Source organism: Candidatus Competibacteraceae bacterium (genome assembly GCA_016699715.1).
Classification (GTDB): Bacteria; Pseudomonadota; Gammaproteobacteria; order Competibacterales; family Competibacteraceae; genus Competibacter.
In genome coordinates this window covers 2,819,401-2,920,000 of record CP065007.1, presented here as the reverse complement: position 1 = coordinate 2,920,000, position 100,600 = coordinate 2,819,401, and the positions used below count along the sequence as shown (strand labels likewise).

General features: G+C 60.8%; 80 protein-coding genes, 2 tRNA genes, 2 rRNA genes and 3 pseudogenes (1 of these 87 cut by a window edge). 55 read left to right on the top strand and 32 right to left on the bottom strand.

The genetic code is table 11. The annotated features are described in order from the left end of the window. From IPM89_13155 to rpmG, 4 genes are all read left to right on the top strand, one after another. Positions 1-765, top strand: a 23S ribosomal RNA gene (locus tag IPM89_13155) (it extends 2,122 nt beyond the left edge of the window). Positions 766-826: 61 nt separating this feature from the next. Then, positions 827-942, top strand: a 5S ribosomal RNA gene (rrf, locus tag IPM89_13150). 185 nt (positions 943-1,127) lie between these two features. After that, a complete protein-coding gene (gene rpmB, locus IPM89_13145) occupies positions 1,128-1,364 on the top strand; it encodes a 50S ribosomal protein L28 (protein QQS53786.1) in 237 nt (78 codons plus the stop codon). A gap of 19 nt (positions 1,365-1,383) precedes the next feature. Beyond that, the gene (gene rpmG, locus IPM89_13140) at positions 1,384-1,539 is read left to right on the top strand and encodes a 50S ribosomal protein L33 (GenBank protein ID QQS53785.1); all 156 of its coding nucleotides are present in this window, start codon (positions 1,384-1,386) and stop codon (positions 1,537-1,539) included. A 67-nt stretch (positions 1,540-1,606) separates the two neighbouring features. Here the strand turns inward: rpmG and IPM89_13135 are convergent, their stop codons facing one another. Continuing rightward, positions 1,607-2,782 carry a fatty acid desaturase gene (locus tag IPM89_13135; protein QQS55922.1) on the bottom strand — a complete coding sequence of 392 codons (1,176 nt, stop codon included), beginning with the start codon at positions 2,780-2,782 and terminating at the stop codon, positions 1,607-1,609. A gap of 156 nt (positions 2,783-2,938) precedes the next feature. Then, entirely contained in the window at positions 2,939-3,421 is a 483-nt protein-coding gene (locus IPM89_13130; protein ID QQS53784.1) for a phosphate-starvation-inducible PsiE family protein, read from the bottom strand. Between the two features lie 92 nt (positions 3,422-3,513). Between IPM89_13130 and IPM89_13125 the strand changes: the two genes are divergently transcribed. The 5 genes from IPM89_13125 to mutM are packed head-to-tail and all read left to right on the top strand — an operon-like array spanning position 3,514 to position 7,946. After that, the gene (locus IPM89_13125) at positions 3,514-4,449 is read left to right on the top strand and encodes an ATP-binding cassette domain-containing protein (protein QQS53783.1); all 936 of its coding nucleotides are present in this window, start codon (positions 3,514-3,516) and stop codon (positions 4,447-4,449) included. Then, entirely contained in the window at positions 4,446-5,198 is a 753-nt protein-coding gene (locus tag IPM89_13120) for an ABC transporter permease subunit (GenBank protein ID QQS53782.1), read from the top strand. The genes IPM89_13125 and IPM89_13120 overlap by 4 nt, the downstream gene beginning before the upstream one ends. A gap of 2 nt (positions 5,199-5,200) precedes the next feature. Next, the gene (locus IPM89_13115) at positions 5,201-6,586 is read left to right on the top strand and encodes a GldG family protein (protein QQS53781.1); all 1,386 of its coding nucleotides are present in this window, start codon (positions 5,201-5,203) and stop codon (positions 6,584-6,586) included. A 2-nt stretch (positions 6,587-6,588) separates the two neighbouring features. After that, a complete protein-coding gene (locus IPM89_13110) occupies positions 6,589-7,131 on the top strand; it encodes a hypothetical protein (GenBank protein QQS53780.1) in 543 nt (180 codons plus the stop codon). Next, positions 7,131-7,946, top strand: coding sequence for a bifunctional DNA-formamidopyrimidine glycosylase/DNA-(apurinic or apyrimidinic site) lyase (gene mutM, locus IPM89_13105; GenBank protein QQS53779.1), 816 nt, complete (start codon positions 7,131-7,133; stop codon positions 7,944-7,946). Before IPM89_13110 ends, mutM begins: the two co-directional genes overlap by 1 nt. On the opposite strand, the gene IPM89_13100 is transcribed toward mutM, so the two are convergent. Then, positions 7,943-9,175 carry a hypothetical protein gene (locus IPM89_13100; protein ID QQS53778.1) on the bottom strand — a complete coding sequence of 411 codons (1,233 nt, stop codon included), beginning with the start codon at positions 9,173-9,175 and terminating at the stop codon, positions 7,943-7,945. The genes mutM and IPM89_13100 overlap by 4 nt on opposite strands. A 257-nt stretch (positions 9,176-9,432) precedes the next feature. Continuing rightward, positions 9,433-11,067 carry a GAF domain-containing protein gene (locus tag IPM89_13095; protein ID QQS53777.1) on the bottom strand — a complete coding sequence of 545 codons (1,635 nt, stop codon included), beginning with the start codon at positions 11,065-11,067 and terminating at the stop codon, positions 9,433-9,435. Positions 11,068-11,369: 302 nt separating this feature from the next. Between IPM89_13095 and IPM89_13090 the strand changes: the two genes are divergently transcribed. From IPM89_13090 to IPM89_13075, 4 genes are all read left to right on the top strand, one after another. Beyond that, positions 11,370-12,116 carry a VacJ family lipoprotein gene (locus IPM89_13090; GenBank protein ID QQS53776.1) on the top strand — a complete coding sequence of 249 codons (747 nt, stop codon included), beginning with the start codon at positions 11,370-11,372 and terminating at the stop codon, positions 12,114-12,116. Continuing rightward, positions 12,113-12,343 (top strand): hypothetical protein, encoded by a 231-nt coding sequence (locus IPM89_13085; protein QQS53775.1) that lies wholly within the window; start codon positions 12,113-12,115, stop codon positions 12,341-12,343. Before IPM89_13090 ends, IPM89_13085 begins: the two co-directional genes overlap by 4 nt. After that, positions 12,340-13,221, top strand: a complete 882-nt coding sequence (locus IPM89_13080) for a lysophospholipid acyltransferase family protein (GenBank protein QQS53774.1) — start codon at positions 12,340-12,342, stop codon at positions 13,219-13,221. The genes IPM89_13085 and IPM89_13080 overlap by 4 nt, the downstream gene beginning before the upstream one ends. A 73-nt stretch (positions 13,222-13,294) precedes the next feature. Continuing rightward, entirely contained in the window at positions 13,295-14,179 is an 885-nt protein-coding gene (locus IPM89_13075) for a hypothetical protein (GenBank protein QQS53773.1), read from the top strand. A gap of 32 nt (positions 14,180-14,211) precedes the next feature. Here IPM89_13075 and IPM89_13070 read toward each other — a convergent pair whose 3' ends face one another. Genes IPM89_13070 through IPM89_13060 form a run of 3 tightly spaced genes read right to left on the bottom strand, consistent with a single transcriptional unit; the run spans position 14,212 to position 17,248 of the window. Then, positions 14,212-15,045: a carbohydrate ABC transporter permease gene (locus IPM89_13070; GenBank protein QQS53772.1), complete on the bottom strand. Its 834-nt coding sequence runs from the start codon at positions 15,043-15,045 to the stop codon at positions 14,212-14,214. After that, entirely contained in the window at positions 15,042-15,932 is an 891-nt protein-coding gene (locus IPM89_13065) for a sugar ABC transporter permease (GenBank protein ID QQS53771.1), read from the bottom strand. The genes IPM89_13070 and IPM89_13065 overlap by 4 nt, the downstream gene beginning before the upstream one ends. Beyond that, positions 15,929-17,248, bottom strand: a complete 1,320-nt coding sequence (locus IPM89_13060) for a sugar ABC transporter substrate-binding protein (protein QQS53770.1) — start codon at positions 17,246-17,248, stop codon at positions 15,929-15,931. Before IPM89_13060 ends, IPM89_13065 begins: the two co-directional genes overlap by 4 nt. 111 nt (positions 17,249-17,359) lie before the next feature. Here IPM89_13060 and IPM89_13055 point away from each other — a divergent pair, with 111 nt between their 5' ends. The 7 genes from IPM89_13055 to folA all read left to right on the top strand — a co-directional run bounded on the left by IPM89_13055 (position 17,360) and on the right by folA (position 25,452). Continuing rightward, positions 17,360-17,659 (top strand): zinc ribbon domain-containing protein, encoded by a 300-nt coding sequence (locus IPM89_13055; GenBank protein QQS53769.1) that lies wholly within the window; start codon positions 17,360-17,362, stop codon positions 17,657-17,659. Between the two features lie 187 nt (positions 17,660-17,846). Beyond that, on the top strand, positions 17,847-19,616 hold the full coding sequence (gene aspS / locus IPM89_13050; protein QQS53768.1) for an aspartate--tRNA ligase: 1,770 nt from the start codon (positions 17,847-17,849) through the stop codon (positions 19,614-19,616). Positions 19,617-19,702: 86 nt separating this feature from the next. Further along, entirely contained in the window at positions 19,703-20,086 is a 384-nt protein-coding gene (gene nudB / locus IPM89_13045) for a dihydroneopterin triphosphate diphosphatase (protein QQS55921.1), read from the top strand. Then, a complete protein-coding gene (gene mprF / locus IPM89_13040) occupies positions 20,083-22,644 on the top strand; it encodes a bifunctional lysylphosphatidylglycerol flippase/synthetase MprF (GenBank protein ID QQS53767.1) in 2,562 nt (853 codons plus the stop codon). The genes nudB and mprF overlap by 4 nt, the downstream gene beginning before the upstream one ends. A 34-nt stretch (positions 22,645-22,678) precedes the next feature. Then, entirely contained in the window at positions 22,679-24,115 is a 1,437-nt protein-coding gene (locus IPM89_13035) for a virulence factor family protein (GenBank protein QQS53766.1), read from the top strand. Between the two features lie 3 nt (positions 24,116-24,118). Further along, entirely contained in the window at positions 24,119-24,952 is an 834-nt protein-coding gene (locus IPM89_13030; GenBank protein QQS53765.1) for a symmetrical bis(5'-nucleosyl)-tetraphosphatase, read from the top strand. Then, a complete protein-coding gene (gene folA / locus IPM89_13025) occupies positions 24,949-25,452 on the top strand; it encodes a type 3 dihydrofolate reductase (GenBank protein QQS53764.1) in 504 nt (167 codons plus the stop codon). The genes IPM89_13030 and folA overlap by 4 nt, the downstream gene beginning before the upstream one ends. Positions 25,453-25,572: 120 nt before the next feature. Here folA and IPM89_13020 read toward each other — a convergent pair whose 3' ends face one another. After that, positions 25,573-25,833 (bottom strand): hypothetical protein, encoded by a 261-nt coding sequence (locus tag IPM89_13020; protein QQS53763.1) that lies wholly within the window; start codon positions 25,831-25,833, stop codon positions 25,573-25,575. A 400-nt stretch (positions 25,834-26,233) separates the two neighbouring features. Here IPM89_13020 and IPM89_13015 point away from each other — a divergent pair, with 400 nt between their 5' ends. The 10 genes from IPM89_13015 (at position 26,234) to IPM89_12970 (ending at position 40,505) form a co-directional block, all read left to right on the top strand. After that, on the top strand, positions 26,234-27,712 hold the full coding sequence (locus IPM89_13015; GenBank protein QQS53762.1) for an efflux transporter outer membrane subunit: 1,479 nt from the start codon (positions 26,234-26,236) through the stop codon (positions 27,710-27,712). A 9-nt stretch (positions 27,713-27,721) separates the two neighbouring features. After that, positions 27,722-30,145, top strand: coding sequence for an FHA domain-containing protein (locus IPM89_13010; GenBank protein ID QQS53761.1), 2,424 nt, complete (start codon positions 27,722-27,724; stop codon positions 30,143-30,145). After that, positions 30,142-31,533, top strand: coding sequence for an HlyD family efflux transporter periplasmic adaptor subunit (locus IPM89_13005; protein ID QQS53760.1), 1,392 nt, complete (start codon positions 30,142-30,144; stop codon positions 31,531-31,533). The genes IPM89_13010 and IPM89_13005 overlap by 4 nt, the downstream gene beginning before the upstream one ends. A 70-nt stretch (positions 31,534-31,603) precedes the next feature. After that, the gene (locus tag IPM89_13000; GenBank protein ID QQS53759.1) at positions 31,604-32,356 is read left to right on the top strand and encodes a peptidylprolyl isomerase; all 753 of its coding nucleotides are present in this window, start codon (positions 31,604-31,606) and stop codon (positions 32,354-32,356) included. Positions 32,357-32,388: 32 nt separating this feature from the next. Then, positions 32,389-35,439, top strand: coding sequence for a peptidase domain-containing ABC transporter (locus tag IPM89_12995; GenBank protein QQS53758.1), 3,051 nt, complete (start codon positions 32,389-32,391; stop codon positions 35,437-35,439). 41 nt (positions 35,440-35,480) lie between these two features. Further along, entirely contained in the window at positions 35,481-36,764 is a 1,284-nt protein-coding gene (locus IPM89_12990) for a sigma 54-interacting transcriptional regulator (protein ID QQS53757.1), read from the top strand. Positions 36,765-36,983: 219 nt separating this feature from the next. Beyond that, a complete protein-coding gene (gene ada, locus IPM89_12985; protein QQS53756.1) occupies positions 36,984-38,093 on the top strand; it encodes a bifunctional DNA-binding transcriptional regulator/O6-methylguanine-DNA methyltransferase Ada in 1,110 nt (369 codons plus the stop codon). A 28-nt stretch (positions 38,094-38,121) separates the two neighbouring features. Then, positions 38,122-38,904 (top strand): enoyl-CoA hydratase/isomerase family protein, encoded by a 783-nt coding sequence (locus IPM89_12980; GenBank protein QQS53755.1) that lies wholly within the window; start codon positions 38,122-38,124, stop codon positions 38,902-38,904. A gap of 162 nt (positions 38,905-39,066) precedes the next feature. Beyond that, entirely contained in the window at positions 39,067-39,915 is an 849-nt protein-coding gene (locus tag IPM89_12975; protein QQS53754.1) for a pyridoxal phosphate-dependent aminotransferase family protein, read from the top strand. Positions 39,916-39,959: 44 nt separating this feature from the next. Continuing rightward, positions 39,960-40,505, top strand: a complete 546-nt coding sequence (locus tag IPM89_12970; protein QQS53753.1) for a helix-turn-helix domain-containing protein — start codon at positions 39,960-39,962, stop codon at positions 40,503-40,505. Here IPM89_12970 and IPM89_12965 read toward each other — a convergent pair. After that, positions 40,497-41,603 carry an IS4 family transposase gene (locus tag IPM89_12965; protein ID QQS53752.1) on the bottom strand — a complete coding sequence of 369 codons (1,107 nt, stop codon included), beginning with the start codon at positions 41,601-41,603 and terminating at the stop codon, positions 40,497-40,499. The two genes, IPM89_12970 and IPM89_12965, sit on opposite strands and share 9 nt — an antisense overlap. 194 nt (positions 41,604-41,797) lie before the next feature. Between IPM89_12965 and IPM89_12960 the strand changes: the two genes are divergently transcribed. From IPM89_12960 to IPM89_12945, 4 genes are all read left to right on the top strand, one after another. Further along, positions 41,798-42,349 (top strand): IS630 family transposase, encoded by a 552-nt coding sequence (locus IPM89_12960; GenBank protein ID QQS55920.1) that lies wholly within the window; start codon positions 41,798-41,800, stop codon positions 42,347-42,349. After that, a complete protein-coding gene (locus IPM89_12955) occupies positions 42,334-42,891 on the top strand; it encodes a pyridoxal phosphate-dependent aminotransferase family protein (protein QQS55919.1) in 558 nt (185 codons plus the stop codon). The genes IPM89_12960 and IPM89_12955 overlap by 16 nt, the downstream gene beginning before the upstream one ends. Before the next feature lie 117 nt (positions 42,892-43,008). After that, positions 43,009-44,286, top strand: a complete 1,278-nt coding sequence (locus tag IPM89_12950) for an MFS transporter (GenBank protein QQS53751.1) — start codon at positions 43,009-43,011, stop codon at positions 44,284-44,286. A 64-nt stretch (positions 44,287-44,350) separates the two neighbouring features. Then, positions 44,351-47,449: an EAL domain-containing protein gene (locus IPM89_12945; GenBank protein ID QQS53750.1), complete on the top strand. Its 3,099-nt coding sequence runs from the start codon at positions 44,351-44,353 to the stop codon at positions 47,447-47,449. 408 nt (positions 47,450-47,857) lie between these two features. Here IPM89_12945 and IPM89_12940 read toward each other — a convergent pair whose 3' ends face one another. The 6 genes from IPM89_12940 to IPM89_12915 form a co-directional block, all read right to left on the bottom strand. Then, the gene (locus tag IPM89_12940) at positions 47,858-48,619 is read right to left on the bottom strand and encodes a pentapeptide repeat-containing protein (GenBank protein ID QQS53749.1); all 762 of its coding nucleotides are present in this window, start codon (positions 48,617-48,619) and stop codon (positions 47,858-47,860) included. A 10-nt stretch (positions 48,620-48,629) separates the two neighbouring features. Beyond that, positions 48,630-51,059, bottom strand: a complete 2,430-nt coding sequence (lon, locus tag IPM89_12935; protein ID QQS53748.1) for an endopeptidase La — start codon at positions 51,057-51,059, stop codon at positions 48,630-48,632. A 96-nt stretch (positions 51,060-51,155) separates the two neighbouring features. After that, on the bottom strand, positions 51,156-51,764 hold the full coding sequence (locus IPM89_12930; GenBank protein ID QQS53747.1) for a class I SAM-dependent methyltransferase: 609 nt from the start codon (positions 51,762-51,764) through the stop codon (positions 51,156-51,158). 12 nt (positions 51,765-51,776) lie between these two features. Then, the gene (gene apaG / locus IPM89_12925; protein QQS53746.1) at positions 51,777-52,160 is read right to left on the bottom strand and encodes a Co2+/Mg2+ efflux protein ApaG; all 384 of its coding nucleotides are present in this window, start codon (positions 52,158-52,160) and stop codon (positions 51,777-51,779) included. A 34-nt stretch (positions 52,161-52,194) separates the two neighbouring features. Then, positions 52,195-53,301 (bottom strand): transaldolase, encoded by a 1,107-nt coding sequence (tal, locus tag IPM89_12920; GenBank protein ID QQS53745.1) that lies wholly within the window; start codon positions 53,299-53,301, stop codon positions 52,195-52,197. Positions 53,302-53,617: 316 nt separating this feature from the next. Further along, positions 53,618-53,761 (bottom strand): hypothetical protein, encoded by a 144-nt coding sequence (locus IPM89_12915; GenBank protein ID QQS53744.1) that lies wholly within the window; start codon positions 53,759-53,761, stop codon positions 53,618-53,620. A gap of 165 nt (positions 53,762-53,926) precedes the next feature. On the opposite strand from IPM89_12915, the gene IPM89_12910 reads away from it, so the two are divergent. The 4 genes from IPM89_12910 to IPM89_12895 all read left to right on the top strand — a co-directional run bounded on the left by IPM89_12910 (position 53,927) and on the right by IPM89_12895 (position 64,152). Then, positions 53,927-57,577 (top strand): DUF4338 domain-containing protein, encoded by a 3,651-nt coding sequence (locus tag IPM89_12910; protein QQS53743.1) that lies wholly within the window; start codon positions 53,927-53,929, stop codon positions 57,575-57,577. Continuing rightward, entirely contained in the window at positions 57,555-58,916 is a 1,362-nt protein-coding gene (locus IPM89_12905; protein ID QQS53742.1) for a hypothetical protein, read from the top strand. The genes IPM89_12910 and IPM89_12905 overlap by 23 nt, the downstream gene beginning before the upstream one ends. A 185-nt stretch (positions 58,917-59,101) precedes the next feature. Then, complete coding sequence (locus IPM89_12900) at positions 59,102-63,628, top strand: AAA family ATPase (GenBank protein QQS53741.1); 4,527 nt, start codon at positions 59,102-59,104, stop codon at positions 63,626-63,628. 20 nt (positions 63,629-63,648) lie between these two features. Further along, positions 63,649-64,152: a tetratricopeptide repeat protein gene (locus IPM89_12895; GenBank protein QQS53740.1), complete on the top strand. Its 504-nt coding sequence runs from the start codon at positions 63,649-63,651 to the stop codon at positions 64,150-64,152. Between the two features lie 68 nt (positions 64,153-64,220). On the opposite strand, the gene IPM89_12890 is transcribed toward IPM89_12895, so the two are convergent. Further along, positions 64,221-65,048 carry a sulfite exporter TauE/SafE family protein gene (locus IPM89_12890; GenBank protein QQS53739.1) on the bottom strand — a complete coding sequence of 276 codons (828 nt, stop codon included), beginning with the start codon at positions 65,046-65,048 and terminating at the stop codon, positions 64,221-64,223. A gap of 139 nt (positions 65,049-65,187) precedes the next feature. Beyond that, positions 65,188-66,951 carry an isocitrate dehydrogenase (NADP(+)) gene (icd, locus tag IPM89_12885; GenBank protein QQS53738.1) on the bottom strand — a complete coding sequence of 588 codons (1,764 nt, stop codon included), beginning with the start codon at positions 66,949-66,951 and terminating at the stop codon, positions 65,188-65,190. Positions 66,952-67,121: 170 nt separating this feature from the next. On the opposite strand from icd, the pseudogene IPM89_12880 reads away from it, so the two are divergent. Continuing rightward, positions 67,122-68,052, top strand: a pseudogene (locus tag IPM89_12880) (LysR family transcriptional regulator). A 46-nt stretch (positions 68,053-68,098) separates the two neighbouring features. Here the strand turns inward: IPM89_12880 and IPM89_12875 are convergent. Next, positions 68,099-69,211, bottom strand: coding sequence for a 5-(carboxyamino)imidazole ribonucleotide synthase (locus tag IPM89_12875; GenBank protein QQS53737.1), 1,113 nt, complete (start codon positions 69,209-69,211; stop codon positions 68,099-68,101). Beyond that, a complete protein-coding gene (purE, locus tag IPM89_12870; protein ID QQS53736.1) occupies positions 69,208-69,705 on the bottom strand; it encodes a 5-(carboxyamino)imidazole ribonucleotide mutase in 498 nt (165 codons plus the stop codon). The genes IPM89_12875 and purE overlap by 4 nt, the downstream gene beginning before the upstream one ends. 268 nt (positions 69,706-69,973) lie before the next feature. On the opposite strand from purE, the gene msrP reads away from it, so the two are divergent. From msrP to IPM89_12850, 4 genes are all read left to right on the top strand, one after another. After that, positions 69,974-70,888, top strand: coding sequence for a protein-methionine-sulfoxide reductase catalytic subunit MsrP (gene msrP / locus IPM89_12865; GenBank protein ID QQS53735.1), 915 nt, complete (start codon positions 69,974-69,976; stop codon positions 70,886-70,888). Positions 70,889-71,021: 133 nt separating this feature from the next. Continuing rightward, entirely contained in the window at positions 71,022-74,264 is a 3,243-nt protein-coding gene (locus tag IPM89_12860; GenBank protein QQS53734.1) for a discoidin domain-containing protein, read from the top strand. Positions 74,265-74,309: 45 nt separating this feature from the next. Continuing rightward, positions 74,310-77,768: a glycosyl transferase gene (locus IPM89_12855; GenBank protein ID QQS53733.1), complete on the top strand. Its 3,459-nt coding sequence runs from the start codon at positions 74,310-74,312 to the stop codon at positions 77,766-77,768. Then, positions 77,765-78,346, top strand: a complete 582-nt coding sequence (locus tag IPM89_12850; protein ID QQS53732.1) for a DJ-1/PfpI family protein — start codon at positions 77,765-77,767, stop codon at positions 78,344-78,346. Before IPM89_12855 ends, IPM89_12850 begins: the two co-directional genes overlap by 4 nt. A gap of 111 nt (positions 78,347-78,457) precedes the next feature. Here IPM89_12850 and IPM89_12845 read toward each other — a convergent pair whose 3' ends face one another. Beyond that, positions 78,458-78,820: an STAS/SEC14 domain-containing protein gene (locus tag IPM89_12845; protein QQS53731.1), complete on the bottom strand. Its 363-nt coding sequence runs from the start codon at positions 78,818-78,820 to the stop codon at positions 78,458-78,460. Positions 78,821-79,178: 358 nt separating this feature from the next. Between IPM89_12845 and IPM89_12840 the strand changes: the two genes are divergently transcribed. Together IPM89_12840 and IPM89_12835 are read left to right on the top strand one after the other, a co-directional pair. After that, positions 79,179-79,568, top strand: coding sequence for a DUF29 domain-containing protein (locus IPM89_12840; GenBank protein ID QQS53730.1), 390 nt, complete (start codon positions 79,179-79,181; stop codon positions 79,566-79,568). A 153-nt stretch (positions 79,569-79,721) separates the two neighbouring features. Then, positions 79,722-80,162: a DUF29 domain-containing protein gene (locus tag IPM89_12835; protein ID QQS53729.1), complete on the top strand. Its 441-nt coding sequence runs from the start codon at positions 79,722-79,724 to the stop codon at positions 80,160-80,162. A 35-nt stretch (positions 80,163-80,197) separates the two neighbouring features. On the opposite strand, the gene IPM89_12830 is transcribed toward IPM89_12835, so the two are convergent. The 4 genes from IPM89_12830 to IPM89_12815 form a co-directional block, all read right to left on the bottom strand. Next, positions 80,198-81,298 (bottom strand): ABC transporter ATP-binding protein, encoded by a 1,101-nt coding sequence (locus tag IPM89_12830; protein ID QQS53728.1) that lies wholly within the window; start codon positions 81,296-81,298, stop codon positions 80,198-80,200. A 10-nt stretch (positions 81,299-81,308) separates the two neighbouring features. Next, the gene (locus IPM89_12825; GenBank protein ID QQS53727.1) at positions 81,309-83,342 is read right to left on the bottom strand and encodes a DUF3131 domain-containing protein; all 2,034 of its coding nucleotides are present in this window, start codon (positions 83,340-83,342) and stop codon (positions 81,309-81,311) included. Positions 83,343-83,541: 199 nt separating this feature from the next. After that, positions 83,542-84,270, bottom strand: a complete 729-nt coding sequence (locus IPM89_12820) for an endonuclease/exonuclease/phosphatase family protein (protein QQS53726.1) — start codon at positions 84,268-84,270, stop codon at positions 83,542-83,544. A 29-nt stretch (positions 84,271-84,299) separates the two neighbouring features. Then, a complete protein-coding gene (locus tag IPM89_12815; GenBank protein QQS53725.1) occupies positions 84,300-86,426 on the bottom strand; it encodes a VTT domain-containing protein in 2,127 nt (708 codons plus the stop codon). 96 nt (positions 86,427-86,522) lie between these two features. Between IPM89_12815 and IPM89_12810 the strand changes: the two genes are divergently transcribed. Next, positions 86,523-87,197 carry a hypothetical protein gene (locus IPM89_12810; protein QQS53724.1) on the top strand — a complete coding sequence of 225 codons (675 nt, stop codon included), beginning with the start codon at positions 86,523-86,525 and terminating at the stop codon, positions 87,195-87,197. Positions 87,198-87,350: 153 nt separating this feature from the next. Continuing rightward, positions 87,351-87,563: a hypothetical protein gene (locus IPM89_12805; protein ID QQS53723.1), complete on the top strand. Its 213-nt coding sequence runs from the start codon at positions 87,351-87,353 to the stop codon at positions 87,561-87,563. Here the strand turns inward: IPM89_12805 and IPM89_12800 are convergent. Further along, positions 87,560-88,495, bottom strand: a complete 936-nt coding sequence (locus tag IPM89_12800; GenBank protein QQS55918.1) for a DMT family transporter — start codon at positions 88,493-88,495, stop codon at positions 87,560-87,562. The genes IPM89_12805 and IPM89_12800 overlap by 4 nt on opposite strands. Positions 88,496-88,617: 122 nt before the next feature. Between IPM89_12800 and IPM89_12795 the strand changes: the two genes are divergently transcribed. Beyond that, a tRNA-Leu gene (locus IPM89_12795) sits at positions 88,618-88,703 on the top strand. Positions 88,704-88,880: 177 nt separating this feature from the next. Further along, complete coding sequence (locus IPM89_12790) at positions 88,881-89,195, top strand: hypothetical protein (GenBank protein QQS53722.1); 315 nt, start codon at positions 88,881-88,883, stop codon at positions 89,193-89,195. A 121-nt stretch (positions 89,196-89,316) separates the two neighbouring features. On the opposite strand, the gene IPM89_12785 is transcribed toward IPM89_12790, so the two are convergent. The 3 genes from IPM89_12785 to IPM89_12775 form a co-directional block, all read right to left on the bottom strand. Beyond that, entirely contained in the window at positions 89,317-90,963 is a 1,647-nt protein-coding gene (locus IPM89_12785) for an acyl-CoA synthetase (protein QQS53721.1), read from the bottom strand. A 119-nt stretch (positions 90,964-91,082) separates the two neighbouring features. Further along, entirely contained in the window at positions 91,083-92,144 is a 1,062-nt protein-coding gene (locus IPM89_12780) for an IS1595 family transposase (GenBank protein ID QQS53720.1), read from the bottom strand. A gap of 60 nt (positions 92,145-92,204) precedes the next feature. Then, positions 92,205-93,002: an enoyl-CoA hydratase gene (locus IPM89_12775; protein QQS53719.1), complete on the bottom strand. Its 798-nt coding sequence runs from the start codon at positions 93,000-93,002 to the stop codon at positions 92,205-92,207. 321 nt (positions 93,003-93,323) lie between these two features. On the opposite strand from IPM89_12775, the gene IPM89_12770 reads away from it, so the two are divergent. The 4 genes from IPM89_12770 (at position 93,324) to IPM89_12755 (ending at position 95,571) form a co-directional block, all read left to right on the top strand. Continuing rightward, positions 93,324-93,962: a response regulator transcription factor gene (locus IPM89_12770; GenBank protein QQS53718.1), complete on the top strand. Its 639-nt coding sequence runs from the start codon at positions 93,324-93,326 to the stop codon at positions 93,960-93,962. Positions 93,963-93,994: 32 nt separating this feature from the next. Next, entirely contained in the window at positions 93,995-94,768 is a 774-nt protein-coding gene (locus IPM89_12765; GenBank protein QQS53717.1) for an NRDE family protein, read from the top strand. Continuing rightward, the gene (locus IPM89_12760) at positions 94,765-95,451 is read left to right on the top strand and encodes an alpha-ketoglutarate-dependent dioxygenase AlkB (protein QQS53716.1); all 687 of its coding nucleotides are present in this window, start codon (positions 94,765-94,767) and stop codon (positions 95,449-95,451) included. The genes IPM89_12765 and IPM89_12760 overlap by 4 nt, the downstream gene beginning before the upstream one ends. Before the next feature lie 43 nt (positions 95,452-95,494). Further along, a tRNA-Arg gene (locus IPM89_12755) sits at positions 95,495-95,571 on the top strand. Between the two features lie 98 nt (positions 95,572-95,669). Here IPM89_12755 and IPM89_12750 read toward each other — a convergent pair. Continuing rightward, a complete protein-coding gene (locus IPM89_12750) occupies positions 95,670-96,023 on the bottom strand; it encodes a hypothetical protein (GenBank protein ID QQS53715.1) in 354 nt (117 codons plus the stop codon). 142 nt (positions 96,024-96,165) lie between these two features. On the opposite strand from IPM89_12750, the pseudogene IPM89_12745 reads away from it, so the two are divergent. Both IPM89_12745 and IPM89_12740 read left to right on the top strand, forming a co-directional pair. Beyond that, positions 96,166-97,551, top strand: a pseudogene (locus IPM89_12745) (IS1380 family transposase). 241 nt (positions 97,552-97,792) lie between these two features. Then, positions 97,793-98,323, top strand: a pseudogene (locus tag IPM89_12740) (formylglycine-generating enzyme family protein). A 9-nt stretch (positions 98,324-98,332) separates the two neighbouring features. Here the strand turns inward: IPM89_12740 and IPM89_12735 are convergent. The 3 genes from IPM89_12735 to IPM89_12725 form a co-directional block, all read right to left on the bottom strand. Next, positions 98,333-98,884: an IS630 family transposase gene (locus tag IPM89_12735; GenBank protein QQS55917.1), complete on the bottom strand. Its 552-nt coding sequence runs from the start codon at positions 98,882-98,884 to the stop codon at positions 98,333-98,335. Further along, entirely contained in the window at positions 98,884-99,168 is a 285-nt protein-coding gene (locus tag IPM89_12730) for a helix-turn-helix domain-containing protein (protein ID QQS53714.1), read from the bottom strand. The genes IPM89_12735 and IPM89_12730 overlap by 1 nt, the downstream gene beginning before the upstream one ends. 61 nt (positions 99,169-99,229) lie before the next feature. Further along, positions 99,230-100,336 (bottom strand): IS4 family transposase, encoded by a 1,107-nt coding sequence (locus tag IPM89_12725; protein ID QQS53713.1) that lies wholly within the window; start codon positions 100,334-100,336, stop codon positions 99,230-99,232. Positions 100,337-100,600: the final 264 nt, after the last annotated feature.

Below are 100,600 nucleotides of genomic sequence, written 5' to 3'. Positions count from 1 at the left end.
GGAACGCCAGTTTCGGTGGAGCCAACCTTGAAATACCACCCTGGAATGCTCGAGATTCTAACCGTGGCCCGTGATCCGGGTCCGGGACCGTGCATGGTGGGTAGTTTGACTGGGGCGGTCTCCTCCCAAAGAGTAACGGAGGAGTGCGATGGTGCCCTCAGCGCGGTCGGAAATCGCGCGTGGCGTGCAAAGGCGAAAGGGCGCTTGACTGCGAGACGGACAGGTCGAGCAGGTGCGAAAGCAGGTCTTAGTGATCCGGTGGTTCTGTATGGAAAGGCCATCGCTCAACGGATAAAAGGTACTCCGGGGATAACAGGCTGATACCGCCCAAGAGTCCATATCGACGGCGGTGTTTGGCACCTCGATGTCGGCTCATCACATCCTGGGGCTGTAGTCGGTCCCAAGGGTATGGCTGTTCGCCATTTAAAGTGGTACGCGAGCTGGGTTTAGAACGTCGTGAGACAGTTCGGTCCCTATCTGCCGCGGGCGTTGGAGATTTGCGGGGCGCTGTTCCTAGTACGAGAGGACCGGAATGGACAGACCTCTGGTGCACCGGTTGTCACGCCAGTGGCATGGCCGGGTAGCTACGTCCGGACGGGATAACCGCTGAAAGCATCTAAGCGGGAAGCCTCCCCCAAGATTAGATCTCCCGAGTCCTTGAGACTCCTAAAGGTCCGTTGAAGACCACGACGTGGATAGGCGGGCGGTGGACGCGCGGCAACGCGTGCAGCCTACCCGTACTAATTGACCGTGCGGCTTGACCCTGCAACACCCAAAGTATGTGGAACCCCCCACCTTCGCAGGCATCGTGCCTTCCCCCTTTTCGCCTGGCGACCTTAGCGCGTGGGAACCACTCGACCCCATCCCGAACTCGATCGTGAAACCGCGCCGCGCCTATGATCGTGTGAGATCTACTCACGCTAAAGTCGGTCATCGCCAGGCAATCTATTTGCTGCATCCCCCTGGTTTCAGGGGGATGCTTTTGGGTTTTTTAGTCTTCGGATATTGATTGCTTTTCTGATCCATCGGTGTGGCGGTCATTTGTCCCTTTAACCTGTGGTTCATTAAGACTTAAAAGCCAATAAGCTTTCGAAAGCCCGGTTTTGCCGGTTGTGGAGATAGGCTCAATGTCAAGAGTTTGCCAAGTGACGGGGAAAGGCCCCGCTACCGGAAATAATGTATCGCACGCTAATAACAAGACCCGTCGTCGCTTTCTACCGAACTTGCATATTCATCGCTTTTGGGTTGAAAGTGAGCGGCGTTTTGTGCGTCTACGGGTATCTTCGCATGGTATGCGGATCATCGATAAAAAAGGTATTGACGCCGTTTTGGCCGGGTTACGTGCCCACGGTGAGAAAGTTTAATTGAAAGGAGTAGCTACTCATGCGTGATAAGATCAAGCTGGTGTCCACCGCTGGTACGGGTCATTTCTATACAACGACTAAGAACAAGCGCACAATGCCTGAAAAGCTGGAAATGAAAAAATACGATCCGGTGGTCCGTAAGCATGTTCCCTACAAGGAAGCGAAGATCAAATAGTTATTTGATAACTTGTTGAGCTGTCACAGAAAGCCCGCCTTCAAGGCGGGCTTTCTGTGACCTTCAGTCAGATTGAGCGCACTGAGTAGCCACGCAATGATTGCGCGAATTCCTGTAGGGCTTGAATACCACTGGCCTCGGCCTGTGTACACCAATCTTGCAGCGATGCCAGCAGTTTTTCATGGCTGACAGTTGTGCGATTCCACAGACTTTGCAAGCTCATCCGAAATTCATAGACGGTGCATAGAGCTTGACTCATGTCGAGCACACTGCGTAGTCGGGCGCGATCACGGTCGTCCAGTCGCGCCTCTTCCCGCAGCAATAATCCCTTGGTCCGCCTGAGTATGCGGCGCCGGGAATCATCGGCTTTTCGTAACTCCTCCCGCAGCACTGGTACCACTACATTACGGCCGAAATCGGCCATCACATACAATCGACCAAGCACAACGGCTCGTAGTGTATCCAGATCAATAGCCTGTTTATCCGGTAGTTGTTGTGGTACTGGCGCGATTTTCTTGACGTGTGCCAATCGCAGGATTGTCAAAATCCGGATGTACAACCAGCCAATGTCAAATTCCCACCAGTGGTTCGACAGCTTGGCCGAACTAGGGAAGGCGTGATGGTTGTTATGCAGTTCTTCCCCGCCGATTATCAATCCGATCGGTAGAAGGTTGGCGGAGGCATCGCGAGGTTCATAATTTCGATAACCCCAATAGTGCCCTAAGCCATTGACGACTCCGGCGGCCCAGAATGGAATCCATAGCAATTGTATAGCCCAAACGGTGAGTCCCGAGACACCAAATAAGGCCAGATCAACAAACAGCATCAGCGTAATACCCAGTTGGTCATAGCGAGCATAGAGATGGGTTTCCAGCCAATCATCGGGTGTGCCATGACCGTAGCGCTTCATGGTCTCCGAGTTAAGTGCTTCAGAGCGATACAATTCCGCACCTTCCCAAAGCACCTTGCGGATACCCAAAACCTGCGGGCTATGAGGATCGTCCGGTGTTTCGCACTTGGCGTGATGCTTGCGATGTATGGCGACCCACTGTTTGGTGGCCATGCCGGTCGTTAGCCATAGCCAGAATCGGAAGAAATGACTGATGACCGGGTGCAAATCCAGTGCACGATGTGCTTGGGCGCGGTGCAGGAAAATCGTGACGGCGGCTATCGTGACATGCGTCATCAACAGCGTTGCCAACACCAGTTCCCAGAAAGAGAGATCCAGAAAACCATGAACGATGAAATTCAACTCTACACCTTTTGTAAGCGTGGTTAGAAAAAGCGGCCGGTACGGCCGGAAAGCCGTTCGTCATCAAGCCAACAGCTCTAGGTATTTTGATTTATAAAGATATTTCCGTACAATACTGCTACCATGATGCTGGGCTGATTGCCGTGCTTATTGGAGTTTCTTGGCCACCAGCCAGTAGCCAATACTTAGAGAAAAAATGACCGCCGCCGTTGCCCAGATGTATTCGGGCTCCACGGTTTTGTAGTCCATCACGATCACCTTTCGGGCGATCGCCATCAGCGCCGTGGCGAGCACCAGTTTGACATGCAACACGTCGTCGCGCAGGTACAGCACGATGTTCAGAAAAATTTCGATGGCGATCAGAGCCGCCATGAAGGCGCCGAACGAAGCTAAAATATCATTGACGCTCAGCAACCCCACAATCGGCGCCGCCGCACGCTGATAAATCACCCAAGCCACATCGGCGACGCTCCAGATGATCACCAGGGTCATCAGTATCGCCAGTATCCGCACGCAAAACCGGATAATGACGAGCAGCCAGTGGATCAGAGGTTCCTCGCTCTGGTCGATATGCAGACCATCGGAGAGGTCGTGATCGGGTGGCGGGATGTGGTTGGGAGGTTTTTCCATGGGGTGCTCGGCAACGGATCGGCACGGCTGTTCGGGTCAACTTCGTAATGTATGATACCGCCCCGCGCGGGTCAGCGCTTGTTGAAAATGGCATGAAAGGCGAGATACTGGCGCGGGTGGAGCGATTGACCCGCAGCTACGGCGATATGCGGGTGGTCGATGAAATCACTTTCACTCTCCACAGGGGCCAGGTTCTTGGATTTCTTGGCCTCAACGGGGCGGGCAAATCGACTACGATGCGGATGCTGGCGGGTGTGTTGGCGCCGGACGCCGGGCGGATCGTCATCAACGGCGCCGATTTGCTGGATCAACCGCGTCAGGCCAAGCAATCGATCGGCTATCTGCCCGAGCAACCTCCGCTTTATCGCGAACTGACGGTGGACGAACAGTTGTGCTACAGCGCCCGCCTGCACGGGCTCGATCGCGTGGCCTGCCGCCAAGCCCTGCTTCAGATCAAGGAGCGCTGCGGGCTGGCGGATGTCGGCCGACGCCTGATCGGCAATTTGTCCAAGGGATATCGGCAGCGGGTCGGTCTGGCCCAGGCCATCCTGCACGACCCCCCGGTGCTGGTGCTGGACGAGCCGACCGTCGGCCTGGACCCTTTCCAACTGCGCGAGATTCGCGAGTTGATCCGCACGCTGGGGCGGGATCGCGGGGTGATTCTGTCCACCCATCTGTTACCCGAGGTGCAGGCGACCTGCACCCATGTGCAGATCATCCGGGCCGGACGGCTGGTGTACGCCGGCGCGCTGGCCGATTTGGAACAGCAACGGCGCTCCACCCACCTGCGGGTCGGGCTGAACGCAGCGCCGCCGACCGCGAGCCTGGCGCGACTGCCGGGAGTCGTCCGGGTCGAGGAACTCGGTATCGGCCGGTTTAGACTCCATCATGCCCCCGGCGCCGCGCCCCACCAGGCCGTGCTCGAACGGGCTTGCGCCGATGGCTGGGATCTGTGGGAAATGACCCCGGAACACACCGGCCTGGAACAAATCTTTGTCGATCTGACGCTGGGGGAGGCGCCGGTATGATCCTCACCATCGCGGCCCGCGAGCTGCGCGGCCTATTCCTGTCGCCGCTGGCCTGGACGCTGCTGGCGGTGGTGCAAGGGTTGCTGGCGTGGATCTTCCTGATCCTGGTGGATGATTTCCGAAATTTGCAGGGCCGACTGGCCCTGTTGGACAACGCACCCGGCGTGACCGATCTGGTCGCCGCGCCGCTGTTTCGGGTCGCCGCCTGGGTGCTGCTTTTACTAACACCACTACTCACCATGCGGCTGTTGAGCGAAGAGCGTCGCGCCGGCACACTCGACCTGCTGCTCTCGGCGCCGGTAGGATCGACGGCCATCGTGCTCGGCAAGTATTTAGGCGTGGTCGTCTTCCTGTCGGGCATGATCGTGCTGGTCGCGTTGATGCCGTTGGCGCTGACGGTTGGCGCGCCGCTGGATTTCGGCAAGCTGCTGGCCGGTGTGCTCGGTTTGATTCTGCTCGCTGGCAGTTTTACCGCCGCTGGCCTGTATCTGTCGGCGCTCACCATCCAACCGGTGCTGGCGGCGATGGCGACCTTCGGGCTGCTGCTGCTGTTGTGGGTGGTCGATGTGGCCGGGACCGGCCAAAAAACGGCGGACAGCCTGTTCGCGTACCTGTCGCTGCCGCGCCACTACGACGCATTGTTGCTGGGATTGTTTAACAGCGTCGATGTCGCCTATTACCTGTTGTTCATCGCGGCTTTCCTGGGTCTGACGATCCGCCGGCTGGACGATGCGCGCCTGCGGGGTTGATCATGCGGCTCGATCTCTCTACCCGGCGGCGACTGCGAATCCAGAACGGACTGTTCCTCCTGTTGTTCGGTCTGGTGATCGGCCTGCTGGCCTGGCTAAGCGTCCGTTACCCGGTTCAGGCCGACTGGACCGCCGGTGGCCGCAACACGCTGTCCGAGGCCAGTCGGATGCTGTTGGACCGACTGGACGGACCGGTCAGCATCACCGCCTATGCCCGCGACAATTCCTCCCTGCGCGACGGCATCGTCCGGCTGGTGGGCCGTTACCAGCGCTATAAACCCGACCTGACGCTGGCTTTCGTTAACCCCGATCTGTTGCCGGATCGAGTGCGGGAACTCGGAATTACCGCCGACGGCGAGTTGTATCTGGAATATCGCGCTCATGGGGAAAGGCTCCAGCAACTCAGTGAACAGGCGCTGACCCAATCCTTGCATCGTCTCGGTCGCCAGCAAGCGCGGGTCGTGCTGTTTCTAGCCGGCCACGGCGAGCGCAACCCACGGGGCGTAGCCAACCACGACCTGGGCGCATTTGGCCGGGAGCTGGAAAAGCTCGGCATTCAGCCGGAAGCGCTCGATTTGACGACAGGAACCCAGATCCCCGACACGGCCGCCGCGCTGGTGATCGCCGGGCCACAAACACCGTTGCCGACAGCGGAGATTCAGGCCATTGTGGAATACGTCAATCGGGGCGGCAACCTGTTGTGGTTGCTGGAGCCGAAGGACCCGTCCGGCCTGCAAGCGTTGGCAACCCTGTTGGGGATCACCGTATTGCCCGGCGTCGTGGTGGACGCGGATACGCCCTTGCTGGGCATCAAGAATCCTGCCTTCATTCCCATCGCCGATTATGGTCCGCATCCCATCACCGAACCCTTGCGTTCGCCCGCCCTGCTGCCGCAAGCCGTCGCTTTGGAGCCGCAAACCGCCGCTGGTTGGAAAGCTGATTTGCTGCTGGAAAGCCAGTTGCGGACCTGGACGGAAACAGGTTCGCTGGACGAACGGATGCAGTTCGATCCCGATACCGCCGAGCGTCCCGGTCCCCTGACCATTGGCGTGGCGCTGGTTCGGCCCCGACCCGGCTCACCCGCCGCCGGAGCCGTTGATGCGCAAGCTACCGCATCCCGGCAGCGCATTGTCGTCATCGGCGATGGCGATTTTCTCTCGAATACCTATCTGGGCAACGGCGGCAATCTGCAACTGGGACTGAATATCATGAACTGGCTGACCTTGGACGACACGCTGATCGTGTTGCGCCCCAAGGCCGCCCCCGATATCCATCTGGATTTGTCGGATGGCGCGCTGGCGCTGATCGCCGCCTTTTTCTTGCTGGTATTGCCGGCGACGCTGTTGGCCAGCGGCTGGCTGATCTGGTTCCGGCGGCGGCGGCGTTGACCGTGAGTGCGCTCACGCGGCGGCGCTGGCTCAATTTGGGACTGCTGGGGCTGGTCGGTGGCTTGGCGGCGCTGGCGTGGTTGGAATCCAGGCAGGAACGGCTGGCGGGCGTTCCCACTCTGTTGGAGTTGACTCCGGCGCAAACCGAACGGATCGCGGTCGAGCGTCCGGGTCAAGCCAATCTGGCCTTTAAACGCAGCAGTGGTCGTTGGTGGATGACCGCGCCGGAAAGCGGCCTGGCCAACCCGGTCTTGCTCAATCCGATCGTGAATCTTGCCGGAACCCACTGCTCGCTACGGTATCCCGTCGCCGAACTGAACCTGAAATCCTTGCAACTCGATCCGCCCCGGTTGCGGTTATGGCTGAACGATCGGGAAATTCGCTTTGGCGCGACGGCTCCGACCGACGGCCGGCGTTACCTGCAAATCGGTGCAACCGTCTCGCTCTGTCCCGACGGTTTGTACCCGTTGCTGACCAGCGCGGCGGCGAGCTTCCGGGCACCGCCTATCGAATCTTCGGCACTAGGCCGAGCACGGGACGAATAATGCCCGAACTGCCGGAAGTCGAAACCGTCCGTCGCGGCATCGCGCCGCGCGTGACCGGTCAGCAGGTCGGTCGGGTGGTGGTCCGGGAGCGCCGGTTGCGCTGGCCGGTGCCGGAGGAACTGGAAGCGTTGTTGCCAGGGCAAATCATCCAGCGGGTCGAGCGACGCGCCAAATATTTGCTGTTACGGACCGATGGTGGAACCGCGATTTTCCACCTTGGCATGACCGGCCGCTTGCGTGTCCTGCCCGTCGCCACACCGCTGGAGAAGCACGATCATGTCGATCTGGTTCTGGTCGGCGGGGAATGTCTGCGTTTTAACGACAGCCGTCGCTTTGGTTCGTTGCTGTGGACCGTGGAGCCACCGGCGCAACATCCCCTGCTGCGGACGCTTGGCCCCGAACCGTTTGACGCCGCATTCTCCGGTACCTATCTGCACCAACGGGCACGGGAGCGGACGCTGGCGATCAAGACCTTCATCATGGACCACCATGTGGTGGTGGGGGTTGGCAATATCTACGCCAACGAATCGCTGCATGCGGCCGGAATCGATCCGCGGCGCTCGGCCGGGCGAGTCACGCTGGCCGAATACCAGCGGTTGGTGGTCGCCGTTCGGGCGATCCTGGACGAGGCGATCCGGCAGGGCGGCACCACGTTGCGGGATTTCGTCGGTGGAGAAGGCGAGCCGGGCTACTTTCAACAAAGCCTGCGCGTCTATAACCGCTTCCTGGCGCCCTGCACCGTTTGCGGCGAATCCATCCAGCGCTGTCGGCTCGGGCAGCGGGCGACCTATTACTGTCCGCGCTGTCAGCGCTAACGGGTGTCCGCCGGCGCGGGTTCGCCGCTGGCCGGCGCGGGTACGGGCGGCTGTGCGGCTGGGACCGGTTCGGGTTGCTTGATGCTCGGAGTGTAAACCACCGCGACGGCGATACTGTCTTCTCCCGCGAATTGTTTGACCACCGCTTCTGGCGGTAAGCGACCCTCGCGCAGCGCCTGAAGACCGGCGGCGTCCTTGATCCTGGACATCGCCAGCTCACGGATTTGCGCGAAACGGCGCACGCTGGGTTCGCTGGCATCGTAACCGCTGGCGGCGCCACGGATTTCGGCTTGGCTGATTTCGTCCAGGCCGGCGATCCATGCCGCGTCATCCCCGGTCGCCAACCCCATCAGCGCCTCGGTCGCGCGGGCCGTGGCGATTTTCGCTGCGTCGGCGCGCAGTTTTTCCTGAGCGGCCGGCTCCGGGTGCGTGCCGATCAGATTGACGGCATAGCCGACCAACGCCAGTTCGCCCGTTGCGTTGACGACGATCAATCGGTTGCCGGCCGGTGGAATCAGGCGACCCTCGATTTCGGCCAGCAGTTGCCGCAAGCCTTCCTTGAGCGTGACGGTTTCGATGGCGGCGGCGGCGGGACGGGTCAGTCGGAGGGCGGTCTTGGGCGTGGCGACCAGATTGACATGGATTGCGCGGTCGGCCGCATCCTCCTCACTCGAATAGGTGACGAAGCCGCGCGTCAGAATCTTGAGGGCTTGTTGCCGCCGCTCCTGCTCATTGGTGGCAAGGTTGATCAGCGCCAGCCGTATGGCGTCATCGGTTTTCAGATACTCCGCGATGCGTTTCCGGGCTTCCGGCGCCAGGTCTCGCAGACAGCCGGCCAGCCGCGCGCGGGCATCCAGGAACGCACTGAGCCGCGCTTCCTGCCGGGTCCGGCGGGTCGCGACCGGATTTTCGGCCGCCGGATAGCGAGCCTTCCCTGTCGCCACCCAACCGAAACCTCTCTTGAAACGGATCATCCGACAGCCGGCGGCGCGTTGTCCGATCGCGGCGGCGATGGCACCTTGCGCCGTTCTGGCTCGCAGCGCCGGTTCCCCTGTCATGTCGTCCTTGATGGTTCGCGCCCGTTCCGATCTACGCGGCTTGGCGCGCGCGGGCGCGGGCGTGCCTTGCAATGGTACGGCGAATTCTTCCGAGGCCGAGTTGGCCGCTGGCGCGGGTGGTAGCCACAGCAGGGTGCCTAACAAAAAACAAAGGCAAGATAGAGCACGCATGATATTCCTCCCCAGCGATCGTGCGTCGGGCCGCCGGTTATTCTTTGGCCGGTCGCCCCAACCACAAACGATTTTTCGTGGTGTGTCGCAACGGCTCAATTGCTGGTTCCAACCCATCGTGTGCCGTTTCTGGCCTTCCGGCCAGTGATGTTGCGCGGTTCGGTCGGCTGGCGACGGGCGATCTCCAGATTCTTGAGCGTCGGCAGTTGTGGGGTTCCTAGTGAGAGGCTTTGCCAGATCGTCGACCCTGACGGTGGTTAGTGGGTCTGTTCCGGGATCTGGCTGGGATCCACCACATCGATCTGTTCCGGTTGCAGGTATTGCCGGGCGTAGTTCAGCCAGACGCCTTCGCGAACGAAGACCTCGAACAAGTCGGAGTCGATCTGACGGTCCCGCACCATTTGGCCAAGGATGTGCAGCACCTCGCTGAGCGGTTTACCGGATTTGTAGGGCCGGTCGCGCGCGGTCAGCGCCTCAAACACATCGGCCAGACAGATGATGCGGGCCTGGATGGACAAATCCTGCTCACCCAAGCCTCGGTGATAACCGCCACCGTCGAGTTTTTCATGATGGCTACCGGCGTATTCAGGGACGTTATGCAGCGATTTCGGCCAGGGCAGAGCGTTCAACATGCGTAGGGTCAGGGCCACATGCTCTTCGATGATGGCACGCTCCGCGGGGTTCAAGGTCCCCTTGGCGATACAGAGATTGTCGATTTCCTCCCCGGACAGGAAATCGCGTTCCTGTCCATCCGGTCCGACCCAACGGCGGGCGGCGATTTGCCTGACCCGCGCCTGATCCTCGGGCCGCATGAACTCGCTGCCGGAGTTGCAGCGGCGCAGGTGTTCCCGGTCTGCCTCCAACTCGGCCAGCCGAGTGCTGAACTGCTGTTCCAACCGCGGAATCGCCGCGAGGTCGCCACGCTCCACGGCGGCCAGCTTGGCTTTCAGCAGTTCGATTTCCATATCGCGCTTGAGGACCTCGCCGCGAGTATCCACCAACTCGATGCGGTCGAACAGGGTTTGCAGTTTGGTCGCTTTGTCCACGACATGCACCGGCGTGGTGATCTTGCCGCAGTCGTGCAACAGTCCCGCAATCTTCAGTTCGTACAGCTCTTCGGCCGTGGGGCGGAACGCCTTGAGTCGTCCTCGTTCGCAGCGGCGGGCCGCCTCGGCGATCATCATGGTCAGGATCGGCACCCGCTGACAGTGAGCGCCGGTGTAGGGAGATTTGTGGTCGATGGCGGTATTGATCAGTTCGATCAGTGACTCGAATAGCTGCTGGAGCTGGCGGATCAGTTGGTGGTTGGTCAGGGCGATGGCGGCCTGCGAGGCCAGCGATTCAGCCATCTGGCGGTCGGCCGGCGAAAATGTCCGTACCTGCCCGGTTTCCGGGTCGAGCGCGTTAATTAGTTGAAAGACCCCGATGATTTCTTCTTCGTGGTCCTTCATCGGCACCGTCAGGAAGGAGCGTGAGCGGTAGCCGGTACGCTGGTCGAAACGGTGAGTCCCGGAAAAATCGAAGTGCTGGTCCGCGTAGGCATCGTCGACCATGACCGTCGTGTCGTGCAGCACGGCATAGGTGACCACCATGCCGGTGTTGGGCTGACCCGCCGGATCGTACAGGGGAATGGGATCGAACGGGATGGCCGCGCCGGTGGTGCCGCCCAGATAGATCTGGAGCGAATCGTTGCGCAGTACTTCGAAACGGAGTCGCTGCTCGTCCTTGTCCAGCAGATACAGCGTGCCGGCATCGGCGTTCAGCAAACGCTTGGCCGCGATCAGAATCGTTTCCAGCAATTTTGGCGTATCCCGCTCCCTGGACAGCGCGATGCCGATCCGGTTGAGCTGTTCGAGGCACTGCCATAAATCCCTGGAATAGGACGGATACATGGGCGATCCTTTTTCTTCCCGAGTCGGGTCAGGATAAAATGGGATTTTCCGTATTATAGCGGTGCACCGTGAGGAGGCACGGGGATTCGATGACACGCGATCGGTCGCGCCATCGGCGGGATTGGGGATTTCATGGGCGCATTCATGAGCGAATCATGCCTGGAGCGACCCCGATCGTGAGTCTGTCGGGTTTCCCGCCGCCGCACGAGGAGAAGACTTGAGCGCACGCCATGCGCAAGGTCCGAGCTTGGAGTAAAATCGTTTTTAGGCAATTTCGCCCCAGCCTTGGCGTTTCCAGGCTCATGAATATCTTACCCCGTCGTTTTCTGATCGCCGCTGGCACCGCCCTGCTGCTGGTGGGCTGCGCATCGACTAGCGAGCTGTCGCGCGACGAACAGGATTCCCTCGAAAGCTACAATCGTGCCATGTTCGCCTTCAACGACGCAGTGGACAAAGCGGTGTTCAAACCGGTCGCCAAGACCTATCGGAGAGTGCTGCCCGAACCGATCACCATCAGCATCGGCAACTTCTTCAGCAACCTCAACGATGTGGTGGTGCTGCTCAACGATGTGCTGCAATTCAAGTTGCGCTTGGCGGCGATGGACAGTAGCCGGATCGTGTTCAACACGACCTTCGGCGTGGCCGGCCTGTTCGATGTCGCCAGTCGCATGGAACTGCCCAAGCACAATGAGGATTTCGGCCAGACGCTGGGCTATTGGGGTTTCGGTAATGGCCCCTATTTAGTACTGCCGTTCTTGGGGCCGAGCACGGTGCGCGACGCCATCGGGCTGGTCGGCAATTTCTTCACCAATCCGATCACTTGGGCGACGGATTCCGAGGCGGTGGCCTGGGGCCTGTGGGGTTTGGATCTGATCAATCGGCGGTCTGATCTATTGCGGATCGAGCGGGTTCTGGCCGAAGACCAGATCGATCCCTATTCGTTTCAGCGCAGCGCCTATCTGCAGTATCGACACAACCTGGTATACGACGGCAGTCCACCCGCGCCGGATTTCGATTTTGACCCCGACCCGGATAACCCCCTGCAATGAACGCACCTTGGACCAGCCTGACCGTGTTCGATGCTCTGGCGCCGGCCGAGATCGCCCGTGGCCGGTTGCTGGTCGAAGATATTCCCTGCGTGCTGGTGGATCGGTCGCTGCTGCGACTTGGCATCGTCGCCGACGGGATCGAACTCCAGGTTCCGGAACCGGAGCTGGAGCGCGCGCGCAGTGTGTTGGCGTGGGACTATTCCGGGGAACTTGAGCTGGAGTCATGATCCGGCGGGCGGCAATCATCGGGCTGCTGCGCCTGACTAGCCTGTTGCCGTTGCCTCTGACACACCTCATCGGCGTGTGGGTCGGCAGCTTATTGCGGTGGATTCCCAACGATCTGCGGCGGATCGCCAGCCGCAATCTGGCCCTGGTATTTCCCGAAATGGCGGATGTAGACCGCGATCGCCTGCTCCGCGATAACCTGATGGAAACCGGCAAGCTGCTGCTGGAATTGGGACCGCTCTGGCTGTGGCCCGGCGCGCGGGTGCTGGCGCTGGTGCGGGGTTCGGTAACCGGCGAGGAAGCGCTGGCCGCCGCCGCGCGGCAACAGCGAGGGGCGATTCTGCTCACGCCGCATCTGGGCGCCTGGGAAATGGCCGGCTTGTACTACTCCAGCCGTCATCCGCTAACTATCCTCTATCGTCCCAGCCGCTTGGGACTTGATGATCTCAGCGTTCGGGGGCGCGGCCGGGTCGGCGGCAAGGTGGTCGCCACCGACACCCGTGGGGTACGCACCCTGTTAACCTCGCTGCGCAATGGCGAAATTCTCGGCATTCTCCCCGATCAGGACCCCGGTGATGAGGGCGGTGTATTCGCGTCGTTCTTCGGCATCGCCGCCAGCACCATGACCCTGGTCTCGCGGCTGGCATTGAAAACCGGTGTTCCGGTGTTCCTGACCTGGGCCGAGCGCTTGCCGCGCGGCGAGGGTTATGCGCTGCATCTGCGGGCGTTGCCGGAGGTGAGCGTCGCCGCGTCGCTGGAAGAATCGGCGGCGGCCCTGAACCGGGGCGTGGAAGCGGCGGTTCGTTCGCTCCCCGCGCAATATCTGTGGGCCTACAAGCGCTTCAAGACACGGCCGCCGGGTGAATCTAAACTGTATTGAGTATCCAGCGACGGTCGCCGGTGACCGTGACCGTCATCGGCAACCTCGGGCTTTATCTCAAGGAGAACTCAGCATGAACTTGAAATCCGGACTGTTGCACGCCCTCCTCCTCGCCGCCGGCCTGTACGCGGGCTTGGCCCAAGCCGCCGACCCACCGATCGTCGTGAGCACCGGCAAGAGTGGCGGCGGCTACAACACCATCGGCGAGCGCCTGAAAACCGTAATGGCCGAACAGGATCAGCCCGTTCAGGTGCTAACCAGCGCCGGCTCGCTGGAAAATCTCGGCCGACTCGACGATCCCAATAGTCCGGTCAGCGTGGGGCTGACCCAGGCTGACGCCTTGAAGTACTACCTCAAGGATCATCCCGAATTCGCCGACAAGTTCATCAGTCTGGGCGAGATCGGCAAGGAATGCGTATTCATCGTCACCGGCAAGGACAGTGATATCCGCGACGACGGCGACTTGCAGAAAGCCGGCAAAAAACTGATCGCGGTGCAGTCGCCCAACAGCGGCGTGGCGGTGACCTGGGAATACATGACCCTTTTGGAACCGAAATTCAAGAACACGGCGCCGGCCTACATGGACGGGGCCGAGGCGCTGTTGCAGATCAAGAGCGGCGGCAAGGCCAGCCCGATTCAGGCGGCGATGGTGGTGCAGCGGCCGATGGCCAAATCCACCGAGATGCAGGTGGTGTTGGAAAACCCCAAGGATTTCCGGCTGGTGCCGGTCAAGGATTGGGATTTGAATGACAAACTGCCCGACGGTAGCGCCGTATATACCTTCGAGGATGTGACCGTGGCCGAAAAGAAGTGGGGTTTCGATACCATGGTGGACACGATTTGCACCCGGGGGCTGATGCTGGCCAACAAGAGCAAGTTGACCGCCGATCAGCGCACCCGGCTGTCCAAGGTGATGCTGCTGGCCGCCAGCCGGGTGCTGGGCGACGGTGCCAAGTAAATCCTCCCGGGATGGAAGGGTTCGGACGCCGTTTAACCTTTCATTCCGCCCAGCATGATGCCGGCGATGTAGTGCTTTTGCAGGGCCACAAACAGCAACAGCACTGGCAGTACGGTCAGCACCGAGCCGGCCATCATCAATTCCGTGTCCTGTACATGCTCGCCCAGCAGGTTGGCCAACGCCACCGGCAGGGTGTACATGGCGCTGTCGGTCAGCACGATCAGCGGCCACATGAAATCGTTCCAGGTGCCCATGAAGGTGAAGATTGCCAGCGTTACCAGGATCGGCCGGCACAGTGGTAGCACCAGCGCCCAATAGATGCGGAACTCACCGGCGCCGTCCATGCGCGCGGCATCCAGCAGGCTGTCGGGAATGGCCAGCAGATACTGGCGGATCAGGAAAATGCCGAAGATGCTGGCCATCCCAGGGATAATGACGCCCCAATAAGTGTTGATCAGACCGAACTGCTTGAGCAGCAGGAACAATGGCAGCATCGCCACCTGGGCCGGGATCACCATGGCCGCCAGCAGGGTTCGAAACAGCCGGTCCCGATAGCGGAAGCGGAACTTGGCGAAGGCATAGCCCGCCATCGAGTTGACGAACAGCGAGATCACGGTCACGGCGCTGGCCAGCAGGGTGCTGTTGAGCAGGTAGCGGCCCAGGTCGAGGCGGCTGAACAGCGCCACGTAGTGTTCGAACGTCACCGTGCTGGGCCACAATCGCGGCGGATAGCCGGTGGCCTCGCCGGGTGGCATCAGCGAGGCCACCAGCATCCACAGCAGCGGCGCCAGCGCCAGCGCCGTGCCAAGCATCAGCAGGCCGTATACCAGCAGGGTGGGAAGGATGCGATGGAGGAGGCGGTTCATTCCGGGTCTCTCCGCCGCAACTTCAATTGCAGCAGGGTTCCGGCCAGGATCAGCACGAACAGCATGAACGCCGCCGCCGAGGCGTAGCCCATGTTCCACCAGCGGAAACCTTCCTCGTACATCAGCAGCACCACGCTGAGCGTGCGGTTGGCCGGGCCGCCCTGGGTCATCACATAGGGCTCCGCGAAGACCTGGAAATAACCGATCATGGTCATCAGGGCCACGAACAGGAAGGTCGGCCCCAGCAGCGGCAGGGTGATGTAGCGGAACTGCCGCCAGCCACTGGCCCCGTCGATCCGCGCCGCCTCGTAGAGTTGAGTCGGAATGTTCTGCAAGCCGGCGATGAAGATGATCATGTTGAAGCCGAAGTTTTTCCACACCGCCATGAGGATGATCGCCGGCATCGCCCAGGCCGGGTCGCCCAGCCAGTCGATGGGGTCGATGCCGAGCAGGCCGAGGCCGTAATTCAGCAAGCCGTAGCGGGGATGGTAGAGATAACGCCACACCACCGCCACCGCCACCAGGGTCGTGACCACCGGCAGGAAGAAGGCGGCGCGGAAGAAACCGGGAAAGCGGGTCAGTGGCGCGTTCACCAGCAGCGCCGCGCCCAGCGAGACCGCCACCGACAGCGGCCCTCCCACCACCACGAAATAAAAGGTGTTGCCGAGCGCTGTCCAGAACAGCGGACTTTGCAGCAAATCCAGATAGTTGCGCAAGCCGACGAAACGGAGCCGATTCAGATCGCCCAGCGCGTAGATGTCGAAATCGGTGAAGCTCAGCAGTAGCGCCGCCAGCACCGGCAGGAAGAAAAACACCGCGATCAGCAGCAGCGCCGGCGCCAGAAAGGCCCTGGCGCTGCGGGCGGCGTGACGTTCCTGGCCGGTCATGGCACCAACCCCCGGCTCAGCAGCCAGCGCCGTTTCTCCAGAATCCGATCCACGTCCCGATCCAACGCCGCCAGTGCCTCGTCCGCGCTCAATTCCTGACGAATCGCCAGTTCGGCGTAGTAGGCGATGCGGCTGGCGATGCGTTCCCATTCGGGGATCGGCGGCGTCGCCCGCAGGTGTTGCAACTGCTCCCGGAATGCCTGGGCATGACGATTGCCGGCCAGCGCCGGATCATTCCAGGCCGACTGCCGCGCCGGCAGATCGCCGGTCAGTTGGTAGAATCGTGCCTGCTGTTCCGGCTCGGCCAGGAACTCCAGCAACCGCCAGGCCGCTTCCCGCCGGGGCGAGTTGCGGCTGAGCGCCAGACTGGCGCCACCGGCCAGCGACACGCCCACCGCCTTCACCCCCTCCTCTCCCGGTGGGAGGGGGGAGGCATGGGTAAATTCTGGTAGCGGCGCGGTGTTCCAGTGCGGTTGCAGCGCCGCCGGCAGCCGCCGGCCGAACTCGCCGATGTTCCACGGGCCGCTGACATAGATGGCGAAAGCGCCGCTGGCGAATTCCTGATAAAGGTTGGCCATCTGGGTATTGCCCACCGGCGGGGCCAGCCCCCGCGCGAACAGGTTCAGATAGAAGGTAAAGGCGTCGCGAAAGCGCGGGTCCCGAAAATTACCGTATTGATCCCGGTCGCGCAGCAGGGTAGCGCCGCGTTGCAGGGCGAGAATGACCGGCAACTGCCATTCGTTGATGGGTAGCAGGATCGCGTAACGCGCCCCGCCACCTGGAGCCTTGAGCGCGCTCATCGCTTGCAGCCAGCCGTCCCAGGTGACCGGCGGTTCGGGAAACCCGGCGGCGGCCAGCAGATCGCCACGGTAGAAAAACAGCCGGGTGTCCACATACCAGGGCAGGGCGTAGGTCCGTCCGGCCAGGCGGTTGGTGGCGAGAATGCCGGGGAAATAGTCGGCCAGCGCCGCTTCCGGCCAGTCGCGCAGCCGTTCGTCCAGTGGTTCGATGGCGCGCAGGGCCACGAATTCGGGAATCCAGGTGTTGCCGAGCTGGAACGCATCCGGCATGGCGTCGCCGGCATGGGCGGTCAGCAGTTTTTCGTGCGCCGCGCTCCAGGGAATCTGCTGCACCCGCACTCGAATGCCGGGATGACGGCGCTCGAACGCCGGCAGCAGCGCCTTGACCTGCTCGCCCTCCTGGCCCATGGCCCAGAATTCCACCGTGACCGCGCGGCCGGCATCGGAATCGCAGCCGGCCAGCCACAACACGAACCAGGCAATGAAAAGTAGACGCAGCGAAGACAACATGAGCATAGTGTAGCGGGATCGGCCTTGTTCTGGACGAACACCTTGAAATCGTTCAAAGTGATCCCCATAAAGTCAGTACCGAGCTCTTCACCCTATTGTCAGTCCACGAGGTGTACCATGCCGATTTACGAGTACCGTTGCCAGTCCTGCGATCACGAACTGGAAGTGATGCAAAAGCTCAGCGACCCCGAGTTGAGCGACTGTCCAGCCTGCGGTCAGCCCGAACTGAAGAAGCTGATCTCGGTGGTCGGGTTCCGACTTAAGGGCGGCGGCTGGTACGAGACCGATTTCAAGGGCGGAGACAAGAAGAAGAATGTGGCGAAGGACGACAGCGCCCCCGCTAGCGAAAGTAAATCGGCGCCCGCCTGCGACGGTGCCGGTGGCTGCGGAACCTGTTCCACGCCGGCGGCGGTTTGAAAAGCAGACTTCAACGACTCCGCTTGGTTGACCCCTTGAACGGCGCGATGAGCGCCGTTTGCTTTTTTGCCACAGTTGCGGCTATCGGCCTGAATCCGTACCATTTCCGCCCTTGCCAGCAGCCACTCCGCCACGCCGGCCCCTCGACTTTCCCTGCCTCAGCTTTGCACGACGGAAATCAGACACCATGCGCAGCCACTATTGCGGCCAAGTTACCGAAACCCTGCTCGACCAGGATGTCATCCTCTGCGGCTGGGCGCACCGCCGCCGCGATCACGGCGGCGTGATCTTCATCGACCTGCGCGACCGTGAAGGTCTGGTGCAGGTGGTGATCGACCCCGATGTGCCGGACGCCTTCGCCAGCGCCGAGCGGGTTCGTAACGAATTCGTGCTGCGGGTGGTCGGGCGGGTGCGTCGTCGCCCCGAGGGCACCGAAAATCCCAATCTGACCACCGGCGCGATCGAGGTGTTGGCCCGCGAACTGGAAATCGTCAACCGTGCCGAGCCGTTGCCGTTCCAGTTGGACGACGACGATACTTCCGAGGAAGTGCGGCTGCGCTATCGTTACCTCGACCTGCGCCGGCCGGTGATGCAGGAGCGATTGCGGCTACGCGCCCGGGTGATCGGCGCCCTGCGCCGATTCCTGGAAGAGCGGGGCTTCCTGGACATCGAAACCCCGATGCTGACCAAGGCCACCCCGGAAGGTGCCCGCGACTACCTGGTGCCCAGCCGCACCCATCCCGGCAGCTTTTTCGCGCTGCCCCAGTCGCCGCAGTTATTCAAGCAGTTGCTGATGATGGCCGGCTTCGACCGCTACTATCAGGTGGTGCGCTGTTTCCGCGACGAGGACCTGCGCGCCGACCGCCAGCCGGAATTCACCCAGCTCGACATCGAAACCTCGTTCCTGGACGAACAGGGGATCACTGACCTGATGGAAGAGGTGATCCGCCGGATGTTCGCGGAAGTGCTGGCGGTGGAACTGCCCGACCCCTTCCCGCGCATGCCCTACGAAACGGCGATACAGCGCTACGGCTCCGACAAGCCGGATTTGCGCATCCCGCTGGAACTGACCGAACTGTCGGACCTGATGGCGAAGGTGGAATTCAAGGTCTTTGCCAACCCCGCCAATGATCCGAATGGCCGGGTGGCGGCGCTGCGGGTCCCGGAGGGTGGCAAGCTGACCCGGCGCGAGATCGACATCTACACCGAATTCGTCGGTCGCTACGGCGCGAAGGGGCTGGCCTACATCAAGGTCAACGACGTGGCCGCCGGCCGCGAGGGGCTGCAAGCGCCGATTGTGAAATTCCTGGCCGACGAGGTGCTGGCCAAGATTCTCACCCGCACCGGCGCGGAGAACGGCGATTTGCTCTTCTTCGGCGCGGATTCGGCCAAGGTGGTCAACGACGCATTGGGTGCCCTGCGGATCAAGATCGGCCACGATCTGGGTCTGGTGAAGGGCGAATGGGCGCCGTTGTGGGTGGTCAATTTCCCGATGTTCGAATGGGACGAACACGACCAGCGCTGGAATGCCCTGCATCATCCCTTCACCGCGCCGCGCACCGACGATCCCGCCGAAGTCCAGGCCAATCCCGGACGCTGCCTGTCCCGGGCCTATGACATGGTGCTGAATGGTAGCGAAATCGGCGGCGGTTCGGTGCGTATTCACCGCCAGGAGATGCAGAACACGGTGTTCGAACTGCTCGGCATCGACGCCGAGGAAGCGCGTGCCAAGTTCGGCTTCCTGCTGGATGCGCTGAAGTTCGGTTGCCCGCCGCACGGTGGTCTGGCCTTCGGCCTGGATCGGTTGGTAATGCTGATGGCCGGGGTCGCTTCCATCCGCGACGTGATGGCTTTTCCCAAGACTCAGAGTGCCGCCTGTCTGCTGACCCAGGCGCCGGCGCCGGTCACCGAGACGCAACTGCGCGATCTCAACATCCGCCTGCGCCGCACACCTTGAAAAAACCACCCTCACCCCCGGCCTCTCTCCCGCCGGGAGAGAGGCGATTAAAGCGCCCGGAGTCGGTGCTGGTGGTGATCTACACCATGGCGGACGAGGTGCTGGTGCTGCGCCGGGTTCATCCGGCGGATTTTTGGCAGTCGGTGACCGGCAGCCTGCGCTGGGAGGAAAGCGATCCGCTGGACGCGGCGCGACGGGAGCTGCGCGAGGAAACCGGGCTGGGCGACGGGGTGGACGTCGTGGCCTGCGACGCGGTCAACCGCTTTCCGATTCTGCCGCCCTGGCGACATCGCTACGCCCCGGATGCGGTCGAGAACGTCGAGCACGTTTTCCGGGTCCGTTTGCCCGAACGCCTGCCCGTCACCCTGAACCCCACCGAACACAGTGAATACGACTGGCTGCCCCGCGCGGCGGCGGCGGCCAAAGTTACGTCCTACACCAACCGGGACGCTATCCTGCGACTGCCATGAAAACACTGCCCGCCCGCCTTGCGGGTCCGCTCATCGGGCTGGCGCTGTTCGCCAGCGCGCTGTGGGTATTGCATCAGGCGCTGGCGGAGTACCGCTATCAGGATGTCACCGCCTATTTTCGGCGACTGCCGTACCCGCAATTGCTCGCCGCCCTGCTGGGCACGGCGCTGAGCTATCTGGTCACCACCGGCTACGACTGGCTGGCGCTGCGCTACATCCGCCGGCCGCTGCCCTGGCCCAAGGTCGGCTTCGCCGCCCTGCTCAGCTATGCCTTCAGCAACTCGGTTGGACTGTCGGTGCTCACCTCCAGCTCGCTGCGCTTCCGCCTGTATTCGAGTTGGGGCCTGACCACGGTGGATATCGCCCGGATCGTCGTGTTCACTACCCTGACCCTGTGGCTGGGCATTCTGACGGTTGGCGGCGGCGTGCTGGCGCTGGTCCCGCTGGATCTTGGCGCGCTTCCCTGGCTGAACATGGACAGCCGGTTGCTGGGCTTCCTGCTGTTGATCCCGCCGGCGGCTTACCTGTTGCTGGGCATGCTGCGTCGCCTGCCGCTACGGCTGGGGCATTGGGAACTGCCGATGGTGCGGCCCCGGCTGGCTTTGCCGCAACTGGCGGTCGGCGCGCTGGACTGGGTCATGGCCAGTCTGGTGCTGTACATCTTGTTGCCGGCCTCCGGGACCGTGAGTTTCGGCCATATTCTCGGCGTGTTCCTGGTGGCGCAGATTGCCGGCCTGCTCAGCCACATCCCCGGCGGGCTGGGGGTATTCGAATCGCTGGTGCTGCTCATGCTCCAGCGCGAGCTGCCGGCCGCCGACCTCCTCGGCGCGCTGCTGGCCTACCGCCTGGTTTACTACCTGCTGCCGCTGGCGCTGGCCGCCATCGTGCTGGGTCTGTACGAGCTGCGGCACTACCGGGAGCGGGTGTTGTGGCTGCCGCGCGTGGTGGGACCGTGGGCGCCGGTGCTGCTGCCGCATGTGTTCGCCCTGCTGGCGCTGATCAGCGGCGCGGTACTGCTGTTCTCGGCCGCGACCCCGGCGGTGGAGGCGAGGTTGGTGTGGTTACACCATAGAATCCCGCTGTCTGTTCTGGAAATTTCCCATTTTATCAGTAGCCTGGTCGGCATGAGCCTGCTGTTGCTGGCGCGGGGCCTGCAACGCCGGCTGGATGCCGCCTGGTTACTGGCCGTGGTTTTCCTGATCGCCGGCATCACCGCCTCGCTGCTGAAAGGCGCCGACTATGAGGAAGCGATCATCCTGTCGGTGTTGCTGGCCGGGTTGCTGCCATCCCGACGGCAGTTCTACCGCCGCGCTTCGCTGTTCGGCGAACGCTTTACGCCGGGCTGGCTCGCCGCCATCGCCGTGGTGCTGCTCTGCTCGGTCTGGCTGGGCTTTTTCTCCTACAAGCATATCGAGTATTCAAACGAGCTGTGGTGGGATTTCAGCTTCAGCCATCAGGGCGGAGCACCGCGTTTCCTGCGCGCGATGGTGGGTGCCATGGGTGTGGCGCTGTTCTTCGGGGTCGCCAAACTGCTGCGCCCGGCGCCGTTCGAGCCGACCCTGCCGGGGCCGGAGGAAAAACGCCAGGCCCACGCCATCGCCGCCGCGTTTCCGCGCAGCTACGCCCACCTGGCCCTGCTGGGCGACAAGGCCTTGCTGTTTAACGCCGATCACAGCGCGTTCCTGATGTACGGTGTCGAAGGACGCGCCTGGGTAGCGATGGGCGACCCGGTCGCCGCCACCGAACGGGAGCGGCGGGAACTGGCCTGGCAATTCCGCGAACTGTGCGAGCGCCACGGTGGCTGGCCGGTGTTCTATCAGGTCCACCCGGACAATCTGGGTCTGTATGTGGAACTGGGGCTGACCCTGCTCAAGTTCGGCGAGGAGGCGCGGGTGCCGCTGGCGACCTTTTCGCTGGACGGCAAATCGCGCAAGACCCTGCGCAACGGCATCAACCGGCTGGAGCGGGACGGCTATCGGTTCGAGCTGGTGGATATCGCCGCCGTGCCGGCATTGCTGCCCCAACTGCGAGTGGTTTCCAATGCCTGGCTCGGTGGCAAGAGCGGTGGGGAGAAGGGGTTTTCGCTCGGATTCTTCGACGAGGATTATCTGCGAGCCGGCCCGATCGCGGTGGTGCGGCGCGATGCCGAGGTGGTGGCCTTCGCCAATCTGTGGCGGGGCGGTGGCGAGGAACTGTCGGTGGATTTGATGCGCTACCACCCGGACAGCGTCCAGGGCGTGATGGATTATCTGTTCATCCGCATCATGTTGTGGGGCCGCGAACAGGGGTTTGCCTGGTTCAATCTCGGCATGGCGCCGCTGTCCGGCTTGCAGAACCGCAGCCTGGCGCCGTTGTGGAACCGGTTCGGCGCCTTGGTCTTCGGTCGAGGTGAGGCGTTTTACAATTTCCGGGGCCTGCACCAGTACAAGGACAAGTTCGACCCTCGATGGGAAGCGCGCTATCTGGCGGCACCGGGTGGCATGATGGTGCTGCCGAGGGTGCTGGCGGACCTGACCGCGCTGATCGCCCGCGGCTACAAAGAAGCCATCGGACAATAACAACAACGACGACGACGACGACCCAGGATCAATCATGCCTGTCCTATCGCGAATACTGTATCTGATCGCTGTTCTACTGACGTCCGCCGTGCGGGCGGATGTCATCGAGGAAACGCTGGACGACCCCACCTTCGGCAAACTCGCCCTTTATCATGCCATCGACGAACCCAAGGGCGTGGTGCTGTTCGTCTCCGGCGCGGGTGGCTGGAACGCCGAACTGGTCGCGGCGGCGCGGGAAATCGCCAATATGGATTACATGGTCGCGGGTATCGATTCGAATGAGTATCTGGCGCGGCTCGATCGCTCGACGGCCGCCTGCGCCGATCCATCGACGGATCTTGAGCAGTTAAACCGCTCGATGGAACAGCGCTACCCGCCGGCGATCCACCTGCCGCCGGTTCTGCTGGGGCAGGGTATCGGCGCGACGCTGGGCTACGCGGCGCTGGCCCAGGCGCCAACCGAGCGCTTTCATGCCGGGATCGCGGTGGATTTCTGCCCGGAACTGCCCTTGCGCAAGCCCTTGTGTAAGGGAGTGGGCAATCTGGAGGGTACCGCGTCGCCGGATCACAAGAGCGTGTCATTGAAGGCCATCAGCCGGCTGCCGACAACCTGGTTCGTGTTTCAGAACCGGCCCGGCTGCAATGCCGGGATCGCCGCGCAATTCGTCAAATCGATCCAACTCGCCCGGCTGACCGACATGGCCGGCGGCGAGGGCATCAAGAGCTGGCTGCCGCAGGTCTCCGCCCTGTTGCAATGGCTGGACCCGAGCATCGTCCGGCAGGTGCGACCCGATGCCAGCGCCAGCGGCGTGCCACTCACCGAAGTACCGGCAACCGCCGGCCCCGACCGGCCACAATTCGCGATCATGTTCTCCGGCGATGGCGGTTGGGCGCTGCTCGACCGCGCCGTGACGGCGGAGCTGGCCAAAAACGGCCTGCCCTCGGTGGGCTGGGATTCGCTGAGCTATTTCTGGAAACCGCGCCAGCCGGATGAGGTGGCGCTGGATCTGGAGCGGGTGCTGCGCAACTACATGGCCAGTTGGAAGAAGGCACGGATCGTGCTGATCGGCTATTCCTTCGGGGCGGACGTGCTGCCGGCAACGATCAACCGCTTGCCGCGGGACTTGCGCGACCGGATCGATCTGGTGGCCTTGCTGGGGCTGTCGGACAACGCCGCCTTCGAATTTCATCTGAGCAACTGGATCAGCGACGAACCTGACGAAGGCAGCCAAGCGGTGCGGCCGGAACTGGCCAAGTTGGCCGGCCTCAAGCGTTTGTGCATTTATGGCGAAGAAGAGGAGGATGCCGCCTGCCCGACACTGGCCGATCTGGGGGTGATCATCGAAAAGATGCTGGGAGACCACCATTTCGACGAGGATTACCCCGGAATCGCCCGCCGCATCCTCGCACAGCTGCCGCCGCCGCCGCCACCGCCCGCGACGACGGCGCCGCCACCACCGACCAGGAACTGAAGCATGGCTGTTTACGCCATCGGCGACATTCAGGGCTGTTACGACCCGCTGCGGCGCTTGCTCGACCTGCTGCGCTTCGATCCCGCCGTTGACATGCTGTGGCTGGTCGGCGATCTGATCAATCGCGGGCCGCACTCGGTCGAGGTGCTACGACTGGTGCACGGTCTGGGCGAGCGGGTGGTGGCGGTGTTGGGCAACCACGATCTGACTCTGCTGGCGGTTGCCGCCGGCCTGGTGAAACCCAAACGCAAGGACACTTTCCATTCCATCCTGGACGCACCCGATCGCGATGAACTGCTGGACTGGCTGCGCCGGTGTCCGCTGTTGCATCACGATGCCGAACTGGGTTTTACCATGACTCATGCCGGGTTACCGCCGCAGTGGGATTTGGCCTTGGCGCAACGCGGCGCGGCGGAACTGGCGGCGACCCTGCGCGGGCCGGATTACCAGCAGTTTCTGGCGCACATGTTCGGCGGTGAGCCACGGCGCTGGCGGAACGACCTGAGCGGTTACGATCGGCTGCGCTTCACCGTCAACGCCCTGACCCGGATGCGGTTTTGCACGGCGGACGGCTCGCTGTCCTTCGGGGAAAAAGGGGCGCCCGGCAGTCAGGGACCAGGCTTGCTGCCCTGGTTCGCCGTGCCGGGGCGGCGCAACGCCGATCTCAATCTGGTGTTTGGCCACTGGGCCTCGTTGGGCTACTACCGCGCACCGGGTATTTACGCGCTGGACAGCGGCTGCGTCTGGGGCAATCGATTGACCGCTATCCGGTTGGACGAACCCGGCGTTCCCGCCTGGAGCGTGCCGGCCCACAACCTGCCGCCGGTGCCGACATGAGCGCGCCATTGACGCTGATCGCCGCGTTGGCCCGCAACCGGGTCATCGGCCGGGACAACCGCCTGCCCTGGCATCTGCCGGCGGATTTGCGCTTTTTCAAGCAGACGACGATGGGTAAGCCGCTATTGATGGGCCGGCGCACCTGGGAATCCATCGGCCGACCGCTGCCGGGTCGCCGGATGATCGTGCTGAGCCGCGATCTCGCCTATCACGCGCCCGGATGCGAGATGGCGCGATCGCTGAACGAAGCCTTGGAGAGGGCCGGCCCGGCCACCGAGCCGATGGTGATCGGTGGGGCGATGTTGTACCGACAGACCTTGCCGCGGGCCGAGCGGCTGTATTTGACTCTGGTCGAAGCCGACGTGCCCGGCGATGCCTGGTTTCCGGAATGGGACGCGCGAGACTGGCGGCTGGTCTGGGAAGAGGCACATTCGGTCGATGCCCAGCATATCTGGCCCTATCGCTTTCAGCGCTGGGAGCGGGTGTGTCGCTTGACTTGAATCGAGGTTAGCAACGGAATCCCGCTTGCGCGGGCTTTCGGCCGAGTTGCTGTTTTCCCTGGTTAGAAACGCCAAGCGGAGGCCCTGGAGCCTCCGCTGGTTTTGGCGCGTGTGCCGGGATTAGCCGATCTGCACCGTCAATTGCTCGTAGTGATCGACCTTGGTCTGGGTGCGCTGGTACTTCTTATGCAGCTTGTCTACCTTGTACTTGATGAAGCCGATCTTCTTGAAGCCGCCGTTCTGTTTCCACGAGCTAACGAAGCTCCAGGAGCCGTTATAGGTGCTCGACCCGGTGTAGGTGTAGCCGCCGCTCAGTTGGGCCATGGCCTGGCGATCCAGGGTCTTGCTCAGGTCCAGGTCTTGAATGGTGATGGTGGTCATGGTCGTGTCCTCTTTAAATAGGGTTGGGAAACTTAGGAAACTTTGTGTTGCTGTACGACCAAGATAAAGCAGAAGGCATGCCAACTATAAATATATCAAGAAAATTTTATTTATTTACTTGATTTTTATTTATTTTTTAAAATTATGTCGAGATTTTTCACTCCTTGGCAGATCTACGGCTTCATTGAAATAGCTTTAAATTAACCAACAAAAAAACATATATGTTTTTCATATAAAAACTATTTGTTCGGCCCAATGTTGAACCATGGCCGCTTCTCCATGGAACAGGCAAAGAGATCAGGCTCGCAAACTGCAAGATTTTATGGTCTACCATCAATATTGAGATTCATCATTGAATGATTCTCAATATTGAATCCGACTTAATGAACCTGGTACTGCCATGCAGCAACCGACAAGCGATTCACTTTTTATCTCCACCGAGGCCAGCGTCCCGGGCAGGGGTGTCGCCGGCGTTCACCGCAAGCTGACGGGGCTGCTGCTCGGTGTCTGCCTGGTCACGGTGGCGGGTTGCGCTAATACGGACGATCCCGGCTATCAGCGCCCGTCGCTACCCGAAAAGGCAGGTTGGACCTTAACGGGTGACGGCCCGGTGTCGGCCACCGATGCCATTCGACCGGATTGGTGGACCCAGTTTGGCGATGCTTACCTGGATAATCTCGTGCGCCAAGCCATCGCCGGCAGCCAGGACGTGAAAATTCTGGCCGCGCGTATCGATGCCGCCGGCATCGGCCTGGAAGAGGAACGGGCCAGTACCCTGCCAAAGCTGAGTTTGGGCACCACCACCGATCTGACCGCGACACCGAATAACCAGGCGCGCGCCTTCGGGGTGAATGTGTCCGGTCTCAATTGGGAAATTGATCTGTGGGGCAAGGCCCGCAAGGGGATTCGCGCCCAACAAGCCGAATACAAGGCGTCCGAGGCTGATTATCGAGCCGGCTATCTGTCGTTGATCTCGGAAGTGGCCAGCACCTATTTCCAAATCCGCCAGTTCGACGAGCAGATCGCTCGCCAACAAGCCGGTTTGGCCAAGAACCGGCGTATTCTCGGCATCCTGGAACGCCAGCGGCAAGAGGGGCTGGTAGCCAACACCCGGGTACTGCAACAGCAGGCGGAAAATCGTGGTCTGCAACGGGATTTACTCGATCTGCAACGGCAACGGACACTGACGGAAAATCGTCTGGCGACCCTGCTGGGTATTCCAGCCGGCAATCTGCGCGTGCCCGAGGCGTCCCTCAGCCGTACCGTGCGCCCCTTGGCCGTACCGGCTGGATTGCCCGCCGACCTGCTGGCGCGGCGGCCCGACATTCTGGCGGCCGAATATCGGGTACTGCGGGCTTACGAGCTGATCGGCAAGGCGCGACTGGCAAAGTTACCCTCGATCAGCCTGACCGGCCAGGGTGGGCTGGCCAGCGCCGCCCTGGGGGCTCTGTTGGGTAACTGGACGCTCGGCATCGGTTTGGCGATCAACCTGCCCATATTCGACCCGAGTCTCGATCTGGAGATCAAGCGTACTCAGGTGGACCAGCAAATCGCCGAGGAAGAATATCGCAAGACCGTGATCCAAGCCTTCGAGGAGGTGGAAAACGCCTTGGTGAATCTGGCCAACCGCAAGCAACAGATTGATGAGATGGAGCGACAACTCAACGATCTACGCATCATCGGCAACCAGGTTGATGCCCAGTTACAGGCCGGCCTGGTCTCGCAGCTTGAGGTCTTCGAAGCGGAACGAAGCCTGCTTTCGACCGAGCAGACGCTGTTGGAGGTCAAACATCAGCGCTTACAAGATACGGTCACCCTGTACAAAGCCATGGGCGGCGGCTGGCCCCGGGAAACCGTCGAACTGGCCATGGACCCATAAGTCGTGACCATGCGTATCGTCCTACGGTCCCTTTCCCACCCCAAACTCGATGTCCTGAGCATCGCCGACGAGCTTTGCCTGATCGGCCGCGACACCCCCCCCTTTGCTTCCGTCAGGGGCGCGGCAAGTGCCGGACTGGCAGTTCAGCATGCCTGCATCTTTCGGAAAGAAAACGAGTTTTATCTGATCGATTTCGGCACGGGTAGCGCTACTCTGCTGAATGGCCGGGCGCTGCCACCGAAATATCCCACCAAACTGGCCAACGATGACGAACTCGGGTTTGCCGGCATTTTCAAATTTCGGGTGGAGCGCGACAGCCGGGGCGAGCGCGGGGCCGTGCCTTCCCCAATGGCGCCGGTACAACTGGCCCTGCTGCCGGCACCCGACAGCGTCGGCGGCGAAGCCATCGCCATCCATGGTGTTCCCCCGCTCCTGATCGGCCGCGACATGCTGCTGTCGGCGCCGGCCGAAGACGCCAATGCCGTTCCCGCCGCCATCAAGCCTCTCTCCCGCTGTCACGCGTTATTGTTTCTCAGGGGCGACAGCCTGCATGTGATGGATCTGGGCAGCACCAATGGCACCTGGCGCGGAACGGAGCGGATTCCGCCCTACACCGCATTACCGGTAGGTGAGGGCGACACCTTGGCCTTTGGTACGCTTCGGCTGAGCTATACGGTACAGATTCGGCGAACTGACGATGACCGTGCGGTGAACCAGGAACCCGACCTCGAAGAAACGGCCAATTCATCGGGGATCTATGCCGTTGGCAGAACTGTTTATATCAAGAAGGGAGCCAATTCGTTCCTGAAAATGCTGGCTGATCACCTTGACGAGACTCCCGCCGAGCCGGCCAGGGAAAAAGCCAACCTTGCGCCGCCCGCCAGCCAAAAACCCATGGGCAAGGCGCGGGCGTTTATCCGGGAGCTACGGGCAGCCCTGGGCAACGAACGGCCACGCCACCGGGCCTGGTTGGCGGGGGGTAGCGTCGCCGTCGTATTGGCCGTGATGGCGCTGTACTTCCATAACGCGCCGCAGCGGGAGATCAAGGCGCTGATTGAACAAGGGGACTATCGCGCCGGCCTGCTCCAGGCCAGCGAGTACCTGAACCAGCATCCCGGCGACGCCGAAATGTCGAGCATGGCCTTGAAAGCGCTGGTCAAGGAAACCGTGCCCGGCTGGCAGACGGAAATCGAAACCGGTCATTTCGCCGCCGCCGCCGATCGACTCCGAAAAACCCCGGTTCAGGCCATACCGGAAAGCGGGGCCTTGCTGGGGCTGTTGGAATGGATCGGCGACCTGCAAAGTTTCCTGAGCGAACGCGGTGGCCGCGATGCGCCGCTCAAGCTGTTTCAGGACGAGCAAGCCATCTCCGCGTTATTGGCGCGTTGGAACGCCGTTGCCCGGGACTATGAATTACTATCGCTCAAAATCGCCGACTGGGTGCCCGATTTCCAGAACCTGCGCCGGCGGGTGCTGAGCCAACAACGCCTGCTGCGCAACGAGCAAGCGGTCTACCTGAAGGCCATCACCACCCTCGAACAGTCCTTGCGCCAGCTTCTGGCGCGGGGCAACGCCGATGAAGCCTTGGCGTCTCTGGAACGTTTCGCGCTGCAATATCCGAGAATTGTCGGTCTGGCGCCGTTGCGCGCGGATATCGTCCAGTTCGAGACACTGCAACGTGCCGCCAGGGATCAGGATCTGGGCAACCTGGTGGACTGGCGCGAGGTTGCTTTCACCACGCCCTGGGTGCGCGAGACGGCGACTCAATGGTTGGAGGAACAACTCCCTCCCGCCGAGGTGCTGGAACACTACCAAACGGCGCTGGCCGCCTGGAAGGTCGGCAATATTCAGCAGGCCATTGCCCTGTTGAAACCGCTGCTTCAGGAGCGAGGTGGCCTGATCGTCGCGGCCAAGTTGGAGCACTTCCAGCAGGTGGCGGACGCTTTCGAACAGTTATCGGCCGCTCGGGGGCAGCCGGATTACGGCGAACGCCTGCTGGGGCTGAGCCATACCCTGCATCCCAGCGAGGATCGTTTTTTCCTGGACGCCCTCGCCGATGATTTGCGTCTCCAGCGCCAAACGCTGTCCACCCGGGCCAAGGCCCTGTTCCAACAAGCCGACAGTCACTGGAAGGAGTATCGGCGTCGTGGCGGCATCAGTGGCTTGATGCGCCTGGAACAAAGCGTTTCCCGATCCTTCAAGCAACAGACCCGGCGTCTGACGCAAGCCTACGAAGCCGCAAGCGCCGGCGCGCGGCTCCACGATCTGCTGCGCCAAGCCGATCCTGAAACGACGCGCAAGCTGTACGAAGACATCCTGGCCGAAACCCGACGCCAGCGGCAATCCCTCGCCGATCTTCGGCTGGTGATGAAATCCACGCTGCTGGACGCCAAACTGCAACTGTTGCCGGACCCACGGACCTTGTCGCCATGATCGCTACTCACGACGCCCAATCCCACCCGAACGCCATACTCGGCGAACAAAGCCTCGAAGGTATCGAAATTCTTGCCGCCGAACCCTCGCGCCTGATTCGCGTCATGATCGCTTTGCTGGCCGCCTTGCTGCTGGCGGCCCTGGCCTGGTCGTTTTTCGGCAAAGTGGGCGTCATCGTCAAAGCCCAGGGCCAACTGGGGCCGGAAGCCGACGAGCGACTGCTGTTCGCGCCCATCGAAGGACAACTGAACGATCTCTATATCGTCGAAGGCGCGCCGGTCGCCGCCGGCGACGTGGTGGCGCGGGTCAACGCGCTGGGAGCCATGCAGCTGGCGGCCGGCGCGCTGATGGCGCAGCTCAAGCTGCAATCGACCGAAGCCGCTTTCCGAACCTTTCCCGTGCAGAAAAAGGCCATGGAAAAGGGCATCGAACTGATCCAGTTTCAGATCGAGAGCGCCGAGGAGGTCGACGATCGGCGCATTTCCCAAGGCATGACCCAACTGGCCGCCGACCAGCGGCTCAAGCTCGAACGGGCCCGACTGAAGCTGGACGGTGCCCAGGATGCCTTGACTTTTACCCGCAACGATTACGAGAAGCATCGCCGCCTGTTCGAATCCCCGGGCGGCGGCGGTATCGCCCGCTCCAAGGTCGAGGAAAAATTCAAGGAATACCAAAGCAAAATCGCTGAGTTTGAGATCGCCAAGAACGAGCTGGCCGAATTCGAAGTCAAGCTGAACGAGGAATACGCCAAGCGCCAGGAGGAGCTGAAGGCGCGCTCGGAGCGCTTGCTGCAATACTATGCCCAGTTGGAGGAACGCAAGGCCCAACTCGCCAGCGCCGAACGGGAAAATCAGGTTGCGCTCAAGCTGGCTCAGGCGGAGGCCACCGCCGCCGCCCAGATCAGTTTCGACGATATCGACGAGAACAACCTGTTGCTCGTCAAGGCGCCGGTGGCCGGGGTCGTCACCCGGATCGGCGTCACTCAGCCCGGCGCCAAGATCGATCCCAAGGCTCCTCTCGCCGGCATTGCCCCGGCCGACGCCCGGACGGTGCTGCACGTTGAAATCCTGGAGCAGGATCGTGCCTTTCTCCGGGAGGGCATGCCGGTCAAGATCAAGTTCAACGCCTTCCCCTTTCAGCGCTTCGGCTTCATCGACGGCGTCCTGGAATTTATCGCGCCGACCGTTTCTCCCTCCGGCGACAGCCCTCAGAACCGGGTGCAGGTCTACCGGGGGCGCGTCAGTCTGGAGCGGGATTATTTCACTTCGCCCGAAACCGGCGTCCGGATACCGCTGCGCTTCGGCATGATCGCCATCGCCGAAATCATGGTGCAGCAACGGCGGTTGATTGATCTGGCCCTGGACCCCTTGCGCGGGGCCTCCGGCTGAACGCCGGTCCGACGGGGCGGAACGAACGACCACGGTTTCATGACTTTTAGGCCAGCAACGGAGGACAACCATGCAAATTGCCCGTATCGACGATGAGATCCTCAATGCCGACGATTTCGTTAAAACCCTCAAGCTCGACAATCGCTTCAATACGCTGATCGAGCAGATTCTGATCGACAAACTGACGGTGCGAGCGGCGAAGAAGAGCGGCATTACCGTTACCCCGGCCGAAATTCAGGAGCGGGTCGATCAATTCCGCCGGGTGGAAGGACTGCACCGGGCACAGGATACCCATGCGTTCCTGGAAGCGCTGGGGGTGACCCTGGACGAATTCGAAAGCCACATGACCGAGATCCTCTATCGGGAAAAGATGCAAGCGCAAATGACCCGCCAGGAACAGATCGAGGACTACTTCCGCCTGCATTCTCCGAAGTTCGACAGCGTCGAGATCAACCACATCACCGTGGACTCCGAAGGCAAGGCCCGTGAACTGCTGGCCCTGTTAGAGGATGAACCGACGCTGTTTGCCGAGTTGGCGCGCGAACATTCCATGGACCTGGACAGCAAATTCAAGGGGGGTTACATAGGCAAGGTGCTGCGGGGCGCGTTGCCCAACGAAGTGGAAGCCAAGATCTTCAACGCCGCGGAGGGGGAACTGCTGGGTCCCTTCGTCTCTGACGACGAACTGATCTTCGAGATCTTTCAGATCAGGGCCAAACATTCCGCCCAACTCGACGAAGCCACCACCCGCGACGTCGCCAAGATGATCCGTAACGACTGGCTCGCGGCGCGGGCTCAGGAACATCGCCTGGAAGTTATCTAATCGTCCATCCTCGCGGCCATGGAGATCGTCCGGTGAGTTCCGAAATTCTGCTCGAAACCCTGGCTGGCATCGAATTGCTGGCTCCCATCGGCCGCGGCGACCTGGAACATCTGGCCGCGCGCGCTGAAATCCAGACCTACGACCTTGGCGATACGATGTTCACGGCCGGGGAACCGGGATTGGGTCTGTATCTCGTCAAATCCGGCACGGTTCGCCTGCTGACCACGGAAGGCGGCAAGGATGTCAGCATCGGGATCCGTCGTGCCGGCGAATTGTTGGCCGAAACCGCCGCGCTGCGCGACTACCGCTTCGAATTCACCGCGCGCGCTTCCGGCAAGACCGAATTGGTGTTCGTCCCCCGCGATGCCATGGCCTCGATGCTGGCCCGTTATCCGGTGGTCGGCGGTCTGTTGGCCCGTCAGGCCAGCATCAATGCCGCCGGCGGTTTCATCAGCCAGTTGTTCCAGTTGCGCGGCAAGGTTGATAAGGACGAGCTCGTCCAACTGGTCGATAGCATCGGCATTAAGAAGGTGGCGGCCGGGGATGTCATCCTGGAGCAGGATAGCCTTGAGGACCGCCGGCTCTACGTGGTGCGCCGAGGCACGGTGCGCGGCATTCGGATGGAGGGCGGCGTCGAACTGCCCATGGCCATTCTGGGCCATGGGGAGATGTTCGGCGAAAACACCTGCCTGCTGGACGTGGCGCAACCCGTGACCATGCAGGCCGCCAGCGACGCGGTGCTGCTGGTGATCCCGCAACAAACCGTGCGCACCATCCTGGAACGCAATCCCCAACTGAAGGAAACGCTGCGGACCCGCATCCAGTTCGCCGAACACGAACTGGAACGCCAAAAGCAACTGCTCGAACGGCGCAACCGACCGCTGAGCCTGGATCTGCGCTCCAAACCCGGCATCGGCGAGCGGGTGCTCAAACGGTTCCCACTGGTCGAGCAAGCCGAGGAGATGGACTGCGGCGCGGCTTGCCTGGCCATGATCTGCAAGCACTACCGGATCGGCGCGACCCTGGGCAAGCTGCGGGAGATGGCCAACGTCACCACTGAAGGCGCCACTCTGGACAGCTTGGCGCAGGTAGGCGAGTCGCTGGGGTTCACCACCCATGGCGTGCAGTGTACCTACCAGACCGTGCTGGGCTTCGAGCTGCCGTTTATCGCCCACTGGGAAGGGTATCACTACATCGTGGTCTACGGCGTTTCCAAGAACCAGGTCTGGGTGGCGGACCCAGGACTCGGTTTTCGCAAGCTGAGCATCGCCGAATTCGAGAAGGGCTGGACCGGCACCTGTTTGTTGTTCACCCCCCGCGCCGATCTGGCGCAAATCGAGGCCACCCGTTCCCCCTGGATGCGGTTCGTGCGCCTGTTGCGCCCCCACAAGCCGGTGCTCGGCTATTTGATCCTGGCGACGCTGGTGATCCAGGTGCTCGGTATCGTTCCCCCGATCATTCTCCAAAACATCCTGGATCGCGTCGTCGTTCACCAAAGCCACGAACTGCTGAATCTACTGATCGTCGGTTTTATCCTGGTGCAGGTCTTCATGCAGTTGACCGCGTTGATGCGCACCTATCTGACCAACTTCATGGTGCGCAACCTCGATTTCTCGATGATGTCGCAGTTCTTTCAGCACACGCTGTCCCTGCCGATCGCCTTTTTCGCCAAGCGCCGCACCGGCGACATCTTCGCGCGGTTTCAGGAAAATCAGACCATTCGCCAGTTCCTGACCCAATCCACGATCAGCACGCTGCTGAACCTGTTGATGGTGTTTTTCTACTTTCTGGTGCTGTTCATGTACAGCGTTCAGATGACCCTGGTCCTGCTGGCCCTGATCGTGCCGATGGTGGTGTTGACCGTGGCCATCACCCCGCGCATCAAGCAATACGCGCGGCGCGACTTCGAGGCCTCGACCGACGCCGAAGCCGTGTTGATGGAAACCCTGAACGGCGCCGAGACCATCAAGGCCATGGGTATCGAGCGCGCCATCCGGCTGAAATGGGAACAAAAATATGCCAAGGCATTGAATGTTCAATATAAGGCCCAGGGTTTCGAAGCGCTGGTCGGTCTTGCCAGTCAGTTGTTGCACGCCGTGACCGTGACCTCGGTACTGTGGATCGGCGCCAATCTGGTGCTCGGCCAGCAGCTCACCATCGGTCAGTTGATTGCCTTCAACATGTTGATGGGCAGCGTGATGGCGCCGCTCATGGGCTTGATCGGCATGTGGGACGAGTTGCACGAAGCCGGGGTGGCGATGGAGCGGCTCGGCGATGTGCTGGACATGGAGCCGGAACAGAAACCCGAGGATCAGTCCTCGCGCATCCTGCTGCCCAGCCTGCGCGGCGATATCCGCCTGGAAGACGTGTACTTTCGCTACGGTGGCAAAGAGACCCCCTATGTTCTGGAAAACATCAGTTTCGAACTGAAAGCCGGGGAAACCGTCGCCCTCGTTGGCCATAGCGGCTCCGGCAAGACCACGCTGGCCAAGCTGCTGGTCGGTTTCCATCCGCCCAGCGAAGGCAAGATCTCCATCGATGGCTACAACCTGAACCTGATCGACAAAGACTACTATCGCGCGCAGATCGGCTATGTGATGCAAAGCAATCTGCTGTTTTCCGGCACCGTCGCCGAGAACATCGCCCTGGGCGAGGTCAATCCCGACCGGCGCCGCATCGTCGAGGTGGCCCGCTTGGCCGACGCCCACGGTTTCATCAGCAAGCTGCCGCAAGGTTACGAACAGACCGTGGGCGAGCGGGGCGTCGGCCTGTCGGGCGGCCAAATCCAGCGGCTCTGCATCGCCCGTTCCTTGTATCGGGACCCCCGGTTGTTGATCTTCGACGAGGCCACCTCGGCCCTCGATACACAATCCGAGACCAACATTCTCCGTAATCTGTCGGGTGTCCTGGAAGGTCGCACCGCCCTGGTCATCGCCCACCGACTCAGCACCATCATGAACGCCGACAAGATCCTGGTCCTGTATCAGGGTCGCATCGTCGAGGAAGGGACTCACCAAACGCTGTTCGACCGTCAGGGCATGTACTATCAATTGATACACAAGCAGATCGCGGCGGCGGCATGAAACCAGCGCAACCCTGGCGATCCTGATTCCGGTTATCGGTAATGAGACCCTTCACCCTCGGCCAATCGACCGCGCCCGGTTACGGCGACCTGCTGGAAAAAATCGAAATCCTGCGCTCTACACTGCGTTGGGCCACACGGCTGGAACGCGAGGAGATCCAGCGCTTGCTGGGACAGTGCAACGCACTCCGCGAGGACGTGATGAGCCTGTCGCGCCGGGAGCGCTTCGTCCAGTCCTCCGCCGCCCTGGAGGATTTGCGGCCGCCGCGGCCCGAGCCAGCACTCACGGCGGAGCAACGGCGCGCGGCCTTGCTGGAACGGGAATTTACCTTCGACGGGGTCTTTGGAGACAATCCCAAGCTATTGGAAACCCTGGAAATCGCCGAAAAGGCGGCGCCCACCGATCTGCCGGTGCTGGTTCGCGGCGAGAGCGGCACCGGCAAGGAACTGCTGGCCAAGGTGGTGCATACCAACGGTCGGCGCGGCCAAGAGCCGTTCATTTCCGTCAACTGCGGCGCCATTCCGGAAAACCTGGTGGAATCAGAGCTGTTCGGCCATAAAAAAGGGGCGTTTACCGGGGCGGCCAGCGACCGCAAGGGCAAATTCGAAAGCGCCAATCTCGGTACGATTTTTCTGGACGAGATCGGCGAATTGCCCTTGTCGGGCCAGGTCAAGCTGCTGCGGGTGCTGCAATCGCAGGAAATCCAGCGGGTCGGTTCCGACAGTCCGATCCGGATCGACGCGCGTATCGTCGCCGCCACCAATCGCGATCTGTTGGCCATGGTGCGAACCGGGCAGTTCCGGGAGGATTTGTACTACCGATTGAGCGTGATCGAAGTCACCATGCCCCCGTTGCGGGAACGCCGGGACGAGATCCCGCTGCTGATCGATTTTTTCTGCGACGCGGCGGCGGAAAGACTGGGCCGAAGTCCGCTCAAGCTGAGTCCACGGCTGCGGCAGTTTTTGCTCGACTATGATTTTCCGGGCAATATCCGCGAACTGCACAATTTGATTTTTCGCATGTCCTGTCTGGCCGGCGATACCGCCGATCTCCCTCACCTGCCGGATGCCCTGCGGACCAACCCGCCAAGCGTTCGCCCGTCGGCGGATGCCCCGCTCGAACCCGGAGCGCCCGCGTCGCTAAGCGATGCCAAAAAAGCGGCCGGTGACGCGGCGGAAAAACGTTTTCTCGAACAGGGGTTGCGGGAAGTGAATGGGCGGGCGGTGGAACTGGCCCGCCGTCAGGGGATGAACCGCTCCCATCTGCAGACCTTGATGAAGAAACACGGTTTGAGCGCCAAGGCGTTTCGCCCCAAAAAGGCATAAAAAACCAAGCGGCGACCCCTGGGGGAGTCGCCGCTGGCGTTCACGAGTGCGCTGGCCTTAGCCGATCTGCACCGTCAACTGCTCGCGTTTTGATTTAAGCAATTTTTTTCTTGCGGGTTGAATCGATCGCTCGAATTTGATCGCAACAATCGGATAGCGAGCGATATGGCGGGGTGGCTAGGATCGGTCTCGTCGATCAAGCGACGAGATCAGGAGAAGATGATGAAACAGGTAATCGAACCCGTCTTCGAAACCAACGAGCAACGCTGGAACGCCCTGGTCCGGCGCAATCGGCAGGCCGATGGCACGTTCTTCTACGCCGTGAAAACCACCGGCGTGTATTGCCGTCCGCATTGCTCCTCCCGTCTGCCAAACCGGCACAACGTCGAGTTCTTTCGCACTGGCGCCGATGCCGAACATGCCGGCTATCGAGCGTGCCGGCGCTGCCATCCGCAACAACTATCGCATCCCTCGCCGATACCCGAAACGGTGGCGCGGGCATGCCGGATCATCGAGGAAGCCGAGGAATCGCTTCCTTTGGCGGCATTGGCCGCAACGGTGGGTTTCAGCCCGTTCCACTTCCAGCGACTCTTCAAGAAAACTGTCGGCGTTACCCCTAAAACTTACGCCATGGCGCACAGGGCACGACGATTTCAAGAAAGCCTGCGCGAAGATCGGAGCGTTACCGAAGCCATCTACGAAGCGGGCTTCGGGTCCAGCAGCCGATGCTACGAAAACGCCGCCGGTCATCTCGGCATGACCCCCGCCGAGTACGGCAAGGGTGGCGCGGGGCAGCGTATTCGCCATGCGATCATGCGATGCGATCTCGGTTGGATGTTGGTGGCGGCCACGGAACGGGGCATCTGCGCCATCGAATTCGACGACAGTCCCGATCGGTTGCGAGAGCGACTTGCCACGCGCTTTTCCGCCGCCGAACTCCGGGGCAATGATTCCGAACTGACCGAGTGGATAGAAAGGGTACTGGCCACTCTCGACGAGCCGGCTCGCGCGCTCGATCTGCCGCTCGACATTCGAGGCACGGCGTTCCAGTGGCGCGTGTGGCAGGCACTGCAAGCGATTCCGGCCGGCTCGACCGCCAGCTATGCCGAAATCGCCCGGACGATCGGCAAGCCTGCGGCGACGCGCGCCGTGGCCCGAGCCTGTGCGTCGAACCCGGTTGCCGTCCTTATCCCCTGCCATCGCGTCGTGCGAGGCGATGGCGGATTGGGCGGCTACCGCTGGGATCTCCGGCGCAAACAGGCGTTGCTGGATCGTGAGGCCGCGCGACGGGACACACCGGTGGATTCCCGACCGAAGACGGCTTCCTGATCTTCACCTTCATCCAGGAGAATGAGGCATGAACGATGTCGTTCTGGTGACGATGCACGACACCATCGCCCAACTGACCCTGAACCGGCCGAAGTCCTATAACGCCTTGAATATCGAGACCGCGCGGGCGCTGACCCGAGCCTTGCTGGATCTCGGAGCCGACCCGGCGATTCACGGCGTCATCATCACCGGTGGCGGCGCGGCCTTTTCAGCGGGTGGCGACATCAAGTTCGTGCTGGCCCATCCGCACGGGCCGGCGGCGGCATTCCACGAACTGGCCACTCATGTCCATGTCTGCGTGACTGAAATTCGCCGCCTGCGCAAGCCGGTGATCGCCGCCCTCAACGGGGTGGCGGCTGGTGGCGGCTTTTCCCTGGCACTGGCTTGCGATTTCCGAGTCATGGCGGAATCGGCGCGGCTCAAACAGGGCTTCACCAGTAACGCGCTCTGCATCGATGCCGGTGGCACCTTTACCCTGCCGCGGCTGGTCGGGCTGGCCCGCGCCTTGGAAATCGCCGCCTTCGACGAACCGATTGCCGCCGAACAGGCGCTGGCCTGGGGATTGGTCACCCGAGTGGTTCCAGACCCGCAACTGCTGGATGTCGCGCTGGACATGGCGCGAACCCTTGCCCGGAAATCCCTGCACACCTTCGGCCACGTCAAGACCCTGTTGACCGATGCTTTCGATACCTCCTGGGAAGCACAATTGGAACGCGAGCGGCGCGGATTGGCCGCCTGCGCTGGCCATGCCGACGGGCTGGAAGGATTGCACGCCTTCGTGGAGAAACGCCCGCCGCACTACAATTGCTGACGGGCCTGGATGGGTCGAGTGCGGTGTGATCCGTCCAAGTCTTCCCGCGCCTGCTTCGCTATACCATTTTCCCAGTGAGTAGTATAGGGCTCTAAAATTCTTGAAGATATTTGCCGTCGCGGTTGCTCGTGATTCCGACAGTGATGCAAATTAAGGGAAACCATGGACACATTAAAGAATCCTCCTTGCGATCAGACCGCGCCAAAAACACACCGGCGCGAGACTGACATTCCCCTGACACCTCCCCCCTCAAAAGGCCGCCGCTCGCAGGACCTGTGGCTGGAACGATGGGCCGCGACTGTTGACGATTTGGCTCGTTTGAAGGCTTCTCACCCGATGCTGGACGCCGTGATCGACGAACAGCGTGGTCGACAGATCCGAATCGGAGAACGCTGGTTGACGGATTGGGCCTCGTGCAACTACCTGGGATTCGACCTTGATCAAGAGATCATCGCCGCGATCCCTGATTACCTCGCGCGGTGGGGGACGCACCCTTCGTGGTCACGGCTGCTGGGCAATCCCAAACTTTACATTGAGATCGAAGAGGAAATGACGGCGTTACTGGGCTGCGAGGATGTGCTCCTGCTACCCACCATCACGCATATCCACATGTCCGTGATCCCCGTGCTGGCCGGCGACGGGACGATCTTTCTCGATGGTCGCGCGCACAAGACAATCTACGACGGAGCGATGGTTGCCGCCGGTTTCGGTGCGACCGTGGTTCGGTTCCGGCACAACAACCCCGAGCACCTCGAAGAGCTGATCCGCGCCTCGGATCCGGCAAAGTCGCGACTCATCGCCCTGGATGGAGTGAACTCAATGACTGGCAATGCCCCCGATCTCACGGCGTTCGGACGCATTGCGCAAGAGTACGATGCCCTGCTCTATGTGGACGATGCCCACGGGTTCGGGGTCATCGGCGAGCGTTCGCCCGATGAACTCTGCCCGTATGGGGTGAAGGGCAACGGCCTGTTTCGGCACCAGGATGTTCCTTATACCATTTATGATTAGATTTTGTTATCATACTCATTTAACCTACTTTTATTGATCCAGTCATGAGCCGCTCATTACAAGTCGAAATCCACGAATCCTCCGAAGAACTAAAGCGCATAATGAATGAACAAACTCACGCCAAGTTTCGAGAGCGATTACAAATTCTATATTGGATTAAAAGTGAGATTTTTCATTCTTTACAAGAGTTAGCCGATCATTTAGGGCGATCGAAATCCGTCATTGTCAAGTGGCTCAAAGTATATCGTACCCAAGGCTTAATCGGGCTGTTGCAGTGGAATTATCATGGCGGCCGTCGTTCGAGAATTACCGAAGCTATGAGAGAGGCACTCCAGCGCCGTCTGGACGATCCGACTCATGGATTTCATAGTTACGGACAAATCCAGCAGTGGCTTCTCCAGGAATACGAGGTCGATATTCCTTATTCAACAGTGCATCAAGTCGTTCGTTATCAACTCAAAGCAAAACTTAAAGTGGCGCGGCCAACGAGCGTTCATCGCCATGAAGAGGCGGTGGTTTCTTTTAAAAAAAACTTCCACGACAACTCATTGTACAGGACAAAATCATCTAACCAAATGAATTTACGTTAAAATTCTGCCGGGTGGCGTATTGGTTAGAGGTAGAAAACAGCGATTTTGAGGGCTCGATCCCAACCGTTTAAAGAGCGACTCCAGTGCCTGATGAAAAGCGTATTGCCGGGCGGATTCTTGGTGATGAAATAAACAACTTCTCAAATAATCTAATCCATAGCGAAAAAGACTTTGGGTGGGACGGCCATGTTTTTTGATCTTGATCGGTTTAATTTCATGGCGCCATTCACCAATGATATGCGCCCAACTAAATGCAATAGCGAGAAAAGCCATCCATTTTTCAAGTCGCTGGGGGTCAGTTATATGGGTGGATTCCAGATCGAATCCCCGAGTTTTTAAGCAAATGAAAAGCGTTTCGATCGGCCAGCGTTCCTTATAATTTTCCAACGCGGTTTCCGGTTGTTCTTGCGTTGCGAGAATAACGAATTCACCGTTGGCCATTTTCAGACCAATCACATAAAGAGAGTGCCCCCACACGGTTCGTTGGCCCGATAAAACCAGAGCGCTGCCACGGGGTAGGCCTCGAAAAAGATTTTCGGCGGAGACGGGGACCCCTCGGGAGTTAGAGATTTGCGTATTCTTTTTGATGCGTATTACGAATTTAATTTGATTTTCAATAAGATAACCAAACCATTGAATCCCAATAAACTCGCGATCCGCAAACAAGCAGGCGATCATTTGCGGGCCGAAAATCGTAAGGAATCGATTCATTAATGCTATTCTTTCTTGGGTATTTGAGTTGCCTTTTTTATCTAAAGCAACCCATAGTATAGGAAAAGCAGATCCGCGATAGACGACTCCTAAAACAAGGTAATTGATATTGACATCACCATATTTCCAATTGGTTCTATCGAGTGTCAATTTGAACTGAAGCACAGGAATGAGACTGGCAATGAACCGGGCGACTTGATTCAGGTCTAGAGAAAATTGACAAAAAAGTCGTTGAAGGCGTTTGTAATGAGAGGCCGGTTGCGCACGCCCAGGAAAGGTGACAGCAATCTTTGCGAGATTGACCGTTCCCATCTGGATGATTCCGATAATTAAATAGACAATGCAAGAGATACGCGCTCGGTTCCAGTGAAAATGATGATGAAGCATTTCTGCAAAGTGCCGGGTATTAAAAAAGGGGAATTCACGGAATTAACCTCGCCTGTTTTAGAATTAATGTTATCAATCAATTAGTTATGATAACAGCAACCTCGCGATCCTACTACCCTCAAAATAGCTGTTATTTTTTATCTTAATTTTCAGCAAGTTATTTTTGTCCTGTACAATGACGACAACTTGAATTAATTGATATTCTTCAGCAAGTTGAAAATGAAGCGGTCCGGCCTTTACGGTATTGGTGCCAAGATGAAAGTCGCTTTGGATTAAAAACGATCACCCGGCGGGTCATCACCGCATTGGGGATTAAGCCAGTTGGTCCAGTTCAATGGACCTTTCAATCATTTTGGCTCTATGGTGCCATTGAGCCACTGAGTGGCGAAAACTTCTTTTTAGAATTTTCCCATTTAGATGCTGATTGCTTTCAGTGGTTTTTGAATGAATTTTCTAAAACTTATCCGCACAGCCTCAACGTAATTCAATTGGATAACGGTCGCTTTCATTCTGCCAAAAAACTCGTAATCCCCGATAATGTCGTCTTATTATTCCAACCGCCTTACAGTCCCGATGTGAACCCCATTGAGCGTGTTTGGCAATCAATGAAAGATCAATTGTGTTGGATCAATTTAAAAACCCTAGATGAACTACGTAAAAAAGTGGATGAACTCATTCAATCGCTTCTCCCAAGCGAAGTGGTTTCTTTGACCAGTTTTGATTTTATTTTATCTGCACTAAAGTAGTAAAATCTATTAGTAATCGGTATTACGACAACGCCGTGCTGGTGGCCGGCCTGTCGAAGGCCTACTCGTCCTTGCTGGCATTTTTGACCCTGCCGACCCGTTTGAAGGAAGCGCTCAAAGTCCTTGCACCGCCATACCTCTATTCGGGTCCCTCCCCGGTTGCGTCGCTCGCATCAACCTTGGCGGGGCTAAAAGTGAACCGCGAGCGTGGTGACCGGTGCCGCGCCGACCTATGGCGGAAGACGGCACGCATCTTGGGCACGCTCCGCGACCTCGAAATCAAAACCCCCAATGAATCGGGACTTCCCATCATCGAGATTCCTCTAAGCGACCACGAGGAGATCGATCCAGCCGGCCGGTTTCTGTTCGAGCACGGAATATATGCAACGATGGCGGCGTTTCCGCTGGTGCCGAAGAACGAAGTCGGATTCCGCATCCAGGTGACCGCGTCGAACACGGACGAAGAGATCGATCATCTGATCGAGGTGCTCACCAATCTGCGCGAACGATTCGCGCTACAGCAGCTAACCGCGCCGACCTAAGAGCCCCGTCAATCGAGAGTGAGGGAAAAACATGGAGGAAGAGTTCGCGAAGAGCGTGCCACGTCTGGCCCTCGGAGGTGGCGGACGTGCGAGGAAACCCGCTTGGCGCCAGCGCCGATGAAGATTCTCGCACCGCTTCGGCTTCCCGGTTTCCGTGTGCTATGGACCGGCATGACGGTCTCGCTGATCGGCGATGGCATCACGCTCGTCGCGATCGCGTGGCAGGTCTACGCGCTGTCCAACGTGCCGACCGCGCTCGGGATCACCATGATGGCGATGTCGATCCCGCACGTTGTCCTCCTGCTATTCGGAGGGGCGATCAGTGACCGCTTCGATCGGCGCTGGGTCATGCTCGGGGCCGATGTCGTTCGCGGGGTGGCGCTGACCGTCATGGGCGTGCTGTCCCTAACCGGTGTGCTGGAAATCTGGCACATGACGGTGATCGCTGCTTTCTATGGCGCGGGTTCCGCATTCTTTGGACCCGCCTTCGATGCGGTCGTGCCCGAACTCGTGCCCGTGGAGCTGTTACCCCAGGCGAATTCCCTCGACCAGTTCGTGCGCCCCACGGCCGCGCGGCTCGTCGGTCCGGCCCTGGGGGGGTGGATCATCGCCGGCGTCGGCGTCGGTTGGGCCTTCATCGCCGACGCGGCGACCTTCGCGATATCCGTTGCCTGCCTCATCCGACTCGGCAAGATCGAGCGGCGGGCACCGGTGGACGAAAGCGCCGCACACGAATCGTTGTGGGCCGAGATCCGCGAAGGTCTGGCCTTCGTGTGGTCCCGGACTTGGCTGTGGGGAACGTTCCTGGCCGCCACGCTGGCGTATCTGGTCTTTCTGGGTCCCTCGGAGGTGCTGCTGCCCTATCTCGTGAAAAACGAACTCGGCGGCAATGCCGGCGATCTGGGGATGGTTCTCGCGGCGGGAGGGGTCGGCGCCGTCACCGCGTCCATCATCATGGCGCAGCGCGGGCTACCCGCGCGCAACATGACCTTCATCTACGTTTCGTGGAGCTTCGCGACCTTGATGGTGGCCGGCTATGGGATCGCGCGGATGCCGTGGGAGGCGATGATCGCCTGCTTCGTTTTTAACCTGTTCGAAAGCGCCGGCCTGATCGTGTGGATCACCACCAAGCAGTTGCTGGTGCCCCCGCGGCTGCTCGGACGGGTTTCGAGCGTCGACTGGTTTGTTTCGATCGGCTTGATGCCCGTATCCTATGCGCTGGCCGGTCCGATCGCCGAGTTCGTGGGTGTCCGGCTGACGCTGATCGGCGCCGGGATCCTGGGGGCGGCGATCACGCTGGCCTTTCTGCTCCTGCCCGGGGTTCGGTCGGCGGAGCGGGCCATGCCCGGCGCGGCGACAAGGCAAGCGATGCACTACCCACCCCCCGCCCGATGACTGGGTGGCGAGACGCGGCGATGATGAAACGCGATGACGGTTACGGAGAGGATAAAGCGGCGCCATGAGAAGCCGGCTCTGGTACATCTATGGGGGATGGGTGGCGCTGGCCACAACCCTGTATTACACGATAGCGCATCACAGCTACCTCTTTAACGCGATCGGCGCGACGGCCCCGCTGTTGATCGTGGCCGCGGTCGAACTTCAACGGCCGCGACACCGGGCTCCGTGGCATCTCCTCGCGCTGGGGTTGGCGCTGTTCATCGCGGGCGACGTCGTTGCCTACAACTACGACAGCTTCTTTGGAATCGCGCTCCCCTACCCGTCGATTGCCGATGCGCTGTATCTGGCGGTCTATCCCTGCCTGGCGCTCGCCCTCCTGCTGATGGTGCATTACCGCACGCCTGGCCGGGACTGGGCGAGCGTTCTCGACTCATTGATGGTCGCGGTCAGCTTCAGTACCGTATCGTGGGTATTCCTGATCGAACCGAATTGGCGGGCAAGCCAGTCGGAGTTGCTGACGAAGCTGACATCGGTCAGTTATCCAATCGTGGATTTGCTCGTCATCACGGTCGCGGCCCGTCTGACGCTTGGAGCCGGGCGGCGCTCGCCGTCGCTCTTCCTGATGCTCGGCGCGGCGTGCGCGCTGTTTGTGACCGACTCGCTCTACGGCTGGTCGCTGCTGCACGAGCCCTACATACCCGGCAGTGGCTATCTCGAACTCGGCTGGATCGCCTTTTACGCAGGATTTGGGATGGCCGCGCTGCACCCCTCGATGGGGTCGCTGACCGAGCGCGCCATCGAACAGGACGATCGCATCGGTCGGAGACGCCTCGCGCTGCTCGGCATGATCGCCCTGCTGCCCACGTTCCTGCGGATTGCCCAGCACATGCTCGCGCACGAGATCAACGACGACGTGGTGCTGATCGGCGCCACGTTCGCGCTGTTCGTGCTGGTCATGTTGCGCATGGCCGGGCTGATCCACCTCCGGGAGCAGGACGCGGTCCGCGAGCGCACGCTGCGAGAGGCCGGCGCCACGCTCGTCACCGCGACGAGCCGCGACAGCATCCGCGCCGCGGCGATCACGGCGGTGCAATCGCTGGCTGGCGGCGATGCGACGGTGCGGGTGTGCGAATGCGACCCTAACGACCCCATTCGGTACAAGGTTATTATGGGGGGCGGTGTGGGGGGCTCGTTCTCGCCCCGCACCCTGGGGGGGTGCGAGCGCCTGCTGAAAGGCGAGCCGTGCCACATTCCACTCGCCAACACGCGGCTGCGCGAGGTTCTCGGACTGAGCGCGCATCAGAGCGTCCTATTCATCACCGCACTCTCGCTCGGCGAGAAACCGCGGGAGCTGATGCTGGTGGCGACCGGGTTCGATGTGCCGCACGGTTTGGGTGACGCGCTCGTCGCGCTGTCCTCCCAAGTCGCCCTCGCGCTCGAAAGCGCGCAACTCACCGAGAAACTGCTCGAACAACGCGGCGAGGCCCGATTCGCCTCGCTCGTCAAGAACTCGTCGGATATCGTCTGCGTGCTCGAGGCCGACACTTCGATTCGGTACGCCACGCCCTCGATGGAGAAGATCCTGGGTTACAGCAGCGCCGAACTCGAGAGCAAGCGCCTCGTCGATCTAGTCGCGCTGGCGGACCAGCCGCGCGTGCTGGACGTCCTGTGCTCGGCACTGGATCGCGAACAGCTCACCCTGGTCGAGTTTCGCGTCCTGCACCGCGACGGGAGCCAGCGCTTTGTCGAAGCGCTGCGCACGAACCTGATGGAGGACCCGAATGTTCGAGGCATCGTTCTAAACATGCGTGACATCAGCGAACGCAAGGCATTCGAAAGCCAGCTCTCATACCAGGCTTTCTACGACTCGGTGACCGGATTGCCGAACCGTGCCCTGTTCCGTAACCACCTCCAACACGCCCTCGATCGCGGGAAGCGCGACGGTCAGCCGATCGCCGTGCTGTTCATAGACCTCGACGACTTCAAGACGATCAACGATTCCCTGGGGCACGCGGCTGGCGACCAGGTGCTGCGCGAAGTCGGGCAGCGCTTGCGCGACTCGCTTCGAGCCGCGGATACGGCCGCGCGCTTTGGGGGCGACGAGTTCGCGGTGCTGATCGAGGGCGGCGACCGGGGCGTGCAGCCGGGTAATGTGGCGGAGCGGCTGTTGCGGGTACTGAAGGAACCGCTCCCAGTGCAAGGGAAGGACATATTGGTGTATGCGAGCATCGGCATCGTGGTCTTGGACGTGGAGAGCGACGTCGATGTCGATGTCGATGTCGATACTCTCCTGCGCAACGCCGATGTCGCCATGTACGTCGCGAAGGATCGGGGCAAGGGCCGGTACCAAATCTATGAACCGGCGATGCACGATATCTTGATCATGCGGCTCGAACTCAAGGCCGACCTCCAGGTCGCGCTCGAGCACGGTGAGTTCGCCCTCGTGTACCAGCCGGTGGTGGACCTGCGGACGGGCGCGATCATGGGCGTCGAGGCCCTGCTGCGCTGGCGACACCCCGCGCGCGGGATGGTCTCGCCGCTCGAATTCGTGCCGCTGGCCGAGGAGACCGGGCAAATCATCCAGATCGGGCAGTGGGTGTTGCGGGAAGCGTGCCGGTACGCCGTGGAACTCCGCCATGGCACCACGCGGTCGTTGCACATGGCGGTGAATCTATCGGCACGGCAACTGCAAGATCCCACACTGCTCGAAACCATGCGGGGGGTACTGGACGAGACGGGTTTCGAACCGTCGGCGCTCATCCTCGAGATCACCGAGACCGTGATGATGCGAGACATGGACGCATCGATCGCGCGCTTGCACGAATTGAAGGCGCTGGGCGTGCAGCTTGCGATCGACGACTTCGGCACCGGCTATTCGTCCCTCAACTACATTCGCCGCTTCCCGGTGGATATCCTGAAAATCGATAAGTCGTTCGTCGACGGCATCAACGATGAAGGCCAGGGCCTGGCTCTCACCTCGACCCTGATCGACTTGGCGGCTATCCTGAAATTGCGCGCCGTCGCCGAGGGAATCGAGCACGTCGAGCAATTGAACCGGCTGCGGGAGATGGGCTGCGAGCTGGGGCAAGGCTACTTGTTTTCGAAGCCGATCGAGCCGCGGGAACTCGAGCGTCTCATCGCGCAGGGTGTGACATGGTGACTTCAATAGTCGATGAGCGGTGGAGGTGATACTGTTTCTCGATTGGGATAGGCTGAAAAGAGTAGAGCAACATCCCGCTCATCGACTCATGGAATTGAAGATATGGCACTCCTGCCTGGCTTGTGGAATGGCCGCTTCGAACCACCCCGGCGCTACGCGCTACCCCTCCTTAGCCAAGGAGGGGAGATTCCACAACCGGGCTGGAATTGCTATAGAGGCGAACCATGTAGTGCTTGCCTCAATGGGTGTACACGAAGGAATTTCGCGAAAAGCGGTTATGGACGAAGGGCTTGCGGTGCTGGAAGGGGCCAACGGCTGTTTCCGTCGCCCAAAACGCGGGATGCCCAGTGCTTGATTCCGTTGCTGTCCGTCATTGCCGACGGACCTTGCGTTTGAACTGGCCGCCGTTCACCGACACTCGCCCACCGAACCCGGCCGACAGCGCCGCCGGTCCACCCAGATCGTGCTGTCCAGCTTGGCGTCGGTGAAGCGGGCGCCGTCGATGCGGGCATCGGCCAGCGTTGCCGTGCCCAGATCGGCGCCGGTAAAGTCAGCATCCAGCAGGTTCGCCCCATCCAGCTTGGCGCCTTGGAGCTTGGCGCCGGACAGCACTGTATTCTCCAGCACCGCCCGGCTCAGCACCGCATCCACCAGCACTGCATTCGTCAGCTGGGCATCGCTCAAATCCGCCTGTGTCAACGTGGCCTTGCTCAAGTTGGCCTCCGTCAGATTAGCCCCGCTCAGGTCGGCCTGATACAGCCCCGCTTCGCTCAGGTCGGCCTGGCTCAGATTGGCTCCGGTCAGTACCGCCCGATCCAGCCGCGCGCCGCTCATGTTGGCGCCGACGAGCACGGCCTGGTCCAGTTGCGCCGACACCAGTCGCGCGCCTCGCAGCGCCGCCCCGCTAAAATCCGCGTTGCTGAGTATCGCCCGGCCCAGATCCGCCCCGCTGAGCCGCGCACCGGACAGCTTGGCGTTGGCCAGATTGCTCCGGGTCAACACCGCCCCGCGCAGGTCCGCGCCCGTTAGGTCCGCGCCCTGTTTGTCGCAATACAGCCAGTTGACCCGCCGACCGGGCGGGTCGTCGCAGGCGGCCCAAACGGGCGAGTGCGGCAGCGCCAGCAGGCACAGCAGCGGCAGCAGGACACGGGAACGGTCGCGAATCGTCACGATAAACCTCTCAGGTTGCGGGCCGCGGCGCGAACACCAAATCCACCACCTGCCGCAAGCGCTCCACGAAGTGCAGGGTCAATCCTTCCTGGATGTGGTCCGGCAATTCCTCGGCGTCGCCACGGTTGCCTTCCGGCAGGATAATCTCGAACAGGCCCACCCGGCGAGCGGCGATGACTTTCTCGCGGATACCGCCCACCGGCAACACCAACCCGGTCAGGGTCAGTTCGCCGGTCATTGCCAGCGGCCGGATGGGCTGCTGGCCGCGCGCCAGCGACAGCAGGGCGGTGGCCATGGTGATGCCGGCGCTGGGACCGTCCTTGGGCGTGGCGCCTTCCGGTACGTGCAGGTGCACGAAGGCCTCGTCGAAAAAGCGGGGATCGGCCTGATAGTCCTCCAGATGGGCACTGACGTAACTGTAGGCGATATTGGCCGATTCCTGCATCACTTCGCCCAGCCGGCCGGTCAGCTTGAAACCCCGGTTTTTGGTATGGACCAGGCTGGCCTCGACGCTGAGGGTCGCGCCGCCCAGCGCGGTCCAGGCCAGTCCGGTGACCACGCCCACGCCGGTCATCCGCGTTTCCTGCCGGAACGGCGGCTTGCCCAGATAGCGATCCAGATCGGATTCGTCCACCTCGATCGGTCCTTCGGCCTCTCCCTCGACGATCTTCACCGCGCTCTTGCGCACGATTCGACCCAGCTGCTTTTCCAGATTGCGCACCCCGGCCTCGCGGGCGTAACCCTCGATGATCTGGGTCAGCGCGTCGTCCTCGACCTGGATGCGATCCCGTTCCAGGCCGCTGCGCTCCAGCAGCTTCGGCCACAGGTGGTTGCGGGCGATTTGCAGCTTTTCGGCGGTGATGTAGCCGGACAGGCGGATGGTCTCCATGCGGTCGAGCAGCGGCGCCGGAATGGTGTCGAGTTGGTTGGCCGTGCAGATGAACAACACCTTGGAGAGATCGAAACGCACGTCCAGGTAATGATCCAGAAACTCGGTGTTCTGCTCGGGATCGAGCGCTTCCAGCAGCGCCGAAGCCGGATCGCCGTGGTACGAGGCGCCGATCTTGTCGATCTCGTCCAGCATGATCACCGGGTTGGCGGTCTTGGCGTCGCGGATGGCCTGGATGAACTTGCCCGGCAAGGCGCCGATGTAGGTACGGCGGTGGCCCTTGATCTCGGCCTCGTCGCGCATCCCGCCCAGGCTGAGCCGGTAGAACTGGCGATCCAGCGCGGCGGCCACCGAGCGGCCGATCGAGGTTTTGCCGACCCCCGGCGGACCGACCAGCAGGATGATCGAACCGCCGACCTGACCCTTTAGCGCGCCCACCGCCAGGAACTCGACGATGCGGTCCTTGACGTCGGCCAGTCCGTCGTGATCGCGGTCCAGCACCTCGCGGGCGTGCTTGAGGTCGAGATTGTCGGTGGAATGCACGCCCCACGGCAGGTCGGTGATGACGTCCAGATAATTGCGGGTGACGGCATACTCGGGCGAGCCGGTTTCCAGGATCGACAGTTTGTCCAGTTCTTCCTCGATCCGCTTCAGCGCCGCTTCCGGCACCTGCCGGGTTTCCAGCCGCTCGCGGAAGCGGTCCACGTCGGCGGTGCGGTCGTCCTTGGCGATGCCGAGTTCCTGCTGGATGGCCTTGAGCTGCTCGCGCAGGAAAAACTTGCGCTGATGCTCGCTCATCTTCTCCTCGACCTGCTTGCGGATGCGGGTCTGGAGCTTGGCGACTTCCAGTTCCTTCCTGATCAGCACGATGACTTTCTTCAGCCGCTCCAGCACCGGCGCGGTGGCCAGGATGTCCTGCAACTCGTCCTTGCTCGCCGTGGTCAGGCTGGCGGCGAAATCGGCCAGCGGCGACGGATCGTGGGTGTTGAAGCGGTTGAGGAAGAATTTCAGTTCCTCGGAATACAGCGGGTTGAGCGGGATCAGCTCCTTGAGGGTGTTGATCACCGCCAACGAATAGGCCCGCAATTCCTCGACGCCGGCGCCGTCTTCCTCGTTCAGGTACTCGACATGCACATGATAGGGCGGTTCGCTGGATAGCCATTTGTCGATGCGGAACCGTTTCAATCCCTGGGCGATGAACTGCAAACGGCCCTCGTTGCGGGTCAGTTGGTGCATGCGGGCGACCGTGCCGACCGGGTGGAAATCCTCCGGGCCATGCGCTTTTTCCGCGCTGTCGGGCTTGACCAGGATCAGACCGATGACGCGCTGCTCGCGGTTGGCGGCGGCCTCGACGGTGGCCAGCCAGGGATCTTCGTTGAGCAGCAACGGCAATGCCTGGGCCGGGAAAAACGGCCGTTCCGACAGCGGCAGCAGGTACAGCGTGGAAGGAAGAATATCGGCGGCGGCGACGATGGTGCCGTTGGCGCTGTTCTCGCCCGGATCGTCATTCTCGCGCACGACTTCGGCTTCGATGGTTTCGTGGTCGGTCATGATCTTTGTACACGCGGCTAAAGGGGATTGAGCCTTTAGATGCGGGCGCGGAAGGGATTATCAAGGCGGGTGCCGGCGTAGGAGGGGGTCCTTGCCTCAGAATCCCGTCTTGCGCAGCACGATCCGTCGGAACCAGCCGTTGGCCAGCGTCGGCTGATCGGACAGCACTTCCAGGTCTGGCGTTTGCGCCAGCACCGTCTCGAACACCACGTTGGTGCGGGTGGCCAGCAGGCCCAGCAACGGGCTGATCAGCCGCCGCATCGGCGCTTTTTGTCCCAGCCGCAGGAACTTGTCGAGGATCAGCACCCGGCCGCCGTGCCGCAAGACTCGCGCCGCTTCGGTCAACACCCGTTCCGGATGCGGCGTCACCGCCAGAATCAGATGCAGTACCACCACATCGAACATGGCATCGCCATACGGCAAGCAGCGGGCATCGCCCACGTCGAGTTGAATCTCCAGCTTCAGGGCGGTGGCTTTGCGTTGGGCGCGCGCCAACATCGCTGGAGTCAGATCCAGACCGGTGTAGCGCGGCCCGCGCGGCAGCAGCGGCAGATCCAGCCCGCTGCCGACGCCGACCAGCAGCACCTCGGCATGGGGTCCATCGGGCAACAGCGCCAGCCCATGTCGCCGCGCCGCCGCGGTGAACGGCGCCACGAAGGTGTCGTAAATCGGGGCGATCAGGGTATAGCTGTAGCGCAGCGCCACCGACGGGTCCCCTCAGTGCAAGGTGCGCGGGATGGACAGTACGAAGGCCGGAATGCCGGCGTCGAAGGTCATGCCGTCGTCGGCCAGCATCTGATAGCTGCCCTGCATGCTGCCGACCGAGGTCTCCAGGATGGCGCCGCTGGTGTATTGGAAGCCCTCGCCGGGGCGGAGGTAGGGCTGCTCGCCAACCACGCCCTCGCCGCGCACCTCTTCGATCTTGCCGTTGGCGTCGGTGATGATCCAGTGCCGGCTGAGCAGGCGGGCGGGGACGTTGCCCTGATTTTGGATCACGATGGTGTAGGCGAAGACATAGCGATCCTGCTCGGGGTTGGACTGCTCTTCCAGATAAAACGCCTGAGCGGCCACCTGGATGGCGTAATCGGATTTTTTCTCCATGGCGGGCGTTGCTCCGAGGGTAGGAAAGAAAGGTTCAGGCCAGCAGGGGGCTGGTCTTGACCGTGATGGCCGCCAGCAGCGTCTCGAAGGAGCGGATGAAGGCGTTGACTCCCTCGATTTCCAACTGGTCGGTGACAGCGCTCAAATCGATCCCCAGTTCCGGCAATTGCGCCAGTTGCGCCAAGGCGGTTTCCACGTCCTGGTCCAGGGTTCGGGCAACGGTGCCGTGGTCGCGGAAGGCGTCATAGGTCGCGGGGGGCAGGGTATTGACGGTGTCCGGGCCAATCAGCTTATCCACATAGAGCAGATCGGGATAGCTGGAGTTCTTGGTGCTGGTACTGGCCCACAATAGGCGTTGGGGTCGAGCCCCAACCACGCGCAGGGCGGCGAAGTGCGCGCCGCCGAAGATTTCCAGATATGCCTGATAGGCCAGCTTGGCGTTGGCGTTGGCGATCCGGCCCTGCAATTCCGGTCGCCGTTGCGCCAGCATCGGGTCGAGCGCGGTATCGAGCCGGCTGACGAAAAAGCTGGCCACCGAGGCGATCCGGTCCAGCGGCAAGCCACGGGCGCGGCGGCGCTCCAGACCGCGCAAGTAGGCTTCGGCCACCGAGACGTAGCGCTCCACCGAAAACAGCAGGGTGACATTGACGTTGATCCCTTCGGCGATCAGCCGTTCGATGGCGTGCAGGCCGGGCACGGTCCCCGGCACCTTGATCATGATGTTCGGCAGATCCAGCCGGGCGAACAGTTCGCGCGCTTCCCGCACCGTGCCGTCCACGTCGTGGGCCAGATCCGGCGATACCTCCAGGCTGACCATGCCGTCCACGCCGTCGGTGGCGTCGTAGGTCGGGCGCAGCGCGGCGGCGGCGGCGCGGATGTCGTCGATGGCCAGGGTGAAGAACAACTCGCGACTGGATTGTTGCGGATCGCGTTGCAGTTCCCGGCGCAGCGCGGCGTCGTAGTCGCCGCTGCCGGCGATGGCTTTCTCGAAAATGCTCGGGTTGGAGGTGAGACCGCGCAGGTCGTCCTCGGCAATCAGTCGCGCCAGCGTGCCGGATCTCAGCATGGAGCGCTGGATGTGGTCGTACCACACGCTCTGGCCAGAGGCGTTGAGCCGGCGCAAGGGGTTGGCATCGGGCATGGCGACTGTCCTCGGGCGGCGGGAAAAGTGGTTTGGAAGAGTTAATAATTGTAGCAACTCCCCGGCACGATTCCGCTGTCATGGAATCTCCACGGCAGCGGATGCCATAACCATATCGCTCGTCCATGAACGGTGTTCCGCGCACAGGGACGGAAGTTTTGGCGTTACCGGTAAATGACGCGGCGAGGTGTCACTTTTGGAAGCGGTCAAACGGGGAGGCGTGTTTCTTTACTCCTGGTGTCCGGGCTGTTTTTATTATGGATGTTTCGCACCTGATGCAATCGCTGACGACATCCGCGACGGCAATTCGCGCGATTCAGTGAGCAACCAGCTTTGCCAACATAAACACCGCCACCGCCACGATCATGCCGGCGAACAGCTTTTGCAGGGTGGGGCCGGCGATGCGTTTGCCCACCGCGATACCCAGCGCCATGCCGGCCAGGCCGCCGCCGACGGACATCTCGGGCGCTTTACTGACGATGTTTCGGTACGCCAAAGACCCACATTTTTGTGATAATGTGACAAGTTCCACACGGCTTTCAACGTCCCAACCACCATGATCGTTCCGATTTGTCCACCCTTGGAAGGCGCCGCCGCCGACCGTTTCCTGGCCTTGGCTCGATCCTTGAGCAACGCCCGCCAGCGCAACAGCGAAAGCGATTTGCGCGTACTTCTGGATGAGGAACTGCGGTGGGCATCTGCTCGTTGCGCTGACGAGGGACAAATTTCCGCTTATGAAGCGGCGGCGCGTGTGTTGCTCGATCTGGTTCGGCTCGGCTGGCGGATACGGGAGGAGGGGTACGGTATCGAGCTGGTGGCCGAACGTCCGCGTCTCGGCCGGTTGACCCCGGAGCAAATCCTGGCGGAAAAACGCCAGACTCGGGAGCTGTTTCGGCCTATTGTGGAGGCGCAGTTAAGTGAACCGGCGGTCAATGAGTTGGCGCGACGCCTGGAAAATCCACTATCCCGATCCGGGAAGAAACCGATAGCGTGTCTGGTGGCCGACGGCGGTGAACTTCATGCTCGTCTGCTTGCCGCCCGACAAAACCCTGACGGTGGCGACGATCCGCTCGCGACCGCTGTCCGTCCCTATCTGCAGTGGGTCACTCCGGACGGTATCGACGAATTCACCGGGCATTCGCTTCGGGAAATCTGGCGTTATTTCCGTTTTTCCTGGTCCATTCCCCAATTTGCCACGCCCGGCAGGCAACTGCTTTATCTGGTGCGGGATGCCGCCCATCCCTGTCATGCGGTCATGGGCATCATCGGGTTGAATAATGGCGCCCTGCAAATGGGTGAGGATCGGGAATATCACTTGGGTTGGAGCTTGCGCGCCTTGAGTGAGCGGTTGTGCGCCGCCGATTCGCCCAAATGCCTTGCTGCCGAATATGAATGGATGGAAACACAAATTGCGGCGGCTGTTGACGATGTCGATCCTACCGCGCTGGCGACGCCGGAAGAGTTGGCTAATCCGGACCGCGAGATGATTGCGAGGTTGCGTCGGCAAGCACAGGAATTCGACACGCTGCGGGATGAGACGTTGCGGGAATTGGTAAGGGCGCGCTCCGGCGGAGATGTACCCATACTTGTGGCCGAAATGGAGGATGTCAGTGACGATCATCCACCGGTGGACGAGGAGATGTTGCGGTTGGAACTCAAACCCTCGGCTAATCCCACCATGCAGAAAGCGCGTCGTCATCTGGTAGCCCGCAAGCGGGCGGGTTTGCTGGCGGAACTGCTGCATGCCCGCCTGACCCTGCGCGAACAACGAGCGGCGCTGCTCGACCCGAGCCAGATCGATGCGGTACTGGCGCGCGAGGATGTGGGCATCGCGCTTCAAACCGTTTTGGCGGCGCTGAAGAGCCGATATGCTGGAATCAATATGCTGGAAATCAGTACCTGCGGCGCGATTCCGCCCTACCAGCATGTGCTCGGCGGTAAGCTGGCGGCGCTGTTGCTGTTCTCGCCGCAAATCGCCGACGACTATCGCAACTTGTATTCCGGCCCCTCAATCATCTCTTCGCAACTAAAAAATGCCCCGGTTTGCCGGGACGGCATACTGGTCTACCTGGGCACGACCAGCTTGTATGCTCAGGGGAGTAGTCAATACGAGCGGGTCAGTCTTCCTGCTGGCGTCATCAGCGTGCAGCAAGCAGAATTGCGCTATCGGCGAATTGGCTTTACTTCCGGCTACGGTACGCTTCAATTTCTCACGGAGACTCGCAAGGCGGTTGAAGGTTATCTCAGCCAGAGGCGTGAATTCCGGGATGTCAACAGTATTTTTGGCGAGGGCCCAAGCCCAAAACTACGTAGGCTTGTGGCTGGGTTGCGCCAATTAGGTTTTCCGCCGGACACGTTGACGCGCCACAATCGACCGCGCCTGATTTATGCTGCGGAGTTGGCGAAACAAGCAAGAGATTTTCTCAATGCGCGTAGTGTTGCATTGCCTGATTATCTGCTACGACCACAGGATTTTCGGGATGCAACCGAACGGATTGCTGCTTTTTGGAGAAAACGTTGGCTGGCGTCGCGCTTGAGCCATGTGCCGAGTATGAACGCCCTGCTCGTGGGGTCACTATGGCAGTTGAGTAACCATATTCCTTTCACTGCATCTGCGAGTAAGTCAGTTCGAGAGTACGATACTCCACCACAATTGGAGTTGACCGAAATGAAAAACGGCGCTTTGGAACCTGACGCATTTAAGTTTTGGCGGGAATTGGCTGCATCCGGGCCTAAAACAACTTCTGATTCGATGACTAGCGCCGAACTGGCGCGTATCCATGTTGATCTGGCCTTGGAAGGTTTTTTGGCTGAATCAATCAAAAATGGAATTAGTATTTTTTTAACTGGAAATGCCGGAGATGGTAAAACTCATCTTTTACGCAAACTGGCACCGATTCTGCAAGAGTATGGAGCGGTAGTAGTTGAAGATGCCACTGCCCTTATGCGCCGCGATCAAGTTGCCCCGATAATTGATCGTTGGCGGAAAGCGGTAACTATGCAAGTGCCATTTTGTATAGCCATCAATGAATATCCGCTTTATCTTCTACGTATCGCCGCAAATTCTACATTACCTATTCATGCTACCGAACTTGATCGCCAATGTCGGAGCCGGCTTGTCTATGGTGCTGAATCTTCAAATGAGTTAATGCGGGAGAAAATGCTGGTTATTGATCTGAGCCTTCGAAACTCACTCAATCGTGAGATTGTTGGACAAATGTTGACAAAGATCGTTGGCGACAAGGAATTGCAAACTGTTCCAGTCGAATCCGCGCCTGAACTGGCGCGAAATCTTGCTCGTCTCCGTGATAGCCGAGTTCAAGATCGCCTTATAGTCATATTTGAGCGTCTATCCGATATGGGGTTTCGTGCCACCATACGTGAAATGTGGATCATTCTTGCGCGTATGGTTCTCGGCTATCGATCCGACTCAAAAACACCTCTTGCTGATGGTTCCGCACATTGGTATTCCGAAATTATTTTCACGGATGACTCGCGTTTTTCTTTATGTCGCCATCTCCAACTTGCTGATCCTGTTCGCTATAGTCACCCTGTATGGGATTCTTTGCTTGAGGATAGTGATGCTATCGTTACGTCAGGTTGGCAATTCGATCTTCCGCGCCCCCAACTGACTCCACGATTAGATCGTATTTCATTCAAAATATTAAAACGTGCATTCTATTTTGAAAACGAAAATGGTAAGGCATGTTTTGATCTTGAAGACACTGACGCCACTGAATTTCGTAGTCTACTGCGCAAACATCGTGACGATGACCTGCTGGCAGTACGCCAGATTATTGAGGCAATTAACCGAGCATATTGCCCTGTCTCTTTTCCAGGCTGTGGCGACAATCTCTATTTATGGAATGGACATCGGTTCCATGAACAACCTAGTCGTTCCTTCTTGGCTAACCGTAATATTCCTGCCAGCGAGTTAAAGTTACTTCGTCCGCGTATACCAATCCGAATCTGCTCAGCTTTGCCAGAATTTCAGCCGGATCATTTGTTGTTGCGTTATGTTGGTCAAAATAGTGGTGTAGTTAGCCTTCGTGTGGATTTTTCACTCTATCAAACTTTACAGCGTCTCCGCCGTGGATTGCCACGCAAACTTATACCAGAGCGTGATATATTTCGCCTTGAAGCATTTCTTGAGGCTCTTCATCCGTCTACTGTAACAGACCGCCGTGTTCTCTCCGCTCATCTCGAACGGCGCGAACTCCTAGAAATTCAACTTAGCCCTGATGGAAAGCGCTATGAGCGCATCACGAAATACTGATAAAAAAGCGAATAAAGAAAAACGGCTAATAATCAATTCGTTATACCAAGAATCTCTTGGTTATGTGCCGTTGCGAATGAAACCAGTTCATTTTGCCACCAGCTTTCTATTATGTTTGCATCGGCGCTATTCTCTCCTCGAATTTCTTAACAAGGCCGCCAATCCAAAGGTAGATGAAAAGCGTGAAGGTGATGACTATATCGCAGAAAATCTTTACCAGCGATTAATTAAAACTAATCAGTCGATCCTTGACCCATTAGTCAATATTGAGGCTTTCAAGTTGCTGCGAAACCACTTGAATGCTGCGTACAATAATGATGGTGCGGCGCTAGGACCAGCATTCAAGCCATATTCTACTTTTGGTTGCGATTATAGTACCCCGTCCCTAGATTATTTGACTAATCAATCGAAAAATCATGGGCACTCTGGTGCATTAGTCTGGCTTGTTCTCAACTCAACTATGGTTGGACAACAGTTTTTAGCGCTTGCAAAGGATATTGCAACGAAAGCAGAAGGACCTGCAACAGCTTTGGGTTTACCGCTTCTCATTGAACAAGAAGAAGAATTCGAGGAAGAGATTGCACGACTTTGTGGTGATCCTTCACTTGCATGGCTTACTGCCATAAGTGAATTGATGAAACCACAAACTGAAGCGTTGCTTCGTCTGGCGAAAAATCTTCAATATCATCCGTCATCCTATGCCTTACGCAAATTGATTATAGGGGTTGGTTCTTGGTTAGTAGTGTATCAAGTCCGGCAAGTTCCCGGTGCGGCAGAAACCATATTTTTCTGCGATTTTTCAGGAGATTTACGACCTCAATTGCGCACCCAAGCCATGGCTTGTTATGCAAGACAACTTAGGTTATTTGGGAGAAGTGTGCGCTTATGGTTGAATTTAGATCCAAAGAGGATCACTGAAGAAAAAAGGCGGACTATTGAGAAATTTGAGGTCAATATTAGCAAAGAGCTTGAAGATCATTTTCGCGATTTTTCTGAACGAATTGGATGGGTACAACCTAGAAGTGGAACACAGCAAAAATACTTTCGTGCTGTTCCAGACACTCTAAGTGTGCTTTTGCTAAGCATCCTCGACCAAAACGAAGTTTGTACTATGGATGAAGTGGCGATGCGATTGCGAGAGCATTGGCGTCTTGTCGTAGGATTGTTGCCAGAAGACCATGCGATTTTACGACAACATGGCTATACACCTTTGGATGAGGATGCCGATTTACGAGTGAATCGTGATTCATTCAAACGCCTGTCAATTCAATTAGGTTTTGCGTGGGAACCATCCGATGGTCTAGCGCTGTTTTCCTTGACTCCTAATCAGTTTTCTTAATTGGCTCTCAAATGAATTCATCTGAATATGCATCAATTGCTCTTGCTCGCTGGATTACCCTAAAAACCCCACAAGAAAATGACTTCGCGCGCGAGGGCTTACCGGCTATTGACATAGAAAAATTCTTTCTCGAACTGGCTGATCAATCTTTTCCTGCGGAAGAATTTTCCATCGCGATTTCTGGGATGGATATTAGAGCAACGAGTCTTGAGGAAGTAGCACGGCGGGTAGGATTAGTTGGTATTCGAGAATTCGCCGATGACCTGCATGTGGCGGCGGAATGGCGTAATAATCGAGTACGACATCCCCGCACCATTGCACTCGCTAGCGGTTATAACGCGGGTGTGCATACCCTGAGTCATTATGCCCGCCCCTTGAGCGCCGACCTTGCGCGAACTCTACTCGAAGACGCGCGGGAAAAATTACCCGTTCGGGCTCCGGGTTCACCGGAAGTTCATCGCCAGCTTTTATACGAGATTTTGGTTGCGCCAGAACTGGAATCCCTGCTCTCGCTTGAAGCCTGTGCGGAGTATCTGGCCCGTTGGGATGCGCTGCGACCGGAACAAGGCAATCGCGCTCCATGGCTGGCCTTGCCTGCTCTCGGACTCTTGGTGGATGAAAATTTGTTCGGCCCGGATCACGTCAGCAAACGGCTTGCCCTGAACCTGGCCACCGTCCGGCAAGTGAAAACCCTCCGGGCATCCGACCTTCGCGTCCGGGCGCGGCGGCACTACCAAAATCCCGCGCGGCAAGCGGAAATGACCGAAGCGGTAGTCGCCGTGGAGTCGTATATGGACGCGATCCAGCGCGGTGTCGAAGATACGCTAAGTCTTGCCAAGGCGCTGGTCGTGGCCCGTCCGCCGAAGGATGAGCCCGAAGAGGACAAGAATCTCCCCACGCCTGACCCCACCCCTGATCCCAACCCAAGCGATCCGCCTTCCTTGGCTGATGAATCTTCCGACGCGCTCCTTGATGGACGCGACGAGGATTTGGCCGCCATTGCCGATGCCATTGATGAAGCCTGGACAGCCTTCGATGAGGCTCCCAGCGAGGATATCGAAATTCCAGTCACGCTGCCGTCCAGTCAGCGTGAGGTGACCGGAACGACAACGGTCGACCGCAAAGTGCTGGATTGGGTACAAGCTTTTTGTAGCCAGGAAAATTGGGGCGGATTTCTGGACACCTCGGAAACGTTTCTGCCAGTCGCACTGGCCGGTGCGGCGGATCGTTCTCCGGTTTTTGTGCACCCGGATCGGGTCGTGACCATCGAGGGTGAGGCGCTTTCGCTGGAGGCACTATTGGCGGCCTGGGATGAGGATCTGCCGGGATTGATCGGGCGCCACACCCAACTGGCCGCGACTTGGCGAGCATTTCAGACGCTGCGTACTGGTCTGTTGCCGCATCTCGGCAAGCTGATCTATCACGCCCGCTCCTGGTTGGATGGACGGCCCGAGATACTAACGCAAGTTCGCCGCTATCTCGAACTGGCCGCCACCCTGTACCGCGAAACCCAGGAAAACTATCGCGTCATGGCGTCGAGCAGCCCCGATTGGGCACGGTCGGCGCTGGAAGCGCTCCTGGCGTTGGACATCGTGCAGCTGCGGGTCCATTTGCCCAACGGCAAACTGGCCGCCAAGGCGGTGCTGTTGCCGACTCATCCCCTTTACCTGTGGCGCAACGAACGGCTCTCGACCCTATTGCGCGGTCTCACCAAAAGTACTTCCCTGGACGCTGGCGACCGCGAGGTAGTGCGCAGAGAACTGGAGCGTCCGGAACAATTCCTGTCCGTGGTACGGCTGGGCAGCCTGCCGGCGGGGTACGGTTTGAACCAGTTACTCCCGCTCGCCAGCCAGGTCGAAGGTTTGCCGGTATTCGAGAACCTGATCAATGCCTGCTCGGGGGCCGATGGCGCCCGCGCCCTGCATCAGGCACTGGATCAGTACATCATTCTGCACCCAAACCATCCCTATCCGCTGCGCGTGGCCCTGATCAATCCACCGCAGCCCGAAAATCTGATGATGGAGTTGGTGCGACTGCTCAACGACCCTCGCTATCGAGGCGGGCAGAAGCTAGCGGCGGTCGATGCGGCGATCTATGCCACTGGCCAACACGCGGATCGCCTGCGCGCCGCATTGAGTTTCAGCAATACCCGCAAGGAGGACGAGGTACAGGAAAAAATTGCCGCCGACCGCCTTCATCTGCATTTGGACGAAACCTGTCTGAGCGATGAACCGCCGCACCTGGGCGACATCGTGAACCGGATCAAGGCGCGGCCCTGCCATGTCGCGGCGATTTTCGATGAATCCACCATTCGCCTGCGCCAGCGGGGCGCGGGGCAGAATCTGCCGATGAGTCCGTTCTGCATCCGCTACGACGTGCAACTGGATCGCCGTTCCGGGCGCATCGAACTGCGCCCGCAGCCGGGTGAATCGCCGTTCAGCGAATTCCTGCTGTTGATGAACGAATTGGAGGGCAATCAGCGGGACGTGACTCCCCATGCCTACGCCGACGCCGAAGCGCTGGCCCAGACCGCCGACGAAATTCTGCAAGGTGATCATCCCGCCGCCCGTTGGCTGTTCCTCGCCGACCGGGCGCTGCCGTCCGAAGCCGGGATGCAGTCGGTGCGGATCTGGGAACGGCGCGAAGGGATGCGCGACACGTTTCTGGCAGCGCGGGATTTTGGCGCGCTGGCCCGCCTGATTCGGCCTGTATTCGCCCACCCGCTCAACCTGACGGTGACCCCGGAACACATGAGCCGTTTACTGCATCAGGGCGCACGGCTGTTGGGCAGCGGGGTGCTGGACATCATCAGAAAGCAGGACGGGCAACCCGATCAGAAGAAGGTTATCGGCTTCGCCGGTCTGCTGTTCGCCGCCCGCGACTTGCAGCGCCGTTATCCGGGTGCGCTGGTACTTTCCGTCGATCACCCGCTGGCGCGGCTCTGGCTGCGGACGGGGAAGCGGGCGCTGGAGAATCGTTGTGATTTGCTGGTCTTGTGGAAAGACGAAACGGCGGCGGCGTTCCATCTAATCGCGGTGGAGGTCAAGGCGTCGAACAACGATCAAATCGAGATCGCCCGCTTGGCTCATGCCGTGGAACAGATCGGCAACACCTTGGAGGCGGTGGAAGACGGGCTCGCCGCCGCGTCGCTCCAGCCGCGCTCCCCGCTCTCCATCCCCCGTTGCGAAATGTTGAAACAAACACTGGCCCGTGCCGCGCAGGCGCGTTCCAGCGACGGAGCGATGGATCGCGCCAACCGGCTGCGCTGGGGCGGCTGGCTGATGGAACTGTTCGCCGTGGAAGCAGGAAAGATGCCGCATGTCCAAGTTAGCGGCGATGTGATCAGCGTGCTCTTACGCCGGGAAGCGGTGGGAGTTGCGGAATCCCTGAAACCAGCGCTGCAATGGCCGGTCATTCATCGAATACTCGGTCTGCCGGAAGTCGACAACCTGTTGAACTGGGAACCAGCCGCGCCCACTGCCATTACGCCCGCTCGCCCTGTCTCCGCAATCGAGACGACCGCTGCCTCGGAATCATCCCCGGCATCGGCGGTCCCCGATCCCGTTTCACTACCCGAGGAATTCAGCGCACAGCCGCTGACGTCTCCATCTGCCCCGGTCCCGGATCGCGTACAGATGGCGGCAGCGCCTATCGCTCCATCCAATCCGGCAACCGGGCAAATCTGGCCACCCCCGGTCAATGCCTTGGGCATGATCGGCCAATATCAGGCGGTTGATCTGCTGGTCAAACAGGCCCAGCTCTCCAAAGCGCTCGGCGAACGCTTTCCCGACAAGCTGCTGGTGGGTCCCGCCGGCGTGGGTAAAAGCACCCTGGCACGGAGCATTGGCGCACTGCTGCTGAATCGGGAACCCTTGTTCTTCAGCGGTTCCGATTTGCGCCGTCCGAGCGATTTGCTGGAACGGCTAACGCAGGAAGAGTTGGTGCCGGCCGCATCTGGAGTTGGAACGATACGTATCGAGCCATGCCTGATTTTCATCGATGAAGTACATGGCATTTCGGCATCTGTGGCTACCGCGCTTCTGAGCGCCATGGATGATCGCCGAATTACGTCCATCGAGGGTGGTCTTTACGATTTCAACCGGGTGGTGTTCCTGCTGGCGACCACGGATCAGGGCAAGTTGTCGGAGGCTTTCCAAAGCCGGCCCAATAAAACCTGGTTGCGTTCCTACACACTGCACGAATTGGCCGGCATCATCTGGCTGCATGGCAAGGATTGCCTGGACAATGCGGAGCTGTCGCGGGAAGCCTGTTACGAAATTGCTGCCCGAGCGCGCTGCAACCCGCGCCGCAGCGTCCGCGACCTGAGCGAAGCGTTGCGCCCGCATTTCTTTCATTGTGCGGGGCAGCAAATGGACGGAACTCCGTCGCTACGGCAAGCCGCCGAATTGATGATTCCGGAGAACATTGCGGCTTTCTACGAATCGCAGGGTATCGACTATAACGGCCTCGACGACGTGGCCCGTCGCTTCCTGCATTATCTCAAACAGCACGGTGCGGTTTCGGAAGCCACCTTGAGTCAGGCGCTGGGTTTGACGCACCGGCAGGATTTCGTGGAAACGGCGGAATATCTGGTGCGCCTGGGTTTGATCGAAACTTCGTCGGCGGGACGGAGTTTAACGCGGGAGGGAAAGCGATATTTGAACTCCAGCCCGCCGCCCGATTTGCGTAGTCGGATTTCGCGAGCGATGTAGCTTGAGAGGAGAATGACGTTATGACCGTCAACGATACCCTGGTTGCCTTCACGCTGTTGGTGACGATGCTCGCTGTGGTAGTTGGGGCGATGGCGTATTGGGAGTTTAGCCAAATCAGAACCTTGCGCCAAAATCTCCAACAGTTCCAAATCGAGCTGCGTCAACAACTGTTCCGTGCCCAGAAAGCGCAGCAACGCATCATTGCCAGTTACGGCATGGCCGATCCCGTGCAGCGGATCGCCCTGCTGAAATCCGCCATAGACGCCGATCCCGATAGCTTCAATGGCTACAATGCCCTGGGTTACGCCTGTCTGGATCAAGGTGACCTGCACGCCGCCATTGCCGCTTTCAAGGAAGCCTCGGTTCGCCATCCTGACGCCAAGGAAGGCTATTTCGACCTGGCCGAAGCCTATCGACGGCTCGGTCGAATCGATCTGTGCAAAGCCGCGCTGGAACAGGCGGTCAAACACGATCCGACCGCGAAAGACGATTTGGCCAACGACAGCCGGTTCCAGAACCTCTAAGCCAGCGCCGCTCCATCCGACGGTCCATGTGGTCGAATTTGTCGGGTGATGTGGCTTGAGCAGGTATTTCAACGAAGAACCAGCTTTGCCAACATAAACACCGCCACCGCCACGATCATGCCGGCGAACAGCTTTTGCAGGGTGGGGCCGGCGATGCGTTTGCCCACCGCGATACCCACCGCCATGCCGGCCAGGCCGCCCAGCACGAAGCCGACCGTGATCCCGATATCCAGTCGGTGACCGGCGATGATATGGGACAGCAAGCCGATGGCGCTGATGATGGCGATCACCCACAGCGAGGTGGCGACCGCCCGCCGCATCGGTAGAGAAGCGATCAACACCAACGCCGGCACGATCAGGAAACCGCCCCCCACGCCGAACAGCCCGGACAGCAAACCGGTCGCGGAACCGGCCGCCGCCAGCCGCACCGCGCAGCGTGAGGTGAATTGCAACTGACCACCGGGGGCATAGCGGCAGGCGGGTCCGGCCGTGTCGTCGTTCGGATCGGGACCCACGCGAACGATGCGGGTTTCCTCCGGCCGGCGGCTGGCCTGCCGCCACATGCGGAACGCCACCGCCAGCATCAGCAGGGCAAAACCGGTCAGCAGCGCCGCCGCGGGAAACCGTGGGCTCAACCAGGCGCCCAGCGGCGCGCCGACGATGCCGGACAGACCGAAGATCAGCGCGGTGCGTGGTTCGGCCTCGCCGTCGCGCAGCCGCGCCAGCCCACCGCCCAGCGCGGTAGCGCCGACCGCCGCCAGCGAAATGACCACCGCCGCGTGCGCCGGCACATTCATGCCGTACACCAGCAACGGCACGGCGAACACGGAACCGCCACCGCCGGTCAGGCCCAGGGAAAACCCGACGATCAGGCCAAAGAGCAGGCTAAGAGTCATGCGTGCGATAAAGGGACAGCAAGGTAGAGAGCAGACATCATGCCGTTCTCCAATAGCCAAACGAAAACGGCGCTCGCGCCCGACCCGTGGATCGTAGCGCGAGCGCCGTCGTTGGTTCCGGCGTGTCAGCCGGCCGCGATCAGACTTCGCCCCAGCCGAACACTTCCACGGTGCGGAACAGATCGCTGTCGGTCACCATGCCGACCGGCTTGCCGTCCATCTCGACCACGACGCGGCGCACGTTGGCCTCGGCCATGCGCTGCGAGGCATCGGACAGCGACATTTCGCGCTTGACCGTCACCAGCGGCCGGGTGGCGATTTCGCCGACCTGGGTACGCGCCGGCGAGCGATTGGCGCTGATGACCTTCTTGAGCACGTCGCGGTCGGTCATGATGCCCCATTGGCCGCTGGCGTCGGGCTCGATCATGACCGCGTTCACACCCTTTTCGATCATCTGGTGCATGGCGACGTTGACCAGTTCGTCGTTCCTGACTTTGATCACTGGCGACATGATGCCGCCCACCGTGGTCGGCATGCGGCCGGAAGCCAGCATCGCCTGCAAGGGATCGGCCACGCGTTGTGCTTCCAGAACGCGGCGCTCGGCTTCGAGTTCCCGACGGCGCTGTTCGGCCTCGGCGCGCAGGGTGGCGCCGTGCGCCTTGATCTTGGCGATGATCAGGTCACCGAACTGGCTGGTCGGTACCTCGGTGGCGCCCTCCATCTGCCGGGCAAAATCGTAAGTAACGGTCTTGTCGGCGATCACCTGGGTCAGCGCGATTTCGATCAGGTCGGCGGCTTCCTTCCAACCCATGTACTGCAACATCATCACGCCGGACAGCATCAGGGAGCCGGGATTGACCTTGTCCAGATTGGCGTACTTGGGCGCGGTGCCGTGGGTGGCCTCGAACACGGCGATATGGTCGGCCATGTTGGCGCCCGGCGCGATGCCGATGCCGCCCACTTCCGCCGCCACCGCGTCGGAGAGGTAGTCACCGTTCAGGTTCATGGTGGCCAGCACCGAGAATTCTTCCGGCCGCAATTGCAGCAACTGGAAGATGATGTCGGCGATACGGTCCTTGATCACCACCTTGCCGGGGGGTTGCTTGCCGCCGTAGACGCTGTACAGGTCGTTCTCGGTGATGGTTTGATCCGGGAACTCGTCGCGCGCCAGTTCGTAGCCCCAGTTCCGGAAGGCGCCTTCCGTGAACTTCATGATGTTGCCCTTGTGGACCAGGGTCACGCTGTCGCGGCCATGGTCGATCGCGTACTGGATGGCCTTGCGCACCAGCCGCTTGGAGGCGAATGGCGAAATCGGCTTGATGCCCAGCCCGGCGGCATCGAAGAAGTTGGCGCCCATCTCCTCGCGCAGGAACTTGGCCAGTTTGACGTTCTCGGGGGAACCGGACTGGTACTCGATGCCGGCGTAGACGTCCTCGGTGTTCTCGCGGAAGATGATGACGTCCACTTTCTCGGGAAAGCGCACCGGCGAGGGTACGCCGGGGTAGTAACGCACCGGTCGGACGCAGGCGTACAGGTCCAGATCCTGGCGCAAGGCCACGTTCAGCGAGCGGAAGCCACCACCGACCGGCGTGGTCAGGGGACCCTTGATGGCCACGACCAGCTCTTTGATCGCTTCCAGGGTTTCATCGGGGAAGTAATTGCCGTCGTAAATCTCGGCGGCTTTCTCGCCCAGGAAGATTTCGCACCAGTTAATCTTGCGCTGGCCACTGTAGGCTTCCTCGACCGCCGCGTCCCAGACTCGCAGGGAGGCCTTGGTGATATCCGGACCGATGCCGTCGCCTTCCACATAGCCGACGATCGGCTGATCGGGTACGTGTAGCTTGCCATCCTTGACGGTAATCTTTTCACCGCTCGTGGGAATGCGGATATGCTGGTAGGCCATGGACCCTCCTTACTCGTTTTGGTTTCCACCGAGGTGTTGAACGCTGGGTTGCGCGGCGGCCCGTTACAGGGCGCGAAAAACGCGCATAAGCTACACGTAATCACGATTTATGTCCATGACGGCCATGGGTTGCGCCCATCCGGCCGCCGGCTGCCGCGAGTGTTGTCGCCATGACCCTGAACGAACTGCGCTACATCGTCGCGGTTGCCCGCGAACGGCATTTCGGCCACGCCGCCGAATCCTGTCACATCAGCCAGCCCACGCTGAGCGTGGCGGTGCGCAAGCTGGAGGACGAGTTGGGCGTGACCCTGTTCGAACGCGGTCCCGGCGAAATGACGGTGACGCCCATCGGTCGGCGCATCGTCGAACAGGCCCAGCGGGTGCTGGAGGAAGCCGCCGTCGTCAGGCAGCTCGCCAGCCAGGGCCAGGACGATCTGGTCGGGATGCTGCGGCTGGGGGTCATCTATACCATCGGCCCCTACCTGCTGCCGCATTTGATCCCTCGGCTGCATCGTCGCGCGCCCAAGATGCCGCTGCAAATCGAGGAGAACTACACGGCGGCGCTGGGCGAACGGCTCCGAACCGGCGATCTGGACGTGCTGATTCTGTCGCTGCCGTTCGACGAGCCGGGAGTGGCGACGCAAGCGGTGTACGAGGAGCCGTTCGTGGTACTGATGCCGCTCGGTCATCCGCTGGAGGCGGTGACGCAAGTCGATGCCCCCACCCTGGCCCGGCAGGAACTGCTGCTGCTGGGGGTCCGGTCACTGTTTCCGCGACCAGGTGTTGCGGTTCTGCCCGGAGTGCAACCGGCTGAGCGTAACCTCGGACAACATGCAGAGAACCCTGGAGGGCAGCTCGCTGGAAACCATCCGCTTGATGGTAACCACCGGAGTCGGCATCACGGTGCTGCCCTATACCTCGGTCAGCGGTTACGCCTACCCCAGCGATCTGCTCAGCGTCCGGCCGTTCGAGGACCCGGCGCCAACCCGGGTGGTGGCGCTAGCCTGGCGCAAGAGCTTTCCGCGCCAGCGTGTGATGGCCTTGCTGGCCGAGGCCATCCGTGCCTGCCCGCTGGGCGAGGCGGTGCGCTTGCTGGAATGAGGGGACCGGGAGACGAGCCGGATGCTGGCTTGGCTCCAGGAACCCATCAGCCTCGGCCGAATTCGCCGGCTTCGAGACCGACCAGCGGCAGCAACTGGTCGAGGCCGGTTTGCAGCGCGTCGGGATGCTCCGCCCGCAGGGTCAGATGCCCGACCTTGCGGCCTGGAAGCGGCGCTTTGCCGTAGGCGTGATAATGCGCGCCGGGCACGGCCAGCACCGCCGCTCGCTCGGGCATCGCGCCGATGCAGTTCAGCATGACGGAATGGCCGACGGCGGCGGTCGAACCCAGCGGCAGACCGAGAATCGCCCGTAGATGGTTTTCGAACTGGCTGGTTACCGCGCCCTCGATGGTCCAGTGCCCGGAGTTGTGGACGCGCGGGGCCATTTCGTTGGCGATCAGCCGGTCGTCCCGCACGAAGAACTCGATCGCCAGCAGCCCGACGTAATTCAGCCGCTCCAGCAGTCGGCGGGCGTGATTCCAGCCTTCACGTTCCAGCTCCGGCGCGGCCAACGGCGCCCGCGACAGTCGCAGGATACCGTTACGATGGTGGTTTTCCACCAACGGGTAAAACACGGTCGCGCCGTCGCGGCCGCGTGCCGCCAGCACCGACACTTCCCGCTGAAAAGGCACGAAGCCCTCCAGCAGCAGCGGCACGTCGCCCAACGCCCGCCAGGCGGGTTCGATGTCTTCGGGTGCGCGCAGCACCCGTTGGCCCTTGCCGTCGTAACCCAGCCGACGGGTTTTCAGCACCGCCGGCAGATGGACCCGCACCGCGGCGGCGCGCAGTTCTTCCAGGCTATCGACCGTGGCGAAAGGTGGCGTCGGGATGTCCAGTTCCCAGAACAGGCCCTTCTCATACAGTCGGTCCTGCGCCGCCGCCAGCGCCCCGGCCGGCGGATGGAAACTCGCGGTTTGCCGTTCCAGCGCGCGGGCCGCCGCCGCCGGCACGTTCTCGAAGTCGAAGGTCACCACCTCGGCCCATTCAGCCAGTTGCCGGAGCCGGGCCTCGTTATCGTAATCGCCCTGGATCAGCGGCGCGATCTGTCCGGCACAGGCATCGGCGGCCGGATCGAGCACCTGGAACCGCAGACCCAGCGGATAGCCGGCCAGCGCCAGCATTCGTGCCAATTGGCCGCCGCCGACGATGCCGACGTTCATGGTTGCGGATTCCGTGGATCGGGTTCGGCCAGTACGGCGGCGGTCTGCCGCGCGCGGAACGCGCGCGCGGCTTCGCGGATGGCGGGATATTTATTGCCGAGCAGGGCGGCGGCCAGCAGGGCGGCGTTGATCGCGCCGGCCTTGCCGATCGCCAGGGTGCCGACCGGGATGCCGCCCGGCATCTGCACGATCGACAGCAGCGAATCCATGCCGTTGAGCGCCTGCGACTGCACCGGTACGCCCAGCACCGGCAACATCGTTTTGGCGGCGACCATGCCCGGCAGGTGGGCGGCGCCGCCGGCCCCGGCGATGATGACCTCCAAACCGCGGGTCTCGGCGCCGGCGGCGTACTCGAACAGCAGATCGGGCGTGCGGTGGGCCGATACCACTCGTACTTCATGCGGCACGCCGAGCGCGTCCAGCGTGTTCGCCGCGTGTTCCAGGGTACTCCAGTCGGATTTGGAGCCCATGATCAAACCCACCAGTGGATTCATGCTGGTTGTGTCCTGCCAAGTTGACGGTTATCTGGCGAAAACATCCGCCGAAGCGAGCCGGAAGCTTGGGTGTCCCCAGGGCAAGAACCCCGCTTCGGGTGGAAGACGGTGAAGATTATACAATCTGGCGGTTAAATGCTTCTTAACCGTGTTCAAATGAGCAATAGAGCGTATTTCGGGAGAGGCCGTCAAGTTCCGGCCCGCCCACGCAACTCGCGTGGGCATCGCCGGTCACAACGAGCAGAATCCACCGTGGGAGCGCCGCGTCATGCTGATCAAGAAACCCGCCGATATCCGTCCGTCCGAAATCACCCCGCCCGAATGGTACGTCCGCCGCCGCGAGTTTCTGAAAGGCGCCGCCGTATTGGGCGCCGCCGCGCTGCTGCCGCCAGTGCTGCGCGGCGACCTTGCCCAGGCGGCGGATGACGATCTCACGCCGACGCCCTACGAGAAAGTGACTTCCTACAACAATTTTTACGAATTCGGACCCAGCAAAACCGACCCGGCCGAGAACGCCGGCAGCCTGAAAACCAGTCCCTGGTCGGTGACGGTCGAGGGTCACTGCGAAAAGCCGGGCCGGTACGCGCTGGAGGATTTTCTGGCCCCGCACCCGGCCGAGGAACGCATCTACCGGCTGCGCTGCGTGGAAGCCTGGTCGATGGTGGTGCCGTGGCTGGGCGTTCCTCTTGGCCAGATTTTGCCGCGATTCCAGCCGACCGCCAGCGCGAAATATGTCGAATTCACCACCCTGCTCGATCCGGCGCGGATGCCGGGACAACGGACCCGGTTGCTGGACTGGCCCTATGTGGAAGGCTTGCGGATGGATGAGGCGATGCATCCGCTGACCCTGCTGGCGACCGGGCTGTACGGCAAGGCACTGCCTAATCAGAATGGCGCGCCGCTGCGGCTGGTGACGCCGTGGAAGTACGGTTTCAAGAGCATCAAGTCCATCGTCAAGATTCGCTTTACCGAGCAGCGGCCGCGCACCACCTGGGCCAGCGAAGGTCCCAGCGAATACGGATTCTACGCCAACGTCAATCCAGCGGTCGATCACCCGCGCTGGAGCCAGAAAAGAGAGCGGCGGGTCGGCGATTTCTTTCGCCGCGATACCTTGCCGTTCAATGGTTACGCCGAGCAGGTCGCGGGCCTGTATGCGGGCATGGATTTGCGCAAGGATTTCTGAAGCCGCGCGGCGCGGAAAAACGCCGGCTAAAGTTGAAAGGCTTTTTTCGTCACGGGCCGCTTTTGTTTCACCTGTTCCAGACCGCCCGTCACGGAACCCCCCTAACAATGCGAGAATTTTCCGACGAGTGTTCGTGCCCATCATGTCGCCAGTCCGCGCCCTGCCTGCTCTGATTTTCATGACGATCCTGACCGTGCTGCCCGCCTCCATCCTGGCGGTTTCGCCCACGCCATCCGGCGGTGCGAACGAGCGCAAAACCGTGCCGCTTGACGATTTCGAAAATCTGGACGGCTGGAGCGTCGCCACGTCGCCCGGCACGCGGCTGGAGATCGCGCGGGATGCCGGCCGTACCGGTCGCGGCATGCGGCTGGATTTCGAGTTTCAGGACGGCGCCGGCTGGGCGATCGCCCGCAAGGAATTTCGCCTGCGCCTGCCCGACAATTTCGCGTTTCACTTCCAGCTGCGCGGCGAGGCGCCGGTCGGCGATTTCGAGTTCAAGCTGATCGATCCGAAGCAGAACGTCTGGTGGTTCAAGCAGCGCGACTACGCCTTTCCCCGCGAATGGCGGCCCATCGCCGTCAAGAAGCGCCATCTTAGTCGGGCCTGGGGTCCGGGCGGCCCGCTGGAAGAAGTGGCGGTGGTCGAATTCGCCATCCTGCCGGGGGCGCAAGGCCACGGTAAGGGCTCGATCTGGATCGACGAGTTAACCTTCGAACAACGCGAGCCGACCCATGCCTACACGCTGCAACCGGTGGCCAGCGCCTCGACCGCGATTGCGGACCGTCCACCGGCGGCGGTGTTCGACGCCGACCCGGCCACGAGTTGGCACAGTGGCGCGCTGGCCGAAGACCAGTGGTTATTACTGGATTTTCTGGTTCCGCGCGAATACGGCGGCCTGGTGATCGACTGGGACCCGGACGATTACGCCAGCGATTATCAGGTACAGGTTTCCGACGACGGTAGCGACTGGCGGACGGTTTACACCGTGCGCGATGGCAATGGCCGGCGCGATTACCTGTACCTGCCCGACGCCGAATCGCGCTACCTGCGCCTGAACCTGCAACGCAGCAGCCGGCACCGCGGCTACGGCATTGGCCGCGTCCAGATGCAGTCCTACGAGTTTTCCAGCTCCCCCAACCACTTTTTCGAGGCCATCGCCCGCGACAACCCGCGCGGTTACTACCCGCGCTATTTCCAGGGCGAGCAGTGCTATTGGACCGTGGTGGGGGTGAGCGGCGATGGCAAGGAGGCGCTGTTCGACGAAGACGGCACGCTGGAAGTGAATAAAGGCGGCTTCACCCTCGCGCCGTTTCTGTTCGCCGACGGCCGCTTGCTCACCTGGGCCGACGTGGAGCCGGTCCAGGATCTGGCCAACGGCTATCTGCCCATCCCCAGCGTGCGCTGGGAGCACGAGCATTTCTGGCTGGCGATCACCGTCTTCGCCGCCGGCCAGCCGGGTAAATCGACCCTGTACGCCCGCTACCGGCTGGAAAACCTGAGCGCCGAAACCCGCCATGTCACCCTGTTCCTGGCGGTGCGGCCGTTTCAGGTCAACCCGCCCTGGCAATCGCTGAACACGCAAGGCGGCGTTTCCCCCATCCACGAGCTGAGCTATGCCGACCGTGCGATCCGGGTGAACCGGACCGACCAGGCGATCGCCGTGCTGACCGAGCCTGACCGCTTCCGCGCCGCCACCTTCGACCAGGGGCCGATCATCGATTATCTGGCGGCCGGCAAGCTGCCCGACCGCGTTGCGGTGGACGACGCTTTTGGCTACGCCTCCGGCGCGCTGGAGTACGGCTGGGACCTGCGGCCCGGCGAGGGGCGCGAGGTCTACCTGCGCATCCCCTTCCGCGCGGCCGAGGCCGGCCCGCTGGCGCCGACCGATGCCGAGGCTTCCGTCCGCGCCAATCAGGTGCTGGAGCAAACCCGGCGGGAGTGGGAAACGCGACTGGACCGGGTCGAACTGGATCTGCCGCCGGTCGCCCGGCGGATCGCCGACAGCATCAAGAGCAATCTGGCCTATATCCTGATCAACCGCGACGGTCCCGCCATCCAGCCGGGCTCGCGCGCCTACGCCCGCTCCTGGATCCGCGACGGCGCGCTCACCTCGGCGGCGCTGCTGGGGATGGGTTATACCGAGGAGGTGCGGGAATTTCTGCAATGGTACGCGCCCTATCAAGCCGCCGATGGCCGAATTCCCTGCTGTGTGGACCAGCGCGGCGCCGATCCGGTCCCCGAAAACGACAGCCACGGCGAATTCATCTTCGCGGTGATGGAGTACTACCGCTACACCCGCGATGTCGGTTTCCTGCGCGAAATGTGGCCGTATGTGATCAAGACAGTCGGCTACATCGACTCGCTGCGTCAGCAGCGCCTGACCGAGAAGTACCGGGCCGATCCCGACTATGTGCCCTATCGGGGGTTGGTGCCGGAATCGATCAGTCACGAGGGCTACGCCAGCCAGCCGCGCCATTCCTATTGGGACAATTTCTTCGTGCTGCGCGGCCTCAAGGATGCGGCCGCCATGGCGGCGGTGCTGGGCGAGGACGCCGAGGCGGAACGGTTCGCGGCGATGCATCGGGCGTTCCGCGAGGATCTGTACGCTTCCATTTCCGAAGCCATGAAGTTGCATTGGATCGACTTCATTCCCGGCGCGGTCGAACTGGGCGACTTCGACCCCACCGCGACCACCATCGCCGTCGATCCGGGCGGCGAGTTGGGTTGGCTGCCGCAACCGGCGCTGGACCGCACCTTCGAGCGCTACGACGAATTTTTTCGCCAGCGTCTTGCGGACGCCACTTGGGAAGCGTACACGCCCTATGAACTGCGGGTGGTCGGCACCATGATCCGGCTGGGCCAGCGCGACCAGGCGCTGCGGCAACTGGCGTTCTTTTTCGAAGGCCAGCGGCCGGCGGCCTGGAACCACTGGGCGGAAGTGGTGTGGCGCGCACCCCGCGCACCCCGCTTCATCGGCGACATGCCGCACACCTGGATCGGTTCCGACTTCATCCGCGCGGCGCGTGCCCTGTTCGCCTACGAACGCGAGGCCGATCAGGCACTGGTGATCGGCGCCGGTATTCCACCCGCCTGGGCGACCAGTCCGGAAGGAGTGACGGTCAAGCGCCTGCCGACCTGGCACGGTACCCTGAATTACCGGATGGCGATGAGCGGTCCGGACACGCTGCGAGTGCGCTTAAGCGGCGATGTGGTCGTGCCGCCGGGGGGCATCGTGCTGCACTCGCCGCTCGATCGGCCGCTACGGACGGTGACGGTCAATGGCCAGCCGGTCCCGGCCCTGACCGCCGAAACCGTGCGGATCGACCGGTTTCCGGCTGAAGTGGACTTGCATTACCCCGGCATCCCCGCTCGATAAAGCTACACTTTCCTCCATCGCTTCAGGTTTGCCGGGAGAATTTTCATGCGCGCCGCCTTATCCAAATCCGCCCAGCTGTTCGGCGGGCAGGTATTGACCAACGGCCGCTACGCTACCTTGCTCACCGCCAGCGGTACCGGCTGCGCCCTGCTGGGCGAGCTGGCACTGACCCGCTGGAGCGCCGATCCCCTCGAAGACGGCGACGGTTTCTTCCTGTACCTGCGCGATCTCGACAGCGGCGCGTTCTGGTCACTGGGCCAGCAGCCGGCGGCGGGAACGGCGGAACGCCGGTCCGGCCGCTTCGGTCCCGCCCTGACCGAACTGCTGTGCCGGCATGAAGAAATCGACGCTTGCCTCGAAGCCTGCGTACCGGCCGACATCGATGGGGAACTGCGGCGGCTAACCCTGCGCAATCTCGGCGACCGGCCCCGGCGGATCGAGCTGAGCAGTTACGCCGAAGTGGTGTTGAACGACTGGGCCGCCGACGCCGCGCATCCGGCTTTTTCCAAACTGTTCGTCCAAACCGAGTGGGTAGCGGAACAGCGGGCGCTGCTGGCCCGGCGCCGACCGCGCGCGCCACACGAGCCGGAATGCTGGCTGGTCCACGCGCTGGTCGGCGAAGCGGATCATGCCGAATCGCCACAATACGAAACCGACCGCGCCCGCTTCATCGGCCGGGGCTACACGCTGGCCGCGCCGCGGGCTTTGGTGGAATCCGAACCCTTGTCCGGCACGGTCGGCAAGGTGCTGGACCCGATCGTCAGCCTGCGCCGGACGGTGGAGCTGGAGCCCGGCGGGGAGGCGTGTTTGACGTTCCTGCTCGGCGCGGCGGCCACGCGGGAACAGGCGCTGGCGCTGGCGGCGGGCCATGCCTCGGTGGCGGCGATCGAAGGTGCATTTCGGGCGGCGTCGGGCGGCCCGACCGAACCGGTGTCAACCCGCCGGATTGCGGCGGAAACCGTGGCCCCGCCGCCGGCATTTCCCCTCGCGCCCGCGGTCGAACTCCCGCTCGACGAGGAGCCACTCCAGTTCTGGAATGGCCATGGCGGCTTCAGCGCCGACGGTACGGAATACGTCATTCGGCTCCAACCGGAGGCCGGCGGTCGATTGGGCCTGCCGCCGCAACCCTGGACCAACGTGATCGCCAACCCGGGATTTGGCTTTATCGCCAGCGAGACCGGCGCCGGTTGCACCTGGAGCCAGAACAGCCGTGAGAACCGGCTGACCCCCTGGTACAACGACCCAGTGCTGGACCCGCACGGCGAGGCTTGGTATCTGCGCGACGAGGACAGCGGCGCGTTCTGGTCGCTGGCGCCCGGCCCGACCCCGCAACCGGTGTTCCACGAAATCCGTCACGGTTTCGGCTACAGTCGCTACCGCCATCACCACCAGGGATTGGAGCAGGAATTGTGTTTGTTCGCGCCGCGCGAGGACCCGGTCAAAATCGCCTGGGTCCGGCTGCGCAATACCAGCGACCGGCCGCGCCGCTTGTCCCTGTTCGCCTATGCCCGGCTGGTGCTGGGCGTGTTACCGGGCGAGAGCACGGCGCGGACCCGGATCGAGCGGGATGCGGCGGCCGGCATCCTGCTGGCCGAAAACCACAATCGGGAATTCTCCGGCCGGATCGCCTTCGCCGCCGTCGCGCCATTCGACAGTGTTCCACTGTACTTTAGCGGTGACCGCGCCGAATTTATCGGTCGTCACGGCCACCCCGCCCGTCCGGCGGCGCTGGCGCGTGGCCAGATGCTGAGCGGGCGGCTGGGCTCGGATCTCGATCCCTGCTTCGTGCTGCAAACCATGATCCGACTGGAGCCGGGGGCGATGCTGGAGCAGGCTTTTTTGCTGGGCGAAGCCGACGGCCGGGACGAGGTGCGCCGACTGACGGCCCGCTACCGCGAAGATGGCGCGATCGCGGCGGCCCTGGCCGAGGTTCGGGAGTTCTGGCGGGACTGGTTGTCCGCGGTGCGGGTTAAAACGCCGGTGCCGGCGCTCGATCTGCTGGTCAACGGCTGGGCCGCTTACCAGACGCTGAGTTGCCGGCTTTGGGGCCGTTCGGCCTTCTATCAGTCGGGCGGGGCTTTCGGGTTTCGCGACCAGTTGCAGGATGCCGCCGCGCTGATCCATCACGATCCCGAACTGACCCGTCGGCAGTTGTTGTTGCACGCCGCTCATCAGTTCGTCGAGGGCGATGTGTTGCACTGGTGGCATCCACCGTTGAGTCAGGGCGTCCGCACCCGGTTCAGCGACGATCTGCTGTGGCTGCCCTGCCTGGCGGCTTTTTACGCCCGCGCCACCGGCGACTGGAGCCTGTTCGGCGAACCGGTGTCTTTTCTCAAGGCGCGGCTACTCGGATCGGGCGAAGACGAGGCATTCCTGGAACCGGACGAAGCGGACGAAACGGCCAGTCTGTACGAACACTGCTGCCGGGCGCTGGACCGCTCATTGACTCAGGGCGCGCACGGCTTGCCGCTGATGGGCGGCGGCGACTGGAACGACGGCATGAACCGGGTCGGCCGGGAAGGGCGCGGCGAAAGCGTTTGGCTGGGCTTTTTTCTCTACCACATCCTTGGCGAGTTCGTGGGCGTGTGCGGCCAGCACGGTGATTACAACCGGGCGCGGCGCTACGCGGCGTTTCGTCGCCATCTGGCCGAGGCGCTCAATCGGGATGGTTGGGATGGGGAATGGTATCGCCGCGCCTGGTACGACGATGGCGCGGTGCTGGGCTCTTCCGCCAGCGATGAATGTCAAATCGACGCGCTGGCGCAGGCTTGGGCGGTGATCTCCCAAGCCGCGCCGCCGGCCCGCGCCGAAGCGGCGCTGGATGCGGTCGAGCGCCATCTGGTGGCGGAAGAAGACGGTTTGATCCGTTTGCTGGCGCCGCCGTTCGAACATACCCCGCACGATCCCGGTTATATCAAGGGCTACGTCGCCGGGGTGCGGGAGAACGGCGGACAGTACACCCACGCGGCGTTGTGGGTGGTACGGGCGCTGGCGGAGTTGGGCCGGCGCGACCGGGCCGTCCAACTGCTGGAGATGCTGAGCCCGATCAGCCACGCCTCGACCCCCGAAGCGGTGGCGCGCTACCGGCTGGAACCGTTCGTGGTGGCCGCCGACGTGTACGGCGCGCCCCCGCATGTCGGCCGTGGCGGCTGGAGCTGGTACACCGGCTCGGCCGGCTGGCTGCTGCGGGTGATGCTGGAATCCATTCTCGGCCTGGAACTGGACGAGGGGCATAGCCTGCGCTTGCGGCCCCGCATCCCGGACGGTTGGCCGGGCTTCAGCCTGCGCTACCGCTTGCCGGACGGCGAGGCGGTCTATGAAATCGAGGTGTGCAACCCCAATGGCCGGGCGGAACGGGTCGCGGCGGTGGAAATCGACGATGTGCCCGGCCTGATCGACGACGGTGCGGCGTGCGTACCGCTGTTTCGGGACGGCAATATCCATCAGGTCGTAGTGAAGCTGGATAGCAACCCACCGTTCGAAACCCCAGGAGAACCCTCATGAGCGCTAAGCGAATCTTGATGTTGGTCGGCGATTACGTCGAGGATTACGAAGTCATGGTGCCGTTTCAGGCCCTGCAAATGGTCGGGCACACGGTCGAGGCGGTCTGCCCGGACAAAAAGGCCGGCGACCAGGTCCGCACCGCGGTTCACGATTTCGACGGCGCGCAGACCTACAGCGAAAAACCGGGCCACAACTTTACCCTCAACGCCACTTTCGCCGAGGTCAGGGCCGAGGATTACGACGCGCTGGTGATCCCCGGCGGGCGGGCGCCGGAATACATCCGGCTGAATCCCACGGTGATCGAGATCGTCCGTCACTTCGCCGCCGCCAACAAGCCGATTGCGGCGATCTGCCATGGCGCACAGGTGCTAACGGCGGCCGGCGTGCTGGAAGGCCGCTCCTGCTCGGCCTATCCGGCCTGTGGCCCCGATGTGGAACGGGCCGGCGGCCGTTATGCCGATATCGGCTTGGATGCGGCGCACACGGAGGGCAACCTGGTCACCGCGCCGGCCTGGCCCGCTCATCCCGCCTGGCTGAGCGCGTTTCTGAAGTTACTGGGCACCCGGATCGAGCTGTAATCGCAGCACAGGGAGCCGGCGCTCCGAGTGCGCGTCGGTCCCTCTGCTTCCCAATGGCGACGGCGCCATGCTCCAGGGCGCCGGCCACTTTGCCAATAACCGGATGGCGGATTAAGCGCCCTCGCGCAGCCAGGCCCAGGCTGCGTTGATTTGACTGGCGTCGAAGTAGTTCACGCTGGCCTTGGTGAACGGCTTGCAAAGCTTTGCCATCCACTCTTCCCATTTGCGGTCCCCGACGATGGCGATTCGTTCGAGATCGGAATAGTGTTTGACGCCGAACTGGAAATCGTCCCACATGGCATGAAGATCCCAGCCGTGGAAATCCTCGAACTGAGCCAGCATCCGGATCTTGCCGTGCGCGGCAATCGCGGCTTCGAGCGTGGGAACGAAGCTTTGATAGTCCTGATCGTGAAGTTTGCCCTGGAGCTTGAAGCCCAGGATCGCCGGTGACGCGGATGGCAGTTGTTCGATCATGGTCAATCCTCGCGCGAGTGTGTTTTCCCGGTGACGGCGGCGTGGACGAATCCAGCCAGCCGTCTTTCCCCAGGCAGGGTCTCTGCCTGAATCGTCTCTGTCATTATCTTTCAAGGAGTCAGACTCCATGACAAGGGAAATATCTCCCCCACGGGCGTTGAGGCCGACCGGGGAACGGTCCGGCTCCGTCCTGGAATGGCCCGCCTATCGGGCATGATTGGATAATGACGAGCTGGACCGGCCTTGGCGATGGCCAAGATAGGCGTATCCCCAGGCGATTTCGGCAAATGCCAATCTCTGTAGGGTGTCGGATTTTCCTTTCTTCATTGGAGTTAAACGAGTTTCAAAGGAGGCGGCCATGTCTGGAAAGATCGATTATGCAACCGGCATTGTGGCCTGGTCTCGCGAGCAGGCACGGTGCTTGAAAGCCGGTCAATTCGAGCAATTGGACTTGGAACATCTGGCGGAAGAGATTGAAGACGTGGGTAAAAGCGAACAACGGGAATTGGCCAGCCGTATGGCGGTGTTGTTGGCTCATCTGCTCAAGTGGGAGCGTCAGCCAGACCGTCGGGGTGCATCGTGGGAAGTCGCGATTCGCAATCAACGGAAAGGCATCATCCGTCGTCTGCATAAAACGCCGAGTCTGAAAACTGATTTGCAGAATGGGGATTGGTGGGAAGGGGTTTGGGAAGATGCGACCGCGCAGGCGGCTGAGGAAACGGGATTGTCCAGTTTTCCTGAACATTAGACCTGGTCTGCCGAGCAGGTGTTGGGATTGGACTGACTGCCGGCTTGGAAATAGCGGATGGTGTTCCGCTGCATGTGATCCGGTGGAGCAATAAGCAGCAAGCCATCGGTATCTGACAGACCCCGTTTTCCATTTAAAGACAGGTAATTACCGATGTTTAAGTCAGCCACTTTGCATGATCGGGACTTTCACGCCTGGACGCTCCAGCAATCGGCCTTGCTACGGGAGGGGCGCTTATCCGAAGCGGATGTTGCACATATTGCCGAGGAGTTGGAGAGCATGGGCGCGAGCGAACGACGGGAATTGATCAACCGGTTGGCGGTGCTCATGGCCCATCTATTGAAATGGCAATTCCAATCGGAACTACGCAGCAACAGTTGGCGGAATACCATTGACGTGCAGCGATTCGATGTCAAGGAATTGCTCGAAGAAAATCCCAGTCTTGTTGCTAGTCTGAATGAACGGATGGAAAAAGCTTATTTGAAAAGCTTATTATTAGCGGTCAGGGAAACAGGCCTAAACAAACAGACGTTTCCTCCGCTCTGTCCTTTTAGCGCCGAGCAATTATTGAGCGAGGAATATTGGCCGGAATAGTGTCGTCAATGGAATAAATCGTGACGACCTGCCCCTTATTTTCTCCCACCGTCCGAGCCGAACAGATGCAATCGCTCGCAATCCAGCCGCAGTTTCATCGCATCGCCCTTGTGAAAAGGGCGAATGCCCGGCAGGCGTGCGACCAGGATCGGATTCGGGTCGGTCATGCCGGCGAGGCGCAGATAAAGCAGGGTTTCGTGACCCAGATATTCGGCGTCGTGCACCGTCGCCCGCCATCCCGCTTCCTCTTCGGCGGCGAGCGACAAATGTTCGGGGCGAAGACCGGCGGTCAGCGGCTGATCCAGCCGATCCCGCCAACATTCGGTCGTGGCGGCGGGTAATGCCAGCGACGCTACTTGTCCCACCCGTAGCCGCAACCCCTCCACGTCGGCAACCAGCCGCGCCGGGAACAAGTTCATCGGTGGATTGCCGATAAAGCCGGCCACGAAGGTGTTGGCGGGTCGCTCGTACAACTCCTGGGGCGGCGCCACCTGTTGCAGGTGGCCATGATCCAGCACTGCCACCCGGTCGCCCAGCGTCATCGCCTCGGCCTGGTCGTGGGTGACGTAAATCGTGGTCGCGCTCAACCGCTCCAGCAGATCGCTCAATTCGGCGCGGATTTGCACCCGCAGTCGCGCGTCCAGATTGGACAGCGGTTCGTCCATCAGAAACACGGTCGGTTGCCGCACCAGCGCCCGACCCATCGCCACCCGCTGGCGCTGGCCGCCGGACAGTTGCCGGGGCAAACGGTCGAGCAGCTCGCCAAGACCCAGCAGTTCCGCCGCCCATTGCATCTGTCGTTCGATGTCGGCGCGGGGCAGGTCGCGCATTTTCAGCGGAAATTCCAGGTTGCGCCGCACCGTCATGTGCGGATAAAGGGCGTAGTCCTGGAACACCATCGCCACATTGCGCCGTTGCGGCGGCTGGTCGTTGACCGCTTGCCCGCCGATGCGCAGGGTGCCGCGAGTCGCGGTTTCCAGACCGGCCAACAGCCGCAACAGGGTGGATTTACCGCAGCCGGAGGGACCGACCAGCGCCAACGCTTCCCCATCGGCAACGGTCAGATTGAAATCGAAAACCGCCTGGGTTCCGCCCGGATAAATTTTGTCGATGTGTTCGAAATCAACGCTGGCCATGAAGGTTCCGTCAGTCGAAAAACCGTTCCGCGCCGAGCAGCGGTAGCACCCGCTGAATGATCGGGTCGGCGGCGAAATAGCGCTGGATGACGCCGTCCCGCAAATGGTTGGCCAGCGCGATCAGGATCATGCTCTGGTTCAAGGCTAGATAGTTGTAAGCCACCCGGCCGTCGCGCGGGTCCACGGCGTCGTAAAACCCAAAATCGCCGTAAAGAGGATAGCGTTCCGCCAATTGCCGCAGGTTGGCGACGGCCGCCACCGGGTCCGCCAGCAGGGCCAGCGCCGCCGCGTGCGGGGTCACCGCGCCGGCCGCATAGCCACGCGCACCCAGCAGGCGAACCCCGTATTCGCCGTAACCGCGCCCGTCCGGCTTCGAACTGGGCGACAACCCCCACACCGGATAGCCCAAATGCTCCAGGGCGAACCGGCGCTGGATCTGGGTATGAACCCGCGCGTTGCGGCCCAGACTGGCGGGCGCCAGGCGTGGTTCGTCCAACACCAGCAGCGGCATCAGTGCCTCGAACAGACTGCCGCCCCAGGATGGCACGTAACGCAATCCTTTCCAGACGTAGTAGCCACCGGAGAAAGTGTGACCGTTCACGGTCTTGACGACACGGCCCTTGGGCGATTGCGACTGCCAGTCGAAGTCGCGTGGGAAGGTGCGGGCCATGCGGTACCAATGTTCCGCTGGCGCCTCGCCCTTGCCGATGGCGATCAGGCTGCCCAGCCGCGATTCGCTGTACAACAAGCCGTAACTGTATTCGGAGCGGTAAGGCAGGTTGACGTAATAGCCGTGCATCATCAACTGCTCGACCGGATCGTAGAAAAAGCCGTAATCCTCGCGGTCGATCAGCCGGGCGCAGCGCGCCGCCAGTTCGGGCACGCTGTTGCGAACCACCATCAGCCCGGCGCTCAGCCAAGCCGAATCCACGAAGGAAATGAAATGGCTGGTGCGTTCCAGAGTGGTGGTGTCGTAATAGTTGAAGAAAAACCCCCGCCAGGTTTCCAACCGCTCCAGCGTGTCCAAGGTTTGGCTCAGCCGCGCCCGCGCCGCGTCAGGGTCGATCAGGCCCAGTTCCCGCGCGGCGACGACGTCGATCAAATACAGGCCGATGTTGGTGACGTTGGTGTAGTCGCCCACCCAAGCCCGTTCGGGGACAACGGAGCCGTTGAGGCGTACCGTGTCGAGCGGCAGGCCGTGTTCGCGGTCGCTCAAGGCCGCCAGCCCGCGCCAGGTATCGCGCGCCAGCCGTTCCAGAAACGCGCGGTTGTCGGCCGGCAACTCCGCCGGACTCACCAACAGGCGTTCCGGCCAACCGGCCAGCCGGGCGCGGATGTGAGGCTGAGCCGCTTCCTTGCCGCCGAGGCGGTTTTCCCAGGCGGTCTTGTGCGGCGGGATCACCGGATCGTGGATGCTGGGGCCGGGTTGGCCGGTTTTGATCAGGGCAATGTCGTCCAGCCAGAAAGCGCCAGCGGCCGGCGAGCGGCGCGGTTGCAGCACCAGGGCCAGTTGGCGCAGATGCCGCCAGTCGGCGATGCCGTTCATCCGCCGCAAGGGCACCTGGAAACGCTGCCAGTAATCGGTGATGCCGTCGATCACGGCGCTGCCCCGGCGCAGCAGGCCGGGCGGCGCTCCCGTCAGCGGCTGCTTGAATTCGAGCTGCAAGGCATCGGCGTAACCGGCGCGGGCGTCGCCGCGAATCCATAGCTCCAGATGATCGTAAGCCGAGGCGTCCAGGTCGGGCAGGGTCAGTTGCCAGCCGATGTCATCCATGGCATCCGGGCTGAAACGGTAGCGGAGATACAACGCCCGGCGGCTGTCCGAAGAATCCGGCCGTTGCGCGGGCTCCAGCCGGTCATCGATCCGGCCGGCGCGGCGATCCGGCGCGGTGGTCCAGCCGCTCATGGTCACGCCCGCCGTGGGGCTGGCGGGTCGCTCGAAATCATGCAACAGCAGAGGCGGGACGGCGGGTTCGGCGGCCAGCCCGCCGGGGACCAGGAGGAGGAGGCAACCGAGCAGAGCGTAGCGGTGCAGCGGGGACATGGTATTGATGGCTATTTCGCGCGGATGAATTGATCGCCATTGTAGATCAAGGGTAAATACCCAGATACTGTCACCGGAGGAGGTACCAATCACGCACCTCATGGAACAAGCCGTGATCCATTTACGCTCATCTGGTCAAGCCATTTTTTGCGACAGACACCTGAGCGGTTACTCTTCGGCCTTATCAGACGATTCATGGCTATTCCTCCATTTCCAGCCCCTCATCCCGATTGAAATTGACGGTGGCGACAATGGGCAAATGATCGGAGGCCAGCCGGGCCAGGCGGCTCTGATGGGCATGAATGGCCAACAAGCGCCCGCGTGGCCGCAGCCAAATCCGGTCCAGCCTCAGCAGGGGAAAGCTTGCCGGGTAGGTCGCCGGCGCCGGCGCGCGTTCGAACCAGGCGTTCAACCCGCGCAGAGGCCGACCCCACGGCAACCATTCATTGAAATCGCCCAGCAGTGCGGTCATTTCACCCCTGTCCCACTGGTTGAGACGGCGGAGTACTTGGCGAGCCTGACGGCGACGCTCCGCGGGGCGCAGCCCAAAATGGGTGGCCAGCACGCGGAACGGCTGGCCATCTACATCCAGCATCGCGTTCAACGCGCCGCGCGGCTCCCAGTCGGGCACACTGAGATCGAGATGCTCCACTTGGCGAACCGGCAGACGGGTCAGCAAAGCGTTGCCATAATCCTGGCCCTGACGCAACAGCGTCGGACCAGCGATGGCGTCGAAACCAGCGCGGCTTGCGAGAAAATCCAGGAGGTCCAGACCCTGCACCTCCTGCAAGGCGATGATGTCCGCATCCAGTTCCCGGATGACGCTCAGGGTGCGGTCGGGATCGAAGCGGCCATCGCGACCGACGGCGGCATGGATGTTGTAACTGCACAGGACCAACGCTGCGCTCTGAACCAGGGCGTTGTTCATAAGCCGGCGCTATCCGTATTTTTATTGAATCAAGGAGAAGTCTTGTCGCGGCGTTCGACCCAGCGGCGCAACGCCCATAGCCCCGCGACGAGACCGCCGACCACCGCCGCCAGCGCCGCGAATGTCGGTAAATCCGGCTTGTGAATCGTGGCGGCCACCTGGTCGGTGAACAATGATATGGCCAGAGTCCCTGGAAACAATCCAAGCAGACTGCCAATGGCGAAGTCCCGAAGCCGAATATGGGAAGCGCCGGCCACCAAGTTGACCACGGTGAAAGGCGCCACCGGTACAATGCGCAGGGTCGTCATGGCTAAAATGCCACGATGAGCTAGGCGACGGCTCAGTTGATTGATGCGCTTGCCCGCGAAACGCCGTACCCAGGGACGTCCCAGCCTGTGTCCGACCCAAAAAAGGGCCAATGCACTCAGTTCGGCGCCAGCCAGCGCCAGGCCAAACCCCAGCCAGGGGCCGAACGCCAGTACGGTGACGATGATCAGCAGGGTCACGGGTACGGCGATGAAACCACCGACCAGGTAAGCCGCGATCATCAGGAAAGGCGCGCTGGCATGGCTACCCAGTTCTTCGAGGGCGGCAACCAGCGCCGAGGTACTCAGCAGATCGCTCAGAGAAGTCCAGCGCCAGGCGGCGGCGAGTCCGAGTACGGCGACCAGTAGGGCAAGAACGGGGGCCATCTGGCGTTTCGTCGAACGACGTTCTTCTTCCGGAATCAGTCGATCCGCCAGTTGCTCCACGGTGATTGGTTTTTCCGGATCGATGATCGCATGATCAGGCAGCAATTCGTTGGCATAATCCGGAACAGCACCCGCTAGTAGTTCCAGCGAACGCTGACCACCGCGTAAACCCTCCACGCCAGAGATCAGCGAATCTGTGTCAGCGATGCGCTCGGCAACGGTTTCAGGTGCCGCGCCGAGATGTTCACCCAGTAATCGGTCGCGCAATCCCACCACGAATCGACGCGACCGGTCGTCGGTCGTCTCCACGGCCAGGACGCACTCGCTGTCGAAACCCATGGAACGGTTGTTGAGATTGGCCGAGCCGATCAGCAGCAACGAGTCGTCCACCACCATCAGCTTGCTATGCACGTAGATGGATTCTTTCCCCAGTCCTTCCTGGTGAGGGTAGTAGATGCGCAAGCGGTTATGTCGATCGGCTTCCCGCAAGCGGCGCAGCAGGCGGGAGCGCAACACATCCATCGTGTGCTGCTCCAGCCAGTCGCCGGTTTTCAGCGGCAGGACGATGACGATCTCCGGGCCTTCCGCTTCCCGCAACCGTTGGGTCAGCGCCTCGTCAATGCGCCAGGCCGTCAAATATTGGTTCTCGATATAGAGAAACCGCCGGGCCGACCTGATCGCCTCCAAATAAAGGCATTCGATTTCGCGCACCGTCTCGCGACCGTTGTGGGAAGCCTCGGTGCGGGCGATGGCGATCGCTTGATTCTCCAAATCCGGCGTGACGCTCTGGGGCCAGGGAATATCATCCCGTTCCAGGGGTACGCGTAGATTTTCGCCAGTCGCTCGGTGCCAGCGCTCCCGAGCCAAGTCGCCGAGGCTGGCGGCGGCCTCGCCGGCGACCACGAGTTGCACATCATGAAACGGTGGATAAGCTTCGTTGTCCGTGTTGACGCGCCGCGCGTCGTTCGGCGTATGATCGGGCGTGTCCCAACGATTCTTGCACAGGTCCAGGCCACCGACAAAAGCGACCCGGTCGTCGATCACGACCACTTTCTGGTGTTGCGAGGCGCCAAAAGGGTATTGATCATCCAGGTGAAAACGCAGGCGTGGATGGCGGCGCCATTCCATCTTGTAGAGGGGTAGCCACTGTCGCTCCAGCGCATAGAGTAAGGCCCAATCCCAGCCCAGCACATGAATGCGCAGATCCCGGCGTAACCGTGCCAGCGCGTAGAGAAAGTCGCCTAACTGCTCGGGAAAGGCGTCAGGTTCACCATCCCGAACCAGGCGCAGGCGGGTATCGATGTCCCAACCGAGGATTAGCACGGAGTGTTGCGCTTGGCATACCGCTTCCCGGAAGGCGCGAAAATAGGCCGCGCCGTCGATAAGAAATGCCAGACGCTCGGCGCGTGCCAGACGCCAGCAGTTGTTAGGGGGTTGTAAAAGCCGGGGTTCAAGCGGTTCCATAAAGGCGTAATGAGTTCTAAATAAGGATGGGATCCGACCCCCGGAGCGGAACCGGCCAAGGTTCCCGGTATCGCCCCTGCTGCTCCAGGAGCCTCCATGACGAGTTTAGACCACCTATTCCACGATATGGATGAGTTCTGCCGGCCGTTCCTCTTGGCCTGGCATCATCAACTCTCGACCAGCGACGAGCGAAAACGCCAACGAACCAGGCGGTTGACCCTCGGCGAGATCATGATAATTATGATCTATAGAGATATTCCCCTGGCTCGGTACTGGGCGCCGATCGATCCGCACAGCCACGAATCCACCCAGATACCCGGCATTCACGTCATCGGCGATTCGCAGGGAACCGGCCAGCCCAAGTCCGGACATATAATCTGTTCGCCGATCCCCGCGCCTGATTCGCTGCTGTTTTACGACCGGCCGCGCGACCATATCGGTTGGCACTACGATTACAATTTTTACAACGGTCGGCATTTCACCGTGCTGTTGCCGTTGGTCAACCGCCATCTCCACGAAGACCGGCTGTCGTCGGCGCAATTGATCATCCGCCAGGACGACCGGGAAACGAGGGTGCCCACGCCGCCCAATACCTTGATCGCGTTCGAAGGGGCGAAGGTATTCCATAAAGTCACTCGCTTGGAGGAGGATGAGCTGCGGGTGATACTCAGCATGACCTTCTGTACCCGACCGCAAGCGTCGCTGCTCAAGGGCGCGATCCGCCGCTTCAAGGACATTGCCTATTTCGGCGTGCGAGCCTTGTGGAGCTGAGCGTTTCCCAGCCCTCGCGCATCAACGATGCCAGTGTCTCCACAGGGTGAGTCTTTGCTTTGCCAACCACGGCCCACATCGGAGTCAGGCAAGTGGAGAAACGCGGGCAGGACGGCTATCTGTTTGGGATACTGGACCCAACGGGAGCGAGCGATGGTCAGCAGCTATCTGATTTGCGATTTGTGCGGACGATTCGGGCCGCCGGCCGGTTTTCTGAGCCAAGACGGTTTGCGGCTCTGTTACCAGTGCTGGTATCAGGAGCGATTGGGTGGCGACCCGTTGAAGGATGGCGAACCGGAATCACCGCCGCCGGAGGAGCCCGGAACTTCGCGGGAACCCGACGCCGCCGCCGGTAAGGACGACTAACGGCGTTCGTCGGCCACCAGCGTTGCGGAGGGCATCGCTGGCTCGGTCGGCGTGGGCGCGGTCTTGCCCAGCCCCAGTTGCGACAGCAACATGCCGATGAGCATCAGGCCGCAGCCCAGCAGCCCGCGGCCGGGTAAGGCTTCGTCCAGCAGCAACCAGCCACCCAGCACCGCGAACACGGTTTCCAGGCTGAGAATGATCGCGGCGTGGGACGGCGGGGTGTCGCGTTGGGCCACCACTTGCAGGGTGTAGGCGACGCCGACCGAGAGCAGGCCACCGTACAGGATCGGCAGCGTCGCGTCTTGGAGGTCACGCAGGGAGATCGGCTCGATGGCCAGCGCCACGCCCAGGCTCAGCACGCCGCACACGGTGATTTGCAGGCAGGCCAGCAGTACCGGTTCGATCCGCCCGGATAGCCAGCCGATCACCAGCACATGCCCGGCCCAGAAAAACGCCCCGGCCAGCACCAAGCCATCACCCTCGGCCAAAGTCAGGCCGTCGGTCATGGTCAGCAGATATAAACCAACCATGGCCAGCCCCGCGCCGACCCAAGTGCTCGGCGGGGTGGAGTGCCAGAACAAACCCAGTAACGGCACGATGACCACGTACAGACCGGTGATGAAACCGGCCTTGCCGGCGGTGGTATGGACCAGGCCAAGCTGTTGCAGCGTGGCGCCCGCGAACAGAAACAGCCCAGCCAGCAGGCTGCCGGCGAGGATCGTCCGCCAGTTTCGCGGCGGGGCCGGGCGGGCGGTGCGCGAGCCGATCAGCAGCAGGGGCAGGAGCGACAACGCGCCCAGCAGAAAACGCACTCCGGTGTAGGTGAAGGGGCCGACGTGGTCCATGCCGACCCGCTGGGCGACGAAGGCGAATCCCCAGATCAGCGCCGTCAGCAGCAGCAGGAACTCCGCCTTCAGACTCTTGAGATTCAACATGTCGCCTTCCGGGTCTTGGAAAGGGTGGAATCATACCCGACCGGCATGGTTTCGACATGAGTCGCTGGGTCGCGACTTGCCCGGCGCTGGAAAACCCTTATAATCGTCCTTCCCTCCCTGCCGGGGTGGCGGAATGGTAGACGCAGCGGACTCAAAATCCGCCGGTAGTGATACCGTGAGAGTTCGAGTCTCTCTCCCGGCACCATAAGCAACGATTCCTTGCTATTTCCCTCGCGCTTGCCGTGGTATTGCGGGCGTGGGTCGCGATACGAAAATCCTCGATGCTCGCCATTGCTCAGGTGGCGCCGCGGCCTTCCTGTGTGTACACCATCACCGTGGCATCATGGCGAACGCACGAATGCCGCGCCGTCACGAGAACGGGATGGAACTTTCGCTGACGGACAGCGGTTTCCCGATCAAACCGAACACTGCATACGGTGGTCAAGCGAATGCCCCGTACCAGTGGTTTTCGACCCTTCGCGTCTACGTGAAGCGCATTCCGCGAAAGTACGGTTCCACCGGACAGGCCGGCGAAGGCCATACAAACGGTGCGGAACAAGCGAAAGTGCCGTCCGGGGCGGGGGCGGTCGCTGGAGACGGCGCCAACCGGTCGTTCCCGTCTCCGGCGCAATGTTTTTGCGGCGATCCGTGGCTATGTGCAATTACAGCGATTGCGCGCCAACGATGTGATTCGTGATGGCTATCGCTTAAAGCATGAGTTGTTTAATGGGATCGTTGCCGCATTCATCCAAGCGTTCACTCCTAACCTGGCGCACCTGAATCCACGCTTTTAACCGCCCGCCAATGCGTGAATCCCATTAGAGATGCTTGACCCGTTCGCGCAGGATGAACTTTTGCATCTTGCCGGTGGAGGTCTTGGGCAGCGGCCCGAACACCACGGCCCTGGGCACCTTGAAGCGCGCCAACTGGTTGCGGCAAAACTCGATGATCTCCTCTTCGGTTACATGCTCCATGCCCGGCTTGACGGTCACGAACGCACAGGGCGTTTCGCCCCACTTCTCGTCGGGCCGCGCCACCACCGCCACTTCCATCACCGCTGGATGTCGGTACAGCACATCCTCGACTTCGATGGTGGAGATGTTCTCGCCGCCGGAGATGATGATGTCCTTGGAGCGGTCCTTGATATCGATATAGCCGTCCTCGTGCCAGACCGCCAGATCGCCGCTGTGGAACCAGCCGCCCTGGAACGCTTCCTCGCTGGCGGCGGGGTTCTTCAGATAACCCTTCATCACCACATTGCCGCGCATGAAGATTTCGCCGATGGTTTCGCCATCCCGCGGCACCGGTTCCAGCGTCTGAGGGTCGGCCACCATCAATCCTTCCAACATCGGGTAGCGCACTCCCTGACGGGATTTCAGCGCCGCCCGCTCGGGCAGGCTCAACTCGTCCCACTCGCCATGCCAGGCACACACCACCGACGGCCCGTAGGTCTCGGTCAGGCCGTAGGTATGGGTGACATCGAAGTTCATCCGTTGCATGCCTTCGATCACGGCGGCGGGCGGCGCGGCGCCGGCGGTCATCACCTTGACCGGGTGATCGATGCCCGTCTTCATCTCGTCCGGGGCGTTCTTGAGCAGGTTCAGCACGATCGGCGCACCGCAGAAATGATTGACCTTTTCCCGCTTGATCAGATCGAACACCAGGTCGGCGCGCACCTGACGCAGGCAGACGTTGGTGCCGACCGTGGCGGCGAGGGTCCACGGGAAACACCAGCCGTTGCAGTGAAACATCGGCAGAGTCCACAAATAGACCGGATGCAGACCCATGTCCCACACCAGGGCGTTGCTCACCGCGTTCAAATACGCGCCGCGATGGTGATAAACCACCCCCTTGGGATTACCGGTGGTGCCGGAGGTGTAGTTCAGGGTGATGGCCTGCCACTCATTGGCCGGCAGTGGCCAGATAAACTCCGGATCGCCCTCGGCCAGCAACCCCTCATAGTCCAGCGTTCCCCGCTTCTCACCACCGACAAATTGCGGGTCATCCACATCGATGACCAGCGGCCGCTTGGCCGCTGGCACCAGCCGCAGCGCCCTGCCGATGGTCTCGGAAAACTCGCGGTCGGTGAACAGGATTTTCGCCTCGCCATGTTCGAGCATAAAAGCGATCGTTTCGGCGTCCAGCCGGATATTCAGGGTGTTCAGCGTCGCGCCGGACATCGGGACGCCAAAATGCGCCTCGAACATTTCCGGGATGTTGGGCAGCATCGCCGCGACGGTATCGCCAAGGCCGATGCCGCGTTGTTGCAGCGCCGAGGCCAGCCGCCGGCACCGGGCGTAGGTTTCCGCCCAGTCGCGCCGGACGGGACCATGCACCACGGCGGTGTAGTGGGGATAGACCGAAGCGGCCCGTTCGATAAAGGTCAATGGGGTCAGCGGCACATGGTTGGCCGGATTCTGATCCAGGCTCATTTCATAAATATTGTTGTGGGCGCTGGGACTCATGATGGGTTCCTCCGGGGTGGTTTGGTTATCGTTATGGTTTTATTCGTGGAATGCGCGGGAGGCATGGAACAACAGGCGGTATTTAAGTAAAGGGGGTGTCCATCTGAGTGCGGTAATCCCTACCTGTTGTGGTCTCGCCACGGGCGAACTGACGAGGTGACAGCAAGCGACGCCGGGCTCAGATGATGCGCTGACAGCGGGCACGGGGGGATGAGCTTCGGCGATGGGTTTGCCACCAGCGAGCGGTAGGTCATGGGACCTGTTTGCACGGCTTGTTCGAGGAGCCGCCGGAACAACAGTCCACGAAATGCAGAATGACGCCGATTGAATCGAAACGCAAACTCGTCAAGGTAGCCTTGCAGATGATCGGACTCGACGGCGCCTTGGTGGGTGCCGAGAAGCCATCGTTTGAGCAAGGCAGCCACCCTGTGGACACCGGGCATGGAGACGTGAGCAGGATCACCGCTATCGGAGACGATAGTCCGTCGATGAATCAATCCGTGAGTGGCGAGATCGTGGTAGCCACTCCAGCCATCGGTCAACACGGTGGCCCCGCGCGCCACGGCATCGCAGACGAATGGCACCAAACTTGCGCCCGACGCATCAGGAACACAAAGCATCCGTACCCGTCCGAAGCCCTTGGGAGATCGCAGCTCGATGGCGACCGCAACCAGCGACTTGCGTCCCGCACCACGGCCACGCTTGCCGCCATGTTCTTCACCGCCAACCAGGGTTTCATCAACTGCCACCTCACCGCTCAGGCGATCGCGATCTGGACGAACCATCGCCGTGCGAAAGCGGTGCAGCATCGTCCACGCCGTCTGGTAGGAGCCGAAGCCCAACAGGCGCTGAAGCGTCTTGGCCGAAACCCCATTCTTCGCCGAGGTCATGTACCAGGCAACAGCGAACCAAACCGTCAGCGGTGTACGAGTGCGGTGGAAGATCGTCCCCGTGGTCACCGACACACGACGCCTGCAGCGTTCACACCAAAACCGCCCGTCACTCATCCGCCAACTCTTGGTGGTTCCGCAGCGCGAGCAAACGAAACCGTCTGGCCAGCGCAGCCAATCAAGATAGTCGAGACAGGCGTCATCATCGGGAAACCACGCGCACAACTCGGCATAGTCACGCGGGTAATCGTGACCGCCCTGGAGAGCAGAGGCAGGAAGCTGCTTCGTCATCCCTACATTTTGTGCTTACCGCACTCAGATGGACACCCCCTTTTAAGTATTAACGGGGTCTTAACAGCCTTTCCATGCCGGTTTGCGCTTGGCGATGAAAGCGTCGATACCTTCGCGGGCGTCCTCGCTGTTCATGTTGCAGGCCATGGCCTCGCTGGCGCAGGCGTAGGCTTCTTCCAGGGGCAATCCCAATTGCCGATAGAACAATGCCTTGCCCATGCGAATCGCCAGCGGCGACTTGCCGCAAATGGCGTCGGCCAGCCGCCCGATCTCCGCGTCCAGTTGATCCAGCGGCGCCACCCGGTTGATCAAACCCTGACGCTGGGCGGTCGGCGCATCGATGAACTCGCCGGTCAACAGCATTTCCAGCGCCTGCTTGCGACCCAGGTTGCGGCTCAGCGCCACGCCGGGGGTCGAGCAGAACAGGCCGACGTTGATGCCGGAGACCGCAAATCGGGCATTATCGGAGGCGACCGCCAGATCGCAGGCCGCGACCAGTTGGCAGCCGGCGGCGGTGGCGATGCCGTGTACCCGCGCAATTACCGGCTGTGGCAAGCGGTTGATGGTCAGCATCACCTGTCCGCATTGCGCGAACAGTGCCTGGTGGAACGCCCGGTCGGTGTTGGCGCGCATTTCCTTGAGATCGTGGCCGGCGCAGAACGCCGCGCCGCTTCCGGCGATCACCGCGACCTGAATGCTTTCATCGGCCGCGACGGCGTCCAGCGCCGCTTGCAGCGCGCCCAGCATGGCTTGCGATAGCGCGTTGTACTGTTTGGGGCGATTGAGTGTCAGCGTGGCGACACCGGCTTCGTCCTGACGCAGCACGAGAATGTCTTCGGAATGATGGGACGCGCTCATGGCGGGGGTCTCCTCAAGTCGGGGTTATTGTGAATGTCAATAATTGTAACGCGCCGCCTCGACGAACGTGCGTCGGCTTTTTATACTCGGAATAGCTGCCAAGCAATTTTATCCATCCCGTTGGTAAAAATTTGTATTATTATTTTTCAAACAGTTATTGGATATTATTATTATCTGAATGACGAAAAAGCGCAGCTTATGATACTCAACACATCCTGTATGTGACTTAAAGCATCCTCCTAATGGCCGCCCCCGTTCGAACTGGCTAACAGCTTGCCGGATCCGGTGGCGATAAACGGGCGTGACCCCAATCGCTTGCTGATGAATCCGCCGACAACCTCGATGATCTATATTGTGGACGACGATCCCGCCTTACGGGACTCGCTGCAATGCCTGCTGGAATCGGTGGGCTTGCAGGCGCGCGCTTTCACCGATATCGACGCCTTTCTGATGGTCTACCAGCCTGATCGGCCTGCGTGCTTGCTGCTGGATATCCGGGTTTCCGGACGCGGCGATTCAGGGGCTCAACAGCAGTTGCACGAGCGGGGTATCGATGTGCCGGTTATCATCATCACCAGCGACGGCGATGTGGCGACGGCAGTGGCCGCCATGAAGCAGGGTGCGCTGGATTTCATCGAAAAACCGTTCAACGACCAGTTGTTGCTGGATTGCGTGCACAACGCGCTGGCCGAGGATGTGGTACGCCGCCGTGCTCGGGCGCGGCGGCAGGATCTGATACGCCGGTTCGACACGCTGACCCCGCGCGAACAAGACGTGCTGCGGCGGGTTGTGGAAGGCTTATCCAACCGGGAGATTGCTGAACTCTTGAATCTGAGTCGCAAGACCGTGGAAGTGCATCGAGCCAAGGTGATGCAGAAGACGCGCGCCGACACGCTATCGCAGTTGATCCGGATGGCGATGGTGATCGGTGTTCTCAAGATCTATGATGCGGGAGACTGAACGCCGGCCCAGCGCGTTCGCCTAAAACCGCCATGTGCCTGATTCTCGTTGCTTACCACTGTCATCCTGGCCACGAACTGCTGGTCGCGGCCAACCGCGACGAATTTCATGACCGTCCCACCGCGCCCCTGGCTTTCTGGGAAGATGCGCCCCAAGTGCTGGCCGGGCGCGATCTCAAGGAAGGCGGCACCTGGATGGGCGTCACCCGAACCGGTCGTTTTGCCGCCATCACCAACTACCGCGAACCTGGCCGCGTGCTGACGAACGCGCCGTCGCGAGGCCATCTGGTCAGCGCCTACCTGCAAGATTCGATACCGGCGAACGCTTATCTCGAACGCTTGCTGCCGCAAGCCAGCCGTTACAATGGCTTCAACCTGCTGTTGGGCGATACGGCGGGTTTGTATTACTACTCCAATCGTGCCGGCGCGCCCCAACGCCTGCCGCCGGGATGGTACGGCCTCAGCAACCATCTGCTGAACACGCCCTGGCCCAAGCTAAAACGGGGGGTGTCGCTGCTACGCGACGCGCTGGACGCTGACTCCGATCCGGCGCCGGATAATCTGCTTAGCCTGCTCATGGACCGGACGCCGGCGCCCGACCCCGAACTGCCGCCCACCGGCGTCCCGCTGGAATGGGAGCGCTGGCTGTCGCCGATCTTCATCGACGCGCCAGGTTACGGCACCCGCTCCTCGACCTTGCTGCTGGCGGGTAACCGCGGGCAAGCACGAATGCTGGAAGCGACCTGGCTCGACGGCGGTCGACGCGAATATCGATTGGACTGGCCGGTGCCGGCGAGTTTGGCATGAACGAATCCTGGCCGCCGCCGGCGGCCGCGACCGGGTTGAGCGTCGAGCCATTGGCTTTCCCGGACGGGGAAGGCGTATTGTTCCGGCGGGCGTTCGCGCCGGGGGAAAGTACCCGCCTGTTCGCGACCCTGCATCAAGAAACGGACTGGCGGCAACAGGTGATCGTCTTGTACGGCCGCTCGATCAGTTCGCCCCGCTTGAGTGCTTGGCACGGTGATTCCGACGCCGTGTACCGCTATTCCGGCCTGCGGCTGGAACCGGCCCCATGGACTCCGATACTGCTGGACGTGCGGGAACGGGTGGAAGCGCTGGCGGCGGCTCGCTTCAACAGTGTGCTGCTCAATCTGTATCGCGATGGCCAGGACAGCATGGGTTGGCACAGCGACGACGAACCGGAACTCGGCCGCAATCCGTTGATCGCCTCGATCAGCTTGGGCGCCGCCCGCCGCTTTCTGTTACAGCATAAGAAACGACGGCTGCGGCTGGAGTGGTTGCTGGAGGACGGCGACGTGCTGGTGCTGGGCGGAACGACCCAGCACTGCTGGCGGCATCATGTGCCCAAGATCCGCCAACCGATGGGACCGCGAATCAATCTGACGTTTCGCTGGATTCACGGCCCTCGGGACCTGTCCTCTTGTTCGGACGAGCCTCCATCAGCTATTCTTGAACCATCACGCCAATAAACCCGGCTACGGGTCGCTTGCTTCTGAACCCCCTTCCGACTTGGCCCCGATAGCTCAGATGGATAGAGCGCACCCCTCCTAAGGGTGAGGCCACAGGTTCGAATCCTGTTCGGGGCACCATGTTTTCAGGCAGTTATGATGCCCGTCCGATTCTCTCTAACCTCGCTGTCGTGCAGTCGTCGTGCAAGTCTCGATCTTTCACGCGGGAGAATTCCGATTCACAAGGCACAAACCGAACGGATCGTGCCTGCTGACAGCGGCAAGCCATCGCCGCCGGCCAAGCCATCTTCTTGAAACAACCGTTTGCCGATGCCCGCGAAAGACCCGCCACGTTGCCGCAGTTCGCGGATGCGGGTTTTCCAGGCGGCGCGGTCAGTTTCGGGTAGCCGGGCATAAACCACTAGCGGGCGGCTAGTGGCTTCACTAGCGCCGGACTGGTCGGATTCCTCCATGCGTCGCAGTGCCTTGGCTACCGTTGCGGAGTAGGACAAGTTTAGGGCCGCGCTCAGTCGTTTAAGGCGGTCGTGGTCTTCCGTGCGCAGGCTGAACGCTACCTGCTTGGCGTTGCTCATAAGTCACCTTGCGCCACAGGGGAATAAAAAAGTGTCGCATTCTAACCCGAATTATTCATAAAGAAGGGCGAACCTCGTTCAACTTATTGATATAATGAGTGTTATGCCAATAACGCTTCGGAGAAGCCAAACGAGGTCGCCCATGTCCCATTCTACCCCGGAGCCATTGCGTTTTCCCCCGGTCGCCGGCCTGACCGTGCGCGCCGAGTTCGACGGCGGGGCGATGTCGTCGGACATTGGCCCGCTGATTCTGCGCGGCATCGATCCGCAGATCGGGCTGATTGACCGTCTCACCTCAGCGGTCGATGACCAACGCCATCCGTCGTACATCACGCACCCCTTGCGCGACCTGTTGGCCCCACGGATTTTTCAGATCGCCTGTGGCTACGCCGACGGCAATGACGCCAATACGCTACGGACCGACCCGCTGTTTAAGCTCGGCGTGGACCGCCATCCCTCGGCGCACGCCCTGGATTTGGCCAGCGGCCCCACCTTCTCCCGGCTGGAGAACGCCGTCTCGACCCGGGATCTCTATCGCCTGGCACGGGCCTTCGTCGAGCCGTTCATCGCCAGCGACCCCACGCCCCCGGCGGTGATCGTGTTGGATCTGGATCATTCCGAGGATCCGACGCACGGGCAGCAGGAATTCAGCTTCTACAACCCCTATTACCGTCATCACTGTTATCTGCCGCTGTTTCTCTTCGAGGGGCTCTCGGGCCAATTCATCACGGCCGCGCTGCGCCCCGGTAAGCGCCCAACCGGCGCCGAAAACGCCATGATGGTGAGGCGGGTCATCAAGCGGCTGCGCGCGGCCTGGCCCCAGACCCGCATCGTACTGCGGGGCGATGCCCACTTCGCCAATCCCGAACTGATGCAACTGGTGGTGGCGGATCCGCAACTCGACTTCATCTTTGGGCTAGCCGGCAACCGGACCCTGTCGCCCTTGGCCGAGCCGTTCCTGGCCGCTCACCGCCGCCGCCTTGAGCACGCCCGCCGGGTCGGGTTGCTCCCGCCGACCCCGACCCGAACCTACCATGAAATCGCCTACGGGGCCGACACCTGGCCGCAGGCGTTTCGGGTCATCCTCAAGGCCGAGGTGATGACGCTGGGCGATAACCCGCGCTTCGTCGTCACCTCGCTGAACCTGCCCACCCCGGAATGCCTGTACCGCGATCTCTACAGCGCGCGCGGCCAGGACGAAAATTTCATCAAAATGGTCAAGAACGACTGGGCCAGCGATCGCACCTCGGACCACCGTTTCCTCGCCAACCCCCTGCGCCTGTTCTTCTCCTGCGCCGCTTATGTCCTGCATCAGGCCCTGCGGACCGAGGTGCGGGTCCATACCGAACTGGCGAAGGCCCAACCGGCCACCGTCATCCTCAAGCTGTTCAAGTTGGCGGTGCGAGTGGTGGCCTATAAGGACCGGATCAAACTGCACTGACCCACGAGTTGCCCGGTCAAGACCCTGCTGCGCCGGGTCACCAACCTCCTGTTCTTGACCCGACCGCCACCACCGCTCCCCGCTTGACTCCGCGCGGTCAACCTCCACGCCGGTAGATACTCAGGCTCGTCGGGGTCGGTGGCGTGCCGCCCGTCTGGCGGCCACTGCCCCAGTAGGCGTACCTCGATACCCCATCAACCGGCGTAACCTCGATTCCGTCACCGATTTCCCTATGGATAACCGGTCCATCCGCCCAGTCACGCCCTGAATCTGATTACGCGGGGTAACCTCTGGCGCCAATCACAGTTTTATGAAACATTCGGGCTAGATGGGGGCGGCGGCCCTGCCGTTCAAGATGTGTGTAATGGACAGCCTCAAGGATGGTGGTCAGGAACCGGTGATGGTGGTGATTCCCGGTGGACGTTTCCTGATGGGTTCGCCGCCAAACGAGCCGGGGCGAGGAGACGATGAACGCCAGCATGAGGTCGAAGTCGCGCCGTTTGCAATAGGCAAATATGAAGTAACCTTCGAAGAGTACGACCGTTTTGCTAAAGCAACGGGACGCGACAAGCCGGCTGACATAGGTTGGGGCCGGGGGCGGCACCCGGTCATCAACGTGACTTGGTCCGACGCAGTGGCCTATACAGAGTAACTGTCGCGGCAGACGGGCCAGACTTATCGCCTGCCGACCGAAGCCGAATGGGAGTACGCGGCGCGAGCGGGGACGACGACCCCGTTCTATTTCGGGACCACGATCAGTACCGAACAAGCCAACTACGATGGCAATTACACCTATGGCGGGGGGCAAAAAGGCGTGTATCGGCAAAAGACCGTCGAGGTTGGTCATACCGATTACTAATAGATTTTACTACTTTAGTGCAGATAAAATAAAATCAAAACTGGTCAAAGAAACCACTTCGCTTGGGAGAAGCGATTGAATGAGTTCATCCACTTTTTTACGTAGTTCATCTAGGGTTTTTAAATTGATCCAACACAATTGATCTTTCATTGATTGCCAAACACGCTCAATGGGGTTCACATCGGGACTGTAAGGCGGTTGGAATAATAAGACGACATTATCGGGGATTACAAGTTTTTTGGCATAATGAAAGCGACCGTTATCCAATTGAATTACGTTGAGGCTGTGCGGATAAGTTTTAGAAAATTCATTCAAAAACCACTGAAAGCAATCAGCATCCAAATGGGAAAATTCTAAAAAGAAGTTTTCGCCACTCAGTGGCTCAATGGCACCATAGAGCCAAAATGATTGAAAGGTCCATTGAACTGGACCAACTGGCTTAATCCCCAATGCGGTGATGACCCGCCGGGTGATCGTTTTTAATCCAAAGCGACTTTCATCTTGGCACCAATACCGTAAAGGCCGGACCGCTTCATTTTCAACTTGCTGAAAAATATCAATTAATTCAAGTTGTCGTGGAAGTTTTTTTTAAAAGAAACCACCGCCTCTTCATGGCGATGAACGCTCGTTGGCCGCGCCACTTTAAGTTTTGCTTTGAGTTGATAACGAACGACTTGATGCACTGTTGAATAAGGAATATCGACCTCGTATTCCTGGAGAAGCCACTGCTGGATTTGTCCGTAACTATGAAATCCATGAGTCGGATCGTCCAGACGGCGCTGGAGTGCCTCTCTCATAGCTTCGGTAATTCTCGAACGACGGCCGCCATGATAATTCCACTGCAACAGCCCGATTAAGCCTTGGGTACGATCATTGTACAGGACAAAATCATCTAACCAAATGAATTTACGTTAAAATTCTGCCGGGTGGCGTATTGGTTAGAGGTAGAAAACAGCGATTTTGAGGGCTCGATCCCAACCGTTTAAAGAGCGACTCCAGTGCCTGATGAAAAGCGTATTGCCGGGCGGATTCTTGGTGATGAAATAAACAACTTCTCAAATAATCTAATCCATAGCGAAAAAGACTTTGGGTGGGACGGCCATGTTTTTTGATCTTGATCGGTTTAATTTCATGGCGCCATTCACCAATAATATGCGCCCAACTAAATGCAATAGCGAGAAAAGCCATCCATTTTTCAAGTCGCTGGGGGTCAGTTATATGGGTGGATTCCAGATCGAATCCCCGAGTTTTTAAGCAAATGAAAAGCGTTTCGATCGGCCAGCGTTCCTTATAATTTTCCAACGCGGTTTCCGGTTGTTCTTGCGTTGCGAGAATAACGAATTCACCGTTGGCCATTTTCAGACCAATCACATAAAGAGAGTGCCCCCACACGGTTCGTTGGCCCGATAAAACCAGAGCGCTGCCACGGGGTAGGCCTCGAAAAAGATTTTCGGCGGAGACGGGGACCCCTCGGGAGTTAGAGATTTGCGTATTCTTTTTGATGCGTATTACGAATTTAATTTGATTTTCAATAAGATAACCAAACCATTGAATCCCAATAAACTCGCGATCCGCAAACAAGCAGGCGATCATTTGCGGGCCGAAAATCGTAAGGAATCGATTCATTAATGCTATTCTTTCTTGGGTATTTGAGTTGCCTTTTTTATCTAAAGCAACCCATAGTATAGGAAAAGCAGATCCGCGATAGACGACTCCTAAAACAAGGTAATTGATATTGACATCACCATATTTCCAATTGGTTCTATCGAGTGTCAATTTGAACTGAAGCACAGGAATGAGACTGGCAATGAACCGGGCGACTTGATTCAGATCTAGAGAAAATTGACAAAAAAGTCGTTGAAGGCGTTTGTAATGAGAGGCCGGTTGCGCACGCCCAGGAAAGGTGACAGCAATCTTTGCGAGATTGACCGTTCCCATCTGGATGATTCCGATAATTAAATAGACGATGCAAGAGATACGCGCTCGGTTCCAGTGAAAATGATGATGAAGCATTTCTGCAAAGTGCCGGGTATTAAAAAAGGGGAATTCACGGAATTAACCTCGCCTGTTTTAGAATTAATGTTATCAATCAATTAGTTATGATAACAGCAACCTCGCGATCCTACTACCCTCAAAATAGCTGTTATTTTTTATCTTAATTTTCAGCAAGTTATTTTTGTCCTGTACAATGGGGTACGATATACTTTGAGCCACTTGACAATGACGGATTTCGATCGCCCTAAATGATCGGCTAACTCTTGTAAAGAATGAAAAATT

Excerpts from the sequence above, each read along its gene's own strand:
- rpmB (QQS53786.1), top strand. The coding sequence starts at position 1,128 with ATGTCAAGAGTTTGCCAAGTGACGGGGAAAGGCCCCGCTACCGGAAAT.
- rpmG (QQS53785.1), top strand. The coding sequence starts at position 1,384 with ATGCGTGATAAGATCAAGCTGGTGTCCACCGCTGGTACGGGTCATTTC.
- IPM89_13130 (QQS53784.1), bottom strand. The coding sequence starts at position 3,421 with ATGGAAAAACCTCCCAACCACATCCCGCCACCCGATCACGACCTCTCC.
- IPM89_13125 (QQS53783.1), top strand. The coding sequence starts at position 3,514 with ATGAAAGGCGAGATACTGGCGCGGGTGGAGCGATTGACCCGCAGCTAC.
- IPM89_13120 (QQS53782.1), top strand. The coding sequence starts at position 4,446 with ATGATCCTCACCATCGCGGCCCGCGAGCTGCGCGGCCTATTCCTGTCG.
- IPM89_13115 (QQS53781.1), top strand. The coding sequence starts at position 5,201 with ATGCGGCTCGATCTCTCTACCCGGCGGCGACTGCGAATCCAGAACGGA.
- mutM (QQS53779.1), top strand. The coding sequence starts at position 7,131 with ATGCCCGAACTGCCGGAAGTCGAAACCGTCCGTCGCGGCATCGCGCCG.
- IPM89_13100 (QQS53778.1), bottom strand. The coding sequence starts at position 9,175 with ATGCGTGCTCTATCTTGCCTTTGTTTTTTGTTAGGCACCCTGCTGTGG.
- IPM89_13095 (QQS53777.1), bottom strand. The coding sequence starts at position 11,067 with ATGTATCCGTCCTATTCCAGGGATTTATGGCAGTGCCTCGAACAGCTC.
- IPM89_13090 (QQS53776.1), top strand. The coding sequence starts at position 11,370 with ATGAATATCTTACCCCGTCGTTTTCTGATCGCCGCTGGCACCGCCCTG.
- IPM89_13085 (QQS53775.1), top strand. The coding sequence starts at position 12,113 with ATGAACGCACCTTGGACCAGCCTGACCGTGTTCGATGCTCTGGCGCCG.
- IPM89_13080 (QQS53774.1), top strand. The coding sequence starts at position 12,340 with ATGATCCGGCGGGCGGCAATCATCGGGCTGCTGCGCCTGACTAGCCTG.
- IPM89_13075 (QQS53773.1), top strand. The coding sequence starts at position 13,295 with ATGAACTTGAAATCCGGACTGTTGCACGCCCTCCTCCTCGCCGCCGGC.
- IPM89_13070 (QQS53772.1), bottom strand. The coding sequence starts at position 15,045 with ATGAACCGCCTCCTCCATCGCATCCTTCCCACCCTGCTGGTATACGGC.
- IPM89_13065 (QQS53771.1), bottom strand. The coding sequence starts at position 15,932 with ATGACCGGCCAGGAACGTCACGCCGCCCGCAGCGCCAGGGCCTTTCTG.
- IPM89_13060 (QQS53770.1), bottom strand. The coding sequence starts at position 17,248 with ATGCTCATGTTGTCTTCGCTGCGTCTACTTTTCATTGCCTGGTTCGTG.
- IPM89_13055 (QQS53769.1), top strand. The coding sequence starts at position 17,360 with ATGCCGATTTACGAGTACCGTTGCCAGTCCTGCGATCACGAACTGGAA.
- aspS (QQS53768.1), top strand. The coding sequence starts at position 17,847 with ATGCGCAGCCACTATTGCGGCCAAGTTACCGAAACCCTGCTCGACCAG.
- nudB (QQS55921.1), top strand. The coding sequence starts at position 19,703 with ATGGCGGACGAGGTGCTGGTGCTGCGCCGGGTTCATCCGGCGGATTTT.
- mprF (QQS53767.1), top strand. The coding sequence starts at position 20,083 with ATGAAAACACTGCCCGCCCGCCTTGCGGGTCCGCTCATCGGGCTGGCG.
- IPM89_13035 (QQS53766.1), top strand. The coding sequence starts at position 22,679 with ATGCCTGTCCTATCGCGAATACTGTATCTGATCGCTGTTCTACTGACG.
- IPM89_13030 (QQS53765.1), top strand. The coding sequence starts at position 24,119 with ATGGCTGTTTACGCCATCGGCGACATTCAGGGCTGTTACGACCCGCTG.
- folA (QQS53764.1), top strand. The coding sequence starts at position 24,949 with ATGAGCGCGCCATTGACGCTGATCGCCGCGTTGGCCCGCAACCGGGTC.
- IPM89_13020 (QQS53763.1), bottom strand. The coding sequence starts at position 25,833 with ATGACCACCATCACCATTCAAGACCTGGACCTGAGCAAGACCCTGGAT.
- IPM89_13015 (QQS53762.1), top strand. The coding sequence starts at position 26,234 with ATGCAGCAACCGACAAGCGATTCACTTTTTATCTCCACCGAGGCCAGC.
- IPM89_13010 (QQS53761.1), top strand. The coding sequence starts at position 27,722 with ATGCGTATCGTCCTACGGTCCCTTTCCCACCCCAAACTCGATGTCCTG.
- IPM89_13005 (QQS53760.1), top strand. The coding sequence starts at position 30,142 with ATGATCGCTACTCACGACGCCCAATCCCACCCGAACGCCATACTCGGC.
- IPM89_13000 (QQS53759.1), top strand. The coding sequence starts at position 31,604 with ATGCAAATTGCCCGTATCGACGATGAGATCCTCAATGCCGACGATTTC.
- IPM89_12990 (QQS53757.1), top strand. The coding sequence starts at position 35,481 with ATGAGACCCTTCACCCTCGGCCAATCGACCGCGCCCGGTTACGGCGAC.
- ada (QQS53756.1), top strand. The coding sequence starts at position 36,984 with ATGATGAAACAGGTAATCGAACCCGTCTTCGAAACCAACGAGCAACGC.
- IPM89_12980 (QQS53755.1), top strand. The coding sequence starts at position 38,122 with ATGAACGATGTCGTTCTGGTGACGATGCACGACACCATCGCCCAACTG.
- IPM89_12975 (QQS53754.1), top strand. The coding sequence starts at position 39,067 with ATGGACACATTAAAGAATCCTCCTTGCGATCAGACCGCGCCAAAAACA.
- IPM89_12970 (QQS53753.1), top strand. The coding sequence starts at position 39,960 with ATGAGCCGCTCATTACAAGTCGAAATCCACGAATCCTCCGAAGAACTA.
- IPM89_12965 (QQS53752.1), bottom strand. The coding sequence starts at position 41,603 with ATGCTTCATCATCATTTTCACTGGAACCGAGCGCGTATCTCTTGCATT.
- IPM89_12950 (QQS53751.1), top strand. The coding sequence starts at position 43,009 with ATGAAGATTCTCGCACCGCTTCGGCTTCCCGGTTTCCGTGTGCTATGG.
- IPM89_12945 (QQS53750.1), top strand. The coding sequence starts at position 44,351 with ATGAGAAGCCGGCTCTGGTACATCTATGGGGGATGGGTGGCGCTGGCC.
- lon (QQS53748.1), bottom strand. The coding sequence starts at position 51,059 with ATGACCGACCACGAAACCATCGAAGCCGAAGTCGTGCGCGAGAATGAC.
- apaG (QQS53746.1), bottom strand. The coding sequence starts at position 52,160 with ATGGAGAAAAAATCCGATTACGCCATCCAGGTGGCCGCTCAGGCGTTT.
- tal (QQS53745.1), bottom strand. The coding sequence starts at position 53,301 with ATGCCCGATGCCAACCCCTTGCGCCGGCTCAACGCCTCTGGCCAGAGC.
- IPM89_12915 (QQS53744.1), bottom strand. The coding sequence starts at position 53,761 with ATGTCCGTCGGCGGCGGCCTGGCCGGCATGGCGCTGGGTATCGCGGTG.
- IPM89_12905 (QQS53742.1), top strand. The coding sequence starts at position 57,555 with ATGAGCGCATCACGAAATACTGATAAAAAAGCGAATAAAGAAAAACGG.
- IPM89_12900 (QQS53741.1), top strand. The coding sequence starts at position 59,102 with ATGGATATTAGAGCAACGAGTCTTGAGGAAGTAGCACGGCGGGTAGGA.
- IPM89_12895 (QQS53740.1), top strand. The coding sequence starts at position 63,649 with ATGACCGTCAACGATACCCTGGTTGCCTTCACGCTGTTGGTGACGATG.
- IPM89_12890 (QQS53739.1), bottom strand. The coding sequence starts at position 65,048 with ATGACTCTTAGCCTGCTCTTTGGCCTGATCGTCGGGTTTTCCCTGGGC.
- icd (QQS53738.1), bottom strand. The coding sequence starts at position 66,951 with ATGGCCTACCAGCATATCCGCATTCCCACGAGCGGTGAAAAGATTACC.
- IPM89_12875 (QQS53737.1), bottom strand. The coding sequence starts at position 69,211 with ATGAACGTCGGCATCGTCGGCGGCGGCCAATTGGCACGAATGCTGGCG.
- purE (QQS53736.1), bottom strand. The coding sequence starts at position 69,705 with ATGAATCCACTGGTGGGTTTGATCATGGGCTCCAAATCCGACTGGAGT.
- msrP (QQS53735.1), top strand. The coding sequence starts at position 69,974 with ATGCTGATCAAGAAACCCGCCGATATCCGTCCGTCCGAAATCACCCCG.
- IPM89_12855 (QQS53733.1), top strand. The coding sequence starts at position 74,310 with ATGCGCGCCGCCTTATCCAAATCCGCCCAGCTGTTCGGCGGGCAGGTA.
- IPM89_12850 (QQS53732.1), top strand. The coding sequence starts at position 77,765 with ATGAGCGCTAAGCGAATCTTGATGTTGGTCGGCGATTACGTCGAGGAT.
- IPM89_12845 (QQS53731.1), bottom strand. The coding sequence starts at position 78,820 with ATGATCGAACAACTGCCATCCGCGTCACCGGCGATCCTGGGCTTCAAG.
- IPM89_12840 (QQS53730.1), top strand. The coding sequence starts at position 79,179 with ATGTCTGGAAAGATCGATTATGCAACCGGCATTGTGGCCTGGTCTCGC.
- IPM89_12835 (QQS53729.1), top strand. The coding sequence starts at position 79,722 with ATGTTTAAGTCAGCCACTTTGCATGATCGGGACTTTCACGCCTGGACG.
- IPM89_12830 (QQS53728.1), bottom strand. The coding sequence starts at position 81,298 with ATGGCCAGCGTTGATTTCGAACACATCGACAAAATTTATCCGGGCGGA.
- IPM89_12825 (QQS53727.1), bottom strand. The coding sequence starts at position 83,342 with ATGTCCCCGCTGCACCGCTACGCTCTGCTCGGTTGCCTCCTCCTCCTG.
- IPM89_12820 (QQS53726.1), bottom strand. The coding sequence starts at position 84,270 with ATGAACAACGCCCTGGTTCAGAGCGCAGCGTTGGTCCTGTGCAGTTAC.
- IPM89_12815 (QQS53725.1), bottom strand. The coding sequence starts at position 86,426 with ATGGAACCGCTTGAACCCCGGCTTTTACAACCCCCTAACAACTGCTGG.
- IPM89_12810 (QQS53724.1), top strand. The coding sequence starts at position 86,523 with ATGACGAGTTTAGACCACCTATTCCACGATATGGATGAGTTCTGCCGG.
- IPM89_12805 (QQS53723.1), top strand. The coding sequence starts at position 87,351 with ATGGTCAGCAGCTATCTGATTTGCGATTTGTGCGGACGATTCGGGCCG.
- IPM89_12790 (QQS53722.1), top strand. The coding sequence starts at position 88,881 with ATGGAACTTTCGCTGACGGACAGCGGTTTCCCGATCAAACCGAACACT.
- IPM89_12785 (QQS53721.1), bottom strand. The coding sequence starts at position 90,963 with ATGAGTCCCAGCGCCCACAACAATATTTATGAAATGAGCCTGGATCAG.
- IPM89_12780 (QQS53720.1), bottom strand. The coding sequence starts at position 92,144 with ATGACGAAGCAGCTTCCTGCCTCTGCTCTCCAGGGCGGTCACGATTAC.
- IPM89_12775 (QQS53719.1), bottom strand. The coding sequence starts at position 93,002 with ATGAGCGCGTCCCATCATTCCGAAGACATTCTCGTGCTGCGTCAGGAC.
- IPM89_12770 (QQS53718.1), top strand. The coding sequence starts at position 93,324 with ATGAATCCGCCGACAACCTCGATGATCTATATTGTGGACGACGATCCC.
- IPM89_12765 (QQS53717.1), top strand. The coding sequence starts at position 93,995 with ATGTGCCTGATTCTCGTTGCTTACCACTGTCATCCTGGCCACGAACTG.
- IPM89_12760 (QQS53716.1), top strand. The coding sequence starts at position 94,765 with ATGAACGAATCCTGGCCGCCGCCGGCGGCCGCGACCGGGTTGAGCGTC.
- IPM89_12750 (QQS53715.1), bottom strand. The coding sequence starts at position 96,023 with ATGAGCAACGCCAAGCAGGTAGCGTTCAGCCTGCGCACGGAAGACCAC.
- IPM89_12725 (QQS53713.1), bottom strand. The coding sequence starts at position 100,336 with ATGCTTCATCATCATTTTCACTGGAACCGAGCGCGTATCTCTTGCATC.